Annotated in this window: 112 protein-coding genes, 1 tRNA gene, 2 pseudogenes and 1 riboswitch (2 of these 116 cut by a window edge); of the genes and pseudogenes, 70 read left to right on the top strand and 45 right to left on the bottom strand. The window is 64.7% G+C overall.

Annotated features, from left to right (window positions below; genetic code table 11):
- Together lysA and lptM are read right to left on the bottom strand one after the other, a co-directional pair.
- On the bottom strand, nt 1-210 hold the beginning of the coding sequence (lysA, locus tag OKW41_RS39195; protein ID WP_429575821.1) for a diaminopimelate decarboxylase. The gene continues 1,053 nt to the left of window position 1, outside the view; 210 of the gene's 1,263 nt are visible here — the first part of the coding sequence; it begins with the start codon at nt 208-210; its stop codon lies off the left edge, out of view.
- Nucleotides 211-219: 9 nt separating this feature from the next.
- Nucleotides 220-564 (bottom strand): LPS translocon maturation chaperone LptM, encoded by a 345-nt coding sequence (gene lptM, locus OKW41_RS39190; protein WP_090802141.1) that lies wholly within the window; start codon nt 562-564, stop codon nt 220-222.
- Between the two features lie 35 nt (nt 565-599).
- Between lptM and cyaY the strand changes: the two genes are divergently transcribed.
- Entirely contained in the window at nt 600-920 is a 321-nt protein-coding gene (gene cyaY, locus OKW41_RS39185; protein ID WP_429451994.1) for an iron donor protein CyaY, read from the top strand.
- Between the two features lie 79 nt (nt 921-999).
- Here cyaY and OKW41_RS39180 read toward each other — a convergent pair whose 3' ends face one another.
- Complete coding sequence (locus OKW41_RS39180) at nt 1,000-3,396, bottom strand: penicillin-binding protein 1A (RefSeq protein WP_429575820.1); 2,397 nt, start codon at nt 3,394-3,396, stop codon at nt 1,000-1,002.
- Nucleotides 3,397-3,667: 271 nt separating this feature from the next.
- On the opposite strand from OKW41_RS39180, the gene pilM reads away from it, so the two are divergent.
- The 7 genes and pseudogenes from pilM (at nt 3,668) to OKW41_RS39145 (ending at nt 11,095) form a co-directional block, all read left to right on the top strand.
- Nucleotides 3,668-4,657: a pilus assembly protein PilM gene (gene pilM / locus OKW41_RS39175; RefSeq protein ID WP_429451990.1), complete on the top strand. Its 990-nt coding sequence runs from the start codon at nt 3,668-3,670 to the stop codon at nt 4,655-4,657.
- A pseudogene (locus OKW41_RS39170) lies at nt 4,654-5,347 on the top strand (fimbrial assembly protein). The gene pilM and the pseudogene OKW41_RS39170 overlap by 4 nt, the downstream one beginning before the upstream one ends.
- On the top strand, nt 5,344-6,282 hold the full coding sequence (locus OKW41_RS39165) for a hypothetical protein (RefSeq protein ID WP_429451986.1): 939 nt from the start codon (nt 5,344-5,346) through the stop codon (nt 6,280-6,282). The pseudogene OKW41_RS39170 and the gene OKW41_RS39165 overlap by 4 nt, the downstream one beginning before the upstream one ends.
- A complete protein-coding gene (gene pilQ, locus OKW41_RS39160) occupies nt 6,279-7,997 on the top strand; it encodes a type IV pilus secretin PilQ (protein ID WP_429575819.1) in 1,719 nt (572 codons plus the stop codon). Before OKW41_RS39165 ends, pilQ begins: the two co-directional genes overlap by 4 nt.
- Nucleotides 7,998-8,111: 114 nt before the next feature.
- Complete coding sequence (locus tag OKW41_RS39155) at nt 8,112-8,663, top strand: shikimate kinase (RefSeq protein ID WP_090802131.1); 552 nt, start codon at nt 8,112-8,114, stop codon at nt 8,661-8,663.
- Nucleotides 8,664-8,671: 8 nt separating this feature from the next.
- Nucleotides 8,672-9,748 carry a 3-dehydroquinate synthase gene (gene aroB / locus OKW41_RS39150; protein ID WP_429576544.1) on the top strand — a complete coding sequence of 359 codons (1,077 nt, stop codon included), beginning with the start codon at nt 8,672-8,674 and terminating at the stop codon, nt 9,746-9,748.
- 144 nt (nt 9,749-9,892) lie between these two features.
- Nucleotides 9,893-11,095 (top strand): deoxyguanosinetriphosphate triphosphohydrolase, encoded by a 1,203-nt coding sequence (locus tag OKW41_RS39145; protein ID WP_429576543.1) that lies wholly within the window; start codon nt 9,893-9,895, stop codon nt 11,093-11,095.
- 103 nt (nt 11,096-11,198) lie between these two features.
- Here OKW41_RS39145 and OKW41_RS39140 read toward each other — a convergent pair whose 3' ends face one another.
- Together OKW41_RS39140 and OKW41_RS39135 are read right to left on the bottom strand one after the other, a co-directional pair.
- Nucleotides 11,199-11,579, bottom strand: a complete 381-nt coding sequence (locus tag OKW41_RS39140; protein WP_429451982.1) for a DUF883 family protein — start codon at nt 11,577-11,579, stop codon at nt 11,199-11,201.
- Nucleotides 11,580-11,946: 367 nt separating this feature from the next.
- Nucleotides 11,947-12,672 carry an OmpW/AlkL family protein gene (locus OKW41_RS39135; protein ID WP_429575818.1) on the bottom strand — a complete coding sequence of 242 codons (726 nt, stop codon included), beginning with the start codon at nt 12,670-12,672 and terminating at the stop codon, nt 11,947-11,949.
- Between the two features lie 187 nt (nt 12,673-12,859).
- On the opposite strand from OKW41_RS39135, the gene OKW41_RS39130 reads away from it, so the two are divergent.
- From OKW41_RS39130 to OKW41_RS39120, 3 genes and pseudogenes are all read left to right on the top strand, one after another.
- A complete protein-coding gene (locus OKW41_RS39130) occupies nt 12,860-13,567 on the top strand; it encodes a transposase (protein WP_018420184.1) in 708 nt (235 codons plus the stop codon).
- A gap of 350 nt (nt 13,568-13,917) precedes the next feature.
- Nucleotides 13,918-18,622: pseudogene (locus OKW41_RS39125) on the top strand (glutamate synthase-related protein).
- 104 nt (nt 18,623-18,726) lie between these two features.
- A complete protein-coding gene (locus OKW41_RS39120; RefSeq protein WP_429575817.1) occupies nt 18,727-20,196 on the top strand; it encodes a glutamate synthase subunit beta in 1,470 nt (489 codons plus the stop codon).
- A 197-nt stretch (nt 20,197-20,393) separates the two neighbouring features.
- On the opposite strand, the gene OKW41_RS39115 is transcribed toward OKW41_RS39120, so the two are convergent.
- Nucleotides 20,394-21,659 (bottom strand): D-amino acid dehydrogenase, encoded by a 1,266-nt coding sequence (locus tag OKW41_RS39115; protein ID WP_429575816.1) that lies wholly within the window; start codon nt 21,657-21,659, stop codon nt 20,394-20,396.
- Nucleotides 21,660-21,686: 27 nt separating this feature from the next.
- Nucleotides 21,687-22,946 (bottom strand): MFS transporter, encoded by a 1,260-nt coding sequence (locus OKW41_RS39110; RefSeq protein ID WP_429451973.1) that lies wholly within the window; start codon nt 22,944-22,946, stop codon nt 21,687-21,689.
- A gap of 353 nt (nt 22,947-23,299) precedes the next feature.
- Here OKW41_RS39110 and OKW41_RS39105 point away from each other — a divergent pair, with 353 nt between their 5' ends.
- On the top strand, nt 23,300-24,175 hold the full coding sequence (locus OKW41_RS39105; protein WP_429575815.1) for a tyrosine-protein phosphatase: 876 nt from the start codon (nt 23,300-23,302) through the stop codon (nt 24,173-24,175).
- Nucleotides 24,176-24,366: 191 nt separating this feature from the next.
- Here OKW41_RS39105 and OKW41_RS39100 read toward each other — a convergent pair whose 3' ends face one another.
- The gene (locus OKW41_RS39100; RefSeq protein ID WP_429451969.1) at nt 24,367-25,674 is read right to left on the bottom strand and encodes an ATP-binding protein; all 1,308 of its coding nucleotides are present in this window, start codon (nt 25,672-25,674) and stop codon (nt 24,367-24,369) included.
- Complete coding sequence (locus OKW41_RS39095) at nt 25,671-26,411, bottom strand: response regulator (protein WP_429451967.1); 741 nt, start codon at nt 26,409-26,411, stop codon at nt 25,671-25,673. Before OKW41_RS39095 ends, OKW41_RS39100 begins: the two co-directional genes overlap by 4 nt.
- Before the next feature lie 392 nt (nt 26,412-26,803).
- On the opposite strand from OKW41_RS39095, the gene OKW41_RS39090 reads away from it, so the two are divergent.
- The 4 genes from OKW41_RS39090 (at nt 26,804) to OKW41_RS39075 (ending at nt 28,708) form a co-directional block, all read left to right on the top strand.
- Entirely contained in the window at nt 26,804-26,995 is a 192-nt protein-coding gene (locus OKW41_RS39090; protein WP_429575814.1) for a hypothetical protein, read from the top strand.
- A gap of 15 nt (nt 26,996-27,010) precedes the next feature.
- Nucleotides 27,011-27,208, top strand: coding sequence for a DUF6726 family protein (locus OKW41_RS39085; protein ID WP_429575813.1), 198 nt, complete (start codon nt 27,011-27,013; stop codon nt 27,206-27,208).
- A 3-nt stretch (nt 27,209-27,211) separates the two neighbouring features.
- A complete protein-coding gene (locus OKW41_RS39080) occupies nt 27,212-27,925 on the top strand; it encodes a hypothetical protein (RefSeq protein ID WP_429451963.1) in 714 nt (237 codons plus the stop codon).
- Between the two features lie 111 nt (nt 27,926-28,036).
- Nucleotides 28,037-28,708 carry a flagellar basal body L-ring protein FlgH gene (locus tag OKW41_RS39075; protein ID WP_429575812.1) on the top strand — a complete coding sequence of 224 codons (672 nt, stop codon included), beginning with the start codon at nt 28,037-28,039 and terminating at the stop codon, nt 28,706-28,708.
- Nucleotides 28,709-28,802: 94 nt separating this feature from the next.
- Here OKW41_RS39075 and OKW41_RS39070 read toward each other — a convergent pair whose 3' ends face one another.
- The 5 genes from OKW41_RS39070 to OKW41_RS39050 form a co-directional block, all read right to left on the bottom strand.
- A complete protein-coding gene (locus tag OKW41_RS39070) occupies nt 28,803-29,546 on the bottom strand; it encodes a response regulator (protein ID WP_184035709.1) in 744 nt (247 codons plus the stop codon).
- 101 nt (nt 29,547-29,647) lie between these two features.
- Nucleotides 29,648-30,316: a hypothetical protein gene (locus tag OKW41_RS39065; protein WP_429575811.1), complete on the bottom strand. Its 669-nt coding sequence runs from the start codon at nt 30,314-30,316 to the stop codon at nt 29,648-29,650.
- Between the two features lie 64 nt (nt 30,317-30,380).
- Complete coding sequence (locus tag OKW41_RS39060; RefSeq protein ID WP_429451955.1) at nt 30,381-30,854, bottom strand: hypothetical protein; 474 nt, start codon at nt 30,852-30,854, stop codon at nt 30,381-30,383.
- A 205-nt stretch (nt 30,855-31,059) separates the two neighbouring features.
- Entirely contained in the window at nt 31,060-31,863 is an 804-nt protein-coding gene (locus OKW41_RS39055; RefSeq protein WP_429575810.1) for an SDR family NAD(P)-dependent oxidoreductase, read from the bottom strand.
- On the bottom strand, nt 31,860-33,611 hold the full coding sequence (locus tag OKW41_RS39050; RefSeq protein WP_429575809.1) for an ABC transporter ATP-binding protein/permease: 1,752 nt from the start codon (nt 33,609-33,611) through the stop codon (nt 31,860-31,862). Before OKW41_RS39050 ends, OKW41_RS39055 begins: the two co-directional genes overlap by 4 nt.
- A gap of 431 nt (nt 33,612-34,042) precedes the next feature.
- Nucleotides 34,043-34,166: riboswitch (TPP riboswitch) on the top strand.
- Between the two features lie 222 nt (nt 34,167-34,388).
- On the opposite strand from OKW41_RS39050, the gene OKW41_RS39045 reads away from it, so the two are divergent.
- The 28 genes from OKW41_RS39045 to tatC all read left to right on the top strand — a co-directional run bounded on the left by OKW41_RS39045 (nt 34,389) and on the right by tatC (nt 56,224).
- Entirely contained in the window at nt 34,389-35,525 is a 1,137-nt protein-coding gene (locus OKW41_RS39045) for an FAD-dependent oxidoreductase (RefSeq protein WP_090802108.1), read from the top strand.
- Between the two features lie 59 nt (nt 35,526-35,584).
- Entirely contained in the window at nt 35,585-35,782 is a 198-nt protein-coding gene (thiS, locus tag OKW41_RS39040; RefSeq protein ID WP_026225709.1) for a sulfur carrier protein ThiS, read from the top strand.
- 107 nt (nt 35,783-35,889) lie between these two features.
- The gene (locus OKW41_RS39035) at nt 35,890-36,705 is read left to right on the top strand and encodes a thiazole synthase (RefSeq protein ID WP_429575808.1); all 816 of its coding nucleotides are present in this window, start codon (nt 35,890-35,892) and stop codon (nt 36,703-36,705) included.
- Nucleotides 36,702-37,805: a thiamine phosphate synthase gene (gene thiE / locus OKW41_RS39030; RefSeq protein WP_429575807.1), complete on the top strand. Its 1,104-nt coding sequence runs from the start codon at nt 36,702-36,704 to the stop codon at nt 37,803-37,805. Before OKW41_RS39035 ends, thiE begins: the two co-directional genes overlap by 4 nt.
- A 91-nt stretch (nt 37,806-37,896) precedes the next feature.
- Complete coding sequence (locus tag OKW41_RS39025) at nt 37,897-38,721, top strand: ABC transporter ATP-binding protein (protein ID WP_429575806.1); 825 nt, start codon at nt 37,897-37,899, stop codon at nt 38,719-38,721.
- A complete protein-coding gene (gene mlaE / locus OKW41_RS39020) occupies nt 38,718-39,485 on the top strand; it encodes a lipid asymmetry maintenance ABC transporter permease subunit MlaE (RefSeq protein WP_429575805.1) in 768 nt (255 codons plus the stop codon). Before OKW41_RS39025 ends, mlaE begins: the two co-directional genes overlap by 4 nt.
- A gap of 91 nt (nt 39,486-39,576) precedes the next feature.
- Nucleotides 39,577-40,107, top strand: a complete 531-nt coding sequence (gene mlaD, locus OKW41_RS39015) for an outer membrane lipid asymmetry maintenance protein MlaD (RefSeq protein ID WP_429575804.1) — start codon at nt 39,577-39,579, stop codon at nt 40,105-40,107.
- Between the two features lie 19 nt (nt 40,108-40,126).
- Entirely contained in the window at nt 40,127-41,107 is a 981-nt protein-coding gene (locus tag OKW41_RS39010; protein ID WP_429575803.1) for an MlaA family lipoprotein, read from the top strand.
- 114 nt (nt 41,108-41,221) lie between these two features.
- Nucleotides 41,222-41,854, top strand: coding sequence for an MlaC/ttg2D family ABC transporter substrate-binding protein (locus tag OKW41_RS39005; RefSeq protein WP_018420060.1), 633 nt, complete (start codon nt 41,222-41,224; stop codon nt 41,852-41,854).
- Nucleotides 41,851-42,171 (top strand): STAS domain-containing protein, encoded by a 321-nt coding sequence (locus OKW41_RS39000; protein ID WP_429451937.1) that lies wholly within the window; start codon nt 41,851-41,853, stop codon nt 42,169-42,171. Before OKW41_RS39005 ends, OKW41_RS39000 begins: the two co-directional genes overlap by 4 nt.
- A 191-nt stretch (nt 42,172-42,362) precedes the next feature.
- Entirely contained in the window at nt 42,363-43,295 is a 933-nt protein-coding gene (locus tag OKW41_RS38995) for an ABC transporter ATP-binding protein (RefSeq protein ID WP_429451935.1), read from the top strand.
- The gene (locus tag OKW41_RS38990) at nt 43,292-44,056 is read left to right on the top strand and encodes an ABC transporter permease (RefSeq protein ID WP_184052306.1); all 765 of its coding nucleotides are present in this window, start codon (nt 43,292-43,294) and stop codon (nt 44,054-44,056) included. Before OKW41_RS38995 ends, OKW41_RS38990 begins: the two co-directional genes overlap by 4 nt.
- Nucleotides 44,057-44,071: 15 nt before the next feature.
- Nucleotides 44,072-44,311, top strand: a complete 240-nt coding sequence (locus OKW41_RS38985) for a BolA family protein (RefSeq protein ID WP_429451933.1) — start codon at nt 44,072-44,074, stop codon at nt 44,309-44,311.
- A 111-nt stretch (nt 44,312-44,422) separates the two neighbouring features.
- Nucleotides 44,423-45,685: a UDP-N-acetylglucosamine 1-carboxyvinyltransferase gene (gene murA, locus OKW41_RS38980; RefSeq protein WP_184035750.1), complete on the top strand. Its 1,263-nt coding sequence runs from the start codon at nt 44,423-44,425 to the stop codon at nt 45,683-45,685.
- Nucleotides 45,682-46,383, top strand: a complete 702-nt coding sequence (gene hisG / locus OKW41_RS38975; protein WP_090802096.1) for an ATP phosphoribosyltransferase — start codon at nt 45,682-45,684, stop codon at nt 46,381-46,383. Before murA ends, hisG begins: the two co-directional genes overlap by 4 nt.
- Before the next feature lie 58 nt (nt 46,384-46,441).
- Entirely contained in the window at nt 46,442-47,776 is a 1,335-nt protein-coding gene (gene hisD / locus OKW41_RS38970) for a histidinol dehydrogenase (RefSeq protein ID WP_429575802.1), read from the top strand.
- A gap of 243 nt (nt 47,777-48,019) precedes the next feature.
- A complete protein-coding gene (gene hisC / locus OKW41_RS38965) occupies nt 48,020-49,090 on the top strand; it encodes a histidinol-phosphate transaminase (protein WP_429575801.1) in 1,071 nt (356 codons plus the stop codon).
- A 115-nt stretch (nt 49,091-49,205) separates the two neighbouring features.
- Nucleotides 49,206-49,793, top strand: a complete 588-nt coding sequence (gene hisB / locus OKW41_RS38960; RefSeq protein ID WP_013090696.1) for an imidazoleglycerol-phosphate dehydratase HisB — start codon at nt 49,206-49,208, stop codon at nt 49,791-49,793.
- 161 nt (nt 49,794-49,954) lie between these two features.
- The gene (hisH, locus tag OKW41_RS38955; protein WP_429451925.1) at nt 49,955-50,596 is read left to right on the top strand and encodes an imidazole glycerol phosphate synthase subunit HisH; all 642 of its coding nucleotides are present in this window, start codon (nt 49,955-49,957) and stop codon (nt 50,594-50,596) included.
- 181 nt (nt 50,597-50,777) lie between these two features.
- The gene (gene hisA, locus OKW41_RS38950; protein ID WP_233851518.1) at nt 50,778-51,530 is read left to right on the top strand and encodes a 1-(5-phosphoribosyl)-5-[(5-phosphoribosylamino)methylideneamino]imidazole-4-carboxamide isomerase; all 753 of its coding nucleotides are present in this window, start codon (nt 50,778-50,780) and stop codon (nt 51,528-51,530) included.
- Nucleotides 51,531-51,776: 246 nt separating this feature from the next.
- Complete coding sequence (gene hisF, locus OKW41_RS38945) at nt 51,777-52,550, top strand: imidazole glycerol phosphate synthase subunit HisF (RefSeq protein WP_062128440.1); 774 nt, start codon at nt 51,777-51,779, stop codon at nt 52,548-52,550.
- A 1-nt stretch (nt 52,551) separates the two neighbouring features.
- Complete coding sequence (gene hisI / locus OKW41_RS38940; protein WP_090802086.1) at nt 52,552-52,962, top strand: phosphoribosyl-AMP cyclohydrolase; 411 nt, start codon at nt 52,552-52,554, stop codon at nt 52,960-52,962.
- Nucleotides 52,959-53,354, top strand: a complete 396-nt coding sequence (locus OKW41_RS38935) for a phosphoribosyl-ATP diphosphatase (RefSeq protein ID WP_429451923.1) — start codon at nt 52,959-52,961, stop codon at nt 53,352-53,354. Before hisI ends, OKW41_RS38935 begins: the two co-directional genes overlap by 4 nt.
- Before the next feature lie 90 nt (nt 53,355-53,444).
- Entirely contained in the window at nt 53,445-53,840 is a 396-nt protein-coding gene (locus OKW41_RS38930; RefSeq protein WP_429451921.1) for a DUF4870 family protein, read from the top strand.
- 93 nt (nt 53,841-53,933) lie between these two features.
- Nucleotides 53,934-54,299, top strand: a complete 366-nt coding sequence (locus OKW41_RS38925; RefSeq protein WP_184035806.1) for a histidine triad nucleotide-binding protein — start codon at nt 53,934-53,936, stop codon at nt 54,297-54,299.
- A 268-nt stretch (nt 54,300-54,567) separates the two neighbouring features.
- Nucleotides 54,568-54,813 (top strand): Sec-independent protein translocase subunit TatA, encoded by a 246-nt coding sequence (gene tatA / locus OKW41_RS38920; protein ID WP_018420076.1) that lies wholly within the window; start codon nt 54,568-54,570, stop codon nt 54,811-54,813.
- A gap of 48 nt (nt 54,814-54,861) precedes the next feature.
- Nucleotides 54,862-55,404, top strand: coding sequence for a Sec-independent protein translocase protein TatB (tatB, locus tag OKW41_RS38915; protein ID WP_429451919.1), 543 nt, complete (start codon nt 54,862-54,864; stop codon nt 55,402-55,404).
- A 34-nt stretch (nt 55,405-55,438) separates the two neighbouring features.
- Nucleotides 55,439-56,224, top strand: a complete 786-nt coding sequence (gene tatC / locus OKW41_RS38910) for a twin-arginine translocase subunit TatC (protein WP_018420078.1) — start codon at nt 55,439-55,441, stop codon at nt 56,222-56,224.
- 90 nt (nt 56,225-56,314) lie between these two features.
- Here the strand turns inward: tatC and OKW41_RS38905 are convergent, their stop codons facing one another.
- The gene (locus tag OKW41_RS38905; RefSeq protein ID WP_429451916.1) at nt 56,315-57,535 is read right to left on the bottom strand and encodes a Do family serine endopeptidase; all 1,221 of its coding nucleotides are present in this window, start codon (nt 57,533-57,535) and stop codon (nt 56,315-56,317) included.
- 19 nt (nt 57,536-57,554) lie between these two features.
- Between OKW41_RS38905 and OKW41_RS38900 the strand changes: the two genes are divergently transcribed.
- The 8 genes from OKW41_RS38900 (at nt 57,555) to OKW41_RS38865 (ending at nt 64,229) form a co-directional block, all read left to right on the top strand.
- Complete coding sequence (locus tag OKW41_RS38900; RefSeq protein ID WP_429575800.1) at nt 57,555-58,301, top strand: Nif3-like dinuclear metal center hexameric protein; 747 nt, start codon at nt 57,555-57,557, stop codon at nt 58,299-58,301.
- Nucleotides 58,302-58,520: 219 nt separating this feature from the next.
- Nucleotides 58,521-59,141, top strand: a complete 621-nt coding sequence (gene petA, locus OKW41_RS38895) for a ubiquinol-cytochrome c reductase iron-sulfur subunit (protein ID WP_429576542.1) — start codon at nt 58,521-58,523, stop codon at nt 59,139-59,141.
- A complete protein-coding gene (locus tag OKW41_RS38890) occupies nt 59,141-60,520 on the top strand; it encodes a cytochrome b (protein WP_429451914.1) in 1,380 nt (459 codons plus the stop codon). Before petA ends, OKW41_RS38890 begins: the two co-directional genes overlap by 1 nt.
- Nucleotides 60,521-60,543: 23 nt before the next feature.
- On the top strand, nt 60,544-61,299 hold the full coding sequence (locus tag OKW41_RS38885; RefSeq protein WP_429575799.1) for a cytochrome c1: 756 nt from the start codon (nt 60,544-60,546) through the stop codon (nt 61,297-61,299).
- Between the two features lie 95 nt (nt 61,300-61,394).
- Complete coding sequence (locus OKW41_RS38880) at nt 61,395-62,006, top strand: glutathione S-transferase N-terminal domain-containing protein (RefSeq protein ID WP_006052302.1); 612 nt, start codon at nt 61,395-61,397, stop codon at nt 62,004-62,006.
- Nucleotides 62,007-62,072: 66 nt separating this feature from the next.
- On the top strand, nt 62,073-62,576 hold the full coding sequence (locus tag OKW41_RS38875; RefSeq protein WP_429575798.1) for a ClpXP protease specificity-enhancing factor: 504 nt from the start codon (nt 62,073-62,075) through the stop codon (nt 62,574-62,576).
- A 19-nt stretch (nt 62,577-62,595) separates the two neighbouring features.
- Nucleotides 62,596-62,671: transfer RNA gene (locus OKW41_RS38870), tRNA-Thr, on the top strand.
- Nucleotides 62,672-63,104: 433 nt separating this feature from the next.
- Entirely contained in the window at nt 63,105-64,229 is a 1,125-nt protein-coding gene (locus tag OKW41_RS38865) for a methyltransferase (protein WP_429451908.1), read from the top strand.
- A 15-nt stretch (nt 64,230-64,244) separates the two neighbouring features.
- Here OKW41_RS38865 and OKW41_RS38860 read toward each other — a convergent pair whose 3' ends face one another.
- Nucleotides 64,245-65,516: a TIGR03862 family flavoprotein gene (locus OKW41_RS38860; RefSeq protein ID WP_429575797.1), complete on the bottom strand. Its 1,272-nt coding sequence runs from the start codon at nt 65,514-65,516 to the stop codon at nt 64,245-64,247.
- A 442-nt stretch (nt 65,517-65,958) separates the two neighbouring features.
- Between OKW41_RS38860 and OKW41_RS38855 the strand changes: the two genes are divergently transcribed.
- Entirely contained in the window at nt 65,959-66,168 is a 210-nt protein-coding gene (locus tag OKW41_RS38855) for a DUF1059 domain-containing protein (protein ID WP_429451904.1), read from the top strand.
- A 135-nt stretch (nt 66,169-66,303) separates the two neighbouring features.
- Here OKW41_RS38855 and OKW41_RS38850 read toward each other — a convergent pair whose 3' ends face one another.
- Nucleotides 66,304-66,624, bottom strand: a complete 321-nt coding sequence (locus tag OKW41_RS38850; protein ID WP_090802066.1) for a DNA-binding protein — start codon at nt 66,622-66,624, stop codon at nt 66,304-66,306.
- A 387-nt stretch (nt 66,625-67,011) separates the two neighbouring features.
- Here OKW41_RS38850 and OKW41_RS38845 point away from each other — a divergent pair, with 387 nt between their 5' ends.
- Entirely contained in the window at nt 67,012-67,854 is an 843-nt protein-coding gene (locus OKW41_RS38845) for a class I SAM-dependent methyltransferase (RefSeq protein ID WP_429575796.1), read from the top strand.
- Between the two features lie 20 nt (nt 67,855-67,874).
- Here the strand turns inward: OKW41_RS38845 and OKW41_RS38840 are convergent, their stop codons facing one another.
- Complete coding sequence (locus OKW41_RS38840; RefSeq protein ID WP_429575795.1) at nt 67,875-68,429, bottom strand: DUF1415 domain-containing protein; 555 nt, start codon at nt 68,427-68,429, stop codon at nt 67,875-67,877.
- A 58-nt stretch (nt 68,430-68,487) separates the two neighbouring features.
- A complete protein-coding gene (locus OKW41_RS38835) occupies nt 68,488-69,135 on the bottom strand; it encodes a TetR/AcrR family transcriptional regulator (protein WP_429575794.1) in 648 nt (215 codons plus the stop codon).
- A gap of 153 nt (nt 69,136-69,288) precedes the next feature.
- Here OKW41_RS38835 and OKW41_RS38830 point away from each other — a divergent pair, with 153 nt between their 5' ends.
- Nucleotides 69,289-70,572, top strand: a complete 1,284-nt coding sequence (locus OKW41_RS38830; protein WP_429575793.1) for an MFS transporter — start codon at nt 69,289-69,291, stop codon at nt 70,570-70,572.
- Nucleotides 70,573-70,765: 193 nt separating this feature from the next.
- Entirely contained in the window at nt 70,766-71,359 is a 594-nt protein-coding gene (locus OKW41_RS38825; protein WP_429575792.1) for a nitroreductase family protein, read from the top strand.
- A 103-nt stretch (nt 71,360-71,462) separates the two neighbouring features.
- Here the strand turns inward: OKW41_RS38825 and OKW41_RS38820 are convergent, their stop codons facing one another.
- Complete coding sequence (locus OKW41_RS38820; protein WP_429575791.1) at nt 71,463-72,956, bottom strand: MFS transporter; 1,494 nt, start codon at nt 72,954-72,956, stop codon at nt 71,463-71,465.
- A gap of 188 nt (nt 72,957-73,144) precedes the next feature.
- Here OKW41_RS38820 and OKW41_RS38815 point away from each other — a divergent pair, with 188 nt between their 5' ends.
- Entirely contained in the window at nt 73,145-74,395 is a 1,251-nt protein-coding gene (locus OKW41_RS38815; RefSeq protein ID WP_429575790.1) for an Hsp70 family protein, read from the top strand.
- Nucleotides 74,396-74,530: 135 nt separating this feature from the next.
- Here the strand turns inward: OKW41_RS38815 and OKW41_RS38810 are convergent, their stop codons facing one another.
- Complete coding sequence (locus OKW41_RS38810; protein ID WP_007180251.1) at nt 74,531-74,734, bottom strand: cold-shock protein; 204 nt, start codon at nt 74,732-74,734, stop codon at nt 74,531-74,533.
- Nucleotides 74,735-75,164: 430 nt separating this feature from the next.
- Between OKW41_RS38810 and OKW41_RS38805 the strand changes: the two genes are divergently transcribed.
- Nucleotides 75,165-76,760 (top strand): APC family permease, encoded by a 1,596-nt coding sequence (locus OKW41_RS38805; protein ID WP_429575789.1) that lies wholly within the window; start codon nt 75,165-75,167, stop codon nt 76,758-76,760.
- Nucleotides 76,761-76,877: 117 nt separating this feature from the next.
- Here the strand turns inward: OKW41_RS38805 and OKW41_RS38800 are convergent, their stop codons facing one another.
- The 7 genes from OKW41_RS38800 to OKW41_RS38770 form a co-directional block, all read right to left on the bottom strand.
- Complete coding sequence (locus OKW41_RS38800) at nt 76,878-77,663, bottom strand: DODA-type extradiol aromatic ring-opening family dioxygenase (protein WP_429575788.1); 786 nt, start codon at nt 77,661-77,663, stop codon at nt 76,878-76,880.
- A gap of 134 nt (nt 77,664-77,797) precedes the next feature.
- Nucleotides 77,798-78,400: a UbiX family flavin prenyltransferase gene (locus OKW41_RS38795; RefSeq protein WP_184052382.1), complete on the bottom strand. Its 603-nt coding sequence runs from the start codon at nt 78,398-78,400 to the stop codon at nt 77,798-77,800.
- 40 nt (nt 78,401-78,440) lie between these two features.
- Nucleotides 78,441-78,752: a Grx4 family monothiol glutaredoxin gene (grxD, locus tag OKW41_RS38790; protein ID WP_018420101.1), complete on the bottom strand. Its 312-nt coding sequence runs from the start codon at nt 78,750-78,752 to the stop codon at nt 78,441-78,443.
- 112 nt (nt 78,753-78,864) lie between these two features.
- Nucleotides 78,865-79,752: a peptide chain release factor N(5)-glutamine methyltransferase gene (gene prmC, locus OKW41_RS38785; protein ID WP_429575787.1), complete on the bottom strand. Its 888-nt coding sequence runs from the start codon at nt 79,750-79,752 to the stop codon at nt 78,865-78,867.
- A gap of 10 nt (nt 79,753-79,762) precedes the next feature.
- Nucleotides 79,763-80,845, bottom strand: coding sequence for a peptide chain release factor 1 (gene prfA, locus OKW41_RS38780; RefSeq protein ID WP_184070555.1), 1,083 nt, complete (start codon nt 80,843-80,845; stop codon nt 79,763-79,765).
- Nucleotides 80,846-80,966: 121 nt separating this feature from the next.
- Nucleotides 80,967-82,253, bottom strand: a complete 1,287-nt coding sequence (gene hemA / locus OKW41_RS38775; protein ID WP_429451882.1) for a glutamyl-tRNA reductase — start codon at nt 82,251-82,253, stop codon at nt 80,967-80,969.
- Nucleotides 82,254-82,332: 79 nt separating this feature from the next.
- A complete protein-coding gene (locus OKW41_RS38770) occupies nt 82,333-83,043 on the bottom strand; it encodes a response regulator transcription factor (RefSeq protein WP_429451880.1) in 711 nt (236 codons plus the stop codon).
- A gap of 229 nt (nt 83,044-83,272) precedes the next feature.
- On the opposite strand from OKW41_RS38770, the gene OKW41_RS38765 reads away from it, so the two are divergent.
- Genes OKW41_RS38765 through OKW41_RS38755 form a run of 3 tightly spaced genes read left to right on the top strand, consistent with a single transcriptional unit; the run spans nt 83,273 to nt 86,041 of the window.
- Nucleotides 83,273-83,551, top strand: a complete 279-nt coding sequence (locus OKW41_RS38765; protein WP_184009140.1) for a hypothetical protein — start codon at nt 83,273-83,275, stop codon at nt 83,549-83,551.
- A gap of 18 nt (nt 83,552-83,569) precedes the next feature.
- The gene (locus OKW41_RS38760) at nt 83,570-85,384 is read left to right on the top strand and encodes an aminopeptidase P family protein (protein ID WP_429575786.1); all 1,815 of its coding nucleotides are present in this window, start codon (nt 83,570-83,572) and stop codon (nt 85,382-85,384) included.
- 33 nt (nt 85,385-85,417) lie between these two features.
- Nucleotides 85,418-86,041 (top strand): HAD family hydrolase, encoded by a 624-nt coding sequence (locus tag OKW41_RS38755; RefSeq protein WP_429575785.1) that lies wholly within the window; start codon nt 85,418-85,420, stop codon nt 86,039-86,041.
- 14 nt (nt 86,042-86,055) lie between these two features.
- Here OKW41_RS38755 and OKW41_RS38750 read toward each other — a convergent pair whose 3' ends face one another.
- The 6 genes from OKW41_RS38750 to ugpB form a co-directional block, all read right to left on the bottom strand.
- Complete coding sequence (locus OKW41_RS38750; RefSeq protein WP_429575784.1) at nt 86,056-87,180, bottom strand: DUF748 domain-containing protein; 1,125 nt, start codon at nt 87,178-87,180, stop codon at nt 86,056-86,058.
- Between the two features lie 156 nt (nt 87,181-87,336).
- The gene (gene ettA, locus OKW41_RS38745; protein ID WP_429575783.1) at nt 87,337-89,001 is read right to left on the bottom strand and encodes an energy-dependent translational throttle protein EttA; all 1,665 of its coding nucleotides are present in this window, start codon (nt 88,999-89,001) and stop codon (nt 87,337-87,339) included.
- A 232-nt stretch (nt 89,002-89,233) separates the two neighbouring features.
- Nucleotides 89,234-90,322 (bottom strand): sn-glycerol-3-phosphate import ATP-binding protein UgpC, encoded by a 1,089-nt coding sequence (locus tag OKW41_RS38740; protein ID WP_429575782.1) that lies wholly within the window; start codon nt 90,320-90,322, stop codon nt 89,234-89,236.
- A gap of 50 nt (nt 90,323-90,372) precedes the next feature.
- Nucleotides 90,373-91,218 carry a sn-glycerol-3-phosphate ABC transporter permease UgpE gene (ugpE, locus tag OKW41_RS38735; protein WP_429575781.1) on the bottom strand — a complete coding sequence of 282 codons (846 nt, stop codon included), beginning with the start codon at nt 91,216-91,218 and terminating at the stop codon, nt 90,373-90,375.
- Nucleotides 91,215-92,099: a sn-glycerol-3-phosphate ABC transporter permease UgpA gene (gene ugpA / locus OKW41_RS38730; RefSeq protein ID WP_184052403.1), complete on the bottom strand. Its 885-nt coding sequence runs from the start codon at nt 92,097-92,099 to the stop codon at nt 91,215-91,217. Before ugpA ends, ugpE begins: the two co-directional genes overlap by 4 nt.
- A 72-nt stretch (nt 92,100-92,171) precedes the next feature.
- Nucleotides 92,172-93,497 carry a sn-glycerol-3-phosphate ABC transporter substrate-binding protein UgpB gene (gene ugpB, locus OKW41_RS38725; protein WP_429451866.1) on the bottom strand — a complete coding sequence of 442 codons (1,326 nt, stop codon included), beginning with the start codon at nt 93,495-93,497 and terminating at the stop codon, nt 92,172-92,174.
- 349 nt (nt 93,498-93,846) lie between these two features.
- Between ugpB and OKW41_RS38720 the strand changes: the two genes are divergently transcribed.
- Nucleotides 93,847-94,170 carry a tlde1 domain-containing protein gene (locus OKW41_RS38720; protein ID WP_429451864.1) on the top strand — a complete coding sequence of 108 codons (324 nt, stop codon included), beginning with the start codon at nt 93,847-93,849 and terminating at the stop codon, nt 94,168-94,170.
- Nucleotides 94,167-94,370, top strand: a complete 204-nt coding sequence (locus tag OKW41_RS38715; RefSeq protein ID WP_429575780.1) for a hypothetical protein — start codon at nt 94,167-94,169, stop codon at nt 94,368-94,370. The genes OKW41_RS38720 and OKW41_RS38715 overlap by 4 nt, the downstream gene beginning before the upstream one ends.
- 77 nt (nt 94,371-94,447) lie before the next feature.
- Here the strand turns inward: OKW41_RS38715 and ychF are convergent, their stop codons facing one another.
- Nucleotides 94,448-95,542, bottom strand: coding sequence for a redox-regulated ATPase YchF (ychF, locus tag OKW41_RS38710; RefSeq protein WP_187616872.1), 1,095 nt, complete (start codon nt 95,540-95,542; stop codon nt 94,448-94,450).
- Between the two features lie 268 nt (nt 95,543-95,810).
- On the opposite strand from ychF, the gene OKW41_RS38705 reads away from it, so the two are divergent.
- From OKW41_RS38705 to OKW41_RS38685, 5 genes are all read left to right on the top strand, one after another.
- The gene (locus tag OKW41_RS38705; protein ID WP_429575779.1) at nt 95,811-96,179 is read left to right on the top strand and encodes a hypothetical protein; all 369 of its coding nucleotides are present in this window, start codon (nt 95,811-95,813) and stop codon (nt 96,177-96,179) included.
- 236 nt (nt 96,180-96,415) lie between these two features.
- On the top strand, nt 96,416-97,588 hold the full coding sequence (locus OKW41_RS38700; protein WP_429575778.1) for a UbiH/UbiF family hydroxylase: 1,173 nt from the start codon (nt 96,416-96,418) through the stop codon (nt 97,586-97,588).
- Between the two features lie 205 nt (nt 97,589-97,793).
- Nucleotides 97,794-98,519, top strand: coding sequence for a DsbC family protein (locus tag OKW41_RS38695; RefSeq protein ID WP_429451860.1), 726 nt, complete (start codon nt 97,794-97,796; stop codon nt 98,517-98,519).
- Nucleotides 98,520-98,663: 144 nt separating this feature from the next.
- Nucleotides 98,664-100,454 (top strand): M61 family metallopeptidase, encoded by a 1,791-nt coding sequence (locus OKW41_RS38690; protein ID WP_429575777.1) that lies wholly within the window; start codon nt 98,664-98,666, stop codon nt 100,452-100,454.
- A gap of 191 nt (nt 100,455-100,645) precedes the next feature.
- The gene (locus tag OKW41_RS38685; protein ID WP_018420121.1) at nt 100,646-101,242 is read left to right on the top strand and encodes an FMN-dependent NADH-azoreductase; all 597 of its coding nucleotides are present in this window, start codon (nt 100,646-100,648) and stop codon (nt 101,240-101,242) included.
- Nucleotides 101,243-101,368: 126 nt separating this feature from the next.
- Here the strand turns inward: OKW41_RS38685 and OKW41_RS38680 are convergent, their stop codons facing one another.
- The 8 genes from OKW41_RS38680 to rpe all read right to left on the bottom strand — a co-directional run bounded on the left by OKW41_RS38680 (nt 101,369) and on the right by rpe (nt 108,736).
- Nucleotides 101,369-102,190, bottom strand: coding sequence for a uracil-DNA glycosylase (locus OKW41_RS38680; RefSeq protein ID WP_429575776.1), 822 nt, complete (start codon nt 102,188-102,190; stop codon nt 101,369-101,371).
- 86 nt (nt 102,191-102,276) lie between these two features.
- Nucleotides 102,277-102,903: a CYTH domain-containing protein gene (locus tag OKW41_RS38675; RefSeq protein ID WP_429575775.1), complete on the bottom strand. Its 627-nt coding sequence runs from the start codon at nt 102,901-102,903 to the stop codon at nt 102,277-102,279.
- Nucleotides 102,904-102,965: 62 nt separating this feature from the next.
- Nucleotides 102,966-103,751 carry an indole-3-glycerol phosphate synthase TrpC gene (gene trpC, locus OKW41_RS38670; RefSeq protein ID WP_090802017.1) on the bottom strand — a complete coding sequence of 262 codons (786 nt, stop codon included), beginning with the start codon at nt 103,749-103,751 and terminating at the stop codon, nt 102,966-102,968.
- An 18-nt stretch (nt 103,752-103,769) separates the two neighbouring features.
- Nucleotides 103,770-104,801: an anthranilate phosphoribosyltransferase gene (trpD, locus tag OKW41_RS38665; RefSeq protein ID WP_184035978.1), complete on the bottom strand. Its 1,032-nt coding sequence runs from the start codon at nt 104,799-104,801 to the stop codon at nt 103,770-103,772.
- 18 nt (nt 104,802-104,819) lie between these two features.
- Nucleotides 104,820-105,437 (bottom strand): aminodeoxychorismate/anthranilate synthase component II, encoded by a 618-nt coding sequence (locus tag OKW41_RS38660; RefSeq protein WP_429575774.1) that lies wholly within the window; start codon nt 105,435-105,437, stop codon nt 104,820-104,822.
- Nucleotides 105,438-105,450: 13 nt separating this feature from the next.
- Entirely contained in the window at nt 105,451-106,944 is a 1,494-nt protein-coding gene (gene trpE / locus OKW41_RS38655) for an anthranilate synthase component I (protein WP_429447439.1), read from the bottom strand.
- A 376-nt stretch (nt 106,945-107,320) separates the two neighbouring features.
- Nucleotides 107,321-108,037, bottom strand: a complete 717-nt coding sequence (locus tag OKW41_RS38650) for a phosphoglycolate phosphatase (protein WP_429575773.1) — start codon at nt 108,035-108,037, stop codon at nt 107,321-107,323.
- Between the two features lie 15 nt (nt 108,038-108,052).
- Nucleotides 108,053-108,736, bottom strand: coding sequence for a ribulose-phosphate 3-epimerase (gene rpe, locus OKW41_RS38645; protein WP_429575772.1), 684 nt, complete (start codon nt 108,734-108,736; stop codon nt 108,053-108,055).
- Nucleotides 108,737-109,064: 328 nt separating this feature from the next.
- Here rpe and apaG point away from each other — a divergent pair, with 328 nt between their 5' ends.
- Nucleotides 109,065-109,439, top strand: coding sequence for a Co2+/Mg2+ efflux protein ApaG (apaG, locus tag OKW41_RS38640; RefSeq protein WP_429451850.1), 375 nt, complete (start codon nt 109,065-109,067; stop codon nt 109,437-109,439).
- 145 nt (nt 109,440-109,584) lie between these two features.
- Here the strand turns inward: apaG and OKW41_RS38635 are convergent, their stop codons facing one another.
- Nucleotides 109,585-109,746 (bottom strand): hypothetical protein, encoded by a 162-nt coding sequence (locus OKW41_RS38635; RefSeq protein WP_176078910.1) that lies wholly within the window; start codon nt 109,744-109,746, stop codon nt 109,585-109,587.
- A gap of 28 nt (nt 109,747-109,774) precedes the next feature.
- Here OKW41_RS38635 and mltA point away from each other — a divergent pair, with 28 nt between their 5' ends.
- Nucleotides 109,775-110,893: a murein transglycosylase A gene (mltA, locus tag OKW41_RS38630; protein WP_429575771.1), complete on the top strand. Its 1,119-nt coding sequence runs from the start codon at nt 109,775-109,777 to the stop codon at nt 110,891-110,893.
- 187 nt (nt 110,894-111,080) lie between these two features.
- Here the strand turns inward: mltA and paaK are convergent, their stop codons facing one another.
- Nucleotides 111,081-111,202, bottom strand: the 3' portion of a protein-coding gene (gene paaK / locus OKW41_RS38625; protein WP_429575770.1) for a phenylacetate--CoA ligase PaaK. It continues 1,183 nt past the right edge of the window; 122 of the gene's 1,305 nt are visible here — the last part of the coding sequence; its start codon lies beyond the right edge, outside the window — the gene reads right to left on this strand; its stop codon occupies nt 111,081-111,083.

The raw sequence follows: 111,202 nt of genomic DNA, 5'->3' as shown, positions 1-111,202 counted from the left end.
CAGCACCGCGAGATTGCTGTTGGCTTTGACGGCCACGTGCACGCTCGCGCGACGCCCCGCGCAGGCGCCCGCATAGGCGTTCCAAGCAGCGGTGAGCGCGGCGCGCGAATAGACGTAGAGCGGCGTGCCGAACTGCTCGGCGAGGGAAACGGCGGACACGCCTTCGGCGTGCAATACGCCGTCGACGTAGTCAAATGCGGATCGAGTCATGCGAAAGTCTTATTGAACGGAAGGGACGGCAGAGGCGGGCAGCGGCACTGCGGGAGCCGATGCCGCCGAAGCGGGCGGCGCCGCGAGCTGGTCTTCGGGCGCGAGCGTGAGCGGCGTGCCCGAGGTGTCCGGGATCGAACCCGTGTCGGCCGCGCTGCCGCTAGCCGGTTGCGTTCGATCGGTCGATGGCGTTTGCGTGCGGTGAGCCGGCGGGGCAGGCATCGGCGGTACGGTCGGCAGATAGAGTGAGCCGCGTTGGCCGCAGCCGGTAAGCGCACAACCTGCGAGAATGACTAAAACCGCTACAATCGCGCGGCCGGGCGCTGCCGCGCGCATCCGAGTTACGACTCGCATGACTGTCCCTGAATGAATAATCGATGGAGTTTAGCATGTCCGATAGTGATTACCTGACCCGTGCGGAAGCCGTGCTGGCCGCCATCGAGAGCGCGCTCGACGACATCGACGCCGACATCGAGCTCGAGCGCAGCGGCAACGTTTTGACGCTCGAATTCGAGAACCGCACGAAGATCATCGTCAACCTTCAGCCGCCGATGAGCGAGATCTGGATCGCGGCGAAGGCCGGCGGTTTCCACTTCCGTTTCGTCGACGGTGAATGGCGCGACATGCGCAGCGGCGCGGAGTTTTTCGCGGCGCTGTCGCAGTATGCGACGCAGCAGGCTGGCGAGCCGGTGCATTTCGCCGCGCAATAAGCGCGAAGCACGCTCAAAACAGAACCGCCGCGTATCGAACGCGGCGGTTTTTCTTTTCTAGCGGGACATCGACGCAGCCTCAGTGCCCGCGGAACAGATTCATGATGTCCTGCTTTTCCTGTTCGCCGACCTGTTCCGGCGCGGCGGCTGCCGCGCTCGCCTGCGCATCGAGCGTCGCCTGACTGACGCCGACCGTCGCGATGAAACCGTGGCCCGGCGTGAACTCGTCGAAATAAAGCTCCGAGCCGATTTCACTGACGTCGTCGGGACGTGCCATCTTGTACTCGGGCACGCCCTTCAGCGCGCGTCCCATGTACTCGATCCACACCGGCAACGCGAGTCCGCCGCCGGTTTCCTTGTCGCCGAGGCTGCGCGGATTGTCGTAGCCGATCCACGCGATCGCGGTGAGCGTGCGCTGAAAGCCGGCGAACCACGCGTCGCGGGAATCGTTGGTCGTGCCGGTCTTGCCGGCGAGATCGGTGCGCTTGAGCACGTTGCTCTTCGCCCCGGTGCCGTGCTGCGCGACGCTTTGCAGCAGGCTGTTCATCACGTAGGCGTTGCGCGGTTGGATCGCGAACGGCGCGCTTTGCCCGGCGACGAGCGGCTGCGCGTGCGCGACGACGATGCCGCGCTGATCGGTGACCTCCGCGATCAGATACGGATTGATCCGGTAGCCGCCGTTGGCGAACACCGAGAACGCGCCCGCCATCTGCAGCGGCGTCACGAGGCCCGCGCCGAGCGCCATCGGCAGATAGGCGGGATGGCGGTCCGCGTCGAAGCCAAAGCGCGTGATGTATTGCTGCGCGTACTTCGGGCCGATCTGGTTCAGGATGCGGATCGACACGAGGTTCTTCGATTTCTGTAGCGCGGTGCGCATCGTCATCGGACCGTCGAAGCCGCCGCCGTAGTTTTTCGGCTCCCACGCCTGGCCGCCGGTTTCGGCGGCGCTGAAGAAGAGCGGCGCGTCGTTGATGATCGTGGCGGGCCCGAGGCCCTTTTCGAGCGACGCCGAATAGATGAACGGCTTGAAGCTGGAGCCCGGCTGACGCCACGCCTGCGTCACGTGATTGAACTTGTTCTTGTTGAAGTCGAAGCCGCCGACCAGCGAGCGGATCGCACCGTCCTGCGGCACCACCGAGATGAACGCGCCTTCCACCTGGGGCAATTGCGTGATCGACCAGTCGCCCTCGTCATTCTTCACGAGCCGCACGATCGCGCCGGGCCGGATGCGCTGAGTCGGCTGCGCGCGCGGGCCGAGCGCGAACTGCGCATAGCGCAGGCCGTCGCCCTGAATGGTCGCGACATTGCCGTCGATGAACGCCGCCTGGACCTGCTTCGGGCTCGCCGCCATGACGACGGCCGCGATGATTTCGCCATTGTCGGGATGTTCGAGCAGCGCGTCGTCGATGGCCTGCTCGCGCTCGTCGGCGTCGGCCGGCAGATCGATGAACGCCTCCGGGCCGCGATAGCCGTGACGGCGCTCATAGTCCATCAAGCCTTTGCGCACCGCGTGGTAGGCGACGTCCTGATCGGCCGAGTCGATCGTGGTCACGACGTTCAGGCCGCGCGTGTAGGCTTCCTCGCGATACTGCGCGTACATCATCTGCCGCACCATTTCCGCGACGTATTCCGCGTGCACGCTGTACTCCTTGCCCATGCCCTTCACGACGAGCCGTTGCCGGCTCGCCTCGTCGTACTGTTCCTGAGTGATGTAGTGCAATTCGTACATGCGCTGGAGGATGTACTCCTGGCGCACCTTCGCACGCTTCGGATTGACGACCGGGTTATACGCGGAGGGCGCCTTCGGCAGACCGGCGAGCATCGCCGATTCGGCGAGCGTCAGGTCCTTCAGATCCTTGCCGAAGTACACGCGCGCGGCACTCGCGAAACCGTACGCGCGCTGACCGAGATAGATCTGATTCATGTACACCTCGAGAATCTGATCCTTGCTCAGCTTCGACTCGATCTTGTACGCGAGCAGCATCTCGTAGATCTTGCGCGTGTACGTCTTCTCGCTGGACAGAAAGAAGTTGCGCGCGACCTGCATCGTGATCGTGCTCGCGCCTTGCGTCGCATGACCGTTGGTCAGCGCGACGAAGCCGGCTCGCGCGATGCCGGTGAGGTCGACGCCACCGTGCTCATAGAAGCGCGCGTCCTCGATCGCGAGGATCGCTTTCTTCAGGCTGTCGGGCACGTCCTGGATGTGCACGATGTCGCGCCGCTCCTCGCCGAATTCGCCGATCAGCACGTGGTCGGCCGTATAGATTCGCAGCGGCACTTTGGGCTGATAGTCGGTCAATGCATCGAGTGACGGCAGGTTCGGCGTCGCGACGACGAGCGCATAGCCGAGCACCAGCGCCACGCATACGATGCCCGCCACGATTAACCCGACAAAGCCGAGGATCAGCTTCAGCCATAACGGACGTTTGCGCTTTTTCGGCGCGGGCGGTGGGGACGTAGGAGACGTGGCTTGCATAGGAGTACCGGAAAAACAGTCCCGCGATTATAGCCGCCAGGGTTTTTCTGCTTTCGACAAGCTTACGGATAACGTGCAATCGGCACACGCCAGGCGGCGCGGGAATGACTTCGCTGTAGTCCCAACTGTAGTCGCTTTGGATGTCGCTCGGGGCGGCTTCGCATCCGCGTTAGCCATTCGGCTGAATGTCGTTAGGACGTGTGTCTGCCGACAATGATCCCTCGTTACTCGCGTTCGAATGGTTCGTCGCGTGAGTCAGAGGGAGGGCGGTATGGCCAATAAAAATTCGTGGCTTCAGGCGGTGCGGGAGGGCCGGCAGCGTTTCGCCGCCGGCATCGATGTCGGTTCGCAAAACGTGCGTCTCGTCGTGGTAAGTCAACGCGCCCGGGGCGCGCTGCATCTCGAACATATGAGCACGGTGCCGCTCGCGGCCGGCACCATGGCGGGCGCCGAGATCGTCGATCGGCAGGCCGTCGCGCGGGCGTTGCGCGATGCGTTCGCCGGTTTGCCGCGCGTGTGCGCGACGCACGCGCTGCGCTGCGCGATGGCCGTGCCTTCGTCGGCCACGCTGACGACGACAGTGCCGCTCGCGCGGCTCGCCGCTCAGAGCGACTGCGAGGCGGAGGACGGCGGCGTTGCGCTCGCCGGACTTGCGCCCGCGGTGATGGGAGAGGCGGAGCGCATCGCCGGCCTCGAGCGTCATGCGCTCGCGGTCGACTGGTACGTCGACGAGACGCCGTCGCCGGTGCGCTCGGTGAAGATCGCCGCGACCGCGCGTCAGCATCTCGAAGCGCGAATCGAATGCGCCGCGACCGCAGGGATTTCGCTGTCCGCGATCGATGGCGAACCGCACGCGGCATTGCGCGCGCTGCGCCACGCGGCCAGTCGCGAGCTCGACCCGAACGAGCCGTACGCGGCGGTGTGGGTCGGTACGGACGGCGTGTACGGCTGGAGCGTCGTCGATGGCGCGAGCGTCGGCGAGATGCGCTACCCGGCGCCCGAGCATGCCGATCTCGCCGACGCGTTGCGCGATCTCACGCACGGGCCGGAGTTCGACTGCGCGCTGATTGGCGGCGAAATCGATCTGCTCGACGGCGTCGGCTTTTCGCTCGCCGATATTGGCGACGTGCTCGGCTGCTCGGCGCTGCCGTTCGAATGCGCGCTGCTCGGCAGCCACGCGCGGCCGCTCGACGACGCCTTGCTGCACGAGCCGGCTGGCGCGGTCGCGTTTGGGCTCGCGTTGCGCGGGGTGCTGGAATGAGGGCCGTTCTGTCGTTTTCGTCTGGTGTCTCCGCGAGTGCCGATCAGCGCGGCGCTGTATCGTGGCTGGGCGGCTTCAATCTGCTGCCGTATCGCCAACGCAACGCGCGACTCGCGCGGCGCCGCTGTATGCGCGACTGGGCTGTGGCCGCTTGTGTCGGTGCCGCGGGTGTGTGTGTGTTTGCTCGTCGCCGGTTGGCAGAGCTTCGCCGCAGCGCGGCTCGATGCGCGGCGCGCGGCGGCCGGGCAGGCGCTGACTCCGCTCGCCGCGCCGCTCGCGGAGCACGCGAAGCTGTCGCGGGCCGAACAGGATGAGCGCGAAGCCGCGGCGCGCGCCGCGAGTCTCGCGAGGCCGCTCGCACATCTGCGCGATCTGCTCGACGCGCTGAGCTTCGAACCCGGCGATCGCGTCGTGTTGCGGCAGTTGCGCCAGCGCGAGGACGAGACTGAATTGCTGGCGACTTCGAGCGGCCATATCGCGTCGGCCGAGTGGCTCAAGCGGCTCGGCGCGATCCACGGCGTGCAGGGCGCGGAGATGCGCGATCTGCATCGGCCGACGGGGAAGGGCGGCGCGTCGACGGAACAGGCGATAGGCGGACCCGTGGAGTTCGATGCGCGCCTGCGCTGGGGCGATCCGCCGCACAAAGCGACGCGCGCCCTGAAGGCCGCACGAACGGGAGGTGCGCGATGAGCACGACCTTTTTCGAGGCGGGTGGTGCGGCGCATGGGTCCGCGGGTTTTTCGCGCTGGGTCAAGCGGGCGCGTATGCCGCTCGAGGCGTGGAGCCGGCGCCGTCGGTGGCTCGTCGCGGCGACGCTTGCCGCGCTCCTGTTCGGTTTCGGCGCGTACGGCTGGAACGCGGCTGATCTCGCCGGACTGGAAGCGAGCCGCGCGGCGCTCGCGGTCAGCACGCAGCGTCTCGCGGACGCGCGGCACACGCTTGCACAGCTGCCGTCGCTGCGCCGTGCAGCCGCGGCGATGCCGGCCACGGCGTCGAGCGCCGTGTCGTGGAACTCCGCCGACGACGTGCGCATCGTCTCCGAGCTGGCCACGCAAAGCGGCGTCGCGCTGCTTGCGGTGGAACCGGGCGCGGCGAGCGGCGAGGGCGTCGAGCGGATGCGCGTGCTGCAGCTCACCGCGCGCACCGACTTCGTTCACCTGATGGCGTTTTTCCACGGGCTCGCGCAACTGCCGGTGCTGATCGTTCCCGTCGACGTGACCGTCAAGCAGGACGGCAAAGGGCTCGCGGTGGCCGCGACGCTGCAGGTGTACGCCGCGCTGCGACCGGTGCCCGACACCCCGGCTGCGAGCGCCGACGCGAGCCCCGACGCCGACGAGGCTGCCGACGATGACGACGAAGGCCTCGTGTTCTTCGATCCGTTTGCGAAGTCGCAGATCTCCGCGAGCGGCGAGCTGGGCGATGCTTCTGAGTTGCGCCTTGTCGGTTTGCTGCGCGATCGTACCCGCGGGCTCGCGCTGCTCGACACGCCAGACGGCACGACGACGGTCGCGGCCGGGCAACGACTGGGCGTCGAGCGGGTCACACAGCTCGACGCGCTTGGCATTACGCTCGCGAACGGCGGCGCGACGCGCACGCTGACGCTGACGCTGACGGAGGCGTCATGATGCGCACGCTCAAACGATGGAGCGTCGCGACGCTGGCTGTCGGACGCGAGGTCCGCGTCGTCTCCGGACGGTGTTTCGGTCTCTACGTCGCCGCGACGCTGGGTGCCGGCGTCGCACAGGCAGCGACGCCACTGCTGCTGCCGCCGTTGCCGACTTACGCGGCGCTCGACGACCCGGCCGGATCGGCCAACACCGCCTACGAGACGGCGCCGCTGCCGAGCGGCGGCATCGGCCAGGCGGCGAATCCGTTCGGCGACGTTTCCACGCCAGGCGCGGCCCAGGAGCCGGACACGCTCCAGCCGGCCGCGCGTTCCGCGATAGCGCCCGACGCTTCCCCGGATGACGTCGCCAACGGCCCGATGCCGCCGCCTTCGCCAGGACAACCCGCCACCCCGGCTCGCGACGACAGTGCCGGCACGCCTAGTCTCGAAGGCCCGCCGGTCCCGCTGCCGCCGCGGCCGCGCCTCGCCGACGCATCGGCCAGTGCGGACTCGGGCCTTCCCGCGGGCAACGAGCCGATCTCGCTGAACTTTCAGCGTGCGCAACTTGGCGCGGTCCTGAAAGCGTTCGCCGAGTTCACCGGCCTGAACATCGTCGCCAGCGACAAAGTGCGCGGCGCCGTATCGATACGTCTCGACAAGGTGCCGTGGCGCACCGCGTTCGACACCTTGCTCGACGTCAACAATCTGGCGATGGAGCGCCACGGCAACGTAATCTGGGTCGCGCCTGCCGCCGAGCTCGCCGCGCGCGAACGTCAGCGCTTCGAAGCCCACGCGCGCGCCGCGGACCTCGAGCCGCTCGCGAGCCGCACCTTCGAGCTGCACTACGCGCACGCCGAGGACGTGCGTCGCCTGCTGACCGGTTCCGGCACGCAGCGCGTGCTGTCCAAACGTGGCGCCGTCACCGCTGATCCGCGCACCAACCTGCTGTTCGTCACCGATCTCGCGGGGCGGCTCGAGCAGATCGCGACGCTGATCGCTTCCGTCGACCGGCCGACTCGCCAGGTGCTGATCGAGGCTCAGATCGTCGAAGGCGACCAGGGCTTTTCGCGCAATCTCGGGGTGCGGCTGTCGCTCGCCGGCACCAGCGCGGACGGTACGTCGAGAGGGCTGACGGGTGGAACGGACGGCTCCGTGTACGATCTGTCGGCCCGACCGATCTCCGGATTCGATGCCGCGACCGCCGGCCTCACGCTGTTCGCGGCTCACGCGACCCGGCTGCTGAATATCGAGCTCTCGGCGCTCGAGTCCGAAGGGCATGGGAAAATCGTGTCGAGCCCACGGGTCGTCACCGCGGACCGGATGAAGGCGATCGTCGAGCAGGGCACCGAGCTGCCGTATCAGGCGAAGGTCGGCCAGGGCGTATCGGGCGTGCAGTTTCGCCGGGCGACGCTCAAACTGGAGGTCGAGCCGCAGATCATGCCGGATGGCCGCGTGGTGCTCGATCTCGACGTCGCGAAGGACAGCGTCGGCGAGCAGACCGACGCCGGGCCCGCGATCAACACCAAGCACGTGCAAACGCGCGTCGAGGTCGAGGATGGAGGTACGGTGTCGATCGGCGGAATTTACGAGACCGACGACCGTGACGACGTCGAGCTAGTGCCCCTCCTCGGCAAAATACCGGTTCTGGGCGCATTGTTCCGCCATCGGACTCATCGCGACACGCGTAGCGAACTGGCGGTTTTCATCACGCCGCGCGTGGTGCGGGAAAATTAGGGCATATAGGGCACGCATGCGCCGCCGTCCGCCGGCGGCGCGCAGGCTCGACAAGGCAGCCGCTTTGCCAGTAAGCTGCGGCACGAACTACACCGGATTAGCCAGAGGACACCGTTGCAAGCGCGGGACGCACACGCCAATGTTTTTTTCGTAGGGCTCATGGGGGCAGGAAAAACCACTGTGGGTCGGGCGGTTGCGCGCCGTCTCGAGCGCCCGTTCTTCGATTCCGACCATGAAATCGAGGCGCGCACGGGCGCGCGCATTCCCGTGATCTTCGAGCTCGAGGGCGAAGCGGGCTTTCGCGATCGCGAAGCGAGCGTGATCTCGGAGCTGACCGGGCGCGACAATATCGTGCTCGCGACCGGCGGCGGTGCAGTCCTGCGGCCGGAAAACCGCGAAGCGTTGAAAAGCCGTGGCCTTGTGATCTATCTGCGCGCCAATCCGCATGACCTGTGGCTGCGCACGCGGCGCGACAAGAATCGCCCGCTGCTGCAAACGGAAGACCCCAAGGCGCGCCTCGAAGCGCTCTATGAAGTGCGCGACCCGCTGTACCGCGAATGCGCGCACTTCGTGATCGAAACCGGCCGGCCCTCGGTCAACGGACTCGTCAACATGGTTCTGATGCAGCTCGAGATGGCCGGCGTCGCCAAACATCCTGCGTCATAATGGACCGTATGATTACCGTCAACGTCGAACTGGGCGAGCGCGCCTACCCAATCCATATCGGTGCCGGCCTGATCGGCCAGACCGCGCTGTTCGCGCCGCATATCGCCGGCAACTCGGTCACGATCGTCACCAATAGCACCGTCGATCCGCTCTACGGCGACAAGCTGCGCGCAGCGCTTGCGCCGCTGAACAAGCAGGTGTCCACGGTGGTTTTGCCGGACGGCGAAGCACATAAGAATCTGCAGACGCTGAACCTGATCTTCGACGCGCTGCTCGGCTCGCGCGCCGACCGCAAGACCACGCTGATCGCGCTCGGTGGCGGTGTGATCGGCGACATGACCGGGTTTGCCGCCGCCTGCTACATGCGTGGCGTGCCGTTCATCCAGGTGCCGACCACGTTGCTGTCGCAGGTGGATTCGTCGGTCGGCGGCAAGACCGGCATCAATCATCCGCTGGGCAAGAATATGATCGGCGCGTTCTACCAGCCTCGGGCGGTGATCGCTGACATCGGCGCATTGCGTACGTTGCCCGAACGCGAACTCGCGGCGGGCATCGCCGAGGTCATCAAGACCGGCGCAATCGCCGACGCCGGTTTCTTCATCTGGATCGAGGCCCATATCGAGGCTTTGAACCGCTGCGAACCGGGGGCGTTGACTGAAGCAGTCAAACGCTCGTGCGAGATCAAGGCGTCGGTGGTGGCGCAGGACGAGCGCGAAGGTGGCCTGCGCGCGATCCTCAACTTCGGTCACACGTTCGGCCACGCGATCGAAGCCGGACTCGGCTATGGCGAGTGGCTGCACGGCGAGGCGGTCGGCTGCGGAATGGTGATGGCGGCGGATCTGTCCGTGAGGCTCGGCCATCTCGATGAAGCGTCGCGCAAGCGGCTCGTCGACGTCGTGCTTGCCGCGCATCTGCCCACTCGTGCTCCCGCGCTCGGCGCGGATCGTTACATCGAGCTGATGCAGATCGACAAGAAGGCGGAAGCCGGCGCGATCAAGTTCATTCTGCTGAAGCGTTTCGGTGAGACACTGATCACCCGCGCGCCCGACGCCGACGTGCATGCGACGCTGGCCGCCGCCGTCTAGATTCAACACGGCCCTGCAGCCACGCTTCACGCACCCGCGTCACGAGGCGCCGCCCATGTTTCGGAGAACCCGGTGACTGACAGGCGCAGCGACGATATCCAGCATGACACGACGAGCGCGCGCGCAGGCGCCGGGAACGGCTTCATCGCCGCCACGGTCAGCGCTGCGGATGCCGCTGCCGCGGTTGCCACACCCGCCGTCCCCGCGCCGACCCAGCAGGCACTCGAAGCGCATCTCGCGCCGTACGCGGCGCATTCGAGCCAGTCGCGTGGGCGTCGCTATGCGGAAACCGCGCCGAGCGCGCGTACCGAGTTTCAGCGCGACCGCGACCGCATCGTCCACTCGACCGCATTCCGGCGACTCGAATACAAGACTCAGGTATTCGTCAACCACGAGGGCGACCTGTTTCGCACGCGCCTCACCCATAGCCTCGAAGTTGCACAGATCGCGCGCTCGGTTGCGCGCAATCTGCGCGTCAATGAGGATCTCGTCGAAGCGATTTCGCTGGCGCACGATCTCGGCCATACGCCGTTCGGCCATGCCGGCCAGGATGCGTTGAACGAATGCATGCGCGAGCATGGCGGCTTCGAGCACAACCTGCAGAGCCTCACGGTCGTCGACGAACTTGAAGAGTACTACGGAGCGTTCAATGGGTTGAACCTGTGCTTCGAGACGCGCGAGGGCATTCTCAAGCACTGCTCGCGCGACAACGCGCGCCGGCTCGGGACATTGGGCGAGCGCTTTCTCGAAGGGCGGCAACCGTCGCTCGAAGCGCAGATCGCCAACGTCGCCGACGAAATCGCGTACAACAATCACGACGTCGACGACGGTCTGCGCTCCGGTCTGCTGTCGCTCGAGCAACTCGCCGAAGTGGAACTCTGGCAGACGCACTGCGAGGCGGCGCGCGGCGACTATCCGCAGATCGAGGGGCGTCGGCTGATTCACGAGACGGTGCGGCGCGTGATCAATACGCTGATCGTCGATCTGATCGAAACGACGCGGGCCAATCTCGCGCGCTACGCGCCGGCGTCACTCGACGACGTGCGCGCGGCGCCCCCGCTCGTCGCGCACAGTGATGCGATCGCCGCGCAGGCCGCGGCGCTCAAGCGCTTCCTGTTCAGAAACATGTACCGTCACTATCGGGTGATGCGCATGGCCAACAAGGCACGCCGCGTCGTGGTCGGCCTGTTCGACGCGTTCACCGACGACCCGCGGCTGCTGCCGCCGGACTATCAGTCGGCCGATGCGACGGGTCAGCCGCGTTTAATCGCGCATTACATCGCGGGGATGACCGATCGTTACGCGCTGAAGGAGTATCGGCGGCTGTTCGTGATCGACGATAACTAGTCGCTAGCGGCTGGGCGCCGCAAGCGGCGTAACGCTCAGCCTCGCCGCATCGAAGCGGCCGTCGCGCCCCCTTGCCAGCACCGTCAAACCGGGCAAGCCAGCGTCATCGCGAACGGGACGCGAACAGCGCCCCCGCCACCAGCGCAAGCCCGCCGACGATCACAATCGTCTGCCACGGATTTTCATGCACGTAGTGATCAGCGTCCGAGATCGCGACGCCCGCACGATCGCGCATCGCGTCGCGCGTGTCGTTCAGCCGCTCGCGCGCGGCGTCCAACTGTTTGCGCAGCCTGCCGCGCAAGGCCACGGCGTCGGCCTGCGTGCCGTCGGCCAAGGTCGATTCGAGTTCCGACAGCAGGGTGCGCAACTCGACCGCGATATCTTCGGCCGCGTGGCGGCTGTGGCGAGCGATGCGCCGCGCGCGGCGACTCGCGCTGGTCCAGGATTCGCCGAGGGCGTCTCGCGTATTTGGAAGTGCTGTCATGATCGCTCCGTCGATGAGTTGAAAGGCCCCGCGCATCGTCGCGCGGACACGCTATGCGCAGACGCAGTATCACGTCGTCGCGTAGGAAACGCCATCTAAACGCAACTTCGATGCCAAGCGCTGCATCGCCGGCACCGCTGCACGCGTGCGGCTCGCGACAGGATGGGGGGTGCCCGTATCGTCGCCGGATTTTGCACACGGACGCGCCGAATTCGCGTCAAATTTACAAACGCTGATGCCGGATGACGCTGCCATCCCGATGCAACAGAGACGCCAAATGCAAACGCCGTGATCGGTTCGATGACGGCGTTCCCCAGGTCGCGAAAATTCGACTACCCTAATTCAAGCTACCCGCTCTAGCGAAGCGTTAGAAACGGTAACCGACGTTGACGTAAGTGACGATCGGGTTCAGCTTGATCTTGGTTTGCGATTGCACGGTCAGCGTGCCGACCGGCGTGGTCGATGCCGAACTGAGCTTTGCGGTCGTGCTGAGCGGCACGTACGAGATCGACACGCCGGCGAACCAATGCTGATTGAAGGCGTACGTGAAGCCCGCATTAAACACAGGTTCCCACGAACTATCCGTCGACACACTGGTCGGACCATGCAGAACGTTGGCTTCGAATGCGCTGTTGGAAATGTGTTCGTCGGTGAACCAGATGCGGCTCACACCGAGACCGAGATACGGGCGGAACGAAGCGGTCGGCGCGTTGAAGTAGTACTTGAACAGCAGCGTCGGGCTCCACTGTTTGGCCTGCCCGAGCTTGCCGAACTGCGCGAAGCTGCCCGTGCCGTACAGATCGAAAGTAGGGGGGACGCCAATGACGAATTCGGTTGCGATATGGTCGGTGACGAAGTAGCCGGCGGTGAAACCGATGGTATCGGCCGAACTCAGCGAGGCACCGGTGTTGGCTTCGGTGATGTTGGTTGGGCTACCGCCAATGCTGGTCACGGTCAGTGGGTCGCTGCTCGATTGGGGCGCCAGATGGAACCAGCCCGTCGAGAAGTAAATGGTGCCGGCCGATTGTGCGTGCGCTGCCGTGCTCATGCAGGCTAGCACTGCCATCCCCGTTACGGCCTGTTTTAAGTTCATATGTGCTCCTCCAAAAAAGGCCCGCTCATTATGACTACAACGTTTGAAACAAACCATACGCGGCGGTTAGAGTTTTCTCCCTAAGCACCGCGTGGTTTCTGGCTTGGCCGCATGGCGCCGAACCTTGCGCCCATGCGGCTCTTCGGACCTTCGGGTATATACCAACGCGACTATTGGACACTCCAGCATGGCACGGCTTGCACGTCTTTATGTCCCCGACCAGCCGCAGCACGTCATCCTCCGCGGGCTCGACCAGCAGCCCGCCTTCGTCGACGACCAGGACTACGAGCTTTTCATCGACTGTCTGAAGGCGGCCTCCCGGGACCATCACCTTTCCATCCACGCTTACGCCTTGATGCCGGGCGCCGTGCAACTGCTCGTCACGCCCACCGAGGAGTCGAGCCTCCCCAAGGCGATGCAGGCCGTCGGGCGGCGCTACGTCGCGCACTTCAACCGGCGCTATGCGCGTCGCGGCACCTTGTGGGAAGGCCGTTACCGGGCCACCGTGATCGAGGGTGAGCGCTACTTCCTGCTTGCGAGCCGGGTCGTGGAAATGTGTCCGGTGCGCTTGGAACTGGTCAACGCGGCCGAGGATTATCGCTGGTCGAGCTACCGTCATCACATCGGCCTCACCCTCGACAGTCTGATCACGGATCACCCCCTTTACTGGTCGCTCGGCAATACGCCGTTCGAGCGACAGCGTGCTTATCGCGAACTGTGCGAGCAGCCGCTCGACGAGCGCGAGGCAAGTCAGCTCCAGCAAGCCACGTTGAAGGGCTGGGTGCTCGGCAGCGACACATACCGCGAATGGGCGGCGCGCGCCGCCAACCGACGTGTGTCACCCCTACCGCGTGGCCGGCCACGCAAGGTGCGCGAGACGCCGCATACGCAGTGAGGCGGCGGCAGGGCGATGCCCCGGCGGCGCCGATAGAGCCGCTTTAAATCCGATTAAAGCGTTTTGCGTCAAGGGACTGCATGAAGGCGGCATGTCGTATGCCGTTTTCTTTTGCCCCAAATTGATATGGCACCAATAAAAAACAATCGCGATGCACCAATTTGATAATCGGGGGCTGATCAATAGGTTTTATTTGCTATTTCCTTGATTCGTCGCGTATATTCCGATTTCCGACGCTTTTCGTCCCGCGCAGTCTTGCTGCGAGAAGAGCGCCGTCGCGGTCGCGAAGTGCACTGCGGCAAAAACAATGGTTTAACGGCCTGTCCGGCCTCCTCACAGACGGTGTCCCCATGAACGACCACCAGCAACCGATTCACCCGGTTCCCGCCGCCCAAGGTCTGTACGACCCGCAAAACGAGCATGACGCCTGCGGCGTCGGCTTCGTCGCTCATATCAAGGGCCACAAGAGTCACGAAATCGTCCAGCAGGGCCTGAAGATTCTCGAGAACCTCGACCACCGGGGCGCAGTCGGCGCCGATCCGCTGATGGGCGACGGCGCGGGCATCCTGATCCAGATTCCGGACGGCTTCTATCGCGAAGAGATGGCCCGGCAGGGTGTGACGCTGCCGCCGGCTGGCGAATACGGCGTCGGCATGATTTTCCTGCCGAAGGAGCACGCGTCGCGCATCGCCTGCGAACAGGAGCTCGAGCGCACGGTGAAGGCCGAGGGTCAGGTCGTGCTCGGCTGGCGCGACGTGCCGGTCGACCATGCCATGCCGATCTCGCCGACCGTGAAGGCGAGCGAGCCGCTGATCCGCCAGATCTTTATCGGCCGCGGCAAGGACATCATGGTGACCGACGCGCTCGAGCGGAAGCTGTACATCATCCGCAAGACCGCGAGCCATCGCATTCAGGCGCTGAAGCTCAAGCACGGCAAGGAATACTTCGTGCCGTCGATGTCGGCGCGCACGGTCGTCTACAAGGGTCTGCTGCTGGCGGGTCAGGTCGGCGTGTACTACCGCGACCTGCAGGACGACCGCACTATTTCGGCGCTCGCACTCGTGCACCAGCGCTTCTCGACCAACACGTTCCCGGCGTGGGAACTGGCTCACCCGTACCGCATGATCGCCCACAACGGCGAAATCAACACGGTGAAGGGCAACGTCAACTGGCTGAACGCGCGCACCGGCGCGATCGCCTCGCACGTACTCGGCGACGATCTGCCGAAGCTGTGGCCGCTGATCTATCCGGGCCAATCGGATACTGCATCGTTCGACAACTGTCTCGAACTGCTGGTGATGGCCGGCTACCCGCTCGTCCACGCGATGATGATGATGATTCCGGAAGCCTGGGAACAGCACACGCTGATGGACGAAAACCGCCGCGCGTTCTACGAATACCACGCCGCCATGATGGAGCCGTGGGACGGCCCCGCCGCCATCGCGTTCACCGACGGCCGCCAGATCGGCGCGACGCTCGACCGTAACGGTCTGCGCCCGGCGCGCTACATCGTCACCGACGACGACCTCGTCATCATGGCGTCGGAAGCCGGCACGTTGCCTATTTCCGAGTCGAAAATCGTCAAGAAGTGGCGTCTGCAGCCGGGCAAGATGTTCCTGATCGACATGGAGCACGGCCGCATCATCGACGACAAGGAACTGAAGGACAACCTCGCGAACGCCAAGCCGTACAAGAGCTGGATCGACGCCGTGCGCATCAAGCTCGACGAGATCGAGGCGAAGGCCGAAGACGTCGTGACGGAACGCCGCGAAGCTGCTGCGCTGCTGGATCGCCAGCAGGCGTTCGGCTACACCCAGGAAGACCTGAAGTTCCTGATGGCGCCGATGGCGCAAGCGGGCGAGGAAGCCGTCGGCTCGATGGGCAACGACTCGCCGCTCGCGGTCATGTCCAACAAGAACAAGACGCTCTATCACTACTTCAAGCAGCTGTTCGCGCAGGTCACGAACCCGCCGATCGACCCGATCCGTGAAAACATGGTGATGTCGCTCGTGTCGTTCGTCGGGCCGAAGCCGAACCTGCTCGACACGAACAACATCAACCCGCCGATGCGTCTCGAAGTGTCGCAGCCGGTGCTCGACTTCAAGGACATCGCAAAGATCCGCGCGATCGATCAGTACACGGGCGGCAAGTTCAGCTCGTACGAACTGAACATCTGCTATCCGGTCGCCTGGGGCAAGGAAGGCATCGAGGCACGCCTTGCGTCGCTGTGCGCGGAAGCCGTCGATGCGGTCAAGTCCGGCTACAACATGCTGATCGTGTCGGACCGCAAGACCGACCGCGACAACGTCGCGATTCCGGCGCTGCTCGCTACGGCCGCGATTCACACGCACCTCGTGCAGCAGGGTCTGCGCACGAGCACGGGTCTGGTCGTCGAAACCGGTTCGGCGCGTGAAACGCACCACTTCGCGCTGCTCGCGGGCTATGGCGCGGAAGCCGTGCACCCGTACCTCGCGATGGAAACGCTGAGCCAGCTCGCGGCCGGCCTGAAGGGCGACCTGTCGGCGGAGAAGGCGGTCTACAACTTCACGAAGGCAGTCGGCAAGGGCCTGCAGAAGGTCATGTCGAAGATGGGTATTTCGACCTACATGTCGTACACCGGCGCGCAGATTTTCGAAGCGGTCGGTCTTGCCGCGGATCTGGTGGCGAAGTACTTCCACGGCACGTCGTCGAAAGTCGGCGGCATTGGTCTGTTCGACGTCGCAGAAGAAGCGATCCGTTTGCATCGCGAAGCATTCGGCGACAACCCGGTCCTCGCGAACATGCTCGACGCGGGCGGCGAGTACGCCTACCGCGTGCGCGGCGAAGAACACATGTGGACGCCGGATGCGATCGCCAAGCTGCAGCACTCGGCGCGCAGCAACTCGTATCAGACGTACAAGGAATACGCGCATCTGATCAATGATCAGACCAAGCGCCACATGACCTTCCGCGGCCTGTTCGAGTTCAAGTTCGATCCGACCAAGGCGATCTCGCTCGACGAAGTCGAACCGGCGAAGGAAATCGTCAAGCGTTTCGCGACCGGCGCAATGTCGATGGGCTCGATCAGCACCGAAGCGCACGCCACGCTCGCCGTCGCGATGAACCGCATCGGCGGCAAGTCGAACACCGGTGAAGGCGGTGAAGACGCGAACCGTTATCGCAACGAACTGCGCGGCATTCCGATCAAGAACGGCGACACGATGAAGTCCGTGATAGGCGACGAAGTGGTCGTCGACATTCCGTTGAAGGAAGGCGATTCGCTGCGCTCGCGCATCAAGCAGGTCGCGTCGGGCCGCTTCGGCGTGACGGCGGAGTACCTCGCGTCGGCCGATCAGATCCAGATCAAGATGGCGCAGGGCGCGAAGCCGGGCGAAGGCGGTCAGCTGCCGGGCCACAAGGTGTCGGACTACATCGGCAAGCTGCGTTACTCGGTGCCGGGCGTCGGCCTGATTTCGCCGCCGCCGCACCACGACATCTACTCGATCGAAGATCTGGCGCAGCTGATTCACGATCTGAAGAACGTGAACGCGTCGTCGAGCATCTCGGTGAAGCTCGTGTCGGAGTCGGGCGTCGGTACGGTTGCCGCGGGTGTCGCGAAGGCGAAGGCCGACCACGTCGTGATCGCCGGTCATGACGGCGGCACGGGTGCATCGCCGCTGTCGTCGATCAAGCATGCGGGCACGCCGTGGGAACTGGGTCTCGCCGAAACGCAGCAGACGCTGGTGCTGAACCAGCTGCGCGGCCGTATCCGCGTGCAGGCCGACGGTCAGAATGAAGACCGGCCGCGACGTCGTGATCGGCGCGCTGCTCGGCGCTGACGAGTTCGGCTTCGCGACGGCGCCGCTCGTCGTCGAAGGCTGCATCATGATGCGCAAGTGCCATCTGAACACGTGCCCGGTCGGCGTCGCGACGCAAGATCCGGTGCTGCGCGCGAAGTTCCAGGGCCAGCCGGAACACGTCGTGAACTTCTTCTTCTTCATTGCGGAAGAGGCGCGCGAAATCATGGCGCAACTCGGTATCCGCAAGTTCGACGACCTGATCGGTCGCGCGGAACTGCTCGACACGAAGAAGGGTATCGAGCACTGGAAGGCGAAGGGCCTCGACTTCTCGCGCGTGTTCTATCAGCCGCAAGTGCCGGCGGAAGTCGCGCGCAAGCACGTCGACGTGCAGGATCACGGCCTCGACCGCGCACTCGATCACACGCTGATCGAGAAGGCGAGGGCCGCGATCGAGAAAGGCGAGCACGTGTCGTTCATCCAGCCGGTGCGCAACGTGAACCGCACGGTCGGCGCGATGCTGTCGGGCACGATCGCGAAGAAGTACGGCCACGAAGGACTCGCGGACGACGCGATCCACATCCAGTTGAAGGGCACCGCGGGTCAGAGCTTCGGCGCGTTCCTCGCGAAGGGCATCACGCTGGATCTGGTCGGCGACGGCAACGACTACGTGGGCAAGGGCCTGTCGGGCGGCCGCATCATCATCCGTCCGACCAACGATTTCCGCGGCAAGTCGGAAGAGAACATCATCTGCGGCAACACGGTGATGTACGGCGCGATCGAAGGCGAAGCCTTCTTCCGCGGCGTGGCCGGCGAGCGTTTCTGCGTGCGTAACTCGGGCGCGACGGCGGTCGTCGAAGGCACGGGCGACCACGGTTGCGAATACATGACGGGCGGCACGGTGGTCGTGCTCGGCGAGACGGGCCGTAACTTCGCGGCCGGCATGTCGGGCGGTATCGCGTACGTGTTCGATCCGGACGGCATGTTCGCGAGCAAGTGCAACAAGTCGATGGTCGCGCTCGAACCGGTGCTGCAACAGGCCGAACAGGAGCGCACGGTCGATCAGGGCGTGTGGCATCGCGGCACGACCGACGAAGCGCTGCTCAAGGGGCTCATCGAGCGTCACTTCCAGTTCACGGGCTCTCCGCGTGCGAAGGCGCTGCTCGAAAACTGGGACGCGGCACGCCGTCAGTTCGTGAAGGTGTTCCCGACCGAATACAAGCGCGCGCTCGGCGAACTCGCTGCGAAGAAGGCGAACAGCGAAGTGCTCGCCGCCTGAGCTGCCTTCACGGAAGTCACCTTTAGACGTACCCGCCGCGTTCCGACCAATCGACGCGCGGCGGGTCCAGATTACCCCTAGATACAGATAGAGAAGAGAACCACATGGGCAAGGCAACCGGTTTTCTCGAGTTCGAACGTCGCCACGAGACGTACGAGGCTCCGCTCACGCGTGTGAAGCACTACAAGGAATTCGTCGCGGCACTGACCGACGACGAAGCGAAGATTCAAGGCGCGCGTTGCATGGACTGCGGCATTCCGTTCTGCAACAGCGGCTGCCCGGTCAACAACATCATCCCGGACTTCAACGACCTGGTGTTCCGTCAGGACTGGAAGAACGCGATCGAAGTGCTGCATTCGACCAACAACTTCCCCGAGTTCACGGGCCGCATCTGCCCGGCACCGTGCGAAGCGGCGTGCACGCTCGGCATCAACGACGACCCGGTCGGCATCAAGTCGATCGAGCACGCGATCATCGACAAAGCCTGGACCGAAGGCTGGGTCGCGCCGCAAGCGCCGAAGCACAAGACCGGCAAGAAGGTCGCCGTGGTCGGCTCGGGCCCCGCGGGTCTCGCGGCCGCGCAGCAACTCGCGCGCGCCGGTCATGACGTGACCGTGTTCGAGAAGAACGACCGGATCGGCGGCCTGCTGCGTTATGGCATCCCCGACTTCAAACTGGAGAAGTGGCAGATCGACCGCCGCATGCGCCAGATGGAAGCCGAAGGCGTGACGTTCCGCACCAACGTGTTCATCGGCAAGCCGGACTCGCTGCCGGCGCACATCGGCAGTACGGCGAAGGAAACGATCACGCCGGCCGAGCTGAACGAACAGTTCGACGCGGTCGTGATCGCCGGTGGTTCCGAAACGCCGCGCGATCTGCCGGTGCCGGGCCGCGAGCTCGAAGGCGTGTATTACGCGATGGAATTCCTGCCGCAGCAGAACAAGGTCAACGCCGGCGACAAAGTGCCGAACCAGCTCGTCGCGAAGGGCAAGCACGTCGTCGTGATCGGCGGCGGCGATACCGGTTCCGACTGTGTGGGCACGTCGAACCGTCACGGCGCGAAGAGCGTCACGCAGTTCGAACTGCTGCCGCAGCCGCCGGAAGAAGAGAACAAGCCGCTCGTATGGCCGTACTGGCCGATCAAGCTGCGCACGTCGTCGTCGCATGAGGAAGGCTGCGAGCGCGACTGGGCGGTCGCGACCAAGCGTCTCGAAGGGAAGAACGGCAAGGTCGAGAAGCTGATCGCCGCGCGCGTCGAATGGAAGGACGGCAAGATGGTCGAAGTGCCGAACTCCGAATTCGAAATGAAGGCCGACCTCGTGCTGCTTGCGATGGGCTTCACGCAGCCGGTGTCGCCGGTGCTCGAAGCGTTCGGCGTCGACAAGGATGCGCGCGGCAACGTGCGCGCCACGACCGAGGGCGACAAGGCGTACTACACGTCGGTGAACAAGGTGTTCACGGCAGGCGACATGCGCCGTGGCCAGTCGCTCGTGGTGTGGGCGATTCGCGAAGGCCGTCAGTGCGCACGTTCGGTCGATGCGTTCCTGATGGGGCATTCGGAACTGCCGCGTTAAGCGTCTTCAGCCGGTGTGCGTGCCTGGAGTTCCAGGTCGCGCGCGCCGGCCACGATTTGCAGGAAGACGTGGAGACGACAAGGCGCCCCATGAAGGGCACCTGTAGCGGGAAAGCAATGCAGTAAAAAAGAAACCGGGCTCGCCTGAAAGGGGGAGCCCGGTTTTCTTTTATCTCGTCGCGGTGCGTTATGTCCGCCTCATTGGCGATAGCGCGCGAGCGTCAGACCGTCGAGATCGATCTCCGGTTTGCGCTGCGCGATCAGATCCGCGACCACGCGCGCCGAGCCCATCGACATCGCCCAGCCTGTCGAGCCGTGCCCGAGGTTCAGCCATAAGTGGTCGATGTTGCACGGGCCGAGCAGCGGCGCGCCATCGGGCGTCATCGGCCGGCGGCCGACCCAGAAGTGCGCGGAAGTCGGATTGGCCGCGTGCGGAAACCAGTCGCGCAGCACTGTGAGCAGCGTTTGCAGCGCCTGCTCGCGCAACGTCGTCTGGCGATTGCCGAGCTCCGCCGTACCCGCGATGCGCAGGTTGTTGCCGAAGCGCGTGATCGCCGTCTTCAGCGATTCGTCCATCAGTGCCGCACGTGGCGCTTTTTCCTCGTCGGTCACAGGCAGCGTGGCCGAATAGCCCTTCACCGGATAGAGCGGCACCCTCACACCGAGCGGCGCGAGCAACGCCGCGCTATCGACGCCGAGCGCGACGACCACCGCGTCGGCCGGCAGCGTCTGCGCACCCCGCTCGCTTTGAATACGCACGCCGCGCACCGTCGCTCCCTCGACATCGAGCGACGTGACGCGCGTGTCGAAGCGAAAGCTCACGCCATTGCGTTCACAGATCGCGCGCAGTTCGCGGGTGAAGCGCGCGCAGTCGCCGGCTTCGTCGTCGGGCAGATAGAGGCCCGAGAACGGCGCCTGACGCGCCCAGTGCAGACCGGGCTCGATCTCCGCGCACTGCGCGGCGCTGACTTCCCGATGCACGATGCCCGCATCGCGCAGCACAGCGAGCGCCGGCTGCGCGAGTTCGACGTCGTACTCGCTGCGAAACAGTTGCAGATAGCCCTGGCTGCGGCCGTAGTCGAACGGATGACGGCCGCGGAATTCGTGCAGGCAAGCGCGGCTGTAGTACGCGATGCGCTGCATACGCTGCTTGTTCACGCGAAAGCGGTCGAGGTCGCACTCGCGCAGCCAGCGCGCGATCCAGCGCCATTGGGCCGGATCGAGCGTCGGCCGGAAGATCAGCGGCGAGGCCGGCTTGAACAGGTACTTGAGGATTTTCGCCGGCATGCCGGGCGCGGCCCATGGCGTCACGTAGCCCGGCGCGATCACGCCGGCGTTGCCGAAACTCGTGGACAGGGCGACGTCGGGTTCGCGCTCGATCACCGTCACGTCGCAGCCTTGCTGGCACAGATAAAAAGCAGTGGCGACGCCGATGACGCCGCCGCCGAGTACGATCGTTTTCATGATTGGGAACTGCGGTTTCAGACAATCTCAAGCGGCGGAGCCGGCCGCCCCGAGTACCTTGCCCTTCGTTTCCGGCAGGCACAACGCGGCGACGATCACGAGCAGATACCCCGAGCCCGCGACGATGCCCATCGCCTTCACGAGCGTCATCGTCTGTGCGAAGGTGCCGACGAGGATCGGGAAGAACGAACCGAGCCCGCGCCCGAGGTTGTAGCAGAAGCCTTGCCCCGAGCCGCGGATTTCGTTCGGATACAGCTCCGACAGATACGCGCCGATGCCCGCGAAAATCCCCTGCACGACGATGCCGAGCGGGAAGCCGAGCGCGAGCATCATCGCGTCGGTGATCGGCAGCATCGTGTAGACCATGCCGAGCACGAACGAGCCGACCGCGAACAGCACGAACGACGCGCGCCGGCCGATCCTGTCGCACAGAATCGCGCCGACGATATAGCCGGCGAACGAGCCGACGATCAGCACGATTAGATAGCCGCTCGTATTGAACACCGACAGATGGCGCTCCGTCTTCAGATAGGTGGGCAGCCACGTCGTGATCGCGTAGTAGCCGCCGAGCATGCCGGTGCACAGCGCGCTGCCGAGCACAGTTGTCTTCAGATGCTCGGCTGAGAAGATCTGCATGAAGTGCGACGTGTTGATGCCGCTTTCGCGCGCGCGACGCGTCGCGACAAAGATGTCGGGGTCGCTGACGTTGCGGCGGATATAGATGATCCATGCGGCGGGCAGCAGGCCAACCCAGAAGCACGCGCGCCACGCGTACTGTTCCGGCAGCAGCGCGAACGCCGCCCAGTAGACGATCGCCGCGGCCGCCCAGCCGAACGACCAACTGCTCTGCACGGTGCCGACCGCCTTTGCGCGATGCTGTGGCGAGCGGATCGTCTCGGCCATCATGATCGTCACGACCGACCACTCACCGCCGAAGCCGATGCCCTGCAGCGTACGCGTGGCGAGCAACTGCCAGAACGACTGCGTGAAGCCAGACAGGAACGTGAAGATCGCGAAGGTGGCGATCGTCCATTGCAATATACGGATGCGGCCGTGGCGATCGGCGAGAATGCCGGCGAGCCAGCCGCCGATCGCCGACGAAATCAGCGAACTGGTGGCGATCATGCCTGCTTCGCTTTTGCTCATGCCCCACGTCGCGATCAGCGTCGGAATGAGGAACGAGTAGATCATGAAGTCGAACGCGTCGATCGCGTATCCGCCGAAACCGGCGAATAGCGTGCGATGCTCGCGCGGGGTCAGCTCGGTGAACCATTGGAGAGAAGACATGTTTTGTTGTGGTCTCCAGGTTTCTTGTGCCTGCGGGGGCCGGATGGGTGGGTGTCCGTATTCTACGGGGATGCGGCGTCGTGAGGCCAGTTGGGGTCAAAAAGGGCGTGCGCGCGGTAACGACCGATAAGGCACCGCAAGGGAACGGAAATCAGTGGGCCAACCGACCCTCTTTTTTCTTACTATCCCCTACGATGTAGCGCAAAACTTCCTGGTCAACGTTAAACTGCGTCTGCAGCCCCGGCTGCCCCACGCAATCCTCCTATACACCTGTCGCCCCGATGTCCGTTACCGCGAAAAACCGTTCGCCTATCCGCGCCCTTGCGAGCACGACCGTGCCCGTGGAGCGCGGCATGCCCGGCGAAGCGTCGGCGGCGCGGCGACGCTTTCTGAGGGGTTCGGCCGGTGCGATGCTGGCCGCGGGTTTCGGCAGCACGCTGCTGTCCGCCTGCGGCGGTAGTCTCGAAGCCGATCAGCCGGCTACGCCCCGGCTCGTGTCGGTCAGCAACTTCCGCGATGTCGGCGGCGCGGGTGCCGGCTATCTGACCGTCGACGGCAAACAGATGCGGCGCGGCGTGTTCTATCGCGCGAACGCGCTGACGCTGAGCGGCACCGACACGGCGACGCTCGACAAGCTCGGTATCGTGTCGGTCTATGACCTGCGCACGCCCGCCGAAATCGCACGCATCGCCGACGTGCTGCCGAGCGGCGCGACATCCTCGACGCTGAACGTTCTCGGCATGAACGACTTCGTCGCACCCCCGGTCAATTCTCCCGTCGACGCCGTCGCGTTCATGCAGGCGCAAGCGCGCGGGTATGTGACGGGCGGCCCGCAGCGAGCCGCCTATGGCGCGTTGCTCGGCGCGCTCGCCGACGGCACGGGCGCGCAGCTATTCCACTCGAACGCGGGCAAGGATCGCGCGGGCTGGGTCGCGGCGCTGCTGCTCAGCATCGCCAACGTTCCGCTCGACGTGATCATGCAGGACTACCTGCTCAGCAACGTCTATCTCGCGCCATCGATCGCAGCGCAAACCACCACACTGCGCGCGCAGGAAGGCGCGGCCATTGCGACGGCGAGAGCGCCGTTGCTCGACGTCGACGAGAATTATCTGCAGGCGGGCTTCGACCAGGTGCAGGCGAGCTACGGCACGATGGCGAGCTACCTGACACAAGGCCTCGGTCTTTCCACGGCGACGGTCGACGCGCTGCGCAATCGGCTCGTGCATTGACGCGCTTCGCTGGCGCGCTTTGTTGGCCTTCCTACAGCGCAAAAAAAAAGTCCGCCGCAGAGGTGCGAGCGGACCGGGAAGGGCTGCATCGAGGTTGCCGAGGGCGACTATAAGGCCGCAACCCGCGCGACAGTCGATGCGGTAAGGGCAGGTAAGTGTCCGGTCCGCGCCGCGTTTGCCTGCGAGCATCCTTAAGACAGCGCCGGGTCCACCGGCAATTCCATCCTTACTTCGAGCCCCCCCTGCGCGTGATTGCGCACGAAGCAGCGTCCACCGCGATCGTGTGCGAGCCGCGCGACGATCGCGAGACCGAGCCCGCAATGGCCTTCGCCGCCGCGCGCGGCGTCGAGCCGCACGAACGGCTTCATCGCCGCAGCAATGCGGTCGTCGGGAATGCCGGCGCCGTGGTCGCGCACGCTGATCGTCCAATGACGGTCGTTGCACGCGGTCGAGATTTCCACCGGCGGCATGCCGTGTTCGAGCGCGTTGTCGACGAGGTTCGTCACCAGCCGGTCGAGCAGCGTGCGCGGCAGCGTGAACGAGGGGCCGGCGCGCAGATCGAGCGCGAACAGCGGGGTTTCGGCGGGGTCCGCCGCTTCGGCGGTTTCAGCGGCCTCCGCGTAATCGCCCGAGGAAAACTGCTCGCGCAAGAACTCGTCGACTTCGACGGGCGGTCCGGCGTCCGCCGATTGGCCCGCGAATTCGAGGAACTGCTGGACGATGTTGGTCAGGGAATCGACGTCGCGGATCAGGCCCGCGCGCTCGTTTTCGTCGACCAGCACGCTTGCGCGCAGCTTCAGGCGCGTGAGCGGCGCCTTCAGATCGTGCGCGACGCCGGCGAGCATCACCGCCTGGTCGTCGCCGGCTTCGTTCAGGCGCCGCATCATGTCGTTGAATGAGCCGATCAGGTCACGCAGCTCGCGCGGGCCCTGCACCGGCACGGGTTCGGGCCGGCCGCCCGAGCCGAACGCGCGCGACGCATCGGCCACGCGCGACAACGGCCGTTGCATCTGCCACACCGCGAACAACGACAGGATCAGCCCGGCGACCAGCATCGACACCGATTCGATCAGAAAACGCGGCGGCGGCGGCAGGTCGACCGGCACGACGACCCAGTTCGACTTGCCCGGGACCAGCACCCACAGTTGCGGCGGACGCAGATCGTCGACGGCGATCTGCGTGCCGGCCGGCAGGTTCTCACGCAGGTGCCGGCTCAGTTCGACCACCATATGCTCGTGCGGCTCGCGCAGATGCACGCTGGTCGGCATGTTCCAGGTGGGCACCAGATGCACGCGCATCGCCGGCGCGAGCGCGGCGCCCTTGATCGGCTCGCCGTTGATCGCCTGCAGCACGAGCAGAATGCCGCGCGCGAAGCCGTCGATTTCGTGGCGCGGCGGCTGCATCGTCACCAGCACGAACCAACTCGCCTGAATCGCGAACAGCACCGCCGCCGACAGCAACGCCATTCTGCCGAACAGCGTGTTCAGCGGATTTCTCATGCGCTCGGGGCGGCCCCGTCCTCGAAGGGTGTGCCGTTGGCGTCGGGCACGAACACGTAGCCCTTGCCGCGCACCGTTTGCACGTAGCACGGGTTCGACGGGTCGTCCTCGATCACGCGGCGCAGGCGCCAGATCGGTACGTCGAGGCTACGGTCGCGGAACGCGAGGTTGTCGCGATGCACCAGATCGTGAATCAGCACGCGCGACAGCACCTTGTACGGATTGTTGACGAAGATCTTCAGCAGCGCGAATTCGCTGTCGCGCAGCGGCAGCTTGGCGTCGTCGCGGGTCAGCGAGCGCGTGGCGAAGTCCAGTTCGAATGGACCGAAGCGATAGCGCTTGCGTGCTTCGGGCGCGCTCGTGGTGGACGGCCCGCGCCGGCGCAACACGGTCTGGATCCGCACGAGCAGTTCGCGCGGATCGAACGGCTTGGTCAGATAGTCGTCCGCGCCGAGCGACAGGCCGACGATGCGGTCGGCCACCGTGCCGCGCGCGGTCACGAAGATCACCGGGATGTCGTCGCCGGCGGCGCGCAACGCGGTGAGCGCGCGCAGGCCGTCGGTGTTCGGCATCATGATGTCGAGCACGACGACCGACGGTCGCTCACGCTCGAGACGACGCTGCAAATGGGTGCCGTCATGCAGCACGGACGCATCGAAGCCGTTCGACTGCAGAAACTTGCAAAGCAGATCGCGTACGACCGGATCGTCGTCGATGATAAGGACCTGTGGATTCATGGCGAAATTCTAGACTGGCCCGCCCAACGCGCGACCGGGCATTTCCTTACCAACGCTTACTGTGTGCCGCTCGGTGCTGGCGGGCTTGCGCCGGGGCTGATCAGCGAAGGTTCAGCGCTTACTTTAGCACTGCCTGATCCGGCTCTGCGCGACGACAGCCACGCGATGACAACGGTTGGCAAGCACTCGAAAGCCCTCGCAAGCCCCGGGAACGGATCGTAACAACCGCGCGAAAGCGTGCTTTGCTTCGCCCATCGTCGGCACCCGCGCGGCGCGATGATTCGTTCCGCAGCAAGTCGCGCCGCACGCCGAACGAGGCCCGCTGCCTCGGACGACGGCACGCGGCGTTCAACCGACACCGGTGCGCAATGCGCACCTTCGCGAGGTCCATCATGACGATCCACAATACGCTCAGTTCCACGCCTTGCTCCTCGCTGGCGAATAAGCCCGCCACAGAGAAATCCGCCGGTTCAAGCTCCACGGGCGCAGCGGCGAAATCGCAGCAGAGCGCCGGGCTCGGGCAGCCTGCACTGCCTGCGCCGGGCACGGGGCTCATCGGCCATCTGGTCAACACGACTGCGTGAGTCGGCGAGGTCCGCGTGCCGTTATCCAGAACTACTGAGCAGCGGCGGCGCGCCGTGGCGTGGCTCGTTGCCGGCGCGCTGCTATTGCCGCTCGGCGGCTGCGGCGCCGCGGCGCTGCCGTGCCGGGCCACGGCGGCGACCCTGAAAGTGCTGCCGGTCGTCGGCCATGCGGCGGCGACGCCTTTCGACATGTGCGCTTCCGCGATCGATTGAATCATGACGCTCACCCGGATGGTTGGTGCACTGATGCTGCTCGGCGGCGTGCTGTCGTGCGCCGCGCATGCACAGCTCGTCGCGCGCAGTGCGAAGGCGGCCAGCGCGGCATCGAATAGCGTCGTCACCGACACGCGGCGGCGCTCGCCGGACGCGCCGTTTTCGTTTCGCGGCGTCGCGCTCGGCATCACGATCGACGAATTCCGCGCGGGCTCGACCGTGCGCGCGACGCCGGTCGGCAGCGTGCCGATCTGCGAGACGGACGTGCAGGCCGGAGCGCTCGGCATGCGGCTGAAGTCGCACGATAGCCTGAGCGTCGCGTGCCGCTGGGCGCATCGCGATGATGAACGCTGGGCGGTGTCGCAGGCCGTGGTCGATGGTGCGCCGGCGCTCGAACACGTGATGCGCTTCGCGCGCATCGACGGGCAGGGCGCGCTGCGTCTCTATGAGATGTCGTTCGTGATCGACGAACTGACCGCGGAGGATCTGCGCGTCGCGCTCGAGGATCGTTACGGGCCGCCGCGTCTCGCGACCCGCAACGCGGCGGCGCCGGGCGCGATGCCGATGTACGTATGGGAGAACGCGGTGAGTTCGATCACGCTGTGCTTTCTGCCCGGCAGCCGCAACGGCACGCTCACGTATCTGCTGAAGGGCTCGGATGCGTGGATGAAAGCGGTCGTGCGGCAGTGGCAGGCGAGCGGCGCCGACGCGGGCTGACGATTGCCAGGCAACCCTGATTACCGGTGCGATCCCAACGCCGAAACCGGGCGGTGTCCGGATAGGCCGCCTCACTTCGACTCCTTTCATCCTTTCCGCCACGGAGCCAGCATGACCGCGCTACGTCTCACCCTCGTGCTCGGCGCCGCGAGCTGTCTCGCGGCCTGTTCGAGCGCGCAGACCAGGTCGATCGTCGAAACGCCGATGGCGCCGCCGCTCGCGTCCGCACCGTTGAACGTCAACACGCAAGGCGCGATCTATCAGGCCGGCACGCCGCTGCTGCTGTATGAGACGCCGCGCGCGCAGCACGTCGGCGACGTGCTGACGATCCGGCTGTCGGAATCGTATAGCGGCAACAACAGCGCGAGCGCGTCGGCGAACCGCACGAGCAGCATCACCGCGACTGCCGCGGATCAATCGACGAATGCCGCCGCGCGACTCGCCAAACTGTTCAACATCGGCTCCGCCAGCACCGACTACAAAGGGCAGGGCAATCTGAGCGACATCAGCGACATGACGGGCACGCTAGCCGTGACCGTGATCGGCACGGTGTCGGGCGGCAATCTCGTCGTGTCAGGCGAGAAGGTGATCGCGATGAGCGGGACCGGCGACCGTCTTCGACTCTCGGGTATCGTCAATCCTAAGGACATCGAAGCAGGCAATTACGTCGCGTCGAGCAAGGTCGCGAACGCGCGCATCGAGCAGGCGGGCCTCGGCATGGTCAACGATGCGACGACGATGGGCTGGCTGCAGAGGATGTTTCTGAGTGTGCTGACGTTTTGACCGTCAGCCGGGTCAGCGCGGTGCGCGCGACACCGCGCCGCGCGTTACGTGCGACGCGTGGGCGGCATCAACCGGCTTCGACCATCAGGCGCCGCTAACCGAGCGGCGGCGCAAGCCCGCGTTCGGCCGCGCCGATCTCGCCGTCCGGCACGAACACGTAGCCGCGTCCCCACACGGTCTGCACGTAGCGCGGTTCCGACGGGTCCACTTCGATCAATCGACGCAAGCGCCAGATCGATACGTCGAGACTGCGATTGCGATGCGCTTCGCTATTGCCATGCAGTTTTTCGAGCAGCTGCGCACGCGTGAGCACGGTCATCGCGTGCGTGACGAACACTTTCAGCATCGCGAATTCGCTCGAACGCAGCGTGATGCGTTCGCCGTCGCGGCGCAGTTCGCGCGCGGGGAAGTTCACTTCGAAGCGGCCGAAATGATAGGGCGCGCGCTGTTCGGGCGCGCCCGGCGCGATCGAGCCGCGACGCCGCAGCACGGTGCGAATCCGCGCGACGAGCTCGCTCGGTTCGAAAGGCTTGCCGAGATAATCGTCGGCGCCGAGTTCGAGGCCGATCACGCGATCGATCGGATCGGCGCGCGCGGTCAGCAGGATCACGGGAATGTCGTCGCCGGCGACACGCAAGGCGCGCAGCGCACTGATGCCGTCGAGCTCCGGCATCATGATGTCGAGCACGACGAGCGCGGGACGCTCCTGCTGCAATCTGCGCTGCAACGCCAGGCCATTTTCCAGCGTGGCGACCTTAAAGCCGCGGCCGTGCAGATATTCGCTGACGAGCTCGCGTACGACGGGATCGTCATCGACGATCAGGATGGTCTGGTTCATTCAGGTCATCTTAGTGATGCGCACGGGCCGCGCAAAGCGTATACCGCTTTCCAATCCTTTCCCGTGTAAGGCGCTGCAAGCGAAAGCAAAGCCGCGAGCACTCAGTGGGGCGGCGGGAAGGCCAGCGAGGTTTGCAGGGTCTGCCGTTGCTGCGCTTGACGCGGGAAATCGGTCCGATCGACCACCATCCGCTCGATCAGTCCGCCGAGCTTGACCGAGGCCGACGAAAAACGGTCGGTGTTCAGGCCGCCGGTCTGATAGCGCGCGGTGACCAGAATGCGGCCACTCTGGATCAGCGTCAGATCGATGATCGACAGGTACTGGATCGATTCGTCGCTGAACGAGCGGCGGCCATAGTCGATCGCGGCGTTGTAGACGAGCCGCGCTTCGCAGCCGGCCGGCGAGGTGCCCGGATTGTAGACGTCCGAACGAATACCGCGCCGCTCGAGCGCGAGCTGCAGCGCCGGCACGAAATCGCCGACCGACACCGTCGGGTTCACTTCGATGCAGAGGTGCTGCAAATCCGCGGGGCGCCCGTTGACGAAGGTCGGCGACGAGTAGTTCGACGCGATCGCGTAGCCGGCCTGGATGACGGAGCCGGTGGCGTCGGCGGCATGGATCAGCGTCCAGGCGCAGCCGTCGAGCGCGAGCGTCAGCGTCGCGGCGAAGGCGGCGAGGGCGCAACGACGCCGGCATATCAGCGAGGCGACCGGACACAGGCGCGAATGCCTGGTTGCCGCTGGCGCGCGCACGGTCGGCGACGAGGTCATGAGGCAGCGCCCGATCCCGGTCACGAAGTGCGATGGAGCATCAAAAGCAGCGACGGCCGCGCGCTCATCGCGTCACGCGCAGTCGCAGTTCGTTCTGACCTTGCACGCTCGCGGTGACGTTCACGCGACGGGCGTCGGTGGTCACGACGAAATGCTGGCGCACGGGTGTGTTGACGTCGTGCACGACGCGCGGAAAGCAGGCGGCGATGTCGGCGCCGAGTTCTTCGAGCGGATCGTTGATGACGCCGTCGGCTTGCCAGTGCGCGCGCCAGTGGCAGTCGTACGCGTGCGGGCTGGCGCGGCAATCGTCCGTATTGGATACGCCCGGCAGTTGCGCGGCGGTCTCGTTTGGCAGTCGCCGGAAATCGCTCGCATCGACGATGTGCGTGAGCGCCGCGCAGATATCGGCGGGTTGGTTCGGCACGGTCGTTTGCGCGGCATCGACGGCGTTCGTGAGCAGCAGCGCCGCGCCGCAGGCGAGCGCGATGCGCGGGAGCAAAGACGGGAGCAAAGGTGAAACACGGCGAGCGAATGACATGGGCGAGGAGTCCGAAGAGCGGTTGCGATGAAAGACGTGACTGACATCAACGAAGGCCGGCGCATGGCGCGGCCCGTACGACTATCGTCGCTGCTCGCAGGCATTTTCAAAGCGCGGAACAGCTTGCGCGCTCCGCAAATGCTTTCGAACTCTTCTCGTGTCTTTCCGGATGTTGCGTCCGGAGGTGCCGGCGCGCAGGCGAGGCTTAACCGAGCGTCAAGCCGCCATCGATGTGAATCACCTGGCCGGTGATGTGGCGTGCCGCGTCGGACAGCAGGAATGCGATCAGCGCGGCGACGTCGTCCGGTTCGGCAACATGACCGAGCGGCGTGGCTTCGGCGGCGTGCGCCCACACGGCCGCGTTGTCGGCGCTTGGGCCGCGATCCTTGCGCGTGTAGCCCGGCGCCACGCAATTGACGGTCACGCCGAGCGGCGCGAGCTCCGCGGCCGCCGTTTTCGCAAGCGCTTCGAGTGCCGCTTTCGCGGCCGCCGTCGCGGCGAATGGCGCATCCGCGCGATAGCGATGCGCGACGAACGAACTCAAGGCGACCACGCGACCGCGCTTCGATGTTTCGAGCGCGGGCATCGCGCGCCGCACGAGCGCGGCGAAGGCGGCTGGCATCGCGGCGAAGGCGGCGCCGAAGGTGTCGGGATCGAGCGCGGCCAGCGTTTGGCGCTGCGCATGGCCGGCGTTCGCGACCAGTTGATCGAGTGCGCCGAAGCTCGCAAGCGTCTGATGGATCACGTGCTCCGCCGCGCCGCGCTCGGCGAGGTCGCCGAACACGGTCGCGCAGCGTGCGCCGCTTGCCGTGCAGTCGGCGGCAACCTGCACGAGCCGTCGACGGGAGGCGTCGTCTGCGCCGCGCGCGTGCAGCATCAACGACGTATGCGGCGCCGCGAGGCGCCGTGCGAGCGCCGCGCCGATGCCGGAACCGGCGCCGGTGATCAGCACGACGCGAGCGGCGGCGCCGTGCGCTTCGCTGACGTGAGCGCCGCTCGCGTCGCTCACGCCGCTACCGCTTCGACAGAACGCTCGACGTCGAGCGTTTCGTCATGGAACGCTGCGAGCGATTCGCGATGCGCGACGCTGACGATCGCAGCCTTCGGCAACCGCTCGGTGAACAGCCGATAGAGCCGCGCCTCGTTTTCCGCGTCGAGCGCGCTGGTCGCTTCGTCGAGGAACAGGTAGTCCGGCTTGTGCAGCAGCACGCGCGCGGCGGCGAAGCGCTGCTGCTCACCCGGCGACAGCACGCGAGTCCAGTGCGCCGTTTCCTGCAGACGGTCCGCGTATTCCGACAGATGGCAGGTGATGAGCGCGTCGCGGCATTCGTCGTCGCCATAGGTGTCCGCCGCCGACGGATACGCGAGCGCCGCCTTCAGCGTGCCGATCGGCATGTAGCTGACCTGCGGGATGAACATCATGCGCGCGTTGACCGGTGCGTCGATCGAGCCGTCGCCGAACGGCCACAGGCCCGCGAGCGCGCGCATCAGCGTGCTCTTGCCGGCGCCCGACGGACCGCGCACGAGCCAGCGCGAGCCCGGCCGGATCGCGATATCGCGGATGCGCGACAGTGGGTTGCCATTGGGCAGCGCGAGCTGGAGGCTGTCGGTGGTAAGCGTGTTGCTGTCGACGAAATGCAGATTGATGCCGCCATGTTCCGTGGCCGGCGACACCGATTCCTTCAGACGCGGCGAATGCACGACGCGCTTGAATTCGCGCAACCGGTTCACGGTCGCGCGCCATTCGACGAGGCTCGTATAACTGTTGATGAACCACGAGAACGAATCGCTGACCGTGCCGAACGCGCTCGAAATCTGCATCAGCACGCCGAACGTGAATGCGCCCGCGAAGTAGCGCGGCGAGGCGACGACGATCGGGAAAATGATCGCGATCTGGCCATAGAAGCTCAGCACGAAGGTCAGGCGCTTCGTGTACTTCATTACCTGCCACCAGTTGTCGCGGATGCGGCCGAACAGCGTGCGCGCGTTCGTCTTCTCGGTTTCCATGCCGTTGTAGAACGCGATCTGCTCGGCGTTCTCACGCAGCCGGATCAAGCCGAAACGGAAATCGGCCTCGACTTTCTGCGCCTGATAGTTGATCGACACGAGCGGATGGCCGACCTTCTGCGTGATGAGCGAGCCGACCACCGCATACAGCGCGGCGGCCCACACCATGTAGCCGGGGATCTGCAGCGGCATGCCGCCGAGCGAGATGCTCAACGCGCCCGCGAGCGACCACAGGATCGTGATGAACGACACGAGCGTGACGACGGTCGACAGCAGATCGAGCGTCAGCGACAGCGTGGTGGTCGCGAACGACTGCAGGTCGTCGCTGATCCGCTGGTCGGGGTTGTCGGCGAGGCGGTCGCGCTCGATGCGGTAGAACGCGCTGTCGTTGAGCCACTCGTTCAGGTAGCGGGTGGTCAGCCACTGGCGCCAGCGGAAGCCGAGCATCTGGCGCAGATAGCGTCCATACACGGCAAGGATGATGAAACCGAACGCGAGTCCGGTAAAGATCATCAGCAGGTGCGGGAAGTCGTGGACGTTCTTCGCCTGCAGCGCGTTGTAGAAGTCCCTGCTCCAGCTATTCAGGCGCACGTTGATCCAGACGACGAGCAGGTTCATCACGATGATCGTGACGAGCAGCCCCCACGCGATGCCTCGTTCCTCGGAAACCCAGTAGGGCTTGATCAGGGTCCACGCGGAGACCTTTTCGTCGGGCGGCAGCGCGGGGCTGGCGGAAGTATGTGGTGTCATGAGCGTCCTGATGAAGTGCTGACCCGAAGTGCCATTCCGGCGTACGGGTCCGATCTGGTTGACCCATGTCGGGCGATCCCGCCAACAGCAGGCTCCTTTGCGAGGGCGTGGCTGCCGCGGGTCTGCGATACCTGGCCGGGCATCGCGCCATCACGCTCGATGAACGCGAGTCCGGACGGGCGCCCGATTCTGGCGTGACGCCCTTAAGCGAAAATTAATTTTCGGGGCCGGCATCCGCTGGGGTGCCGCCGCCACGCATGCGGCCACGAGCGCCGCGCGCGCCGCGTTTTTGCGGCACCGGTCACGGCATTGTGCCAGAGCGCCGGGCCGCTTCGCACCGGCATCTCGATAGACGGTGCCAGATCAAAATTGGGGTGGCGACCGCGGAGCGCTGGTTTGCGGGCGCCGCGCCTTTTATGGTCTAATGACCTGCGACGAAACAGGGGTGCTTCGCCCACAGGCGGCATGACTTTCATGCCGGGACGGCGAGGCTGAGAGAGACCCTTTGCACCCGATCCGGGTAATACCGGCGCGGGAAGTTTCCGGAAGCAACCGTCTTCCATTCCCCGCCGGGCGGCGAGCGCAGCTCACATGTGCACGTCGTGACCGGCCGGCTTCACCCGCCGGTTTCGTCCTGGGTACGTGCGTTTTTTGGCCGTACGGAAAGGACTCGATGACCGCCTATTCTTCAGACATGCATTTTTCCCTTCGTCACGCCGCCTCGGGCGAGCCGTGCCGTCTTGGTTTTGCCCACCGCAGTCGAACGGAGCGCGCGCGATGAACCGTCCCGCCCGACCCGATTTCGCCGTGCTCGGCGGCGGCCTGTGCGGCCGGCTGGTCGCGTGGCGCCTCGCTGGCGACGGGCATCGCGTGGCGCTCTACGAGCGCGGCGATGCCACCGGTTCGCAGGCTGCCGCGTGGGTCGCCGCCGCGATGCTCGCACCGCTGGCAGAGGCCGCGAGCGCCGAGCTGCTGATCACGCGGCTTGGCGCGAGTTCGCTCGAAAGCTGGCCGCGCGTGCTTGCCGAACTGCCGGAGCCGGTGTTTTTCCAGCGCAACGGCACGCTCGTCGTCTGGCATCACGCGGATCGCACCGAGGCGCCGCTATTCGAGCGGCGCGTGCGTGCGAACGCGCCGGCCGAGTTGCTCGACGGCGGCTTCGTCGCGTTGGCGGGCGCGCAGCTCGGCGCCGCCGAACCCGCGTTGGCCGGCCGCTTCAGCCAAGGCTGGCTGCTGCCGCGAGAAGGCCAGCTCGACAACCGCCAGGTGCTGTCCGCGCTCGCGGCCGGGCTTGCCGAGCGCGGCGTCGACACGCACTGGAACACGCCGATCGACGACGCATCGCTGCCCGAGGCCGGCATCACCATCGATTGCCGCGGGCTCGGCGCGAAGCCGGTGCTGCCGACGCTGCGCGGCATCCGCGGCGAAGTGGCGCGCGTGCATGCGCCTCACCTGCAGCTGACGCGCCCGGTGCGGCTACTGCATCCGCGTTACCCGCTGTATATCGCACCGAAGCAGAACGGCCTCTACGTGATCGGCGCGACCGAGGTGGAGGGTGAGGACATGTCGCCCGTCAGCGTGCGTTCGGCGCTCGAGTTGCTGAGCGCGGCGTTTTCGGTGCACCCGGGCTTCGGCGAGGCGCGCATTCTCGAGCTGAATTCGCAGTGCCGGCCGACCTTGCCCGATCATCGTCCCGCGCTGCTGTGGGACGGCGCGCGCACGCTGCGCGTGAACGGCCTGTACCGGCACGGCTACATGATCGCGCCCGAAGTCGCCGACGAAGCCGTGCGCTTCGCGAGCGCGCTGCTCGACGGCCGCGTCGGTGATGCCGACGCATTCGCCGGCTGGCGGCGCGACTCACGCTGGAGCGAGCTGTTCCAGCAGCATTTCGCGCGCGAGCCGGCCCGAGCGTAGCGGCCAACGTGCCGCGCGCGATGCCGCTTGCGCCATCGATTGAACCGTATTCGAACACCATGGACATTCATATCAATCAGAAGCCGTTGTCGCTGCCCGAGGGCGCGACTGTCGCCGATGCGCTCGCCGCCTTTGGCGCACGTCCGCCGTTCGCGGTCGCGCTCAACGGCGATTTCGTCGCGCGTGCGCAGCATGCGGCGCGCGCGTTGCAAACGGGCGACCGGCTCGACGTCGTGCAGCCGGTCGCGGGCGGCTGAGCGCGACCGCGCCAGCCTGTCGCTTACCGAACGCAACAACCGTCGCCGAAAACCCATTGCCGCAACGCGGTCGGTTCTAGCCGCGAGGGCAAACCAGGATGATGCAAATGACTTCTCACGAGACCGCCGACGCGCTGACGCTATACGGTCAAACTTTTGCAAGCCGCGTGCTGCTCGGCACATCGCGCTATCCGTCGCTGCAATCGCTGTCCGATTCGATCGACGCCGCGCGCCCCGGCATGGTGACGGTCGCGCTGCGCCGTCAGATGAACGAGGGCCACGCCGAAGCCGGCTTCTTCGATCTGCTCAAGCGCCATGGCGTGCCGCTCTTGCCGAACACGGCAGGTTGCCTGAGCGTCGGTGAAGCGGTGACGACCGCGCACATGGCGCGCGAAATCTTCGAGACCGAGTGGATCAAGCTCGAACTGATCGGCGACGACTACACACTGCAGCCCGATCCGGTCGGCCTGATCGAAGCCGCCGCGCGGCTCGTCAAGGATGGCTTCAAGGTGCTGCCGTACTGCACCGAAGATCTGGTGATCGGCCGCCGTCTGCTCGACGCCGGCTGCGAGGCGCTGATGCCGTGGGGCGCGCCGATCGGCACCGGCAAGGGCGTGATCAATCCATACGGGCTGCGCGTGTTGCGCGAGCGGTTGCCGGACGTGCCGCTGATCGTCGATGCCGGGCTCGGCGTGCCGTCGCATGCGGCCCAGGTGATGGAGTGGGGCTTCGACGGCGTGCTGCTGAACACGGCAGTGTCGCAGGCGACGCACCCCGACGCGATGGCGCGCGCATTCGCGCTGGGCGTCGAGGCGGGTCGGCAAGCGTATCTCGCGGGCCCGATGGCCGAGCGCGAGAGCGCGCACGCGAGCACGCCGGTGGTCGGCAAGCCGTTCTGGCATCAGGATGGGGGTGCCGCATGACTCAGTCGTTGACGCTGAAGGACCGCGATCTGTTCTGGCCGACGGCCGACGAACTCATCGAAGCCGCCGAGCGCATCCGCGCACGTCTCGGCGACTGGCCGCTGACGCACGCGCCGTGGCGCATCTGCCTGATCGCACCCGACGAACCGAACGGTGGCGACCTGATCGTGACCGCCGACGCACAGCAGCACGGCGAGCAAATCGCGCGCTGGCTGACGCGAGGTGCGGGCGTGATCGTCGCCGCGGAAAACCGCGCGACGCTGTATCTGGGCGGCGAGAAGTACGGCCTCGAAGGCCATCTGGCGGAAGACTGGATTCCCGCGCTTGCCGCGTTCCTCGACTGCGGTTTCGATCCGCACGACGCGCTGGTGCTCGCGCTCGCGTGGCGCGATGGCGACGAGACCCGCGCCGACGATGCTTTCCCGGCCGACCTCGCTCGCTTTCCGCGCCTTACCGACCTGCCGGCGGCACCCGCCAAGGCGTTCCCGCGCTGCCCGGCAAGGCTCGGCCTGTATCCGGTGTTGCCGACCGCGGACTGGGTCGAACGGGTGGTCGGCTTCGGCGTGAAGACGGTGCAGTTGCGCCGCAAGTCGGCCGAACCCGCCGACGAGCTGAAGCGCGAAATCGCGCGCTGCGTGGCGGCCGGCCGCTCGCACGACGCGCAGGTGTTCATCAACGATCACTGGCAGGCGGCGCTCGAGGCGGGCGCGTACGGCGTACATCTCGGCCAGGAAGACGTGCATACGGCGGACCTGTCCGCGCTGGCCGACGCGGGCATCCGGCTCGGTCTGTCGACTCACGGCTTCTACGAGATGCTGAAGGCGCTGCATTTCCGTCCGAGCTATATTGCGTTGGGCGCCGTGTTCCCGACCACCACCAAAGTGATGCCGACCGCGCCGCAGGGCTTGCGCCGCCTCGCACGCTATGTGCGGCTGCTCGACGGTGTGGTGCCGCTCGTCGCGATCGGCGGGATCGATCTGCAGGTGCTGCCTGACGTGCTCGCGACCGGTGTCGGCTGCGCGGCCGTGGTGCGCGCGGTGACGGAAGCGGCCGACCCGGCCGCCGCTGTTTCTGCGCTGCAACACATGTTTACGCAATAATCGTCAGGCATAGTCAAGGAACGGGGCACCTCACGGCAGCTTTTGCACGATGGCCCTATAATTCGGCCTTCCCTGTAAAAGGATCGTCAGTTTGGTGCCTTTCTATCCCGAGACCTTACTCGAGCTGCGCGACGTCGACTTCGGTTACGGCGACCGGCTCGTCCTGTCGAATCTGAATCTGCGCTTTCGTCGCGGTCAGGTCGTCGCGGTCATGGGCGGCTCGGGTTGCGGCAAGACCACGGTGCTGCGGCTAATCGGCGGCCTCGTGCGCGCCCAGCGCGGCCAGGTGCTGTTCCATGGCGAGGACATCGGCGAGCAGACGCGCGAAGGCCTTTACGCGCTGCGCCGCAAGATGGGCATGCTGTTCCAGTTCGGCGCGCTGTTCACCGACATGTCGGTGTTCGAAAACGTCGCCTTCTCGCTACGCGAGCACACCGATCTCCCCGAAGAACTGCTGCGCGACCTCGTGCTGATGAAGCTCAACGCGGTCGGCCTGCGCGGCGCGCGCGACCTGCTGCCGTCCGAGATTTCCGGCGGCATGGCGCGGCGCGTGGCGCTCGCGCGCGCAATCGCGCTCGACCCCGAACTGATGATGTACGACGAGCCGTTCGCCGGTCTCGACCCAATCTCGCTCGGCATCACCGCGAACCTGATCCGCACGCTGAACCGGGCGCTCGGCGCCACGTCGATTCTCGTCACGCATGACGTGCCGGAATCATTCGCGATCGCCGACTACGTGTACTTCCTGTCCAACGGCGGTGTGCTTGCCGAGGGCACGCCCGACGAACTGCGCGCGTCGACCGATCCGACCGTGCGGCAGTTCATCGACGGCGCGCCGGACGGCCCGTTCAGATTCCACTATCCGGCGCAGACGCCGCTCGCGGCGGACTTCGGCATCGGCGGAGGCCAGTCATGATCAGTACGATCGGTCGCTCGGTCATCACCGGGCTCGGCACCGCCGGCTACGCGACGCGCTTCTTCCTGCGGCTCTTGCTCGAATTTTTCCCGCTGCTGCGCCGCCCGCGTCTTGTCACGAAGCAGATCCACTTCGTCGGTAATTATTCGCTAGTGATCATCGCGGTGTCGGGGCTGTTCGTTGGTTTCGTGCTCGGGTTGCAGGGCTATTACACGCTGAACCGTTATGGCTCCGAGCAGGCGCTCGGGTTGCTGGTCGCGCTGTCGCTCGTGCGCGAACTCGGGCCGGTCGTGACCGCGCTGCTGTTCGCCGGGCGCGCGGGCACGTCGCTGACCGCCGAAATCGGCCTGATGAAGGCGGGCGAGCAGCTCACCGCGATGGAAATGATGGCCGTCGATCCGGTCAAGGTCGTGATCGCGCCGCGCCTGTGGGCCGGCATCGTGTCGATGCCGATCCTCGCCGCGATCTTCAGCGCGGTCGGCGTTCTGGGCGGTTACGTGGTGGGCGTGCTGCTGATCGGCGTCGATGCCGGCGCGTTCTGGTCGCAGATGCAAAGCGGCGTCGACGTGTGGCGCGATGTCGGCGCCGGGGTCGTCAAGAGCGTGGTGTTCGGCCTCGCGGTGACCTTCGTCGCGCTGTTTCAGGGCTACGAGGCGAAGCCGACGCCGGAAGGCGTGTCGCGCGCGACGACCCGCACGGTCGTGTACGCGTCGCTCGCGGTGCTCGGGCTCGATTTCCTGCTGACCGCACTAATGTTCAGCTAAGACCGCGCAGCATGCCGGCCGCCGGCGGTGCATGATGCGCCGCGCACGGCGGGAGGTGGCGGCGGCGCGGCGGATTCACTTTGGGATGACGATGAAAAAGAATGTTCTCGACTTCTGGGTCGGCCTGTTCGTGGTGCTGGGTTTCGTGGCGTTGCTGTTTCTTGCGCTGAAGGCGGGCAATATGAGCTCGTTGTCGTTCCAGGCAACCTACCCGATCAAGCTCAAGTTCGACAACATCGGCGGGCTGAAGCCACGCGCGCCGGTGAAGAGCGCTGGCGTGACGGTCGGCCGGGTCGCGTCGATCGGCTTCGACAGCAACGCCTACCAGGCGCTCGTCACGATCGATATCGACAAGCAATATCAGTTTCCGAGGGACACTTCGGCGAAGATCCTGACCTCGGGTCTGCTCGGCGAGCAGTACATCGGGCTCGAGCCGGGGGGCGACTCGGAAATGTTGAAGGCCGGCGATACGATCTCGATGACGCAATCGGCGATCGTGCTGGAAAACCTGATCGGCCAGTTCCTGTATAGCAAAGCCGCGGATTCCGGCGCGGCGAAGCCCGCCGCATCCGCCCCTGCACCGGCGCCGGGCGCGCCGGCCTCCGGCGCTGCCGGCCAGTAAGGCCAACAAGGAGAATTAGATGCAGACGACACTGCAGACCCCGCGCAGCGGCGCGCGCGTCCTACAGTTAGGCAAGGTCGCCGTGGCGGCTGCGCTGCTCGCCGGTTGCACGACCGTGCAGACGCCTACCAAGGGCGACCCGTTCGAAGGGCTGAACCGTACGATCTTCACCGTCAACGACAAGATCGACCAGTACGCGCTGAAGCCGGTTGCGCAGGGCTACGTTTGGGTCACGCCGCAGCCGGTTCGCGACAGCGTGACGAACTTTTTCTCGAACATCGGCGACGTCTATATCGCGGCGAACAACCTGCTGCAGCTGCGCATCGCCGACGGCGTGTCCGACATCATGCGGATCGTGATCAACACGTTGTTCGGCGTCGGCGGCCTGTTCGACGTCGCGACGCTCGCGAAGCTCCCGAAGCACGACAACGACCTCGGTCTGACGCTCGGCCACTACGGCGTGCCGGCGGGCCCCTATCTGGTGCTGCCGCTGTTCGGGCCGAGCACGGTGCGCGATGCGGTCGGCTCGCTCGGCAACTACTACGTGAACCCGATCAGCTACGTCGACCCGCCGGGCCTGAGCTGGGCGCTGTATGGCCTGAACATCGTCAACACGCGCGCGAACCTGCTCGGAGCGAGCAACCTGCTGGAAGGCGCGGCGCTCGACAAATACTCGTTCGTGCGTAACGCGTATCTGCAGCGCCGGCAGTATCTGTTGTCGGATAACCGCCGGCGTCCGCAGGAACTGCCGAGCTACGACGAGGAAGCGCCGCTGCCGAAGTACGACGAAGGCGAGGCGGGCGCGGCAGGTGCGCCGGCCAAGCCGGCTCCCGCATCCGGCGCGGCCGTGGGCACGCCGCAAGGCGCGTCGGCACCGGAGGCCGCGTCGGGCGCCGAAACACCGCCTCTCGACCTGAAAGGCGGCCCGGAAACGCAAATTCCGGCCGGTCAGTTGGTGCCGCCCACGCGCTTCAACTTCCCGTCCTTAAGATTGCATTGAACGTGCAGCCGTAACAGATCGATACGACTCTCGCAGTTTGCGCATGGATTGCCGTCGAACTCGCGTGATAAGGTCGGTTCAAACTGTCGCACTATATTTGAGGCAAAGCTCGATATGAAAAAATTCTTCCTGATTCCGTTGTTTGCCGCGTTGTTTTCGTTCATCAGCGCGGGCGCATCGGCGCAAACCGTCGACACCAACGCGCCCGACGCGCTGATCAAGACCGTCACCCAGCAGGTGATGGACGCGATTCGCGGCGACAAGTCGATCCAGCAGGGCGACATCAAGCACATCACGGCGCTCGTCAACGAAAAGATCCTGCCATACACGGACTTCCGCCGCACCACCCAGCTCGCGATGGGCCGTAACTGGCGCACCGCGACGCCCGAACAGCAGAACCAGGTGGTCGAGCAGTTCAAGATGCTGCTGATCCGCACGTACTCGGGCGCGCTCGCGCAGGTGCGCGACCAGCAGATCCAGTACAAGCCGTTCCGCATGAACCCGGACGACACCGACACGGTGGTGCGCTCGGTCGTGATGAACAACGGCCAGCCGATCGAACTCGACTACCGCCTGTACAAGACGGCGCAGGGCTGGCGCGTGTATGACATCAACGTGCTCGGCGCGTGGCTGATCCAGGCGTATCAGCAGCAGTTCAACGAGCAGATCCAGCAGAAGGGCGTGGACGGACTGATCCAGTTCCTCACGCAGCGCAATCAGCAACTCGCCGCAGGCAAGCAATCGTGAGCGACGTGCTGAACGCGGTTGCGAACCGCTTCGACAGCGGCACGACGCTGACCCACGAGAGCGCGAAGGCCGCGCTCGCGGCGGGTCTGCAACGCATCGCGGCGGGTGCGGGCGGCGTCGATTGCGCGCCGCTCACGCAATTCGATTCGTCGGCGCTCGCCGTCCTGCTCGCGTGGGTGCGGGCCGCGGCGGCGCGCGGCGGCAAGTTCGAAATCGTCAATCTGCCGGCTGGGCTCGCCAGTCTCGCGCAGGCCTACGGCGTCGATACTCTTCTCTCCTCTGGCGCCTCCAGCATGGTTGCGTCAGCGCGACATTGACGCTCCTCTAGCGTCGTCTCCTCCCTTCCGGCCAAGCCGGGGGTGTCAGTTTTTGCCCTATAATCAAACGTTTTTTTGTGGCGTTGAACTGGCCCCCTAATCGGCCCCGGTTCCGTTTCTTCCAGCATTTGCGCGTCCCCAAGCTCCATTGGGGGCTACTTCAGGCGCCGCGACGCACGCGGCCCATAGTCATGTCAGCCATAGAAATTCGTAACGTCAAGAAGCGCTACAAGGACTTGCAGGCGCTCAAGGGCGTCAGCCTCGCGGTCGAAGAAGGCGAATTCTTCGGACTGCTCGGTCCGAACGGCGCCGGCAAGACGACGCTCATCAGCATACTCGCGGGTCTCGCGCGCGCCGACGAAGGCAGCATCGCGGTGCGTGGTCACGACGTCGTCGACGATTTCCGCAACGCGCGCCGCGCGCTCGGCGTGGTGCCGCAGGAGCTCGTGTTCGATCCGTTCTTCACGGTGCGCGAAACCTTGCGCATCCAGTCCGGCTACTACGGGCTGCGCAACAACGACGCGTGGATCGACGAGATCATGGCCAATCTCGATCTCACCGAAAAGGCCGATGCCAACATGCGCGCGCTGTCGGGCGGCATGAAGCGCCGCGTGCTGGTCGCGCAGGCGCTCGTGCACCGCCCGCCGGTGATCGTGCTCGACGAGCCGACCGCGGGTGTCGACGTCGAGTTGCGCCAGACGCTGTGGAAGTTCATCTCGCGCCTGAATCGCGAAGGCCACACGATCGTGCTGACCACGCACTATCTGGAAGAAGCCGAATCGTTGTGCGACCGCATCGCGATGCTGCGCCGTGGCGAGGTCGTCGCGCTCGATCGCACCAGCACACTTCTGCAGCGTTTCGCCGGCATGCAACTGTTCGTTCGCTTCGCGCAGGGCGTGCTGCCCGCCGATCTGCGTCCGCTCGAGGCGGAAAGCGGCGCCGGCAACGGCAATGGCCGCCAGCATCTGCTGCGCCTGACGAGCTACGACGACGTCGAGCGCATCCTCGCGCAATGCCGCGCGGCCGGTTGTACATTCGAAGAAATCGAGGTCCGCAAGGCCGACCTCGAAGACGTATTCGTTCAGGTGATGAACGGTCCAGAAGTGATCGAGGGGCTTGCATGAGCGGGTACAGTGGATTTAGCACGCTGTTTTACAAAGAACTGCTGCGCTTCTGGAAGGTGTCGTTCCAGACCGTGCTCGCGCCGGTCATCACCGCGCTGCTTTACCTGACCATCTTCGGCCACGCGCTGCGCGGCCACGTGCAGGTCTATCCGGGCGTCGAATACACGAGCTTCCTGATTCCGGGCCTCGTGATGATGAGCGTGCTGCAGAACGCGTTCGCGAATAGTTCTTCGTCGCTGATTCAATCGAAGATCACCGGCAACCTCGTGTTCGTGCTGCTGCCGCCGCTGTCGCACCACGAGATGTTCGCGGCCTACGTGCTCGCGGCCGTGGCGCGCGGGCTGTGTGTCGGCTTCGGCGTGTTCATCGTGACGATCTGGTTCGTGCCGCTCGCCTTCACCGCGCCGCTCTACATCATCGTGTTCGCGATGTTCGGCTCGGCGATTCTCGGCACGCTGGGTCTGATCGCCGGCATTTGGGCCGAGAAGTTCGACCAGCTCGCCGCGTTCCAGAACTTTCTGATCATGCCGCTCACGTTCCTGTCGGGCGTGTTCTACTCGACGCATACGCTGCCGCCCGTATGGCGCGAAGTATCGCGGCTCAATCCGTTTTTCTACATGATCGACGGCTTTCGCTATGGTTTTTTCGGCGTGTCGGATATCGACCCGCTGGTGAGCCTCGCGATCGTCGCCGGTTTCTTCGTGGTGCTGGCCGCTGTGGCGATGCGCATGCTCGCTACCGGCTACAAGCTGCGCCACTGACGAGGAGCTTATCTCATGTTGCCGACTCCCGAACAGGTCAAACAGTACATTGCAGCTGGACTCGCGTGCGAGCATCTCGACGTCGAAGGCGACGGTCAGCATTTCTTTGCGACGATCGTCTCGCCGAACTTCGAAGGCAAGCGCCTGATCCAGCGTCACCAACTCGTGTATGCGGCGCTCGGCGACCGCATGCGCGAAGAAATCCACGCGCTCAGCATGAAGACGCTGACGCCCGCCGAATGGCAGAACGCGTAATCTGGAAATTTAGTGCGAATTACTCAGGAAGGGCGCGACACCGCTAGCGGCGCGCCAAACACAGACAAAGCAGGTCCGGACGCGAACCGGGCCGATCAGGAACCGACAGGCATGGATAAACTCATCATTGAAGGTGGCTACCCGCTCTCCGGTGAAGTTGTCGTCTCGGGTGCGAAAAACGCGGCATTGCCGATCCTGTGCGCGGGTCTGCTGAGCGCCGATCCGGTGCATCTGGAGAACGTGCCCGATCTGCAGGACGTGCGCACGATGCTCAAGCTGCTCGGCCAGATGGGGGTGCGTATCGAAGCCGGCGAAGGGCGCGTCGCGCTCGACGCGTCCAAGGTCGACAACCTCGTCGCGCCGTACGAAATGGTGAAGACGATGCGCGCGTCGATCCTCGTGCTCGGTCCGCTCGTCGCGCGCTTCGGTCATGCGCGCGTGTCGCTGCCGGGCGGCTGCGCGATCGGCGCGCGTCCGGTCGATCAGCACATCAAGGGTCTGCAGGCGATGGGTGCCGAGATCACGATCGAGCACGGCTTCATCGAAGCGCGCGCGAAGCGTCTGAAGGGGGCGCGCATCGTCACCGACATGATCACCGTGACCGGTACCGAGAACCTGCTGATGGCGGCGGTGCTCGCCGAAGGCGAGACGGTCATCGAGAACGCAGCGCGCGAACCCGAAGTGGTCGACCTCGCGCATCTGCTCGTCGCGATGGGCGCGAAGATCGAAGGCATCGGCACCGACCGTCTGGTGATCCATGGCGTCGACAAGCTGCACGGTGCGAAGCACACGGTGATTCCGGACCGCATCGAAGCGGGCACTTTCCTGTGCGCGGTCGCGACGGCCGGCGGCGACGTCATGCTGCGCAAGATGCGTCCGCTGCTGCTCGAAGCCGTCACCGAAAAGCTGCGCGAAGCGGGCGTCACGGTCGAGGAAGGCGACGACTGGATGCGTGTGCGCATGGACAAGCGCCCGAGCGCGGTCACGTTCCGCACCTCCGAATACCCGGCGTTTCCGACCGACATGCAGGCGCAGTTCATGGCGCTCAACACGATCGCGGACGGTACGTCGCAAGTCGTGGAGACGATCTTCGAAAACCGTTTCATGCACGTCCAGGAGCTGAACCGTCTCGGCGCGAGCATCACGATCGACGGCAACACGGCGCTCGTAACCGGCGTCGAAAAACTGTCCGGCGCGAAGGTGATGGCCACCGATCTGCGCGCGTCCGCGAGTCTTGTGATCGCCGCGCTGCGCGCCGAGGGCGAGACGCTGATCGACCGCATCTATCACCTCGATCGCGGCTACGACCGCATGGAAGCGAAGCTCAATGCGATCGGCGCGAAGGTGCGCCGGGTTTCCGGGAGCGGGGCATGAGTTCGATGCCGCAAACGTCGTCGTCGCCGGCGGTCAGCGCGCCGCTCACGCTCGCGTTGTCGAAAGGGCGTATCTTCGAGGAAACGCTGCCGCTGCTCGCGGCGGCAGGCATCGAGGTAGCGGAAGATCCGGAGAGCTCGCGCAAGCTGATCCTGCCGACCACCGACCCGAACCTGCGCGTGATCGTCGTGCGCGCGACCGACGTGCCGACCTATGTCGAGTACGGCGCGGCCGACTTCGGCGTGGCCGGCAAGGACGTGCTGCTCGAGCATGGCGGCAGCGGCCTGTATCAGCCGGTGGATCTGGACATTGCGCGTTGCCGCATGTCGGTCGCGGTCGCGGCCGGTTTCGATTATGCGAACGCGGTGCGCCAGGGCGCGCGTCTGCGGGTCGCGACCAAGTATGTTGAAACCGCTCGTGAGCATTTTGCCGCCAAGGGCGTTCACGTCGATCTGATAAAGCTGTACGGTTCGATGGAACTCGCTCCGCTGGTTGGTCTCGCCGACGCGATCGTCGACCTGGTCAGCTCGGGCAATACGCTGCGCGCGAATAATCTGGTCGAGGTGGAGGAGATCATGCAGATTTCGTCGCGTCTCGTCGTGAACCAGGCAGCGCTGAAGCTCAAACGCGCCGCGTTGCGGCCGATTCTCGACGCGTTTGCCAATGCTTCGTCGAAAACCGCCGCCCCGGCGGCCTGACTGACGATGGCAATGTGACGTTGCACTGATAGCGCGCCTTACCGAAACGGATACCTGTATGTCTACCAAGATTCGCAAACTCGATTCCACCGCTCGCGACTTCCACAAGTCGCTGCATGCGGTGCTCGCGTTCGAGGCGAGCGAAGACGAAGCCATCGAGCGCGCGGTCGCGCAGATTCTGAACGACGTGAAGGCGCGCGGCGACGAGGCGGTGCTCGAGTACACGAATCGCTTCGATCGCGTCGATGCGAAAAGCGTGGCCGAGCTCGAACTGCCGATGGCCGAACTCGAGGCGGCGCTCGAAAGTCTCGAGCCGAAGCGGCGCGCGTCGCTCGAAGCGGCGGCGGCACGCGTGCGCGGCTATCACGAGAAGCAGAAGATCGAGTGCGGCAGCCATAGCTGGCAGTACACCGAAGCGGACGGCACCGTGCTCGGCCAGAAGGTCACGCCGCTCGATCGCGCGGGGATCTACGTGCCGGGTGGCAAGGCCGCGTATCCGTCGTCGGTGCTGATGAACGCGATACCGGCGCGGGTGGCCGGCGTGCGCGAAATCGTGATGGTCGTGCCGACGCCGGAAGGCGTGAAGAATCCGCTCGTGCTCGCGGCGGCTCTGCTGGGTGGCGTCGATCGCGTGTTCACGATCGGCGGCGCGCAGGCGGTAGCTGCACTCGCCTACGGCACGCAGACTGTGCCCGCGGTCGACAAGATCTGCGGCCCCGGCAACGCGTACGTCGCGTCGGCGAAGCGTCGTGTGTTCGGCACGGTCGGCATCGACATGATCGCCGGGCCGTCGGAAATCCTCGTGTTGTGCGACGGCACGACCGACCCGCGCTGGGTCGCGATGGACCTGTTTTCGCAAGCCGAGCACGACGAGCTCGCGCAGTCGATCCTGCTGTGCCCCGACGACGCGTTCATCGCGCGCGTGCAGGAAGCGATCGACGAACTGCTGCCCACCCTGCCGCGCCGCGAAGTGATCCGCACGTCGCTCGAAACCCGCGGCGCCCTGATCAAGGTGCGCGACATGGCCGAGGCCTGCGCGATCGCCAACGACATCGCGCCGGAGCACCTTGAAATTTCGGCGCTGGAGCCGCATCAGTGGGCGCAACAGATCCGTCACGCAGGCGCGATCTTCCTTGGCCGTTACACGAGCGAGAGCCTCGGCGACTACTGCGCGGGCCCGAATCATGTGCTGCCGACGTCGCGTACCGCACGGTTTTCGTCGCCGCTCGGCGTCTATGATTTCTTCAAGCGTTCGAGCCTGATCGAGGTCAGCGCGGAAGGTGCGCAGACGCTCGGCGAGATTGCCGCAGAACTGGCATACGGCGAAGGTCTGCAAGCGCACGCACGCAGCGCCGAATACCGGATGCGGCAGAACAACAACGAACGCGGCTGAGGCGGAGCGCTGATCGCGCTGGCGCGCGGCGGAGCTCAAGCAGGTGTAAGCGGGAGCAGGAGAAGCGGCGAGGGCGGCAAGCGCCGCCGCATCGACCGGCTTCCATGTTTTCCGGCTTCCACCCGCTCGAGCGACGGATCGAGCCCACCCGCCCCGTTCAATAACGACGACCGAGACCAACCCGAGCGCCCAGCACTGACGACGTAGACCCGGCGTCTTTCGCACGGCCCGGCCCCCGAACCTATGACGACACCTCAAGACATCATCCGCAGCGACGTGCTCGCAATGACGAGCTATCCGGTTCCGGACGCCACCGGCTTCATCAAGCTCGACGCGATGGAAAACCCGTTTCCGCTGCCGCCGGAACTTGCCGCGCATCTCGGCGAGCGTCTGGCCGGCATCGCGTTGAACCGTTATCCGGCGCCGCGCCCCGAGCAGTTGATCGAGCGCATTCGTCACGTGATGGGCGTGCCGGCGGGGTGCGACGTGCTGCTCGGCAATGGCTCGGATGAAATCATCAGCATTATGTCGGTCGCGTGCGCGAAGCCGGGCGCGAAGGTGCTCGCGCCGGTGCCGGGCTTCGTCATGTATCAGATGTCGGCGAAGCTGGCGAATCTCGAATTCGTCGGCGTGCCGCTCAAAGCCGACTTCACGCTCGATACCGACGCGATGCTCGCGGCGATCGCCGAGCATGAACCGGCGATCATCTATCTCGCGTATCCGAACAACCCGACCGGCACGCTGTTCGATGACGCCGAAATCGAGCGCGTCATCGCCGCGGCGGGCAAGAGCCTCGTCGTGATCGACGAGGCGTATCAGCCGTTCGCGCAGAAGAGCTGGCTGCCGCGCGCCGACCAGTTCGACAACGTCGTCGTGATGCGCACGGTGTCGAAGCTGGGCCTCGCCGGGATTCGCCTCGGTTACCTGGTCGGCAAGCCCGCGTGGCTGACCGAGTTCGACAAGGTCCGCCCGCCGTACAACACCAACGTGCTGACGCAGGCCGCCGCTGATTTCCTGCTCGACCACATCGGCGTGCTCGATGCGCAGGCCGCGCAATTGCGCGACGAACGCGAGAAACTCGCGCAGGCGGTGGCCGCGCTGCCGGGCGCCGAAGTGTTCACTAGCGCGGGCAACTTCCTGCTCGTGCGGGTGCCCGATGCGTCGGTATTGTTCGAAACCCTGCTAACGGCGCGGATTCTGATCAAAAACGTGAGTAAAATGCATCCATTGCTGGCCAATTGCGTGCGTTTGACCGTCGGTTCGCCGAACGAGAACGCCCAGTTGCTCGCCGGCCTGAAACTCGTGTTGCGGTAACCCGCCGCATTGAGCGGCGGCACTGAGCCGCTGCGTTGAACGGCTGCACTGAGCAGCCCGCCAGTTTGTCCATCCCACATTACTAGCGCTTTTAAGCCAGATTCGAGGAATTGCCATGCGCCTTGCGGAAGTCGTTCGCAACACCAGCGAAACGCAGATCCGTGTGAAGATCAACCTGGACGGCACCGGCCAGCAGAAGCTGGCCACCGGTGTGCCGTTCCTGGACCACATGCTCGACCAGATCGCCCGCCACGGGTTGTTCGACCTCGAGATCGAAGCGCATGGCGACCTGCATATCGACGACCATCACACGGTCGAAGACACCGGCATCACCCTCGGCCAGGCCGTCGCGAAGGCGATCGGCGATCGCAAGGGCATCCGCCGCTACGGCCACTCCTACGTGCCGCTCGACGAAGCGCTGTCGCGCGTCGTGATCGATTTTTCCGGCCGTCCGGGCCTCGAATTTCACGTGCCGTTCACGCGCGCGCGCATCGGCACGTTCGACGTCGACCTGTCGATCGAATTCTTCCGCGGCTTCGTGAACCATGCCGGCGTGACGCTGCACATCGACAACCTGCGTGGCATCAACGCGCACCATCAGCTCGAAACGGTGTTCAAGGCATTCGGGCGTGCGCTGCGCATGGCCGTCGAACTCGACGAGCGCGCGGCCGGACAGATTCCGTCGACCAAGGGCAGCCTCTAACGTAACGGCCGTAGCAGGCTTTAACACGGGTTTCACCGCCTCCAACGTCTTCAGGCCACTCACCTTCAAGCGATTCATCGGGCAGGACCGCATTTGCCGGCACGTCGTTTGACGCCGCGCGGCGGCATCGATGGATCGAGGGCAGAGCGGCCAAACTTGAAATGAAAACTTCGATAGCGATTGTGGATTACGGAATGGGCAACCTGCGCTCGGTTGCCCAGGCACTGCGTAAAGCGGCGCCGGAAGCGGACGTGGCGATCGTCGATCGTCCGGAAGTGATCCGCTCGGCCGACCGCGTGGTGCTGCCGGGCCAGGGTGCGATGCCCGACTGCATGCGCAGTCTCGGCGCGTCCGGTTTGCAGGAAGCGGTCGTCGAGGCGTCGCGCAGCAAGCCGCTGATGGGCGTGTGCGTCGGCGAGCAGATGCTGTTCGACTGGAGCGCCGAGGGCGACACGCCGGGTCTGGGTCTGTTGCCCGGCAAGGCGGTGCGCTTCGAGCTCGAAGGCCAGGTGCAGGACGACGGCTCGCGCTTCAAGGTCCCGCAGATGGGCTGGAACCGCGTGCGTCAGGCGCAGCCGCATCCGCTGTGGGACGGTGTCGCCGACAACGCGTTCTTCTACTTCGTGCACAGCTACTACGTGGTGCCGGACAACCCGGCGCATACGTCGGGCGAAACGGTCTACGGCGTGCCCTTTACCTCGGCGGTAGCGCGGGATAACATCTTTGCCACCCAATTCCACCCTGAAAAGAGCGCCGAGGCGGGTTTGCGCGTGTATCGCAACTTCGTGCACTGGAACCCGTGAACGCCTTTTTTCATCCCGTTGCCGCGCGCGCGTCGCGCGGTGCCCCGGTCCCGCATCCGACCGGCGCCCCACTGGAGCGCCGAACGAGTTGTACTAAACTAGCGAGACGGTATTGCGGCGGGCTGACTCGCCAGCCGCTGCCGCCGACCTTCAATCCACTCCCAGATAACACCCGATTGCTATGCTGCTGATTCCCGCCATCGACCTGAAAGACGGTCAGTGTGTACGCCTCAAACAGGGCGATATGGACCAGGCGACGATTTTCTCCGAGGAACCGGCGGCCATGGCCCGACATTGGGTCGACCGCGGCGCGCGTCGACTGCATCTGGTCGACCTGAACGGCGCGTTTGCCGGCAAGCCGAAAAACGGCGATGCAATCCGCGCGATCATCGATGAAGTGGGCGGCCAGATTCCGGTTCAGCTGGGCGGCGGCATCCGCGACCTGAACACGATCGAGCGCTATCTGGACGACGGTTTGTCGTACGTGATCATCGGCACCGCGGCGGTGAAGAACCCCGGCTTTCTGCAGGACGCGTGCACCGCGTTCGGCGGTCACATCATCGTCGGTCTCGACGCGAAAGACGGCAAGGTCGCCACCGACGGCTGGAGCAAGCTGACCGGTCACGAAGTGGCCGACCTCGCGCGCAAGTTCGAGGACTACGGCTGCGAGTCGATCATCTACACCGACATCGGCCGCGACGGCATGCTGCAAGGCATCAACATCGAAGCGACGGTGCGCCTTGCGCGCGCGGTCAAGATTCCGGTGATCGCGAGCGGCGGTCTGTCGAACCTCGCGGACATCGAATCGCTGTGCGAAGTCGAAGGCGAGGGCATCGAGGGCGTAATCTGCGGCCGCGCGATCTATTCGGGCGACCTCGACTTCGCGGCCGCGCAGACGCTCGCGGACAAGCTGCGCGAAGCGGACGACGCTTAAGCACGGCGTCGGCTGCGCGTGCTGGACAGGTTGCGCGGGCCGCCGGCGTTGCGCTCGTGTCGGCTTGCGGCGCTCGTCCGAACGATGGCTTGCCTGTAACGCGCGTCGCACGATTAAGCGCCCGGAACCTCACCAGCTTCCGGCCGGCACCTCACTCGCGGCGCGACGCAACCGCTCGCGCCGGCACCGTGCCGCTTGCCCGCAAGCGAGCGGCCTCATCAGCGGTATTGGCAGAATTGCACGATCATGGCTCTAGCTAAACGCATCATCCCCTGTCTCGACGTCACCGCGGGCCGCGTGGTCAAGGGCGTCAACTTCGTCGAACTGCGCGACGCGGGCGACCCGGTCGAAATCGCGCGCCGTTACGACGATCAGGGCGCCGACGAACTGACGTTCCTTGACATCACCGCGACCTCGGATCAGCGCGACCTGATTCTGCCAATCATCGAGGCGGTCGCTTCGCAGGTGTTCATTCCGCTGACGGTCGGCGGCGGCGTGCGCGCGGTCGAAGACGTGCGGCGCCTGCTGAACGCGGGCGCCGACAAGATCAGCATGAACTCGTCGGCGGTAGCGAATCCGCAACTCGTGAAGGACGCGACCGACAAATACGGCTCGCAGTGCATCGTCGTCGCGATCGACGCGAAGCGCGTATCGGCCGACGGCGAAACGCCGCGCTGGGAAGTGTTCACGCACGGCGGCCGCAAGGCCACCGGTCTCGATGCGGTCGAATGGGCGCGCAAGATGGCCGAGTTGGGCGCGGGCGAAATCCTGTTGACAAGCATGGATCGCGACGGCACCAAGAGCGGCTTCGACCTCGCGCTCACGCGCGCGGTGTCGGACGCGGTGCCGGTGTCGGTGATCGCCTCGGGCGGCGTCGGCAATCTTCAGCATCTCGCCGACGGCATCAAGAGCGGCCACGCGGACGCGGTGCTCGCCGCGAGCATCTTCCACTATGGCGAACACACGGTCGGCGAGGCCAAGCGCTTCATGGCCGATCAGGGCATTTCGGTGAGGTTGTGACGTGACGAATCCTTCGGCAGTGAACTGGCTCGACAAGGTCAAGTGGGACGCGAACGGCCTCGTGCCGGTGATTGCGCAGGAAGCGTCGACGAACGACGTGCTGATGTTCGCGTGGATGAACCGCGAGGCCCTGGCAAAGACCGTCGAGACCGGCCGCGCGGTGTATTTCTCGCGCTCGCGCCAGCGCCTGTGGTTCAAGGGCGAGGAGTCGGGTCACGTGCAGCATGTGCATGAAGTGCGACTCGATTGCGACGAAGACGTCGTGCTGCTGAAAGTCGAGCAGGTATCGGGCATCGCGTGCCACACCGGCCGTCACTCGTGCTTTTTCCAGAAATTCGAAGGCTCGGTGGACGACGGCGACTGGCAGGCCGTCGATCCCGTGCTGAAAGACCCCGAACACATCTACAAATGACGCAATCCACGCAAAACCCGTCGACCGCCGAGGCTTCGACGCTCGACACGCTGCTGCGCCTCGCGGCGGTGATCGACAGCCGCAAGGGCGGCGATCCGGACATCTCGTATGTATCGCGCCTGTTCCATAAGGGCGACGACGCGGTGCTGAAAAAGATCGGCGAAGAAGCCACCGAAGTCGTGCTGGCTGCGAAGGACGTGCGCCAGGGCGGCGCACCGAAGGCGCTGGTCGGCGAGGTTGCGGACCTGTGGTTCCACTGCCTCGTGATGCTGTCGCATTTCGATCTGAGCCCCGCCGACGTGATCGCCGAACTCGAGCGTCGCGAAGGCCTGTCGGGCATCGAGGAAAAGGCGCTGCGCAAGAGCCGCGAGCGCGAGGAAAACGGCGACTGAGCAGCCGGAGCGGAAATCTGGCGTTTCTGCTTGAAGTCGCGCGCGCCGGCACCAATATAGCGGTAATCGCACCTCCGGGAGGACGCAAGCATGGAACAGCCGCAAGGAAGCTATCCGCCGCCGGTCTACCGCCACGCGATGGTGCCTGAGCGCGAGCGCAGCCTGCGCACGCTCACGCACGTGCTGTACGCGCTGTATGCGGTCCACTGGCTGACCGGCGGGCTCACCATTCTGGTCGCGATCATCATCAACTACGTCAAACGGTCGGACGTGGCCGGCACGCCGTACGAAGCGCACTTCGAATGGCAGATCCGCACGTTCTGGCTGGGCCTCATCGGTTACGCGATCGGCGCGTTGCTGCTGCTCGTCGTGATCGGCATTCCGGTGCTGTGGGCAGTCAGCATATGGATGTTGTACCGTATTATCAAAGGCTGGCTGTATCTGTACGATAACAAGCCGTTCGCGAATCCGGCCAGTTGGGTCTGAACGCTAGCCGGTCCGTATGGGCGGGCCGGCTTTCGGATCGAACCTCGGCGCGGGCGGCTTCGCTCGCCCAAGTCATACCGCGTCAGGAATACGATGAGTCACGATCCGAACTGCCTTTTCTGCAAGATTGCCGCTGGCGAAATCCCGTCGACCAGGGTCCACGAAGACGACGAGTTCGTCGCCTTCCGCGACATCCGTCCGGCGGCCGAAACGCATGTGCTGGTGATTCCTCGCAAGCACATTGCAACGCTGTCGAACTGCACGGAAAGCGACGCGCCTCTGCTTGGTAGAATGCTTGTCCTGGCCGCGCGACTGGCCGAACAATTGGGGGTCGCGTATAACGGCGGCGAAACGGGCTTTCGCACGGTAATCAATACCGGTCCGGGCGGTGGTCAGGAGGTGTATCACCTGCACGCGCACATTCTCGCGGGACCGCGTCCCTGGCAACGCATGGGCTGAGCGCCGCTTCACGCGTGAGGCGCACTGCGTGGCAAGTGCGCACCGCCGCGAGTTTTGGTCGGGGACAATAGCGCCGCCGTTGTTTTTACCGCTGTGTAATAACGTCGACGCGATCGTGTGGCCACAATGACAGGCGTAGATGGCCGCAATGCGAGCGAGGCGGTGCAGCCTGAGGTAACGTAGGGATAGATGGAGACGAAGCGCACGCGCTTCAGGTTATGCAAATTGGCCGCATCGAGATGCGGCGTCGGGGTTAAGGAGAGTAGTCATGGGTTCGTTGAGTATTTGGCATTGGTTGATCGTTCTGTTGATCGTCGCGCTCGTGTTCGGCACGAAGAAGCTGCGCAACATCGGCAGCGATCTGGGCGGCGCCGTGAAGGGCTTCAAGGAAGGCGTGAAGGAAGCCGATTCGTCGTCGGCCGACGCGCAACAGCAGCAGCGCGAGCTGCCGCGCAACGGCGCGGTGGACGTCGAAGCGAAGGAAAAGACGCAGCAATCGAGCGATTACCGCTAAGCCGCGGCCTTCGCGCCGTTCCCGCGTTTCTGACGGACATTCCACTTCATGCTGGACCTCGGTCTAACCAAGATGGCGCTGATCGGCGTCGTCGCGCTGGTCGTCCTCGGGCCTGAGCGCCTGCCGCGTGTGGCTCGCACGGCCGGCGCGCTGTTCGGCCGCGCACAGCGGTACATCAACGACGTTAAGGCCGAAGTCACGCGCGAAATCGAGCTCGACGAATTGCGGCGCATGAAAACCGAGTTCGAGAAGGCCGCGAGCAATGTCGAAACGGCGGTTCAGGACAATCTGCGCAAGCACGAGAATGAACTGAACGAAGCATGGGATAGCGGTACCTCGGTATCGCCGAGCATCGCCGGCGGCGCGCTCGAAGACGCCGGCAGCGGGGCCACCGGCAGCGCGGGTGCCACCTCGTGGCCCGTCAGTACGCCGGCCGCCGCGCCCAAACGCAAGACCTGGCGCGTCCAGCAGAGCGCCACGCCCACCTGGTACAAGCGAGCGAGCCTGCGGCGCACGCGCGTGCAGTCGGGCGCCGCGCGCGTTGCGCGGCACACACCTGCCAACCTGCGTCGTCCGACGCGGTTTTTCTGATGTTCAGATCGACAATCCCCAACCGAGGGCCGGTGTGAGCGACCCCCAGCAATCCCAGAACGAAGGCACTGAAGAGACCTTCATTTCCCACCTCGTCGAACTGCGTGACCGCATCATCCGTGCGGGGCTCGCCGTCGTCGTCGTGTTCATCGGGCTCGTGTACTGGGCGCCGGACATCTTCAAACTGCTCGCCCGTCCGCTGATGATGAATCTGCCGAAGGACGGCAAGATGATCGTCACCGATGTCACCGGCTCGTTCTTCGTGCCGATGAAGGTGACGATGCTGGTCGCCTTCGTGATCGCGCTGCCGGTCGTGCTGTACCAGATCTGGGCGTTCGTCGCGCCTGGGCTCTATCAGCACGAGAAGAAGCTCGTCGCGCCGCTCGTCGCGAGCAGCTACACGCTGTTCCTGTGCGGCATGGCGTTCGCGTACTTCGTCGTGTTTCCGACCATCTTCCGCGTGATGGCGCACTACAATGCGCCGCTCGGCGCGGAGATGACAACCGATATCAACAATTACCTGAGCTTCGTGCTGACGATGTTCATCGCGTTCGGCGTCACGTTCGAGGTACCGATCGTCGTCGTGCTGCTGGTGCGGATGAACGTGGTGACGCTGAAGAAGCTGAAGGAGATCCGGCCGTATGTGATCGTCGGCGCGTTCGTGGTGTCGGCCGTCGTAACGCCGCCGGACGTGTTTTCGCAGCTGATCCTCGCGGTTCCGCTGATTCTGCTATACGAAGCTGGCATCGTCGCGGCGCGGTTGATCGTCGGCAAGCAGCCGGTGGTCGTGGAGGATGCGAGTCCGCCGCCGTCCAGTTGAGGTGTCGCGAGTCAGTGCCGGGCGTCAAATGAAAAAGGGCAGTTCATTGCGGACTGCCCTTTTTCATTGCGTGGAATCGCGGCATTAGCTTCAGCCGCCTTCGTCATCCGGCTGATCGCCGCCGTTGTCGTCTTCCGTCTGTTTCGGCGGCGGCGGGCGTTTGCCGATCTTCACGTCGAGATCGATCTGATGACCTTTGCGCACCAGATGCACTTTCGCCGCCGTACCGGGCTTGATCTGCGCGATCACGTTCAACAGACGCGTGGTATCGGTGATCGCCTGGCCGTTTACGCTCGTCAGGATGTCGCCGGGCTTGATGCCCGCGCGGTCGGCCGGGCCGCTTTTCAGCACGCCCGCGACAATCGCGCCCGACTTCTGATCGAGCCCGAACGACTCCGCGATTTCCGGCGTTACGTCCTGCGGTTCGACGCCGATCCAGCCGCGCGTGACCGTGCCGGTCGTAATGATGCTCTCGAGCACGCTGCGCGCGGTCGACACCGGAATCGCGAAGCCGATGCCGAGCGAGCCGCCCGAGCGCGAGTAGATTGCGGTGTTGATGCCGAGCAGGTTGCCGTTCACGTCGACGAGCGCACCGCCCGAGTTGCCGGGGTTGATCGGGGCGTCGGTCTGGATGAAGTTTTCGAACGTATTGATGCCGAGATGGTTGCGGCCGAGCGCGCTGACGATGCCCATCGTTACGGTCTGCCCGACGCCGAACGGATTGCCGATCGCGAGCACGACGTCGCCGACGCGGGTCTGGTCCATCCGGCCGAGCGTGATGGTGGGCAGATTGGTCATATTGACCTTTAGCACGGCCAGATCGGTTTCGGGGTCGATGCCGATGACCTTCGCGCTGGCGGTGCGGCCATCGGCGAGCGCGATTTCGATCTGATCGGCGCCGTCGACGACGTGCTGGTTCGTTAGAATGTAACCTTCCGAACTCACTATCACGCCTGAGCCGAGATTCGAGGCAGGCTGCTCCTGCTGCTTGCGATTGTTCCTGTCGCCGAAGAAGTAGCGGAACAGCGGGTCTTTGGCGCGCGGGTCGGGAGGCAGCGAGCCATCCTTGCTGGAGAACACGTTGACGACCGCGGGCATGGCCTTTTGCGCCGCTTCGGCATAGGACGTTTCGGCATGGCCAGTGCCGATGCCCGGCGCCACTTCCCGTAGCGCGACGATCGGTTCGGCGAGTTGTCTGCCGAACTGTCCTTGACGCTGCAGCCACTGCGGTTTGAGGGTCGCAATGATGAACATCAGCGCCAACAGCACCGTCACCGCTTGGGCAAATAACAGCCAGAAGCGTCTAAGCATCTGAAGACTAGAGGTCTATATGGATCGGATTGAACTTGAATTGTACTTGAACAATCTCCTTGAAACCGCGCGCTTCAAGGACTATTGCCCGAACGGATTGCAGGTCGAAGGACGCCGCCGGATCAACAAACTCGCGACCGGCGTGACCGCGTCGGTGGCCTTCCTGGAGGCCGCGCTCGACTGGGGCGCCGACGCCGTGCTGGTCCATCACGGCTACTTCTGGCGCAACGAGGCACCGCAGATCACCGGCCGCAAACATGCTCGTTTGAAGCTGCTGCTCGCCAACGACCTGAACCTGTTCGCCTACCATCTGCCGCTCGACGATCATTCCGAGTTCGGCAACAACGCGCAGATCGGCGAGAAGATGGGCTGGATCAGCGACGCGCGTTTCGGCGACAACGATCTCGGCTGGCTCGCCACGCTGCCGATGCCGATCACGCTGTCGCACCTCACCGCGGAAATCGAGCAGACACTGGGCCGCACGCCGCTCGTGTTCGGCGATCCGGATATGGAGCTGCGCCGCGTCGGCTGGTGCACGGGCGCCGCGCAAGGCATGTTCGACGCGGCGATCAACGCGGGTGTCGACGTCTACGTGACCGGCGAGGTATCGGAGTCGGTGATGCATACGGCGGCGGAAAGCGGCGTCGCGTTTCTGGCAGCTGGCCACCACGCGACCGAGCGCTTCGGCGTGCAGGCGGTGGGCAAGCATCTGTCCGAATCGTTCGATATCGAACACCTGTTTATCGACATCCCCAATCCCGTTTGAATTGCGAATCGCATTAACGAAGAAAATGGTAGGAATACCGTAGAAGGCACTTAAAAGGGGCACGAAAAAGTTTGCGATCGGTACGGACAAACCCTGAGTTATCAAGGGCTTCGCACGGTTTTTGGCAATCGGCCCTTGTAAATGGCGACTCCATTCGAGCAAACTAGCGGCGGTAGAAGCGACGTGAAGGAAAAATCCAACTCAGAAGTGGGGCGTGTGATGCGAGACAAAGAAGAGGAACGCGTCGATGGCAGCCGCCGTAACTGGCTGGTAGCGACGACCGTAGCAGGCGGCATAGGAGGTGTTGCCGTTGTCGTACCCTTTGTTAGTTCCTTTGCACCATCCGAAAAGGCCATGGCCGCAGGTGCCCCGGTCGAAGTCGATATCAGTGGTCTGAAGCCCGGCGACATGATGACGGTCGCCTGGCGTGGCAAGCCGGTGTGGATCATCAACCGCACGGACCGCATGCTCGCCGATGTTCAAAAAGCCGACAGCCAGGTAGCGGACCCCCACTCGCTGAATCCGTTTTCGATGCCGCTGCCGGACTACTGCAACAACGAATTCCGTTCACGCGCCGAGAACAAGCATCTGCTGGTTGCCGTCGCCGTTTGCACGCATCTGGGCTGCACGCCGACGCCGCGCTTCCAGGAAGGCCCGCAGCCGAATCTCCCCGACGACTGGCCCGGCGGCTTCCTGTGCCCGTGCCACGGCTCGACCTACGACATGGCCGGCCGCGTCTTCAAGAACAAACCCGCTCCGCAGAACCTCGACATCCCGCGCTTCATGTTCACGTCGGCAACGGCCCTTGTGATCGGGAAGGACGAAAAAGGAGAAGCGTAATGGCGAGCGAACACGAAGTAGAGACGACCGGGCTGGCTGGTTGGATCGACCAGCGCTTCCCGATGACTGCCACGTGGAAGAAGCACGCTTCCGAGTACTACGCGCCGAAGAACTTCAACTTCTGGTACTTCTTCGGTTCGCTTGCGTTGCTGGTGCTGGTCAATCAGATCGTCACCGGCATTTTCCTGACGATGAACTACAAGCCCGACGCGACGCTCGCGTTCTCGTCGGTCGAGTACATCATGCGCGAGGTGCCGTGGGGCTGGCTGATCCGCTACATGCACTCGACGGGTGCGTCGATGTTTTTCGTCGTCGTGTATCTGCACATGTTCCGCGGGCTCATGTACGGCTCGTACCGCAAGCCGCGCGAGCTGGTGTGGATTTTCGGCTGCCTCATCTTCCTGAGCCTGATGGCCGAGGCGTTCTTCGGCTACCTGCTGCCATGGGGCCAGATGTCGTTCTGGGGCGCGCAGGTGATCGTGAACCTGTTCTCGGCGATTCCGTTCATCGGGCCCGATCTGTCGCTGTGGATTCGCGGCGACTACGTCGTGTCCGACGTCACGCTGAACCGCTTCTTCGCGTTCCACGTGATCGCGATTCCGCTGGTGCTGGTCGGCCTCGTGATCGCGCACATCGTCGCGCTGCACGAAGTCGGCTCGAACAATCCGGACGGCATTGAGATCAAGGCCAAGAAGGGCCCGGATGGCGTGCCGCTCGACGGCATTCCGTTCCACCCGTACTACTCGGTGCACGACTTCATGGGCGTGGCGATCTTCCTGTTGATCTTCGCGGCGATCATCTTCTTCGCGCCGGAAATGGGTGGGTACTTCCTTGAAGCCAACAACTTCATCCCCGCGAATCCGCTGCAGACGCCGCCGGAAATTGCGCCCGTGTGGTACTTCACCGCCTTTTATGCGATGCTGCGCGCCACTACCGATCCATTCAAGATCGTGCTGATGATCGTCATCGCGCTACTCGGGTTGCTGGCGCTCGTGCGCGCGCGCGGCAAGTGGAAGCTCGGCCTGCCGGTGCTTGCGGTGCTGGTGATCGTCGCGATGGTGTTCACCGAATCGAAGTTCTGGGGCGTCGTGGTGATGGGCAGCGCGGTGATTTCGCTGTTCTTCCTGCCGTGGCTCGACCGGTCGCCGGTCAGGTCTATTCGCTACCGGCCGTTCTTCCACAAGGTTTTCTTCGGGATCTTCGTGATTGCGTTCCTGACGCTCGGCTTCCTCGGGACGCGACCGCCATCGCCGGCCGCGACGCTGATCGCCCAGATCTGCGCGCTGATCTACTTTGCGTTTTTCCTCGGCATGCCCTTCTGGACCCGGCTTGGCAAGTTCAAGCAGCCGCCCGAGCGGGTGCGGTTCAAGCCTCACTAATCGCGAGCCAGGAGAACATGAAGATGAAAAGACTGCTTTCGATGTGCGCGCTGGTCGGCGCGACCATGCTTGCGCTGCTGGCCGCTCCGGTTCACGCGGACGAGAATTTCCCGCTCGATCGCGCGCCGGACAACACGAACAATTTCGCTTCATTGCAGCGCGGTGCGCAATTGTTTGTAAACTACTGCTTGAATTGCCACAGCGCGAACCTGATGCGCTACAACCGCCTGACCGATCTCGGCATCACGCCGAACGAAATCCAGGCGAACCTGCTGTTCACCACCGACAAGGTCGGCAACACGATGACCGTGGCGATGCGCCCGGAGGACGCGAAAGGGTGGTTTGGGGCGACGCCGCCGGATCTGTCGGTGGAGGCGCGGGCGCGCGGCACGGACTGGCTTTACACGTATCTGCGGAGTTTTTATCGCGACGATACGCGGCCGACCGGCTGGAACAATCTGGTGTACCAAAACGTGAGCATGCCTCACGTGCTGTGGCAGCTTCAGGGGCAGCGTGCGGCGAAATTCGGCGACGAAACCGACGAAAAAACCGGCGAAAAGGTCCACAAATTCCTCGGCTTCCAGCAACTGACTCCGGGGACGATGTCGCCGGTAGATTATGATTCTGCTGTGGCCGACCTCGTGTCGTACCTGTCATGGATGTCCGAACCAACGCAGCAAACCCGCAAGCAACTTGGCGTGTGGGTGCTGTTGTTCCTCGGTATCCTGAGCTTTTTCGCCTGGCGACTGAACGCCGCGTACTGGAAACATATCAAATAATCACGCCGCTACATGGCGTGGGGCCGGCGCCAGGAAAAACCTGCTGAACGGTTTTTCCGCGCGCTGGCCCTTCAGCTTTTTGAGGAAACGTAAACATGATGGTTCTGTATTCCGGCACTACTTGCCCGTTCTCCCAGCGTTGCCGGCTGGTGTTGTTCGAAAAGGGCATGGACTTCGAGATCCGCGACGTCGACCTGTTCAACAAGCCGGAAGACATCGCCGTGATGAATCCGTATGGTCAGGTGCCGATTCTCGTCGAACGGGACCTGATTCTGTACGAATCGAACATCATCAACGAGTACATCGACGAGCGCTTCCCGCACCCGCAGCTGATGCCGGCCGATCCGGTCCAGCGCGCGCGTGCCCGCCTGTTCCTGCTCAACTTCGAGAAAGAGCTGTTCGTCCACGTCGGCACGCTCGAAAACGAGAAGGGCAAGGCAGCGGAGAAGAATCACGAGAAGGCGCGCCTCGCGATCCGCGATCGCCTGACGCAACTCGCGCCGATCTTCCTGAAGAACAAGTACATGCTCGGCGAAGAGTTCTCGATGCTCGACGTCGCGATCGCACCGCTGCTTTGGCGCCTTGACCACTACGGTATCGAGCTGTCGAAGAACGCCGCGCCGCTGATGAAGTACGCCGAGCGCATTTTCAGCCGCCCGGCTTATATCGAAGCGCTGACGCCGTCGGAAAAGGTGATGCGTCGTTGAGTTTAGCTTTGGAGCGCGGACGCCGCATCGCTTCGATGCGCGCCCGCGCCCGCAAGAGGACTGTTGATGCAAGAGATTTCCACGAAGCCTTATCTGTTGCGCGCGCTCTACGAGTGGTGCACGGATAACGGCTACACACCGCATATCGCGGTCCGCGTCGACAATCAGACGCGCGTGCCGCGTCAGTTCGTGCGCGACAACGAGATCGTGTTGAACATCAGCTTCGAGGCGACCAGCCAGCTGCAGATGGGCAACGAGTGGATCGAGTTCAACGCGCGCTTCTCCGGCAAGTCCCACAAGATCGAAGTGCCGGTCGCCAATATTCTTGCGATCTACGCGCGCGAGAACGGCCAAGGTATGGCGTTCCCGGTCGAATCGGCGGGCGGCGAGGCTCAGGATTCGGGCGCGGATGCCGCGGACGAAGCTGACACGCCGGCGGCTCCGCGCGCCGTCGAAACCGCCCCCGCCGACCCTGCCGCGGCCACCGACGCCGACGCCGACGACAAACCGCAGCCCGACGACAATGGCTCGAAAGGCGGCGGAAGGGCTCGCCTTAAGATCGTGAAATGAAGTAGAATCACGGCCTCATGCCGGCTTAGCTCATCAGGTAGAGCGCTTGACTTGTAATCATGAGGTGGCGGGTTCGAGTCCTGCAGCCGGCACCAGATTGCTTTATCAGCAGTAACTGGAAATGCTAGAAAACCCCGTCGAAGCACACGCTTTGGCGGGGTTTTTCTTTTTTCGGTGGAAATTGCCCGGATCGTTGCTGATGCCGATCACCGAAGCCTTGGCCAGGCTTGTTTGCGACGAGGGTTTCACGCACGTCAAAACGTGCGAGGGCAGCGTGAGGTGAGCCGCGCGATGGCTCAAAAATCATGATATCTCTTTCACCTTGTCGATTGTAGACATTATTGTCTACTTTCGGTGCGTCTAGACTCACCTGATCACCGTCACCGCAATTCATGCCGCGCCGCGAATCCGCACGGCGGCGGTACGGTACTATTCGGGCGTCGCCCGGGATGACGGGCAGCCGCCGGACATTCCGGTCCGCTGCCGCGGTCCACGTCGCCGGCGACGTCACATCGACTCCATTGCACCATGACCAGCCCCGCAACTCTCACCTGGCCAGAAGCCGACGGCCCGCGCACCGCACGCTGGCGTTCCGAAGCGGCCGTGCCGCCGCCGAAGCGCGTCGTCGTCGCCGACGACCGCACCACCGCCGATTCGGCCTACCGCCTCGCCTGCGAAGGCACCGCGCTGCTGTGGCGCGGCGACTTCCAGAACGCGCGCCAACTGCTGCAGGCCGTCACGCGCCGGCTCGAACGCAAGCCGCGCAAGCAGGGAGCGACACCGCTCGACGCGTTCAACCAGCATCGGCAGGCGCAGTCGCAGCGCGCGCGCACGCTCGGCATGATCCTGATTCCGCTCGATGCCGACTACGCCATTCCGCTGCGTCGCGCGCCCGACGTGCGGCAGGCCTGCATCGAAGCTTATGGACCGGCGACCGGTGACGCGTCGGTCGTATCGTTGCGCGAGTTGCTTGGTTTGATCGGCGCGCACGAATGGCGCAAAAAGGGCGTCGTGATTACGGCGCTAGGCGAGCGCATCCATCCGCACTACGGTGTGTTCTCACCGGTGCGCGGCGAGTACGTCGATCTGGTCGCGCGCACGCCGCTGCCGTCGCTGGACCTCGCGTTCGATATCGGCACCGGCACCGGCGTGCTGGCCGCGCTGCTGGCCAAACGCGGCGTGCGCAAGATCGTCGCGACGGACCAGGATGCGCGCGCGCTTGCGTGTGCTCGTGAAAATCTCGCGCGACTTGGTTTCGCCGAGCAGGTCGAGATCGTGCAGGCCGATCTGTTTCCCGACGGTCGCGCACCGCTCATCGTCTGCAATCCGCCGTGGGTGCCGGCGCGGCCCGCGTCGCCGCTCGAATATGCGGTCTACGATCCGGACAGCCGCATGCTGGTCGGCTTCCTGAACGGCCTCGCTGATCATCTGACGCCGGGCGGCGAGGGCTGGCTGATCATTTCGGATTTCGCCGAGCACCTTGGGCTGCGTACGCGCGAGTGGCTGCTCGCGGCGATCGAGCACGCGGGGCTCAGTGTCGTGGGACGCGAGGACATTCGTCCACGGCATCCGAAGGCCAGCGATCAGAACGATCCGTTGTATGTTGCGCGAACGGCCGAGGTCACGTCGTTGTGGCGGCTCAAGGCGCGGTGACGGCGACTGCGCGCGTCACGCCGGCATGCCGTGCGCTTCCAGATACGCGCATGCGCCCCGGCCAGCGACCAGCCCGCTGGCAAAGCAGGCGGTCAACAGATAACCACCGGTCGGCGCCTCCCAATCGAGCATTTCGCCCGCGCAGAATGCGCCGGGCATCCGGTCGATCATCAGATGCGCGTCCAACGCCTCGAACGGGATTCCGCCCGCCGTACTGATCGCTTCCTCGATCGGTCGCGCGCGCAGCAGTCGCATCGGCAGCGCCTTGATCGCGTGGGCGAGGCCGCGCGCATCGGCGAAGGCTTCTTTCGACAGAATCTCGTGCAACAACGCCAGCTTGACCCCGCCAATTCCGATTCGCCCGTGCAGATGACTCGCGATCGAGCGTGAGCCGCGCGGCCGCGTCACTTCCTCCACGACTCGCTCGAACGGCAAGCCTGGCGCGAGATCCAGCGCGATCGTGACCTCGCCGCCGGCGAGAATCCGCTCGCGGATCGGCGCCGACAACGCGTAAATCAGGCTCCCTTCGAGGCCCGTTTCGGTCAAAAGTATTTCACCTTGTCGATTGTGGACTTTTCCGTCTACGCCCGTGAGGGAAATCGCGACCGTCTTGATCGGCTGACCCGCGAAACGCTCGCGCAGATACGGACTCCAGTCCGCGTCGAAGCCGCAGTTCGCGGGACGCAGCGGCGTCACCGGCACGTCGCGCGACGTCATCAGCGGCACCCACGCAGCGTCAGAGCCGAGACGCGGCCAACTGGCGCCGCCGAGCGCGAACACGACCGCGTCGCAGCTGATCGTCTGCTCACCGTTGGGCGTGTCGAAGCGCAACGCGTGGGCGGCACCGTCTTCGGATGTTGACGCCCAACCGCTCCACTTGTGACGCATATGAAACTGCACCCCCGCTTCGCGCAGCCGATGCAGCCACGCGCGCAGCATCGGCGCGGCCTTCATGTCGGACGGAAATACGCGCCCCGAACTGCCGACGAACGTCTCGACGCCCAACTCGCGCAACCATGCGCGCAGCGCGTCGGGATCGAACGCGTCGAGTAACGGCGCGATGCGCTCGCGGCGCGAGCCGTAGCGGTCGAGAAACGGCGCGAGGGCTTCCGAATGCGTGATGTTCATGCCGCCTTTGCCCGCCATCAGGAATTTGCGGCCGACCGACGGCATCGCGTCATATACGTGGACTTGCACGCCGCGCCCGGCAAGCGTCTCGGCGGCCATCAGGCCGGCGGGGCCGCCGCCGATCACGGCGACGCGGGCGGAATCGAGCGAGAATGGCATGCGGTTCAGCGGATCAACGGGGAGAAAAGGCGGTGCGCCGCGGTGACCGAACGGATATGCGGCGCGAAGGGCGCTATTGTCACACCGCGCGCGGCGCGCGGCAAACGCCGACAAACTCTGTCGAACTGTGCTCGGTACTGGCAAATAGACGGCTATTCGGCGAGGCGACCGGGCTCGATCGCCCCAGACCGGAAAATACTGGATTCAGTCTTTCTCCCGGCCGTTGCGCATCGCGTTCACCGCTTGGCTCGTGCCGCACGCGACCTATACTTTTCAAACATCTTCCATCGGACGCCGTTCGCGTCGTTCCTCGCGTCAATCCCCAATCACGTCGCTTGCGACGCAGCCGCTGCGGCGCACTTCACTGCCGCGCGCCGGCAGCCGACGCGAATCGCCTGTCGAATCGGTGGAAGTGTCGATCGTCTGGTTCAAGGAGATTGCCATGACCCGCAAATATATCGACTGTCGCGAGTTTCCGAGCGAAACGAACTGCACTGTCGCGCTATCCGCCGACAGCGACGGCGAACTGCTCGAAGCCGCGGTCCAGCATGCCGTCAACGTTCACAAGCACGCGGATTCGCCAGAGCTGCGCGAGCAGTTGAAGACGCTTTTTCATGAGGGAACGCCGCCCGTCGAGGCGCCGCACGCTTGAGACACCCGTGGAAGGGGAGTGTGGAAGCCCGCGTCGCGAGCGGCATCCAGCCGCCCGCGTGCGGGCGTGTTGCAGCAGTCTTGTGGTGACACGAGAAACGCGATACCAAGCCAATCTAACCAGGATGCCGACGCGCTAACCCGGATACGCCTCATCGACCTTCAGCCCGGCGAGCTTGAAGATCACCCGCAACGTCTGCGGCTTGATGTCGCGTCGCGACGCGAGCGTCGTCATCACGAAGTCGAGCACCTTGGCGTACTTGAGCATCGTCAGGCAGGTCTCGAGGTCGACGTTGCCGTCACGCATGACCTCGGCGAGCCGCAGCATTTCCGTGGAGATGTCGCGAGCCATCTCCAGTTCGAGTTGCTGTTTCTCCGACCATGCCGGCGCGGCGGTGAGCTTCGCCATCATTTCCTGAAACTTCTGTTCGACATTTCCGTTGGGTACCGTATCCATTGCCGCCTCTTCTGTGATCATCCGAGCGCGCGACCCGTTGCAAAGCCGGCCGCTGCTGGTTACGTAACGTTCGGCCCTTGTTGCGGGCCCGCTCTCCCCACATGCATCCGGTTCGCGTGTCCGGTTGCACGGCCGGACAGCCTCCTGTTTTCGGCGACGCGGCTTGCACCCGCAGGCTCAGCCGGCGCTCAAGCTGTTTTCAGCCATTCTCGAGACACTTCCGCGCAGCGCCTTGCGAGCAGGAAATGTTCCCGGCCGACCACCTGTCTCGCGTGACCCGGGCGGCGTACTCGCTGGGATTGCCGCACTTTGGGTAAACTGGCAGCAACCTTTCTCTTTTTCCGTCATCTGTCGCACGTTCGCACTGCAATTGATGGCGGCCCATACATGTCCGGCAAAACCCACGAAATCCGTCCCAACCAGTCCGTCGAACTGCTCAAAGAGCTCCACATCCTCACGCGCGACGGCAAGATGAATCAGGACAGCCGTCGCAAGCTGAAGCAGGTCTACCATCTGTTCCAGTTCGTCGAGCCGCTACTCAAGGACCTGAAGGACCAGCAGGGGGCGCTGACGCTCGTCGATCACGGCGCGGGCAAGTCATACCTCGGTTTTATCCTGTACGACCTGTTTTTCAAGGAGTTTCAGGACGTCGCCGGTGGGGCTTCGCACATTTACGGCATTGAAACGCGCGAAGAGCTGGTGACGAAGTCCGAAGAGCTGGCGGCGCGGCTCGGCTTCAAGGGGATGTCGTTTCTGAATCTGTCGGTGGCGGAGTCGATCACGTCGACGCGGTTGCCCGCCGAAATCGACATCGTGACCGCGCTGCACGCGTGCAATACCGCCACCGACGACGCGATCCGTTTCGCACTCGAAAAGCACGCGAAGTACATCGTCGTCGTGCCGTGCTGCCAGGCCGAGGTGGCCGGCGTGCTGCGGCAAAACAAGGGCAAGGCTCTGAAGAACGCGCTGACGGAAATCTGGCGGCATCCGCTGCACACGCGCGAATTCGGCAGCCAGATCACGAACGTGCTGCGCTGCCTGCAGCTCGAAGCGCATGGCTATCAGGTCAGCGTGACCGAGCTGGTCGGCTGGGAACACTCGATGAAAAACGAGTTGATCATCGCGCAGTACAAGGACCTGCCGCGGCGCCGGCCCGCTGAGCGGCTCGGCGAAGTGCTGGACGCGCTCGGGCTCGATGCGCTGAAGGAGCGATTTTTCGTGCCGGCCTGAGGCGCGGCCTGGCGCTTCATTTAGCGCTTCATCAACGCATCCCAGCCCGCGAGGCCAATGCGACGCAGCGTTTCCTGATTGCGCTCGTAGATCTCTTCCGCGTTGGGAAAGGCCTGCACCGCCCGCTCGATGCTGTCCCCGCGCAGCAGATGCAGGATCGGATAGGGTGCCCGGTTCGTGTAGTTTTCGATATGGTCGGGCTCGCTGCCTTCGAACTGGTAATGCGGATGAAAGCTCGCGATCTGGATAGTGCCTTCGAGCCGTAGCTGCTGGACGAGCCGGTCGGCGAAGAACAGGCAGTCGTTGAAGCCGAGAAAGTCCTCGAACGCGCGCGGCAGGATCAGCAACGTCGTGTCGATGGCGGCGGGGTCGGCGGCGACGAGGGTCTGCAGCTCGGCTTCCAGGTCGGTCAGCACCGCTTCGAGCGTGTCCGCTTCGCTGACCGCATAGCGAATCTGCCCCTTCACATGCACGGCCTTCGCGAACGGACACAGGTTCAGGCCGATCACGGCCTCCGTCAGCCAATGACGGGTAGCGGCGATAACGGCATCGTGGGATTCGGCGGGCAACGGCATGGCGGACGGATGTGACGGGAAAACGCGCAATTCTAAAGGACCCAGCTGACGGACTGGCTCAGCGAACCGGCTTCTCCGCGCAAGCGGCCGCTATCAACTGCGCGGCGACTTTCGGCGCGGCGAGGATCGGCCCGCAGCCCGGCCCGTAAGTCTGGCTCGCCGCGTACACGCCCTCGATCAGCAGACCGAGCCCATCGGCCAGCGCTTGCGGATCGCCGGCGCCGGCCGCTGTCGACAGTTCGACGAGGCGCGCCATCAAGCGCTGCTTGTTGCGGAACACGAACTGCCGCGCCGGATGCGCGGTATGCGAAAACTCCACCGACACGTTCACGAACGGGCAGCCGCGGTAATCGTCGACCGAGGCGCGCACCGCGAGGTCGTCGAAGTACTGCTGAAGCTGCTTCGCCGGCTCGCCCGGATGCTTCGCGAAGCTCTTCTCGACGTAGCGGAAGAACTGCTCGTCCTTCTGCTCCAGATACGCCATCACGAGTTCGTCCTTCGACGAAAACTGCCGGTACAGACTCATCTTGTTCACGCCCGCGCGCTCGACCACCGCATCGACGCCGACCGTGCGCACGCCCTCGCGATAGAACAACTCGCTGGCCGCGCGCAGCAGATGCAGCTGCGCCTGCGGCCCGGCGGTCTGTGCGCCGCGCGCGCGCCGTGCACGAGTAGGGGCGGGCTTGGGGGTTTCGCTGTCGGACATCGCAAGTCACCCGAATGAGATTGACGCCTTGACATGTTACCGACCAGTAACTAAGATCGCAAGACTATTGTGACCGATCTGTCACAAGTCATTCACCGAGGCCGTAATAATACGAACGACGCCGCCACCCGGGCCGCGTCGATGGGAGAGTCGATGAACTGGGCTGCGCGACTGATAGGCGGGCGTTTCCACTACGGCTGGTTGACCGTCGCCGTGGTGTTCCTGGTGTTGCTCGCGGCGGCGGGTACGCGAGCAACACCGAGCGTGATGATGGTGCCGCTCGAGCACCAATTCGGCTGGAGCCGCGCGACGATTTCGCTCGCGATCTCGGTGAACATCGCGCTGTACGGGTTGATGGGGCCGTTCGCGGCCGCCGCGATGCAGCGCTTCGGTGTGCGCCCCACGCTGCTGAGCGCGCTCGGCACGATGGCCGCAGGTGTCGCGCTGTCGTCGCTGATGACGCAGCCGTGGCAAATGGTGCTGATCTGGGGCGTGATGGTCGGCGGCTCGACCGGGGTAGCGGCGCTGTCGCTGTCGGCGACGGTCGTGACGCGCTGGTTCACGACGCGCCGCGGCCTCGTGATGGGTATCCTGACCGCCAGCTCGGCGACCGGCCAGCTGGTGTTTCTGCCGCTGCTCGCGGCCATCGCCGAGCATTACGGCTGGCGTCAGGTCGTGTGGGTCGTCGCGCTCGCGGCGGGCGTCGTGCTTCCGCTCGTCGCGTTCCTGCTGCCCGAGCATCCGGCCAGCATGCAGCTGCGCCCGTACGGCGAACCGCATGACGCGCCCATCACGACGACCGTCACCAGGCAGAATCCGCTCGCGATCGCATTCGGCACGCTCGCGTCGGCGAGCAAAACGCGCGACTTCTGGCTGCTGTTCTTCAGCTTCTTCATTTGCGGCGCGAGCACCAATGGCTATGTCGGCACCCATCTGATCGCGATGTGCGGCGACTACGGGATGACCGAAGTGCAGGGCGCGTCGTTGCTCGCGGCGATGGGCGTGTTCGACCTGTTCGGCACGACGATGTCGGGCTGGCTGTCGGACCGCTTCAATAGCCGCGTGCTGCTGTTTTGGTATTACGGGCTGCGGGGGCTGTCGCTGATGTATCTGCCGCACGCGTTCGGCATCGACTTTTTCGGACTGCCGCTGTTCGCGGTGTTCTACGGTCTCGACTGGATCGCCACCGTGCCGCCGACCGTGCGTCTTGCGACCGACGTCTACGGCAAGGAATCGGCGCCGATCGTGTTCGGCTGGGTGGTCGCGGGCCACCAGCTCGGCGCGGCGTTCGCGGCGCTCGGCGCGGGCATGCTGCGCGCGAGTCTTGGCACCTACACGGTCGCATCGATGATTTCCGGCGGCTTGTGTCTGATCGCCGCGGTGATCGTGCTGCGCATCAACCGCCCGGCCAAGGTGCCGACGCCGCAGGCAATCTGAGGGGCCTCGCGAGCCGCGCGGATTCACCGTCAGCGAAGCAACGACGCACGGCCCCCATAACGGGGCCGTGCGCGTTTTCTCAGCCAGCACGCATAGCGCCGCGCCGCAACTTGGAGCGCGCACCGAAAGCCCGTTATGCTATGTGGCCTCGGGCAGCCGCCCGGAGAACATGAATTTCTACCGAGAGAAGCGCATGGCCAACAAACCCGCCTCAACCGAAGTTGCCATTCACGAGCTCATTGCAGGCCGCTGGAGCCCTCGCGCGTATTCGAGCGAGTCGGTGAGTCGCGATCAGTTGCGAGCCGTGCTCGAAGCGGCGCGCTGGGCGCCGTCTTCATATAACGCGCAGCCCTGGCGTTTTCTGGTATTCGATCGCAGCGTCGACGAAGTCGCGTTCAAGAAGGCTTTCGCCACGCTGGTGCCGTTCAACCAGGGCTGGAATGCGCACGCGCCGGTGCTGATCGCGGTGACCGCGCACACACTGACCAACAAGGGCGACGTAAACCGCTGCGCGTTCTACGACGCCGGCGCGGCGGCGATGTCGCTGGTGCTGCAGGCGCACGCGCTCGGCCTCGCCGCGCACCAGATGAGCGGCTTCGACGTGAACGCGTTCCGTACCACCTTCGAACTACCAAAGGACGTCGAGCCGATCGCGATGATCTCGCTCGGCCATTACGGCGACGTCGACAAACTGGACCCGGTCCTGCGCGAACGCGAGAAGGCGCCGCGTCAACGCGCGGCGCTCGCGGATATCGCGTACGCCGGCGCCTGGAAGAAGGCGCTCTGAGCGATGGATTCGCCGCGCTTGCCGCGCGATATCGCGTAAAGCGAAGAAAGCGGTCGATGAGCAACTAAGCGGTCAGGCACGCGCGGCACGGTCCGCGCGTTTTTCATGCAGCGCCGTCCATGCCGTTCTCACCATCCGTCACGCTGGACAGCGGCGCGGCCACATGTTCGAGCGACTTGCGCTCCGCGTCGACACCCCAGATCGCCGCGACGAGCGCCGCCGCGAGCATCAACGCCGAGCCGACCAGATAGCCCGAAAACACCTCGCTGCGCTGATGCGTATCGATCAGCCGACCGAAAAACGCCGGCCCGATGATGCCGCCGAGCGCGGTGCCGAACGCATAGAAAACCGCGATCGCGAGCGCGCGGATTTCGAGCGGAAACGATTCGCTCACGGTCAGATACGCGGAACTCGCGGCCGCCGACGCAAAGAAGAAAATGACCATCCAGGCGACCGTCTGCGTGACGACGCTCAGCAGTTGCTGCTCGAACAGATAGCCGGACAGCGTCAGCAGGATCGCCGACATCGCGTAGGTCGCGGCGATCATCTTGCGTCGACCGATCACGTCGAACAACCGCCCGAGCACGAGCGGCCCCAGGAAATTGCCGAGCGCGAAAGGCAGCAGATACCAGCCGATGTCGTCGCCCGGCACGTGATAGAAGTCGGTGAGGACGAGCGCGTAGGTGAAAAAGATCGCGTTGTAGAAGAATGCCTGCGCGGTCATCAACGTGAGACCGACCAGCGCGCGGCGCCGGTGCACGTTGAACAGCGTGTGGAACACCTCGCGCAACGGCGTATGGTCGCGCGCGCGTAGGCGCAGCCGCGTGAGGGCGTCGTCGGCAAGCGTGTGGCCGTCGTCGCGAAAACGCGTCTCGATGCCCTCGACGATCGTGCGGGCGTCGCGCTCGTCGCCGTGCGTGAGTAGCCAGCGTGGGCTTTCGGGTATCCAGATGCGCATTGGCAGGATCGTCAGCGCGAGCACCGCGCCGATGAAAAAACACGCGCGCCAGCCCCAGTCGGAAGGCAGCAGGTGCGGATCGAGCAGCACGAGCGAGCCTGCGGCGCCGAGCCCCGCGCCCACCCAGAACGTGCCGTTGATGCCGAGGTCGGTCCAGCCGCGCACGCGTGCCGGCGTAAATTCCTGGATCGTCGAGTTGATCGCCGTGTATTCGCCGCCGATACCCGCGCCGGTCAGGAAGCGGAACAGCATGAAGCTCATCAGATTCCACGACAGCGCGGTCGCCGCGGTCGCGGCCAGATACAGCGTCAGCGTGATGAAAAACAGCTTGCGGCGGCCGAGCCGGTCGGTCAGCCAGCCGAAACCGAGCGCACCGAGCACCGCGCCGGCAATGTATGCGCTGCCCGCGAGGCCGACCTCGGCATTCGAAAAGCGCAGCGCCGGGCTGGTTTTCAGCGCGCTCGCGACCGCGCCGGCGAGCGTCACCTCAAGGCCGTCGAGCAGCCACGTCACGCCGAGCGCAACCACGATCAGCGTATGAAAGCGGCCCCACGGCAGACGGTCTAGCCGCGACGGCAGATCGGTTTCGATCAGCGTGGCGTGCTGGTCATCGACGGCGGCGGTGGGCGGCACGCTCATGACGCGAAGTCTCCTCGATGGCGAAATGGGGCGGCATATCCGGTCGGACGTAGCAAGATCCATTCCGCGCCATGATTTCAAACGATCTTGCGGCCGTCCCGGCAGCTTCAGTTGATGCTGCCGGAGTTTTCGTGATACAAAGCCGCTCCCCTTTCTTTGCGCGCCAGCCGTGAGCGGCCATTCCTGCCATGAACTATTGCGCGATTGACTTCGGTACTTCCAATTCGGCCGTCGCGGTTCCGATCGGCCCGCAGCTGAAGCTGGCGCCGGTCGAAGGCGCGTACACGACGCTGCCCACCGCGGTCTTCTTCAATACCGACGAACACACCAGCGAATTCGGGCGCGCGGCGCTCGCTGCTTACATCGACGGTTTCGACGGCCGGCTGATGCGCTCGATGAAAAGCATTCTCGGTTCGCCGCTCGCCGAGAATACGACCGATCTCGGCGACGGCAGTGCGATCAAGTACACCGACGTGATCGCGACGTTCCTGACTCACCTGAAGCGCGCGGCCGAGGCGAGCGCCGGCGGCGCGATCGACCGCGCGGTGCTGGGCCGCCCGGTGTTCTTCGTCGACGACGACCCGCGCGCCGACCAGATGGCGCAGCAACAGCTCGAAGCCGCTGCACGCACGGTCGGCTTGCGCGACATCCACTTTCAGTATGAACCGATCGCGGCTGCGTTCGACTACGAATCGCACCTGAGCGCCGAGGGGCTCGTGCTTGTGGCGGACATCGGCGGCGGTACGTCGGACTTTTCGCTCGTGCGAGTGGGGCCGGAACGGATGAAGCGCGTCGAGCGCAAGGACGATGTGCTCGCGCACCACGGCGTGCACGTCGCGGGTACGGACTTCGACCGCCGCGTCGAACTCACCACGATAATGCGCGAACTCGGCTATCAGTCGCTCGATCCGCAAGGGCGCGAAATCCCGAACCGGATTTATTTCGATCTCGCGACCTGGCACCTGATCAACACCGTCTACACGCCGAAGCGCGTCAGCGAACTCGCGCTGATGCGGCACCTTTTCACGGAGACGAAGCACCACGACCGGCTGATGCGCGTGGTCGAGCAGCGTTTCGGGCACGCGCTCGCCGCCCACGCGGAAGAGGCGAAGATCGGCGTGGCGGCGGGCGGCGAGACCGTGATCGATCTCGAGCAGGTGGAAGAGGATCTGCGTCTCGCGTTCGACGAAGCGCAGCTCATCAAGGCAGGCGAGGAAGAAACGCGACGCATCGTGCAGGCCGCGCGCGATACGGTGCAGACGGCGGGCGTCGCGCCGCGCGATGTCGACGCGATCTATTTCACCGGCGGGTCGACCGGCCTCGCGTTTCTGTCGGGCGCGTTGGCCGCGGCGTTTCCAGACGCGCAAGCAGTGTTTGGCGATCGTCTCGCGAGCGTGGCGACTGGCCTCGGTATTCATGCGCGGCGCGTATTCGGATAATCCCGGATAATCACCAAATAATCCGCCGCGAATTGCGAAGTCATGCGAAGTTAATCGGCGCCTTCAGATTGGCCGCCGATAATAAAAAACCCCGCCGAGGCGGGGTTTTTTTGCGTCCAGAAGGAAGCGCGGAGCTCACACCGGCTTGATGTTAGCCGCTTGCTTGCCCTTCGGGCCCGTCTTCACTTCAAACGTCACCTTCTGGTTTTCTTGCAGCGTCTTGAAGCCTTCAGTGCGAATTTCCGAGAAATGCGCGAACAGATCTTCACCGCCGCCGTCCGGAGTGATGAAGCCAAAGCCCTTAGCGTCGTTGAACCACTTGACGGTACCGGTTTCCATATTACTTTTTCCTAAAAATGGTGAATAAGGCCGAAGCCCGGGGTGCATGAAAATCAAGGAAGGGGGTAATGGGACCAACCGGAGTACCGTTGATGGGCGAACTACGAAAGAACCACTTCACTCGCCACTTGAAATCCTGCCCGAACGTTATACGGCGAATTCGGACGAAGGTCAACAGTCTAGACGAAACTTTGCCGGACTGATCCGAATTTTTCTTACAAAGCTTGCGCACGGGGCCAACTTTTTGCTAGGGAGAACCCTTAGTTCGGCTGCGGTTTCGCTGCAGTAACGCGGTGCAACCGTTAAACTACGCGCCGCGCGTCGGTTGCACCTATTCCGCATCTGGACGCGCTTACATGCGCGTCATCCCGTCCCCACCGCCACAAGCGATGTCACGCGGTGCCGACATGGTTCTGATTTAGGAGAAGACTTGAAAAGTTCTATACAACGGAACATCGGGCCATTCGCGCTGATGCTGACCGGTCTGGGCTCGATCATCGGTTCGGGTTGGCTGTTCGGCGCGTGGAAGGCTGCAAAAATTGCCGGTCCGGCTGCGATTTGCGCATGGATCATCGGTGCGGTCGTGATTCTCGCGATTGCGCTGACCTACGCGGAACTTGGCGCGATGTTTCCGGAATCTGGCGGGATGGTGCGCTATGCGCGCTACTCGCACGGCGCGCTGGTCGGTTTCATCAGCGCGTGGGCCAACTGGATCGCGATCGTGTCGGTGATCCCGATCGAGGCCGAAGCGTCGATCCAATATATGAGTACGTGGCCCTATCCCTGGGCGCATGCGCTGTTCGTCGACGGGTCGTTGACGACCAACGGCCTGCTGTTGTCCGCCGGGCTCGTCATCATCTATTTCCTGCTCAACTACTGGGGCGTCAAGCTGTTCGCGCGCGCCAACTCGGCGATCACGATCTTCAAGTTCCTGATCCCGGGCGCAACGATCGTCGGCCTGATGATGACAGGCGTCCACACCGAGAACTTTGGTCAGACGACCACGTTCGCGCCGTACGGCTGGTCGGCGGTCCTGACCGCGGTCGCGACGAGCGGCATCGTGTTCGCATTCAACGGTTTCCAGAGCCCGATCAACCTGGCCGGTGAAGCGCGAAATCCGGCCAGGAGCGTGCCGTTCGCGGTGATCGGCTCGATCCTGCTCGCGCTCGTGATCTACGTGTTGCTGCAGATCGCATACATCGGCGCCGTGAATCCGGCCGACGTGATGAAGGGCTGGAGCCACTTCAGCTTTGCTTCGCCGTTCGCGGAACTGGCGATTGCGCTGAACCTGAACTGGCTGGCGATCCTGCTGTACGTCGACGCGTTCGTGAGCCCGAGCGGCACCGGTACGACCTACATGGCAACCACCTCGCGCATGATCTACGCGATGGAGCGCAACAACACGATGCCGAAGATGTTCGGTAACGTGCACCCGTTCTATGGCGTTCCGCGCAACGCGATGTGGTTCAACCTGCTCGTCTCGTTCATCTTCCTGTTCTTCTTCCGCGGCTGGAGTTCGCTCGCGGCGGTGATTTCGGTCGCGACCGTGATCTCATACCTGACCGGCCCGATCAGCCTGATGGCACTGCGCCGCGCGGCAACCGATCTCGAGCGCCCGCTGCACATCGCCGGCATGAAGGTGATCGCGCCGTTCGCGTTCGTCTGCGCGTCGCTGATCCTGTACTGGGCGAAGTGGCCGCTGACCGGCGAAATCATTCTGCTGATGGTCGTCGCGCTGCCGGTGTACTTCTACTTCCAGGCGAAGTCGGGCTTCGAGGGCTGGGGCCGTGACCTGAAGGCGGCCTGGTGGCTGGTCGCGTATCTGCCGATCATGGCGATCCTGTCGCTGATCGGCAGCAAGGAGTTTGGCGGCTTCGGCATTCTGCCGTACGGCTGGGACATGCTCGTCGTGATCGCCTTCTCGTTGGTGTTCTACTTCTGGGGCGTGAACAGCGGCTATCGTTCAGAGTATCTGGACGAGCGGCTCGTGCACGACGAAGTGCTCGAAAGCATCGGCGCGCATTGAGCGCCGGTCGAGACCGAAGACCCGCTCGACGTGGGTCTTTCGGGGCCAACAAAAAGCCCGCCCGATCGATGATCAGGCTGGCTTTTTGTTGACCTTTGTGCGCGACCCCGAGCCGGATCAGGCGGTCCCGAACACATAGTTCGTCATCGCGAGCGAGCGTTGGTAGGTGCCGAGCGACTGGATCGCGAGCGAATAGTCGTCGTCGGCGGCACCGAACGCGGCGAATACCGGCAACAGATGCTCGTCGGTCGGATGCATCAACACCGCGTGCGGCGCCTGGCGGCGATAGTCGAGCAGCGCGTCGATATCGCGCTTGACGAGCTTGTCCTCGAACCAGTCGGTGAATTCGGCCACACGCGGATCGGCGTCTTCCGGGCGCGCGGAGAAATCGGCGGCGCGCAGGTTATGGGTGATCTGGCCGGAGCCGATCACCATCACGCCTTCGTCTTTCAGCGCGCGCAGCGCGCGGCCGACGCGGAAATGATGCGCGGCGTCCTTGTGCGGTTGGATCGACAGTTGCGCGATTGGCACGTCCGCTCGCGGAAACATCAGCAGCATCGGCACCCATGCGCCGTGGTCTAGTCCATGCGGCTGCACGTCCGCGACGATGCCGCTCGCGCCGAGCAGCGCGGCGGCGCTACGTGCGATGTCGGGCGCGCCCGGCGCCGGGTATTGGATTTCATAGAGCTGGCGCGGAAAACCATAAAAATCGTGGATGGTTTCAGGCGCCGTCGCGATGCTCGCGAGTGGCTGCGCGGTGCCCCAGTGCGCCGACAACATCAGGATTGCCTCGGGACGCGGCAATTGCGTGCTGAGCGCGCCGAACTCGGCGGACGGCATCGACGGATCAATCGGCAACGTGGGTGCGCCGTGAGACAGGAAAAGCGAAGGTAAGCGGTTCATGACAGCAACGCGGCCGTGTAAGCACAGCACGGAGAAATTGGGTTGCTACCAATATAGGTCCGCACGCCAGCTTGATAAATGGGTTCGGCGGGAATTGATTGCGTCGCGGCCGTTGTTAATCCGCGTTGTCGCGGTTAATCCTGCGCGCCCCGCAATCCTTCCCACGCCGGCGACAACGCCGGCCCCAGCGCAAACAGATCGAGCACGCGTGCGACAGTGTGGTCGACCATCTCGTCGATCGAAGCAGGCCGGTTATAGAACGCGGGCAGCGGCGGGAAGATCACTCCGCCCATTTCGGTGACGGCCGTCATATTGCGCAGATGCGCGAGATTGAACGGCGTTTCGCGCACCAGCAGCACGAGACGGCGACGCTCCTTCAGTGTGACGTCGGCGGCGCGGGTGATCAGGTTGTCGGCGAAACCGTGCGCGATGCTCGCGAGTGTTTTCATCGAGCAGGGCGCGACGATCATGCCGTCGGTCGCGAACGAGCCGGACGCGATGCTCGCGCCGACATCGCGCACCGAATGGACGACATCCGCGAGCGGATGCACGTCTTCCTTGCCCAACTCGAGTTCATGCTGGATGTTGAGCCAACCCGCGCTCGAAATCAGCAGGTGGCTCTCGACGCCGCCGAGCCGCCGCAGCGTCTCGAGCAGCCGGATGCCGTAGATGGCGCCGGTGGCGCCGGTGATCGCGACGATCAGCCGGCGAGGCACCGCGGTGCGTGCTTGCTGCATGGCTTGCGGCGCCTGATGGAACGAACGAAGCGTAGAACGCTCAGGCCGCGGCGAACAGCTGCTGCAGTTCGCCCGATTCGTACATCTCCATCATGATGTCCGAGCCGCCGATGAATTCGCCCTTCACGTACAGCTGCGGAATGGTCGGCCAGTTCGAGAACACCTTGATGCCCTGACGGATTTCGTCGTCTTCGAGCACGTTGACGGTCTTGATTTCACCGGCACCGCACGCCTTCAGGATCTGGATGGCGCGGCCGGAAAAACCGCACATCGGGAACTGGGCCGTGCCCTTCATGAAGAGAACGACGTTGTTGCCGTCGACGATTTGCTTGATGCGTTGTTGCGTATCCATGACTGACCTTGCGGTTCCGATAAAGGATGGGAATAGGCTGAAATGATAGCGGATTTCGCTACGGGCGGCCGCAGCCACGTCGCGCCTGGGGTTTTAGCCTCGGCGACCGCGCTCAGGCCGCAGCGGCGCGCAGCACGCCGCCGCTGATCCGCTCGATGCCGGCGAGATCGCGCGCCGAGCGGACCTCGGCAAAACCGCGTTCGCGCAACAATGCGCGCACGGCTTCGGCCTGGTCGTAGCCATGTTCGATCCAAAGCGTGCCGTCGGCGGCGAGACGCTCGGGGGCGCCGGCGACGATCGCGCGGATCGCGCTGAGGCCGTCGGCCTCGTCGGTGAGCGCGCCGCGCGGCTCGAAGCGCAGATCGCCCTCACGCAGATGCGGGTCGCCGCTCGCGATATACGGTGGATTGCTGACGATCGCATCGAAGCGCAACGCGGCGTCGAGCGAGCCGTACCAGTCGCTGGGCAGGAAAACGACGGCGCCCCCCGGGCGTTTCACGTCGAGCAGGCGCGCGCCGTTGCGCGCGGCGACGGCGAGCGCGTCGGCCGAGCGGTCGAGCGCCCAGACCTGCGCGTCGGGCCGCATCGACGCGATCGCCACCGCGATTGCGCCGGTCCCGGTGCCGAGATCGAGCACACGTGGGCGCGGCCGAGGTTCGATCGCCGCGAGCGCGGTCTCCACCAGCAGCTCGGTCTCAGGACGCGGAATCAGCACGTGCGGCGTCACTTCGAATTCGAGCCCGAAGAACTCGCGCGCACCGACGAGCTGCGCGACCGGCTCGCCGGCCATGCGCCGCGCCTCGAGCGTGCGATAACGCTCGACGCTTGCGCGTTCGAGCGGCTCCTCGCCGCGCGTGATCAGCTGCGTGCGCCGCCAACCGAGTACATGCGTGAGCAGAATCCGCGCTTCGAGCGGCGGCAGCGGCGATGCGCGCAATAGCGCCTCGGCAGTGGGGGGCAGAGCGGTGGGGTCGAGCGGAGCCGGGGAGGCGTCGGTCATTGTCGGGGCGTTAGTCCGCGTCGCCGAGCGAAGCCAGCAGTTCGGCCTGATGCTCGCTGACGAGCGCCGCGATCAGTTCTTCGAGATCGCCGTCCATGATCGCGTCGAGGCGATACAGCGTCAGGTTGATGCGGTGATCGGTGAGGCGCCCCTGCGGGAAGTTGTACGTGCGGATGCGCTCCGAACGGTCGCCCGAGCCGATCAGGTTCTTGCGCGTCGCCGCTTCCTTCGCCTGCTGCTCGTGCGCCTGCTTGTCCTTGATGCGCGCGGCGAGCACCTTCAGCGCGCGATCCTTGTTCTTGTGCTGCGAGCGGTCGTCCTGACATTCGACGACGATGCCCGTCGGCAAGTGCGTGACGCGCACCGCCGAGTCGGTCTTGTTGATGTGCTGGCCGCCCGCGCCCGACGCGCGGAACGTGTCGATACGCAGATCGGCCGGATTGATCTCGACTTCGCCGATCTCGTCCGCTTCCGGCATCACCGCGACCGTGCACGCCGAGGTATGGATGCGGCCCTGCGTTTCGGTGGCCGGCACGCGCTGCACGCGATGCCCGCCCGACTCGAACTTCAGCTTCGAATACGCGGCATCGCCGGCAATTCGCACGATCACTTCGCGATAGCCCCCGAGGTCCGATTCGCTCGCCGACATCATCTCGACCTGCCAGCGGTTGCGCTCGGCATAGCGCAGATACATGCGCAGCAGATCGCCCGCGAACAGTGCGGATTCGTCGCCGCCGGTGCCCGCGCGGATTTCGAGGAAAATGTTGCGCTCGTCGTTCGGGTCTTTCGGCAGCAGCATTTTCTGCAGTTCGACGCCGAGCGTCTCCATACGATCGCGTGCTGCGCGGATTTCCTCTTCGGCGAAATCGCGCATCGACGCGTCGGCGAGCAGTTCCTGCGCGGTGGCGGCGTCGTTCTGCGCCTGGCGCCACAGCCCATAATGCTCGACGACCGGGCCGAGCTCCGCGTGTTCGCGCGTCAGCTTGCGGTACTGGTCGAGGTTGGCGGTGATGTCTTCGCGGCTCAACAGGTCGTTCAGTTCGGCCAGCCGGGTGGTCAGCTGGTCGAGCTTGCGTTGCATGCTCGTTTTCATCAGGCGGGTAGCGGAGCGGACTCCGGAATGGATGCGGCCAGTGGAACGGGCGAATGCCCGGGGCGGAAGCACTTTGCGAGCCACGGCGGTGGCGCGCGGGGGTGCGGCGAGCACTGCGCCGCTAACGCTCGGTAGAGCCGGGGTGTTTGTAGAAGCCGCTCATCAGTTCGATCAGCTTGTCGCGGTTGTCGCTGCTCGCGCGATTCAGCGCGTGCGTAGGACCATGGATCAGCTTGTTGGTGAGCGATTGCGACAGTGCCTCGAGGACTGCGGCGGGATCGTCGCCGCGCGCGAGCATTTTCTGCGCGCGTTCGACCTCCGCGCGGCGCAGTGTGTCGGCCTGCGTGTGCATGTGGCGGATCACCGGCACGATGCTGCGCGCATCAAGCCACTGCATGAAGTTCTGCACGCGCGTTTCGATGATCGCTTCGGCCTGCGCGACCGCGGCCTGGCGCGACGCATTGCCTTCGCGGACGATCGCGCCGAGGTCGTCGACGGTGTACAGGAACACGTCTTCGAGCTGGCCGGCTTCGGGTTCGATGTCACGCGGCACCGCGAGGTCGACCATGAAAATCGGCCGGTGACGGCGCGCCTTGACCGCGCGCTCGACCGCGCCAAGACCGATGATCGGCAACGTGGACGCCGTGCACGACACGATGATGTCGAATTCGTGCATCCGCGCGGGGAGCTCGGAGAGCGGAATGGCGCGGCCGTTGAAGCGCTCGGCGAGCCGCATGCCGCGCTCGGCGGTTCGGTTCGCGACGACGAGTTCCCGCGGATGCTGCGCCGCGAAGTGCGTCGCGCAAAGCTCGATCATTTCGCCAGCACCGATGAACAGCACGCGCTGGTTCGCGATCTTGTCGAAAATGCGTTGGGCGAGGCGTACCGCGGCGGCGGCCATCGACACCGACTGCGCGCCGATCTCGGTGGTGCTGCGCACTTCCTTCGCGACGGCGAAGGTGCGCTGGAATAGCTGATTCAGGTAGGTGCCGAGGGCGCCGGCTTCGGAGGCGGTGCGCACCGCGTCCTTCATTTGTCCGACGATCTGCGTTTCGCCGAGCACCATCGAATCGAGCCCCGACGCGACGCGGAACGCATGGCGCACGGCTTCGGACTGCGGCAGCGCATAGACGTGCGGCGCGAGTTCATCGATCGGGAGGTTGTGGTACTTCGACAGCCACTGCACCGAGGCTTCGCGCGCGGCGAGGTCGTCGGTCGCGCAGTAGAGTTCGGTGCGGTTGCAGGTGGACAGAATTGCCGCCTCGGGCGCGTTGGGGGCCATGTGACCCAGCCAGATGCCTTTGAATGTATCCAGAGCGGGCTTTATCTGTTCGAGCGGAAACGCCACGCGTTCGCGCAAGGCGACAGGCGCAGTGTGATGGTTGATTCCGATCGTTAGAAGCTGCATTTGGGGGAGCTATCGTTCAGCCATATATTATAGCGTTTCCACGATTCTCACATCCTGCACGCCGCATACCCCGCATGCGTCAGCTCGTGCCTGTCGGAGTCTCCGGCGGAATCGCGTCGAGCTGGTAACCGTAACCATAGACCGGCGTCAGCGCGTAGCCAAGCTCCGGGCGCAGTTGCAACTTGCCGCGCACGCGCGACACGTGAGTGTCGATGGTGCGCGACTTTACGTCGCGGCGGCGCGCCCACACGGTCTCGAGAATATGCGCGCGCGACACTGGTCGCGTCAGATTGTTGAACAACAACAGAGCGAGGCGGAATTCCTTCGGCGTCAGGATCACGGTCAGGTCGCGGAATGTCACGGCCAAATTCGCCGCGTCGAACGTATAGCCGCCGATCACGTCGCGTCGACGGTTGGGCGGCCGCCGCAGGCCCGCACGGCGCTGCAGCGCCTCGACACGCGCGAGCATTTCGGGGCCGCGCACTGGCTTGCTGAGACAGTCGTCGGCGCCGGCATGCAGCGCGGCGACGATCTGGCATTCGCGCGGTGCGGTCAGCAGCATCATGACGGGCAGGCCCGGCAGAATGGAGCGCGCGCGCGGGATCACGTCTTCGGCGCAATGGTCGCCGGCCCAACTTTCGGTGATCAACAGGTCGAAAAATTCGTCGGTAGCGCGCTGCAGGAACGTGGCGCTAGTGGTGAAGTGCTGGCACGCGTGGCCGCCGGCGAAAATGAGCCGGTCAACCAGTTTGGCGTGTTGCACGTCGGGTTCGATAAGGGCGATGCGCATGGCGCTGCGTCAGCCTGGCAACGGGCAAAGCATGAGGCGTTTTCGTCAGACTTACAACTTGCCTAAGCACACCCCGATCCCTAAACTCAACCGCTATGCGGAAAGCGCCGTGCTGAACTTGTATAGTTGAGGAGGCAAAAATGCTAGCGTTGGCGGCTCCTTTCGCCTATGAGACGAATCCGAAATTGATCTTGCCGTGTTTGAGCGCCCAGTCTGGAGTCGACGCCTGATGGGTTGGCCAGGCATTCTCGTACTCGGCGCGGTGATCGGCCTCGCGGGCTGGTGGTTGCATCCGCAGCGCCGCGCGAGCCGCGCCCGCTGGTGGGCCGCGCTGTTGGCCGGTGTGCTCGGCACGAGCGTCGCGCGGATGGCCGGCAATGTGACTAGTCTCTTCCATGACGGCGACATGCTCGAATGGCCGGTATGCACCGCCGTCGCGCTCATCGCCGTCGCCGTGACGGTCGGCCTCTTGTCGCGTCAATCAACGCGCCGGTCAATCCGTCGATGAATCCTTGCAGGTAACTCCATGAACGCCCGACTTCCCGAAACCTCCTCCATTCCCGAGCGCCTCGCGAGCCTGCGCGCCGCGATGGCGCGCGAAGGCATTGCCGCTTACCTCGTTCCTTCGGCGGATCCGCATCTGTCCGAGTATCTGCCAGGGCGCTGGCAAGGCCGCCAGTGGCTGTCGGGCTTCACCGGCTCGGCCGGCACGCTGATCGTCACCGCCGATTTCGCCGGCGTCTGGACCGACAGCCGCTACTGGGAGCAGGCGAGTGCGCAGCTCGCCGGCAGCGGTGTCGAACTGATGAAGATGACCGGCGGCCAGCTCACGACGCCGCATTTCGAATGGCTCGCGCAGAACGTCGCGAGCGGCGGCACGGTCGGTGTGGACGGCGCGGTGCTGGGCGTCGCGGCCGCGCGCGCGTTGAGCGCCGCACTGAACGCGCGCGGCGTGCAATTGCGCACCGACCTCGACCTGTTCGACGTGATCTGGGCGCAGCGCCCGGCGCTGCCCGCCGACGCCGTCTTCGAGCACGCCGCGCCGCAAGCGGGCGTCACACGTGCGGACAAGCTTGCGCAGGTGCGTCGCGCGATGGTCGAGAAAGGCGCGCAGTGGCACCTCATCTCGACGCTCGACGACCTCGCCTGGCTGCTGAATCTGCGCGGCGCCGACGTCAGCTACAACCCGGTGTTCGTCGCGCACGCGCTGATCGGCGTGGATCGGGCGTCGCTATTTATCGCCGACGGCAAGGTGTCGCCGGCGCTCGCCGAAGTGCTCGCGCGCGACGGCATCAGCGTCGAGCCGTACGCGAAAACCGCCGACGCGCTTGCTGCGCTGCCAGCCGGGAGCACGCTGCTGATCGATCCGCGCCGCATCACGTACGGCTCGCTGCAGGCGGTGCCGTCGTCGGTCAAGGTGGTCGAGGCGGTCAATCCGTCCACTTTCCTGAAGTCGTGCAAGACCGCCGCCGATGCCGCGCACGTGCGTGAGACGATGGAGCAGGACGGCGCCGCGCTCGCCGAATTCTTCGCGTGGTTCGAAAGCGCGCTCGGCCGCGAGCGCATCACCGAGCTGACGATCGACGAGCGTCTGACGGCAGCTCGCGCGCGCCGTCCCGGCTTCGTGTCGCTGAGCTTCGCGACGATCGCGGGCTTCAATGCGAACGGCGCGATGCCGCACTATCGCGCGACCGAGGAGTCGCATGCGGTGATCGAAGGCAATGGCCTGCTGCTGATCGATTCGGGCGGCCAGTATCTGAGCGGCACGACCGACATCACGCGCGTCGTCCCGGTCGGCACGCCGAGCAGCGAACAGCGCCGCGATTTCACCGTCGTGCTGAAGGGCATGATCGCGCTGTCACGCGCGCAATTCCCGCGCGGCATCCGCTCGCCGATGCTCGACGCGATCGCGCGCGCACCGATCTGGCAGGCCGGCGCCGACTATGGCCACGGCACCGGTCACGGGGTCGGCTACTTCCTGAACGTGCACGAAGGCCCGCAGGTGATCTCGCACTACGCACCGGCCGAACCGTGGACCGCGATGGAGGAGGGCATGATCACGTCGAACGAGCCGGGTCTGTATCGACCGGGCAAGTGGGGCGTGCGCATCGAAAACCTCGTGCTGAACGTGGCCGCGGAAAAAACCGAATTCGGCGATTTCCTGAGGTTCGAAACGCTGACGCTGTGCCCGATCGACGCGCGCTGCATCGAGCTGTCGCTGCTGCGCGACGACGAGCGCGCGTGGCTCAACGCGTATCACGAGACAGTGCGCGCGCGCCTCGCGCCGCATGTATCGGGCGACGCGAAAGCGTGGCTGGAACAGCGCACGCAACCCATCTGAGGGTAGCGACGACCTTCCAAAGGAGCGTGGTGCATGGCGATCAAGGCAGTGGTGTTCGATTTCGGCGGTGTGCTGATCGACTGGAGTCCCGAGTACCTGTACCGCGAGCTGATTCCCGACGAAGTCGAGCGCCGCTGGTTCCTCACGCACGTCTGCTCGATGGACTGGGTGATCCGCCAGGATGGCGGTCAGCCGATCGTCGAGGCCACCGACGAGCTGATCGCGCGGTTTCCCGATCACGAACCGCTGATCCGCGCGTTCTATGAGCGCTGGCACCAGATGGTGGCGGGTGTGCTCGACGACGGCATCGCGCTGATGGAAAAGCTCGAAGCGGCCGAGGTGCCGCTCTTCGGGCTGACCAACTGGTCGGCCGAGACGTTTCCGTACGCGTGGGAGCACTATCCGGTGCTGCGGCGGTTTCGCGACGTCGTCGTGTCGGGGCGCGTGAAGCTCGTGAAGCCCGACCCGGCGATCTTCGCGGAGATGCGCCGGCGCATCGAACTGCAAATGCCCGGTGTCGAGCCGGCCGAACTCGTCTTCATCGACGACAACGCGAAGAACGCCGAAGCCGCGACGGCTCTCGGCTGGCACGGCGTGCATCACGCGAGCGCCGCCCAAACGGAAGCCAAGCTGCGCGAGTTGGGCTTGCCGGTTTGAGCTGACCGCCGCCGCTACTGCCCCAGCAGATTCTTCAGCGCATTGCCGAGACCCTTGACGGTCTCGCCCGCGCCCTTCGCGACGCCTTCGACACTGACTCCGAGCGCCTGCGCAAACCCTGCGCCGATGCGCGTGAGGATTCCTTCGCGCACCGAGAACTTCGGATCGCGCAGATCGCCGTCGAGCACGAAATGCAGCGTGATGTCGCCGTTATGCGTCTTCAGCGCCGCGACGGCGGCGCGGGTCGGAATCGACATGAACGTCTCGAGCGGATTGTCGGATTCGGCGAGTTGCAGATTGTGGACCGTCACCGTGCCGGGCGCGTGGAGATGATAGTTCCGCACCGTCGATTCGATCGTCAGGTCGACGGTGCCGCCCGTCACCTGTGCGCGCGTGCCGGCCTTCTTCAGCAGATACGGATCGAGCATCGCAATATCGACGCCGCGCAGCGTGCTCGTCGTCTGCGAATCGCGGCTGGCGATTTTGATCCAGCCGTCGAACGTCACGGTGCCCGTATGCGCCGGCCCCTTCATCGAGCCGCGAACGCTGACATTGGTCGGTTCGGCAAGCGCCGGCAGATGCAGATGGTCGACGCTCGCGTTGGCGTTGCTGACCGTGACCTTGAACGGCGGCGGCCCGACAGTCATGTCATAGAAATGGAAGTTGCCGTGTTCGAAGCGGATATGGTCGACCAGCTTTTCGCGCGGGATCGGCGGCGCCGTGCCGGCGTTGCCCGGCTGATCGCCGCGGTTCAGCGATTCGCGCAGGTTCGGCAGCAGATTCAGCGAGCCGTCCTTCGTGCGTAACACGGCCATGTCGAAGCCGCGCACGACGACCTCGCGGATATGCATGCGCCGCGCGATCAGATCGCGCACGTCGGGGGTGATCGTGATTTCGTCGGCGCGTAGCGGTTCACCCGCTGGCCAGCCAGGCGGCGCTTTTAGCACGACGTGGGTGAGGTGTACCGAGGTGAGGCCGACGTCGATACTGTCCGCGCTGCCAAGCGGCCCGAGCGCCGCGCTGACGCGATTCTTGACTTCCTGTTGCGCGAATTGCATCGCGCCGATCGTGATCAGAACCAACGCCAAAAGCGTTCCGCTCACGATGACGATCCAGCGCCTGCCCTTCGACATCGCCATGCCTGTCTCCTCGTCGCCGCGTCGCGCGGCGCTGTGTTGACCGTCCGTCGCGTGCGCGAGACTTTCACGCGCGCCTCCATCTAGCGACGCTTAGCAACGCGCATGCCCCGCGGCCCGTCCGGCATTGCGCCAGACGGGCCGTCGTCCGCCCGCTTCTTAACGCGAGATCGGCTTGTAGTGCAGGCGCTTCGGCCGCGCGCCTTCCTCGCCGAGACGCGCGCGCTTGTCCGCTTCGTATTCCTGGTAGTTGCCGTCGAAGAACGTGACTTGCGAGTCGCCTTCGAACGCGAGGATATGCGTCGCGATGCGATCGAGGAACCAGCGATCGTGCGAAATCACGAGCACCGAGCCCGCGAATTCGAGCAGCGCGTCTTCGAGCGCGCGCAGCGTTTCGACGTCGAGGTCGTTCGACGGTTCGTCGAGCAGCAGTACGTTGCCGCCCGCGATCAGCGTCTTCGCCAGATGCAGACGACCGCGCTCGCCGCCGGACAGATTGCCGACGATCTTCTGCTGGTCGCCGCCCTTGAAATTGAAGCGGCCGATATACGCGCGCGATGGTGTTTCGTACTTGCCGACCGTCAGCACGTCCGCGCCGCCCGAGATTTCCTCGAACACGGTCTTGGTGCCTGCGAGCGCTTCGCGGCTCTGGTCCACGTACGCGAGCTTGACGGTCGGACCCTGCACGATTTCGCCCGAATCGGGTTGCTCGCGGCCGGTCAGCATACGGAACAGCGTCGACTTGCCGGCGCCGTTCGGACCGATGATGCCGACGATCGCGCCGGCCGGGATCTTGAAGCTGACGTTATCGAGCAGCAGCCGGTCGCCGTACGACTTGCTGACGTTCTTGAACTCGATCACTTCATTGCCGAGGCGGTCGCCGACCGGAATGAAGATTTCCTGCGTTTCGTTGCGCTTCTGGTAGTCCTGGCTGTTCAGTTCCTCGAAGCGCGCGATACGCGCCTTCGACTTCGCCTGACGGCCCTTCGGGTTCTGGCGCACCCACTCGAGTTCCTTCTTGATCGCCTTCTGGCGCGCGGACTCCGACGCTTCTTCCTGCTTCAGGCGCTCTTCCTTCTGATCGAGCCAGCTGCTGTAGTTGCCCTTCCACGGAATGCCGTGGCCGCGGTCGAGTTCGAGAATCCACTCGGCGGCGTTGTCGAGGAAGTAGCGATCGTGCGTGACGGCGACCACGGTGCCCGGGAAGCGCGTCAGGAACTGCTCGAGCCATTCGACCGATTCCGCGTCGAGGTGGTTGGTCGGCTCGTCGAGCAGCAGCATGTCGGGCTTTTGCAGCAGCAGCTTGCACAGCGCGACGCGGCGCTTTTCGCCGCCCGACAGATGCTCGATCTTCGCGTCCCATGCCGGCAGGCGCAGTGCGTCGGCGGCGATTTCGATCTGCTGCTCGGCGCTGCCGTCGGTCGTTGCGAGGATCGCTTCGTACTTCGCCTGCTCGGCGGCGAGCGCATCGAAGTCGGCGTCCGGCTCCGCGTAGGCCGCGTAGATCTCGTCGAGCTTCTTCTGCGCGTTGAACACGTCGCCGAGGCCTTCCTCGACCGCTTCACGCACGGTTTTCTGCGGATCGAGTTGCGGCTCCTGCGGCAGATAGCCGATGTTCAGGTTCGGCATCGGTGTCGCTTCGCCTTCGATCTCCGTGTCCACACCGGCCATGATGCGGATCAGGGTCGACTTGCCCGAGCCGTTCAGGCCGAGCAGGCCGATCTTCGCGCCGGGGAAGAACGATAGCGAAATGTCTTTGAGGATCTGGCGCTTGGGCGGCACGATTTTGCCGACCCGGTTCATGGTGAAAACGTATTGGGCCATTTGCTTGCAGTAGACGTTGACGACGCCGGCCGCGTGCGGGCGGGCAGTCGGGGGTGAATGGGTAATCGGTGTGAGGGCCGGGCGGAACACCCGGCGCCGGCGGGCGCGGCGTCGGATTCGACGACGCTGCCGCGTGCGGCACGTGGTTCAGGTGGCATTGTACTTCGCGGCGAGGGCCGGGCGGCAGGGGAGTTCCGGCAGCGGGCCGCCGTCGCGACGCTCCGCGGGCGTCTCAGTTCGCGCGCCGTCCAGTCGCCGGATCGAAGAAGTGCAGATGCTGCGCGGGCAGCACGACCTGCAGCGCCTCGCCGGCCGCGGGACGATGCGCGTGAGGCAGCCGCGCGGTCACATCGTGCTTGCCCCAGCGGCCGTGCGCGAGATTGTCCGCGCCGAGAATTTCGCAAGAATCGACGCTCAGTGTCGCGAACGGTGCGTTGGCCGTGCCCGGGCTCAGATGCTCGGGGCGAATGCCGCGCGTCCACTCGCGGCCTGTCGCGACTTCGCGGCCGATCGACGGCACGCCCGCGAGCGGCAGCTTCGGGCCGTTGCCGGCGACCTCGAAGGTCGAGCCGTCGTCGGAGACACGGCCTTCGAGCAGGTTCATCCCCGGCGAGCCGATGAAGCTCGCGACGAACACCGTGGCCGGCCGCTCGTAGACTTCGGTCGGCGCGCCGATCTGCTCGGCGTGGCCCTGGTTCATCACGATCACGCGCTGCGCCAGCGTCATCGCTTCGATCTGATCGTGCGTGACGTACAGACTCGTGGTCTTGAGGCGCGCATGCAGGCGCTGGATTTCGAGGCGCATCTGCACGCGCAGACGTGCGTCGAGATTCGACAGCGGCTCGTCGAACAGAAACACCGCCGGCTCGCGCACGATCGCGCGGCCCATCGCGACGCGCTGCCGCTGCCCGCCCGACAACTCGCGCGGCTTGCGCTGCAGCAGCGCGCCGAGCTCGAGAATCTGCGCGGCGGCTTCGACGCGTTTCGCGATCTGCGCACGATCGACGCCCGCGATCTTCAGCGCGTAACCCATGTTCTCGGCCACGCTCATATGCGGATACAGCGCGTAGTTCTGGAACACCATCGCGATGTTGCGATCCTTCGGCTCCAGCTCGTTGACGACCTTGCCGGCGATTGAAATGCTGCCGTCGGAGATGCGCTCGAGCCCGGCGACCATTCGCAGCAAGGTCGATTTGCCGCAGCCGGACGGGCCGACCATCACGACGAATTCGCCGTCGGCGACGTCGACGTCGATGCCGTACAACACGAACTGTTTGCCGTCGTAGGTTTTCTTAACGCTTTGCAGGGTCAGTGCAGCCATGCCGTTCTAGCCTTTAATTTTGAGTGCTTGTCGCAGTCCGCCATACCGGATCATTTTTCCGAATCCACGAGGCCGCGCACGAACCAGCGCTGCATCGTCAGCACGACGGCGAGCGGCGGCAGCATCGCGAGCAGCGTGGCCGTCATCACCAGATGCCATTCGGTCGCGGTATCGCCCGAGGCGATCATTCCCTTGATGCCGATCACCGCGGTGATCAGCGACTGCTGGCTGGTGATCAGGATCGGCCACAGATACTGGTTCCAGCCGTAGATGAACGTGATCACGAAGAGCGCCGCCATCGTGGTCCGCGACAGCGGCAGCACGACGTCCCAGAAGAAGCGCAGCGCGCCCGCGCCGTCGATGCGCGCGGCTTCCATCAACTCGTCCGGCAGCGTCTTGAAGAACTGGCGGAACAGGAACGTCGCGGTCGCCGACGCGATCAGCGGCAGCGTCAAACCGGTGTACGTATTGCTCAGATGCATCGACGACACCACCTGCACGGTCGGGAAAATCCGCACTTCGACCGGCAGCATCAGCGTGATGAAGATCAGCCAGAACGCGAGCGTGCGAAACGGAAAGCGGAAGTAGACGATCGCGTACGCGGAGATCATCGACACGGCGATCTTGCCGATCGCGATGACGAGCGCCATCACGAGGCTGTTGAACAGCATGCGATTGAACGGCGCCGCGGCGTTGCCGGTGCCCTTCGTCCAGATCGTGACGATGTTCTCGAACAGATGCGTGCTCGGCACGAGCGACAGCGGCACCGTAAACACCTCGTGCTCGCTCATCGTCGCCGCGCAGAACGCGACGTACACCGGAAACACCACGAGCGCGACGCCGATGATCAGCACCGCGTGACAGAACAGGTCGAAACCGCGTCGGTTCTCGATCATGAGTATTGAACCCTGCGTTCGATGAAGCGGAATTGCACGACGGTCAGCGCCACGACGATGATCATCAGCACGACCGACTGTGCGCCCGAACTGCCGATGTCGAGCCCCTGGAAGCCTTCGGCGAAAATCTTGTAGATCAGCGTGCGGGTGGCCTGGCCTGGGCCGCCGCCGGTCGCCGCGTCGATCACGGGAAAGGTGTCGAAGAACGCGTAGGTGATGTTGATCACCAGCAGAAAGAACGTGGTTGGCGACAGCAGCGGCAGGGCGATGCCGAAGAAGCGGCGCACCGGACCGGCGCCGTCGATCGCGGCCGCTTCGATCAGCGAGCGCGGAATCGCCTGCAGGCCCGCATAGAAGAACAGGAAGTTATAGCTGATCTGCTGCCAGACCGACGCCAGCACGACGAGGAACATCGCCTGACCGGGGTTCAGCGCGTGATTCCACACGATGCCGTGTTTCGCGAGCGCATACGTGACGAGGCCGATGCTCGGGTTGAACAGGAACGACCACAGCACCGCGGCGATCGCGGGCGCGACCGCGTACGGCCAGATCAGCAGCGTTTGATAGGCCTTCGCGCCGCGCGTCACGCGGTCCGCGCAGACCGCGAGCAGCAGCGAGATCACGAGGCCCGACACGGTGACGAGCGTGCAGAACACGATCGTCGTGTTGAACGACGCCAGATACAGCGGGTCGGCGAACAACTGTTTGAAGTTCGCGAGTCCGACGAACTCGCTCGACGTACCGAACGCGTCCTGGGTTTGCGTCGATTGCCAGAGCGCGACGCCCGCCGGCCAGAGGAAGAACACGAGCGTGATGAGCAGCTGCGGCGCGACGAGCAGGTAGGGCAGCGCGCTGGTGCCGAAGTAGGAGCGCTTTTCCATCGGGATGTCCAGAGTGTGCTGCAACGACGGGTTCCCGCGCGGGAGCGCCGGAACCCTGCCTGCAGGCGATGCTTAGTTACCGGCCTTTTCGAAGCGGCGCAGCAGGTCGTCGCCGCGCGCGACGGACGAGTCGAGCGCCTGTTGCGGCGTCTTCTTGTCCGCCCACACCTGTTCGAGTTCTTCGTCGATCACGGTGCGGATCTGCGGCATGTTGCCCAGACGCAGGCCCTTCGTGAACGGCAGCGGCGGCTTGTTCAGCATCTGGCGGATCGCGGTGTCGCTGCCGGGGTTCTTGTCGTAGAAGCCCTGCTGGCGCGTCAGGTCATACGCGGCGGTCGTGATCGGCAGATAGCCGGTGTCCTGATGCCACTTCGCGGCGACTGGCGCCGTGGCCAGATAGGCGAGGAACTTCGCGACGCCCTTGTAGACGGCCGGGTCCTTGCCCGACAGCACCCACAGGCTCGCCCCGCCGATGATCGCGTTCTGCGGTGCGCCCTTCACGCTGTCGTCGTACGGCATCATGCCGGTGCCGAAGTTGAACTTCGCGTATTTCTTGATCGTCGCGAGCGAGCCTGACGAGTTCGTGATGATGCCGCAGTCGCCGCTATAGAACTTCGACACCGGTTCGTCCTTGCGGCCGACATAGGTGAACGTGCCGTCCTTCGCCATGTTCTGCAGGAACTGGATGTGCGCGACCTGCAGCGGCTTGTCGAATTCGAGCTGCGCGTCCATGCCGTCGAAGCCGTTGTTACGCGACGCGAACGGCGCCGCATGCCACGCGCTGTAGTTCTCGAGCTGAATCCAGCTTTGCCAGCCCGACGAGTAGCCGCACGACATGCCCGAGGCCTTCAGCTTCTGCGCATCGGCGTGCAACTCGGCCCAGGTCTTCGGCGGCTGGTTGGGATCGAGGCCAGCCTTCTTGAACGCATCCTTGTTGTAGTACAGCACCGGCGTCGAGCTGTTGAACGGCATCGAGATCAGTTCGCTGGTTTTCGAGTCGCTGTAATAGCTCGCGATGGTCGGCACGAAGGCTTTCTGATCGAGCGGCAGGCCCGCGTCCTTGAATACCTGCGTCACCGGGACGATGGCTTTCTTCGCCTGCATCATCGTCGCGGTGCCGACCTCGTAGACCTGCAGGATGGCCGGCGCATTGCCGCTGCGATAGGCGGCGATGCCGGCGGCGAGGGTCTGGTCGTAGGTGCCCTTGAACACGGGCACGATCTTGTAGTCGTTTTGCGATTTGTTGAAGTCGTTCGCGATGTCGTTCAGACGTTCACCCAGTGCGGCTTCCATGGCGTGCCAGAACTGGATTTCGGTCGCGGCGTGAGCCGCCTGGCTGACGCCGATGCTCAATACAGCGGCGACGGAAAGTGAACGGAACAGCGGCTTGTAATTCATCGTTTTTGTCTCCGGTTCGGAAGGGGCGCGGACGCGAATCGCGCGATTCTAGTTGTGTTCGATGACATTCCGGCGTCGGATGCCGGGCGGCGCGGACCAAGGGTGGCGGTGCGCCGGAAGCCGAAATTTAGCATTGGCTGTCAGGGAAAGGAAATAAACGGGAATCTATTCGGAAAGATCACGGGTGATGCAGGTCATGGAGTGGTGCCGCATAGATGCGCTCCCCGGACCATTACCACTTTTGACATTCGCCCATGTGCTGTTGCCGTAAGCTCGATCTCTCGACTTGATAAGAAGGTGTCAACAATGACATGGACATACAGCCAGACATCGGGAACCCTGTCCCGAAATGGAAGCGTGGTCGCACGCGGATACTCGGGCCACGGCGGGCAAAAACAATTACCTCATGCAACACGTCCGATCGGTCGGGCCGATACCTGAAGGGTCGTACACGATTGGGTCGCCAAGGCATTCGCATCATGTCGGAGCTTTCGCCATGCCATTGACGCCTAATCCGGGAACGCACACTTTCGGCAGGGACACCTTCTTCATGCATGGCGACAGCAAGAGTCATCCGGGTAGCGCATCGAACGGATGCATCGTCATCGTGGACCGGGCCGTCCGCGAACGAGTCTGGTCAAGCGGTGACCGCCAGCTTCGGGTAGAACGATGAAAAAACTCATTGCACTTCTGATCCTGGTGTGCGCGTCAGGAGCGGTGGCGGCCGTGCAAGACAACGCGCCCGCTGAAGTATCGACGGCGATTGGCCGGCCGAAAAACTACAAGGCCAAAGCGTTGCACGCTGTTTCGGCGGTCACGACTGCAAATTCGAACATCAAGGCCCATTGTCTCGACGCGTTGCGGAAGTCGTAGCGCGCAAACAAAAAAGCCCGCAACCCCTGAGGGTTCGCGGGCCTTAAGCGCGCTGCGCAGTTTGCGCTGCTTCGCGCCTACACGTTGAACAAAAAGTTCATCACGTCGCCATCATGCACGACGTACTCCTTGCCTTCCGCGCGCATCTTGCCGGCTTCCTTCGCGCCTTGTTCACCCTTGTAGGCGATGTAGTCGTCGAAGCTGATCGTCTGCGCGCGGATGAAGCCGCGCTCGAAGTCGGTGTGGATTGCGCCGGCCGCCTTCGGCGCCGTGTCGCCGACGTGGATCGTCCACGCGCGCACTTCCTTCACGCCGGCCGTGAAGTAGGTCTGCAGGCCGAGCAGCTTGAAGCCCGCGCGGATCACGCGGTTCAAGCCCGGCTCATGCATGCCCATGTCGGCGAGGAAGACTTCCATGTCGGCTTCGTCGAGGTCGGCGATTTCCGCTTCGACTGCCGCGCACACGGCCACGACCGGCGCGCCTTCAGCAGCCGCGAACTTCGTGATCGCGTCCAGGTGCGGGTTGTTCTCGAAGCCGTTTTCCTTCACGTTGGCGACGTACATCGTCGGCTTGGCGGTGATCAGGCAGAACGGCTTGAGGGTAGCCTTTTCTTCATCGGTCAGATCGAGCGCGCGGACCGGCTTCGCCTGGTCGAGCTGCGCGCGGACCTTCTCCAGCACCGCCGCGTTCTTCGCGGCTTCCTTGTCGTTACCCGACTTGGCCGCCTTGGAATAGCGCGCGAGCGCCTTCTCGACGGTGGCGAGGTCGGCAAGCGCGAGTTCGGTGTTGATCACCTCGATGTCCGACAGCGGATCGATCTTGTTCGCGACATGAATCACGTTGTCGTCTTCGAAGCAGCGCACGACGTGCGTGATCGCGTCGGTTTCGCGGATATTCGCGAGGAACTGGTTGCCGAGGCCTTCGCCCTTGCTCGCGCCGGCCACCAGACCGGCGATGTCGACGAACTCGACCACGGCCGGCAGGATGCGCTCCGGCTTGACGATTTCGGCGAGCGCCTTCAGCCGCGCGTCCGGCACCTCGACGATGCCGACGTTCGGCTCGATCGTGCAGAACGGATAGTTTTCGGCGGCGATGCCCGCCTTGGTCAGCGCGTTGAACAGGGTGGACTTGCCGACGTTGGGCAGGCCGACGATGCCGCATTTGAGGCTCATGGAAATCCTTCAGTGAATCAGTAGGTTGCGTGATGCGCTCGACGCTGCGCGCGGATTCGGAAAGCCTTCGCGCAAGGTGGGGCGCGGCAGGCTCAGCGGAGCGGACAAGACACCGAATCGGGGCGTTGGCTCGACGATTGGGTGCGAGTTTTCACGGAAAGCGCAATTGTAACCCGTTCGCCCGCGCGGACCCGCCGGCGCATTGGCGCGAAGCCACTGTAGAATCGTCAGTTCAGAGCCGGCAGAGCTCAATTTCCGGGGGAGCAGCGTGGGAATCATCAGATGGGTTGGGATCGGCGTCGTCGCCGCGGTCGTGGTGGGCTCGGTCGCGACATGGGTCGCGCCGAATTTCGACGAAGCGCAGGCCACCACGGACCGGCAGACCATCGCTTGTTTGACGACCCACCTGTCGCACGAAGATCACGCCGACATCGCGCGGTTCGCCGATAAGAACGACTACGACTCGCTATGGCGCGTGTTCGACCGCGTGTTCCCCGACTGCGCGGTTCGCAGCGATCAGCGCGATCGCAAGGCGGAGCTCGAGGCGGCCGCGTGGCGCAACCTCTCGTCCGATCGCGACTTCATGCGCATGCGCGAGGCGAACGCGGCGCTCGCGGCAAGCGCCGCGACGCATTAGCACGACGCATCGAGGCCGCGCGGCCACCGGCCCGGGACTCAAATGCGCGTGGCCGCCAACGCATGAAGTGCGGGTTGCGCGAGCGGTCGGCGTCAGACTCGCACAGTCCCGCCGACAACCTCAGGCTCTGACCCCACACACCATGTCCGGCACGAGCCCGCGAGGCCCCGCGCACAGAGCCCAACGGCCGCGCCCGTCGATCCGTCCCCCGCAACCCCCGCAGCTATAATGCGCGCATGAACGCACACCACCAGACCTTTGATGCCGCCGTGATCGGCGGCGGGCTCGTCGGCAAGACCGCGGCGCTCGCGCTCACGCAAGCCGGACTGCGCGTCGCACTGCTCGCGCAGCCTTGCGCGGCGCTGCCCGCCGGTGCTGTCTTCGACTCGCGCGTCTATGCGTTGTCGTCGAGTTCGCAGGCCTTGCTCGAACGGCTGCGGGTCTGGCAGGCGCTCGATCAGACACGGCTAGGTCCCGTCTACGACATGCGCGTCTACGGCGACGCGCACGCCGAGCTGCATTTCTCGGCGTTTCAGGCATCGGTACCGCAGCTTGCGTGGATCGTCGAGTCGTCGGTGATCGAGCGCGCGCTCGATGCCGCGCTGCGCTTCCAGCCGAACCTCACGTGGATCGACACGCGCGCGCAGGCGCTCGATTTCTCCGTCGACAACGCGAGCGTCGGCCTCGCGAACGGCAGCGTGCTCGAAGCGGATCTGGTAGTCGGCGCTGACGGCGCGCACTCGTGGGTGCGCGCGCAGATCGGCTCGAAGATGGTGCGCCGCGACTACAGACAGATCGGTGTGGTCGCCAATTTCAAGGCTGCGAAGCCGCACGGCGAAACCGCGTATCAGTGGTTCCGCGACGGCGAGATCATCGCGTTACTGCCGATGCCGGACGGCCACGTGTCGCTGGTCTGGTCGGCCCGCACCGAACACGCCGAGCAGTTGCTCGCGCTCGATCCCGAGCGGCTCGCCGCCGAAGTCGAGCACGTGAGCGGTGAACAGTTCGGTGCGCTCGACTGCGTGACGCCCGCGCAGGGCTTCCCGCTCGCGTTGCAGACCGTGGACCGGCTCGTCGCCCCGCGGGTCGCGCTGGTCGGCGATGCCGCACATCTGATCCATCCGTTGGCAGGACAGGGCATGAACCTGGGCTTGCGCGACGTCGCCGCGCTCGCGAGCACGATCGGCGGCAAGGAGTCGTTCCGCGATCTCGGCGACATGGTGCTGCTGCGTCGCTACGAACGCGCGCGCCGCGAAGACATTCGCGCGCTGATGATCGCCACCGACGGCCTGCAGAAACTGTTCTCGGTGCCCGGTCCGCTCGCGCGCGCCGTGCGCAATACCGGCATGGCGTTCGTCGGCGCGCAGCCATTCATCAAGCGCTGGCTCGTGTCGGCCGCGCTGGGGTAAACCGCAACGAGGCGTCGGGCGGATAGCCGATGGCCGGTCACCGGCGCCCGGGACAGGTATCATGACCGGATCGAAGCGCTGCGATCCGCCCCTTATCCGACCCCCGATCGAACCTGATCGAGCCTGATTGAACAGATAGGCGGCCGAAACTCGCGGCCGGAACGTAAAAAACGCGCAGGTGCGCGACTGACTCCAGGACTCAAGCATGAAAAAGACCTTCCGCATCGCCGCCGCCGCGCTCGCGATCGGTGCCGCTACGCTCGGCTGCTCGGCGCAGGCCGACCAGACCACCGACAAGCTCAAAGCCACGCTGCAAACGCGTCTGTCCGACGTGACGATCAAGGGCGTGTCGAAGTCGCCGATTGCGGGCCTGTACGAAGTAAACCTCGGCACGCAGATCATCTACAGCGATGCGAGCGGCGACTACCTGATGCTCGGCGACATGGTGGACTCGAAGACGCGCAAGAATCTGACCGAGGCACGCCTGTCGGAAACCAACCGCATCGACTTCGCGAGCCTGCCGTTCGGCAATGCGGTGAAGGTCGTGCGCGGCAACGGCGCGCGCAAGATCGCGGTGTTCTCCGATCCGAACTGCCCGTACTGCAAGCAGCTCGAAAAAACGCTGCTGTCGATCGACAACGTGACGGTCTACACGTTCCTGTACCCGGTGCTGTCGCCCGATTCGACGGCCAAGTCGAAGTCGATCTGGTGCTCGGCCGATCGCGCGAAGGCGTGGGAATCGTGGATGCAGGACCGTCAGGCGCCGACCGCCGCCGCCACCTGCGACACCGCCGCGATCGACAAGAACCTCGCGCTCGGCCGTTCGATGAACGTCGAAGGCACGCCGACGGTGTTTCTCGCCGACGGTCGCCGCCTGCCCGGCGCGGTGCCGGCAGATCGGCTCGACAAGGAACTGTCGGCCGTGCACTGAACAGCGCGCTGGCCACAGCGCCACGCACGCCCCGGGCGCGCAACAGATGCAACGTTCAAACTGAAGGAGGCGCACGCAGCGCCTCCTTTCGCATCGAGCCCCGAACTTCCCGCCTCACTCTCCTGACACTCCCAAGCGCCGCCGATGAAGCCGATCCGCTACACCATCGTTCCGGGTAACCCCGCCGCCCACCTGTTCGAAGTCACCGTGACCGTCGCCGATCCCGATCTGGCCGGCCAGCGTTTCATGCTGCCGGTGTGGATTCCGGGCAGCTACATGGTGCGCGAGTTCGCGCGCAACATCGTCACACTGCGCGCGGTGAACGACGCGGGCCGCAAGGTGCGCGTCGAGAAGATCGACAAGCACACGTGGCAGGCCGCGCCGGTCAAGGGAGCCTTGACGCTGCGCTACGAGGTGTACGCATGGGACCTGTCGGTGCGCGCCGCGCATCTGGACGACACGATCGGCTTTTTCAACGGCACCAGCGTGTTCCTGTCGCCGCTCGGCCATGAGGACGCGCAGTGCGTGGTCGATATCCAGAAGCCGCAGGGCGCCGCGTATCGCGGCTGGCGCGTCGCGACCGCGCTGCCGGAAGCGCGCGGCACGAAGCGCTACGGTTTCGGCGAATACCGCGCGCAGAACTACGACGAATTGATCGACCATCCTGTGACGCTCGGGGAATTCGCGCTCGCGACGTTCAAGGCGCACGGCGTGCCGCACGACGTCGTGATCGGCGGTCGCGCGATCGGGCTCGATATGGAGCGTCTCTGCAAGGACCTGAAGCGCATCTGCGAAGCGCAAATCGCGTTGTTCGAACCGAAGTCGAAGAAGGCGCCGGTCGAGCGGTACGTGTTCATGACGCAGGCTGTCACCGACGGTTACGGCGGGCTCGAGCATCGCGCGTCGACTGCGCTGATCTGCAATCGCACCGATCTGCCGGTGCAGGGCCGCGAGCCCATGAGCGAGGGCTACCGGACCTATCTCGGTCTGTGCAGCCACGAGTATTTCCACACGTGGAATGTGAAGCGGATCAAGCCGGCCGTGTTCGCGCCGTATGACCTCGGCGTCGAAAACTACACGTCGATGCTGTGGCTGTTCGAGGGCTTCACGTCGTATTACGACGACCTGATTCTCGTACGCAGCGGCGTGATCTCGCAGGACGACTATTTCGGCCTGGTTGGCAAGGTGATCGGCGGGGTGCAGCGCGGCAGCGGGCGCCTCAAGCAGAGCGCCGCCGAAAGCTCGTTCGATGCGTGGGTCAAGTACTACCGGCAGGACGAGAACGCGCCGAACGCGATCGTCAGCTATTACACGAAGGGCTCGCTGATCGCGCTCGCCTTCGACCTGACGATCCGCGCGCAGACCGGCAACCAGAAATCGCTCGACGACGTGATGCGTCTGCTGTGGAAGCGCTTCGGCCGTGACTTTTATCGAGGCAAGCCGGTCGGCGTCGACGAAAGCGAGATCGAGGCGATTTTCGCGGAAGCTAGCGGCGCGCAACTGGCCGAACTGTTCGCCGAGGGCGTGCGCGGCACGCGCGATCTGCCGCTCGACGCGCTGCTCGCGCCGTTCGGCGTGGCGCTCGCGCCGGACGTCGACAAAAACGGCAAGCCGTCGCTCGGCGTGCGGCTACGCGGCGGCGCGGATTGCGCGCTCGCGACCGTGCACGAGGGCAGCGCCGCGCAGAAGGCGGGTCTCTCCGCGGGCGACGTGCTGATCGCGATCGATGGTCTGCGCGTGACCGGCGGGAATATCGATGCTCTGCTGACGCGCTATCAGCCGGGTGCGAAGGTCGAGGTGCATGCGTTCCGCCGCGACGAGCTGCGGGTCACGCAGGTGAATCTCGACGGTCCCGAAGTGGCGCGCTACAAGCTCACGGTCAGCGATCACCGTCCCGCCGCGCGCAAAGCCCTTGAGCGCTGGCTGACGAAGTGATCGGCGTGGTGGTGGGCCGCACCGGGCGGTCCACCGATCGTCGCCTGTCCCGTCGTCAATCGGCGGAGGAGGGCGGTTGATTGTTCTATCCATGCAACAATCCTTCGCCGCCGGACGGCTTTTTCGCCGGCCGGTAAAAAAACACAATGACTTCACTCGCGCAACACTGCGCGCCCCTACTGGAGTCAACCATGACCACGATCCTGCAAATCAACTCGGCAGCCCGTTCGCAAGGCGCGAACTCGACGCTTCTCGTCAACGAGCTGACTGAAAAGCTGCAACAGTCGAATCCGGGCGCGCAAGTCGTCGTCCGTAATCTGCAAGCCGAACCGCTGCCGCACCTCGACGACGCCGTGCTCGGCGCGTTCTTCACGCCGGCCGACCAGCGCACCCCGGAACAGGCCGCGATCGCCGCACGCAGCGAAGCGCTGATCGCCGAACTGCAAGCGGCCGACGTCATCGTGATCGGTGCGCCGATGTATAACTTCGGCATCTCGTCGCAACTGAAGACGTACTTCGACTTCATCGCACGTGCGGGCATCACGTTCCGTTACACCGCGAACGGCCCGGAAGGCCTCGTGACGGGCAAGAAGGTCCACGTCGTGTCGGCGCGCGGCGGCAAGTATCTCGGCACGCCGAACGATAGCCAGACGCCGTACCTGAAGAGCTTCCTCGGCTTCCTCGGCATGACCGACGTGAATTTCATCTACGCCGAAGGCCTGAACTTGGGCCCGGACGCCGCGAACGCCGCGCTGAGCTCGGCACGCGAAGCGATCGCCGCGGTTTAAGCGGGTTTGTCCTGCCGCATTGCGCCGCTTCGATGCGGCGCGAGCGATGAAAGGAATAACGCCACGGATGGGTTCACCCTCCGTGGCGTTTTCGTTGTGTATCGCAATCTTCTGACGACGACGCTCTCACGCAAGCATTTGCGCGTCGTCCGGTAGACGCCAGTCGATCGGCTGCCGGCCGTGCTGCAACAGATATTCGTTCGCCTTCGCGAAATGCCCGCAACCGAGAAAGCCGCGATGCGCGGACAGCGGCGACGGATGCGGCGCCTCCAGCACATAGTGCGACTTGCCGCCGAGTAGCGCGCGCTTCGCCTGCGCATGCGCGCCCCACAGCATGAAGACGAGGTTCTGATGCCGCGTCGCGAGTTCGTGGATCAGCGTGTCGGTACATTTCTCCCAGCCGCGTTTCGCGTGGCTCGCGGCGCTGTCGCGCTCGACGGTCAGCACCGTGTTCAGCAGCAGCACGCCCTGTTTGGCCCAGCTGTCGAGGCAACCGTGCTGCGGCGTCTGGTGACCGAGACTCGCGGCGATTTCCTTGAAGATGTTGCGCAGCGACGGTGGCGGCCGCACGTGCGGCGCGACCGAAAACGCGAGACCGTGCGCCTGCGGCGTGCCGCGGTCTTCGCCGTGGTACGGGTCCTGGCCGAGGATTACGACTTTCACTTCGTCGGGGCTCGTCAGGCGGAGCGCGCGGAACACGTCGGCCGGATAGATCGTTTTGCCGGCGGCACGCTCACCGTCGACGAAGCGGCACAGCGGCGCGTAGGTGTCGCTGTCGATGAAGGGCTTCAGATGCGCGCGCCAGGCCGCGGGTAGCGCGGCGAATTGTGCTTCGAGCGTGGGCGGGGCGGCGGTGGGGGCGGCGGAGGCTGCGGCGGGGGCGGGCGCGACATCGTCGAACAACGATGCCTGCGGCAAACTGGAGCGGGTGCGGGAAGCGGAGGTCATGGCGGGGAAGTGTCGCAGCAAACGCGGACTAGCTCAAGTTGCGGCAAGCGAGCGCATGAGGTGCCGCCGGGTTTCGGGCAACGCGCTCACCCGGCGCGCAACCGATACCCGCGCTGCGCCTTGCTGATGTCATCCGGCGCGAGGCCGGCAATCCGTTTGCCGAGTTCGGCGGCGAGCGTGTGAAGCGCCGCTTCGTCGCCCGATTTCAGTTCGAGCTCGATCTCCGAGATCGGCGCGCGGCGGGCTTCATCGTCGACTTCGGCAAGCACGTCGCCCTGATCGATCGCCGCCTCGATCTGAGCGCCGTCGGAGTCGAGCAGCCATAGCGTGCGTGTGAAATTGGTGTGGAACAGCTCGATCAGCGCAGGCGCGGCCTGTTTCAGTGCATCCGCGGCGGCGGGTTCGTCGCAAGCGCTCAGCAACGATTCGATTTCGAGCTTCGCGCCCGCGACCGGCAATTCCCATTCGTGCCGGCTATGCAAGCCGTTCGTCGCCGTGCCGACCGTCTTGAAGGTCTGCAGCCAGCCGTCCGGGGTCTGCCGTAGACGCAGCGCGCTCTTTGACGACGCCAGCGTCAACTGCGGCGTATCGAAATAAATGTTCACGAGCTTGATCGCGCGTCCATTCTTGCCGGCGCGCGCGGCGAACCACTGCGTCGCCGCCTGCACCTGCGAAGCCGGCAGCGCCAGCTTGATTTCGCGTTCCATGCCCATGCTGGGTGTCCTCGTTGCGTGGATTTCTCTGCGCCCGATACGCCGATACGTCGATACGACGCTCAGAAAAACATCCGCGCAAGTTCCACGCCCGGCTCGTCCGCGCGCATGAACGCTTCGCCGACGAGGAAGGTATGCACGTTCCGCGCGCGCATGCGCTCGACGTCGTCGCGCGACAGGATGCCCGATTCGGTCACGACGATGCGATCGTCGGGAATCGCGTCGAGCATGCCGAGCGTCGTGTCGAGCGAGGTTTCGAAAGTGCGCAGATTGCGGTTGTTGATGCCGATCAGTGGCGTCTTCAGCGTCAGCGCTTCCTTGAGTTCATCGCTGTCGTGCACTTCGACGAGCACCGCGAGACCCAGCGAATGCGCGAGCGCTTCGAGGTCCTGCATCTCGGCGGTTTCGAGCGCGGCGGCGATCAGCAGGATCGCGTCGGCCCCCATCGCACGTGCTTCGACCACCTGATACGGATCGACGATGAAGTCCTTGCGTATCACCGGCAACTGGCACGCGGCGCGCGCTTGCTGCAGATAGGCGACGCTGCCCTGGAAGAACTGCACGTCGGTCAGCACGGACAGACACGCCGCGCCGTGCTTCTCGTACGAACGCGCGATGTCGGCCGGCACGAAGTGCTCGCGCAGCACGCCCTTCGACGGGCTCGCCTTCTTCACTTCGGAGATCACCGCGGCGAGACCCGCCGTGTGCTTGGCGCGCAATGCGCCGACGAAGTCGCGGAGATCGCGCGAAGACGCTTCGAGCCGCAGTTCTTCGAGTGGCACGCTTTGCTCGGCCGCCCGGACTTCTTCGCGTTTGACCGCGATGATGCGGTCGAGGATGTCGCTCATAAATGTCTCGCTACTTGATTACTGCTTGAATTGCTGGGTGAAGCGCACCAGTTCGTCGACCTTCGCGCGTGCCTTGCCGCTCGCGATCGCTTCGCGCGCGAGCTCGATGCCGTCCGCGATCGTGGCCGCGACGTTCGCCGAATAGAGTGCCGTGCCGGCGTTCAGCGTGACGATTTCGCGCGCGACGCCGGGCTTGTTGCTGAGCGCGTCGAGCAGCATGACCTTCGACTCGCCCGCGTCGGCGACTTTGAGCGTGCGGTTCGACACCATCTGCATGCCGAAGTCTTCCGGATGGATCTCGTACTCGCGGATCTCGCCGTCGCGCAACTCGCCGACCAGCGTGGCGCCGCCGAGCGACACTTCGTCCATGCCGTCCATCCCGTACACGACGAGCACGTGCCTGGCGCCGAGGCGCTGCATCACGCGCACCTGAATGCCGACGAGGTCGGGGTGAAACACGCCCATCAGCTGATTCGGCGCGCCGGCCGGATTGGTGAGCGGCCCGAGGATATTGAAGATCGTGCGGATGCCGAGTTCCCGGCGTACCGGCGCGACGTTTTTCATCGCCGGATGATGGTTCGGCGCGAACATGAAGCCCATGCCCGTTTCCGCAATCGATGCCGCGACCTGCTCCGGCTGCAGATCGATGTTGACGCCGAGCGCTTCGAGCACGTCCGCGCTGCCCGACTTGCTCGATACGCCGCGATTGCCGTGCTTTGCGACCTTCGCGCCCGCCGCGGCCGACACGAACATCGTCGCGGTGGAAATGTTGAACGTGTGCGCGCCGTCGCCGCCGGTGCCGACGATATCGACGAAGTTCGAGTTGTCCTGCACGTCGACGTGCCGGGCAAATTCACGCATCACCGTGGCGGCCGCGGTGATTTCGCCGATGGTCTCTTTTTTGACGCGCAGGCCGGTGATGATCGCCGCCGACATCACGGGCGAGAGTTCGCCGCGCATGATGAGGCGCATCAGGTGCAGCATTTCGTCGTGAAAAATCTCGCGGTGCTCGATGGTCCGCTGCAAGGCTTCCTGGGGCGTAATGGACATGATCTCGTCTCCCTTGTGTCAGGCATTGCGGGACGCCGCGTGATTCGAGGCCTTGACGGCGACGGCGAGCTTCGACTGCTTGACGAAGTTTTCGAGCAGCGCGTGGCCGTGTTCGGACAGGATCGATTCCGGGTGGAACTGCACGCCTTCCACGGCCAGTTCCTTGTGGCGCACGCCCATGATTTCGCCGTCTTCAGTCCATGCCGATACTTCGAGGCAGTCGGGCAGCGATTCGCGTTCGATCGCGAGCGAGTGGTAGCGCGTCACCGTGAAATGCTTCGGCAGGTCCGCGAATACGCCCTTGCAGTCGGTTTCGATCGTGCTGACCTTGCCATGCATGATGGTCTGCGCGCGCACGACGCGGCCGCCGAACGCCTCGCCGATCGCCTGATGGCCGAGGCACACGCCGAGAATCGACGTCTTGCCGGCGAATTCGCGCAGCACGTCGAGCGTGATGCCCGCGTGTTGCGGATTGCTTGGGCCCGGCGACAGGCAGATGCGCTCGGGGTTCAGCCTGGCGATTTCGTCGAGCGTGATTTCGTCGTTGCGATAGGTGCGCACGTCTTCGCCGAGTTCGCCGAAGTACTGCACCAAGTTGTAGGTGAACGAGTCGTAGTTGTCGATCATGAGCAGCATGGTGTGTCTCCGGTCAGAAGTCGCTATCGAGGCCGTCCTGGACCTGCTCGGCCGCGCGCATTACCGCGCGTGCCTTGTTCTCGGTCTCCTGCCATTCGGATTCGGGCACCGAATCGGCGACCACGCCCGCGGCCGCCTGCACATACAGATTGCCGTTCGCGATCACGCCGGTGCGGATCGTAATGGCCAGATCCATCTCGCCGGTGAACGACAGATAGCCGACCGCCCCGCCGTACAGGCCGCGCTTGACGGGCTCGAGCTCGTCGATCAGTTCCATCGCGCGGACCTTCGGCGCGCCCGACAGCGTGCCGGCCGGGAAGGTGGCGCGTAGCACGTCGAAATTGGTCATGTCGTTCTTGAGCTTGCCTTCGACCGAGCTGACGATGTGCTGCACGTGCGAGTACTTCTCGATCACCATCTTGTCGGTCACGACCACCGAGCCGATCTGCGCGATGCGGCCGACGTCGTTGCGCGCGAGGTCGATCAGCATCACATGCTCGGCGATTTCCTTCGGATCGTTCAGCAGCTCGGTCGCGAGCGCGGTATCGCGCTCGGGCGTGTTGCCGCGCGGACGGGTGCCGGCGAGCGGGCGGATCGTGACGATACGGTCCTCGCCGCGCTTTTCCTGGCGCACCAGAATCTCCGGCGACGCGCCGACCACGTGGAAGTCGCCGAAGTTGTAGTAGTACATGTACGGCGACGGATTCAGCGAGCGCAGCGCGCGATACAGCGACAGCGGATTGTCGCGGTACGGCTTGATCAGGCGCTGGCCGACTTGCACCTGCATCAGTTCGCCGGCGGCGATGTATTCCTTCGCCTTGCGCACGGCGGCCAGGTAATCGTCTTTCGCGAATTCGCGGTAGATCTCGGTGCGCACGCTGGCCGACACGACGGGCGGCTCGACGGTGACGCGCAGCCGCTGGCGCAGTTCGCGCAGACGGTGCTTCGCTTTCGTGTACGCCTCGGCCTGGGTCGGGTCGGCGTAGACCACCAGATAGAGCTTGCCGGCGAGGTTGTCGATGACGGCGACTTCCTCGGTCAGCAGCAGCTGGATGTCGGGCAGATTGAGGTCGTCTTTCGGCGCGCTGTGCGCGAGCTTCTTCTCGATGTAGCGCACCGCGTCATAGCCAAAGTAGCCGGCGAGACCGCCCGTGAAGCGCGGCAGCCCCGGGCGTTGCGCGACCTTGAAGCGCGCCTGGAATTGCTGGATGAACGCGAGCGGATCGCCGTCGTGCGTCTCGACGACCTTGCCGTCGCGGACCACTTCCGACACGCCGTTGCGCGTGCGCATGAGAGTCCGCGCCGGCAGGCCGATGAACGAATAACGCCCGAAGCGTTCGCCGCCGACCACCGACTCCAGCAGGAACGAGTTCGCGCCGTTGCGCTCGGTCTGCGCGAGCTTCAGGTACAGCGACAGCGGCGTCTCGAGGTCGGCGAGCGCTTCGGCGATCAGCGGGATGCGGTTGAAACCCTCGTTGGCGAGGGACTGGAATTCGAGTTCGGTCATGTTCCGATCCTGTACGGTGGTCCGGCGGCAGCAAGCGTCGGACAAAGCGGGGCTAAGCGCCTCCGGTCAGGGCGAGGGTCGACGTTCTCGACACAATGATACCGACCGGCGCGGGTCTTCCATCGGCGCGTGCGAGCGGCGCGGGTGAGCAACGGTACCTTGCGGGTACGCGCAGGCTCAATCAGCCGATGCAACTGCGCAAAAACAGATCGACGGAAAAAGCGCGTGAGCGCAGCGAAGTAAAAAACGGTTGCCGAAGACGAGCTTCAGCGTACCTCAGGCGAGGTTAGCGCGACCAGCGACGCCAGGGCCAGGCTCCCCGGTCGATGCTAATCAGACTCCGTTTTTTATTCAGAAACATGAGGATGAAGGACTGTTAAGTCGTGGATTGATGCGCTGCGATCGCCCCGGCGGCGTCGAGCAGCGAGGCAACTATACCATCGGATTTTATCGTTTGTATAGCTTGGCCGTGGTTGTACCCGTAGGGCACGGTCAGCGTCGCCATGCCGGCCGCGCGGCCCGCCAGCGCGTCGTTTTCCGAGTCGCCGATCGCCACCGTGGCGCTCGGCTCGACGCCGAGTTGCGCGGCGGCGGTCAGCATCGGAAGCGGGTCTGGTTTCTTTTTCGCGAGACTGTCGCCGCCGAGCACGACGCTGAAATACGGTGCAAGCCGGTACTGCTGCAGCAATTCGAGCGCGAAGCGGTGCGGCTTGTTGGTCACGCAGGCGAGCTTCAGGCCCGCGTCGCGCAGCGCGCGCAGACCGGCCTCGACGTCTGGATAAAGCCGCGTGTGCACGCCGTTGATCTTCGCGTACTCGGCCTGATAGATCGCGAGCGCTTCGTCGAAGCGCTCTTGCGCGTGCTCGGCTTCGAAGCGCGGCGCAAGCACGCTGCGGATCAGATGCTCCGAACCCTTGCCGACATAGCCGATCACTTCCTCGCGCGTCGTTTCCTCCGCGTCGAGCTGAGCGAGCATACCGTTCACGCCGGCGGTGAAGTCGTCGGCCGTGTCGATCATCGTGCCGTCGAGGTCGATGATCGCGGCTTCGAGGCGCGGGCCGGTAAACGTCGGGGCGGGATACGAAGTGGTCATGAGGCGCGCTGGTCTTTAACGCTGGACGGTCGCGAGGGCGGTGCGCATCTTGTCGATCACGACCTTGTGATCGGGCTGGCCAAAGATCGCCGAGCCGGCCACGAACGTGTCCGCGCCGGCCGCCGCGATTTCCGCGATGTTGTCGACCTTCACGCCGCCGTCCACTTCGAGGTGGATGTCGCGGCCGGTGCGCTCGGTGTACGCGTCGATGCGTTTGCGCGCTTCGCGCAGCTTGTTGAGCGCCTCGGGGATGAACGACTGGCCGCCGAAGCCCGGGTTCACCGACATGATCAGCACGAGGTCGACCTTGTCCATCACATGATCGAGATAGTTCAGCGACGTCGCCGGATTGAACACGAGGCCGGCCTTGCAGCCGTGGTCGCGGATCAGCGACAGCGTGCGGTCGATGTGATCCGACGCTTCCGGGTGAAAGCTGATCAGGTTCGCGCCGGCTTTCGCGAAGTCCGGCACGATGCGGTCGACGGGACGCACCATCAGGTGCACGTCGATTGGCACGTCCACGTGCGGGCGGATCGCTTCGCATACGAGCGGGCCGATGGTCAGGTTCGGCACGTAGTGGTTGTCCATCACGTCGAAGTGGATCCAGTCGGCGCCGGCGGCGACGACGTTGCGGACTTCTTCGCCCAGGCGGGCGAAGTCGGCGGAGAGAATGCTGGGGGCGATGCGAAATTGCGTCATGACAGGGGGCCGATGCAAGCGGGAAAGCGCCATTTTACCGGTTTTGCGCGTGCAGACCGGGGTGCTGGCCGCGGTTGGCGTGGCGGAATCGCGCGATGAAACTTTGCAAAGTGCCGGCGCAAAAACGACATGGAGACTGGGCGCGGCAAAGCAGCCGTGTCCCAACGTCTTAGACACTGCTGGCCGAAAGGCGTATCCGGTTGCGGCCATGCCGCGCATCAAGCAGAATGCCATTCCATGAGCGCCGCATCGCCGCTGCACCCGCAGACCATTGGCGTTCGGGCCTTCCACGATTTTTCACAGCCCGTTTGATCAGATCGGAATCAGGATGAGCCAGTACGAATTCAGCGTCTCGGCGCAGGTGCACTACCTGCCTGAAGAATCGGACCCGGAGCGTCGCCAGTACGCCTTTGCCTACACGCTGACCATCCGTAACACCGGCCAGGTGCCCGCACAGTTGATCGCGCGTCACTGGATCATCACCGACAGCGAAAACACCGTCCAGGAAGTCAAAGGCCTGGGCGTGGTCGGTCATCAGCCGCTGCTCAAGCCGGGCGAGCATTTCGAATACACGAGTTGGGCAGTGATCGGGACGCCGGTCGGCACGATGCGCGGCGATTACTTCTGCGTGGCGGAGGATGGTGAGCGCTTCGAGGCGCCGGTGCCGGAGTTCGTGTTGCGCATGCCGCGAACGTTGCATTGAACCGGCGCGGTGTTGCGCGGTCGTTAACGAGTTCGTATCGGCGCGCGGCGCAGCGGGCAGTTGAGTGGGTGGTTGGATGAGCGCTCAGACGAGCGCTTGATGCACGAGGGGTTGCGCGGTTCTGTATGCAACCCGCCGGCCAGGGTCACTGCGGCTTTTGCTGTTGGGACCGTTCCGCCGGCTTGGCACGTCTCGCTTTTTTCTTGCCAGACGACGTCCACACAACGATAAAGACGAGCAGGAACAGCGCGAGCAGCGATTCCAGCGCGAAGATGAGCATCGGGTATTCGTCGAACAAATCAGACATGGCGGTTTCCATCAAGAACGAACATTGTATGCGTTTTGTCCGCCGAGCCGGCGCGTGGGTCGGTGCATTGTCGGTTGCGGTGTTGCTTGCCTCCTGCGGTGGCGGCGGCGCGCTCCGGCCTTCGCCGCCGAGCGGCGCGGCGATCATCCCCGGCCAGATCGCGTCGTCGCGCTTGACCGCGGTTGCGTGGCAGCAGGTGCCGGGCTGGCAGGACGACTCGCTGATCGGCGCGACGGCCGCGTTGCGGCAAAACTGCACGAGGCTCGCGCGTCAGCCGAACTGGTCGCGTGCATGCGCGGCCGCCGCGCAAATCGACGATCTCGACGTCACCAGCGCGCGCGCCTTCTTCGAAGCCTACTTCACGCCGTTCCAACTCGCGAATAGCGACGGCACGCTCGACGGTCTGGTCACCGGTTACTACGAGCCCCTGCTGCGGGGCTCGCGCACGCGGCATGGGGTATATCAGACCGCGCTGTACCGCTGGCCCGCCGGCTATCGCGCGGGGGCGCCGTTGCCGGCGCGCGCGCAGCTCGAACGCTCGGGCGCGCTCAGCGGCAACGAACTCGTGTGGGTCGACGATCCGATCGAAGCATTCTTTTTGCAGGTGCAGGGCTCCGGGCGCATCGTGATGGAAGACGGCAGTGTGATGCGCGTCGGCTTTGGCGGTACCAATAGTCAGCCGTACAAGTCGATCGGGCGCTGGCTGCTCGATCATGGCGAGATCACGCCCGCGCAGGCGACGATGCAGGGCATCAAGGCATGGGCACGCGCGAATCCGACGCGCGTCGATGGATTGCTCGACACCAATCCGCGCTTCGTGTTTTTTCGCGAGATGCCGTCGGCCGAAACTATGCCGAGCGGTGGCGCGGACGGTCCGATCGGCGCGCTCGGCGTGCCGCTGACGCCGGAGCGCTCGATTGCGGTCGACCCGAGCGCGATTCCGCTCGGCACGCCGGTGTTCCTGCAGACCACACGGCCGCTGACGAACTCGCCGATGAACCGCCTCGTGTTCGCGCAGGACACGGGCACCGCGATCAAAGGCGGCGTGCGCGCCGACTACTTCTGGGGCCTCGGCGACGATGCCGGTGATCTGGCTGGCAAGATGAAGCAGGGTGGCCGGATGTGGTTGCTGCTGCCGAATTCGTGAGGCGGTGGGGCGCAGGCGGAAGCGTGACTGCCGTTTGAGTTACAGCGGTTTTCGGGAGGCGGGTTGGAGGCTGCCGCGAAGCCGTTAATAGAAGTCGTGGAAATCGGCGTCACGTTTGGATCAGGATCCGTGCGTGACGCCGTTTTTGTTGGGCTCTTACTCTGCGCATCGCTGCCCGTTGCCTGACTTAGAGCCCCGATCTGCGCTTGTCGACCACCCGCCGCGCCTTGCCCACCGAGCGCTCGATCCCATTCACGGCCAGCACGTTCACCACCGCGCTTACGCCAATCAGCGCCTTGATGTCGTACG

The organism is Paraburkholderia sp. UCT70 (genome assembly GCF_050434085.1).
Classification (GTDB): Bacteria; Pseudomonadota; Gammaproteobacteria; order Burkholderiales; family Burkholderiaceae; genus Paraburkholderia; species Paraburkholderia tuberum.
This window is presented reverse-complemented; position numbering and strand designations above follow the sequence as displayed.

What these genes read in the sequence shown, in the direction of transcription:
- lptM (WP_090802141.1), bottom strand. Translation starts at nt 564, where the DNA reads ATGCGAGTCGTAACTCGGATGCGCGCGGCAGCGCCCGGCCGCGCGATT.
- cyaY (WP_429451994.1), top strand. Translation starts at nt 600, where the DNA reads ATGTCCGATAGTGATTACCTGACCCGTGCGGAAGCCGTGCTGGCCGCC.
- OKW41_RS39180 (WP_429575820.1), bottom strand. Translation starts at nt 3,396, where the DNA reads ATGCAAGCCACGTCTCCTACGTCCCCACCGCCCGCGCCGAAAAAGCGC.
- pilM (WP_429451990.1), top strand. Translation starts at nt 3,668, where the DNA reads ATGGCCAATAAAAATTCGTGGCTTCAGGCGGTGCGGGAGGGCCGGCAG.
- OKW41_RS39165 (WP_429451986.1), top strand. Translation starts at nt 5,344, where the DNA reads ATGAGCACGACCTTTTTCGAGGCGGGTGGTGCGGCGCATGGGTCCGCG.
- pilQ (WP_429575819.1), top strand. Translation starts at nt 6,279, where the DNA reads ATGATGCGCACGCTCAAACGATGGAGCGTCGCGACGCTGGCTGTCGGA.
- aroB (WP_429576544.1), top strand. Translation starts at nt 8,672, where the DNA reads ATGATTACCGTCAACGTCGAACTGGGCGAGCGCGCCTACCCAATCCAT.
- OKW41_RS39140 (WP_429451982.1), bottom strand. Translation starts at nt 11,579, where the DNA reads ATGACAGCACTTCCAAATACGCGAGACGCCCTCGGCGAATCCTGGACC.
- OKW41_RS39135 (WP_429575818.1), bottom strand. Translation starts at nt 12,672, where the DNA reads ATGAACTTAAAACAGGCCGTAACGGGGATGGCAGTGCTAGCCTGCATG.
- OKW41_RS39130 (WP_018420184.1), top strand. Translation starts at nt 12,860, where the DNA reads ATGGCACGGCTTGCACGTCTTTATGTCCCCGACCAGCCGCAGCACGTC.
- OKW41_RS39120 (WP_429575817.1), top strand. Translation starts at nt 18,727, where the DNA reads ATGGGCAAGGCAACCGGTTTTCTCGAGTTCGAACGTCGCCACGAGACG.
- OKW41_RS39115 (WP_429575816.1), bottom strand. Translation starts at nt 21,659, where the DNA reads ATGAAAACGATCGTACTCGGCGGCGGCGTCATCGGCGTCGCCACTGCT.
- OKW41_RS39110 (WP_429451973.1), bottom strand. Translation starts at nt 22,946, where the DNA reads ATGTCTTCTCTCCAATGGTTCACCGAGCTGACCCCGCGCGAGCATCGC.
- OKW41_RS39105 (WP_429575815.1), top strand. Translation starts at nt 23,300, where the DNA reads ATGCCCGGCGAAGCGTCGGCGGCGCGGCGACGCTTTCTGAGGGGTTCG.
- OKW41_RS39100 (WP_429451969.1), bottom strand. Translation starts at nt 25,674, where the DNA reads ATGAGAAATCCGCTGAACACGCTGTTCGGCAGAATGGCGTTGCTGTCG.
- OKW41_RS39095 (WP_429451967.1), bottom strand. Translation starts at nt 26,411, where the DNA reads ATGAATCCACAGGTCCTTATCATCGACGACGATCCGGTCGTACGCGAT.
- OKW41_RS39090 (WP_429575814.1), top strand. Translation starts at nt 26,804, where the DNA reads ATGACGATCCACAATACGCTCAGTTCCACGCCTTGCTCCTCGCTGGCG.
- OKW41_RS39080 (WP_429451963.1), top strand. Translation starts at nt 27,212, where the DNA reads ATGACGCTCACCCGGATGGTTGGTGCACTGATGCTGCTCGGCGGCGTG.
- OKW41_RS39075 (WP_429575812.1), top strand. Translation starts at nt 28,037, where the DNA reads ATGACCGCGCTACGTCTCACCCTCGTGCTCGGCGCCGCGAGCTGTCTC.
- OKW41_RS39070 (WP_184035709.1), bottom strand. Translation starts at nt 29,546, where the DNA reads ATGAACCAGACCATCCTGATCGTCGATGACGATCCCGTCGTACGCGAG.
- OKW41_RS39065 (WP_429575811.1), bottom strand. Translation starts at nt 30,316, where the DNA reads ATGACCTCGTCGCCGACCGTGCGCGCGCCAGCGGCAACCAGGCATTCG.
- OKW41_RS39060 (WP_429451955.1), bottom strand. Translation starts at nt 30,854, where the DNA reads ATGTCATTCGCTCGCCGTGTTTCACCTTTGCTCCCGTCTTTGCTCCCG.
- OKW41_RS39050 (WP_429575809.1), bottom strand. Translation starts at nt 33,611, where the DNA reads ATGACACCACATACTTCCGCCAGCCCCGCGCTGCCGCCCGACGAAAAG.
- OKW41_RS39045 (WP_090802108.1), top strand. Translation starts at nt 34,389, where the DNA reads ATGAACCGTCCCGCCCGACCCGATTTCGCCGTGCTCGGCGGCGGCCTG.
- thiS (WP_026225709.1), top strand. Translation starts at nt 35,585, where the DNA reads ATGGACATTCATATCAATCAGAAGCCGTTGTCGCTGCCCGAGGGCGCG.
- OKW41_RS39035 (WP_429575808.1), top strand. Translation starts at nt 35,890, where the DNA reads ATGACTTCTCACGAGACCGCCGACGCGCTGACGCTATACGGTCAAACT.
- thiE (WP_429575807.1), top strand. Translation starts at nt 36,702, where the DNA reads ATGACTCAGTCGTTGACGCTGAAGGACCGCGATCTGTTCTGGCCGACG.
- mlaE (WP_429575805.1), top strand. Translation starts at nt 38,718, where the DNA reads ATGATCAGTACGATCGGTCGCTCGGTCATCACCGGGCTCGGCACCGCC.
- mlaD (WP_429575804.1), top strand. Translation starts at nt 39,577, where the DNA reads ATGAAAAAGAATGTTCTCGACTTCTGGGTCGGCCTGTTCGTGGTGCTG.
- OKW41_RS39010 (WP_429575803.1), top strand. Translation starts at nt 40,127, where the DNA reads ATGCAGACGACACTGCAGACCCCGCGCAGCGGCGCGCGCGTCCTACAG.
- OKW41_RS39005 (WP_018420060.1), top strand. Translation starts at nt 41,222, where the DNA reads ATGAAAAAATTCTTCCTGATTCCGTTGTTTGCCGCGTTGTTTTCGTTC.
- OKW41_RS38995 (WP_429451935.1), top strand. Translation starts at nt 42,363, where the DNA reads ATGTCAGCCATAGAAATTCGTAACGTCAAGAAGCGCTACAAGGACTTG.
- OKW41_RS38990 (WP_184052306.1), top strand. Translation starts at nt 43,292, where the DNA reads ATGAGCGGGTACAGTGGATTTAGCACGCTGTTTTACAAAGAACTGCTG.
- OKW41_RS38985 (WP_429451933.1), top strand. Translation starts at nt 44,072, where the DNA reads ATGTTGCCGACTCCCGAACAGGTCAAACAGTACATTGCAGCTGGACTC.
- murA (WP_184035750.1), top strand. Translation starts at nt 44,423, where the DNA reads ATGGATAAACTCATCATTGAAGGTGGCTACCCGCTCTCCGGTGAAGTT.
- hisG (WP_090802096.1), top strand. Translation starts at nt 45,682, where the DNA reads ATGAGTTCGATGCCGCAAACGTCGTCGTCGCCGGCGGTCAGCGCGCCG.
- hisD (WP_429575802.1), top strand. Translation starts at nt 46,442, where the DNA reads ATGTCTACCAAGATTCGCAAACTCGATTCCACCGCTCGCGACTTCCAC.
- hisC (WP_429575801.1), top strand. Translation starts at nt 48,020, where the DNA reads ATGACGACACCTCAAGACATCATCCGCAGCGACGTGCTCGCAATGACG.
- hisB (WP_013090696.1), top strand. Translation starts at nt 49,206, where the DNA reads ATGCGCCTTGCGGAAGTCGTTCGCAACACCAGCGAAACGCAGATCCGT.
- hisH (WP_429451925.1), top strand. Translation starts at nt 49,955, where the DNA reads ATGAAAACTTCGATAGCGATTGTGGATTACGGAATGGGCAACCTGCGC.
- hisA (WP_233851518.1), top strand. Translation starts at nt 50,778, where the DNA reads ATGCTGCTGATTCCCGCCATCGACCTGAAAGACGGTCAGTGTGTACGC.
- hisF (WP_062128440.1), top strand. Translation starts at nt 51,777, where the DNA reads ATGGCTCTAGCTAAACGCATCATCCCCTGTCTCGACGTCACCGCGGGC.
- OKW41_RS38935 (WP_429451923.1), top strand. Translation starts at nt 52,959, where the DNA reads ATGACGCAATCCACGCAAAACCCGTCGACCGCCGAGGCTTCGACGCTC.
- OKW41_RS38930 (WP_429451921.1), top strand. Translation starts at nt 53,445, where the DNA reads ATGGAACAGCCGCAAGGAAGCTATCCGCCGCCGGTCTACCGCCACGCG.
- OKW41_RS38925 (WP_184035806.1), top strand. Translation starts at nt 53,934, where the DNA reads ATGAGTCACGATCCGAACTGCCTTTTCTGCAAGATTGCCGCTGGCGAA.
- tatA (WP_018420076.1), top strand. Translation starts at nt 54,568, where the DNA reads ATGGGTTCGTTGAGTATTTGGCATTGGTTGATCGTTCTGTTGATCGTC.
- tatB (WP_429451919.1), top strand. Translation starts at nt 54,862, where the DNA reads ATGCTGGACCTCGGTCTAACCAAGATGGCGCTGATCGGCGTCGTCGCG.
- OKW41_RS38905 (WP_429451916.1), bottom strand. Translation starts at nt 57,535, where the DNA reads ATGCTTAGACGCTTCTGGCTGTTATTTGCCCAAGCGGTGACGGTGCTG.
- OKW41_RS38900 (WP_429575800.1), top strand. Translation starts at nt 57,555, where the DNA reads ATGGATCGGATTGAACTTGAATTGTACTTGAACAATCTCCTTGAAACC.
- petA (WP_429576542.1), top strand. Translation starts at nt 58,521, where the DNA reads ATGCGAGACAAAGAAGAGGAACGCGTCGATGGCAGCCGCCGTAACTGG.
- OKW41_RS38890 (WP_429451914.1), top strand. Translation starts at nt 59,141, where the DNA reads ATGGCGAGCGAACACGAAGTAGAGACGACCGGGCTGGCTGGTTGGATC.
- OKW41_RS38885 (WP_429575799.1), top strand. Translation starts at nt 60,544, where the DNA reads ATGAAAAGACTGCTTTCGATGTGCGCGCTGGTCGGCGCGACCATGCTT.
- OKW41_RS38880 (WP_006052302.1), top strand. Translation starts at nt 61,395, where the DNA reads ATGATGGTTCTGTATTCCGGCACTACTTGCCCGTTCTCCCAGCGTTGC.
- OKW41_RS38875 (WP_429575798.1), top strand. Translation starts at nt 62,073, where the DNA reads ATGCAAGAGATTTCCACGAAGCCTTATCTGTTGCGCGCGCTCTACGAG.
- OKW41_RS38865 (WP_429451908.1), top strand. Translation starts at nt 63,105, where the DNA reads ATGACCAGCCCCGCAACTCTCACCTGGCCAGAAGCCGACGGCCCGCGC.
- OKW41_RS38860 (WP_429575797.1), bottom strand. Translation starts at nt 65,516, where the DNA reads ATGCCATTCTCGCTCGATTCCGCCCGCGTCGCCGTGATCGGCGGCGGC.
- OKW41_RS38855 (WP_429451904.1), top strand. Translation starts at nt 65,959, where the DNA reads ATGACCCGCAAATATATCGACTGTCGCGAGTTTCCGAGCGAAACGAAC.
- OKW41_RS38850 (WP_090802066.1), bottom strand. Translation starts at nt 66,624, where the DNA reads ATGGATACGGTACCCAACGGAAATGTCGAACAGAAGTTTCAGGAAATG.
- OKW41_RS38845 (WP_429575796.1), top strand. Translation starts at nt 67,012, where the DNA reads ATGTCCGGCAAAACCCACGAAATCCGTCCCAACCAGTCCGTCGAACTG.
- OKW41_RS38840 (WP_429575795.1), bottom strand. Translation starts at nt 68,429, where the DNA reads ATGCCGTTGCCCGCCGAATCCCACGATGCCGTTATCGCCGCTACCCGT.
- OKW41_RS38835 (WP_429575794.1), bottom strand. Translation starts at nt 69,135, where the DNA reads ATGTCCGACAGCGAAACCCCCAAGCCCGCCCCTACTCGTGCACGGCGC.
- OKW41_RS38830 (WP_429575793.1), top strand. Translation starts at nt 69,289, where the DNA reads ATGAACTGGGCTGCGCGACTGATAGGCGGGCGTTTCCACTACGGCTGG.
- OKW41_RS38825 (WP_429575792.1), top strand. Translation starts at nt 70,766, where the DNA reads ATGGCCAACAAACCCGCCTCAACCGAAGTTGCCATTCACGAGCTCATT.
- OKW41_RS38820 (WP_429575791.1), bottom strand. Translation starts at nt 72,956, where the DNA reads ATGAGCGTGCCGCCCACCGCCGCCGTCGATGACCAGCACGCCACGCTG.
- OKW41_RS38815 (WP_429575790.1), top strand. Translation starts at nt 73,145, where the DNA reads ATGAACTATTGCGCGATTGACTTCGGTACTTCCAATTCGGCCGTCGCG.
- OKW41_RS38810 (WP_007180251.1), bottom strand. Translation starts at nt 74,734, where the DNA reads ATGGAAACCGGTACCGTCAAGTGGTTCAACGACGCTAAGGGCTTTGGC.
- OKW41_RS38800 (WP_429575788.1), bottom strand. Translation starts at nt 77,663, where the DNA reads ATGAACCGCTTACCTTCGCTTTTCCTGTCTCACGGCGCACCCACGTTG.
- OKW41_RS38795 (WP_184052382.1), bottom strand. Translation starts at nt 78,400, where the DNA reads ATGCAGCAAGCACGCACCGCGGTGCCTCGCCGGCTGATCGTCGCGATC.
- grxD (WP_018420101.1), bottom strand. Translation starts at nt 78,752, where the DNA reads ATGGATACGCAACAACGCATCAAGCAAATCGTCGACGGCAACAACGTC.
- prmC (WP_429575787.1), bottom strand. Translation starts at nt 79,752, where the DNA reads ATGACCGACGCCTCCCCGGCTCCGCTCGACCCCACCGCTCTGCCCCCC.
- prfA (WP_184070555.1), bottom strand. Translation starts at nt 80,845, where the DNA reads ATGAAAACGAGCATGCAACGCAAGCTCGACCAGCTGACCACCCGGCTG.
- hemA (WP_429451882.1), bottom strand. Translation starts at nt 82,253, where the DNA reads ATGCAGCTTCTAACGATCGGAATCAACCATCACACTGCGCCTGTCGCC.
- OKW41_RS38770 (WP_429451880.1), bottom strand. Translation starts at nt 83,043, where the DNA reads ATGCGCATCGCCCTTATCGAACCCGACGTGCAACACGCCAAACTGGTT.
- OKW41_RS38765 (WP_184009140.1), top strand. Translation starts at nt 83,273, where the DNA reads ATGGGTTGGCCAGGCATTCTCGTACTCGGCGCGGTGATCGGCCTCGCG.
- OKW41_RS38760 (WP_429575786.1), top strand. Translation starts at nt 83,570, where the DNA reads ATGAACGCCCGACTTCCCGAAACCTCCTCCATTCCCGAGCGCCTCGCG.
- OKW41_RS38755 (WP_429575785.1), top strand. Translation starts at nt 85,418, where the DNA reads ATGGCGATCAAGGCAGTGGTGTTCGATTTCGGCGGTGTGCTGATCGAC.
- OKW41_RS38750 (WP_429575784.1), bottom strand. Translation starts at nt 87,180, where the DNA reads ATGGCGATGTCGAAGGGCAGGCGCTGGATCGTCATCGTGAGCGGAACG.
- ettA (WP_429575783.1), bottom strand. Translation starts at nt 89,001, where the DNA reads ATGGCCCAATACGTTTTCACCATGAACCGGGTCGGCAAAATCGTGCCG.
- OKW41_RS38740 (WP_429575782.1), bottom strand. Translation starts at nt 90,322, where the DNA reads ATGGCTGCACTGACCCTGCAAAGCGTTAAGAAAACCTACGACGGCAAA.
- ugpE (WP_429575781.1), bottom strand. Translation starts at nt 91,218, where the DNA reads ATGATCGAGAACCGACGCGGTTTCGACCTGTTCTGTCACGCGGTGCTG.
- ugpA (WP_184052403.1), bottom strand. Translation starts at nt 92,099, where the DNA reads ATGGAAAAGCGCTCCTACTTCGGCACCAGCGCGCTGCCCTACCTGCTC.
- ugpB (WP_429451866.1), bottom strand. Translation starts at nt 93,497, where the DNA reads ATGAATTACAAGCCGCTGTTCCGTTCACTTTCCGTCGCCGCTGTATTG.
- OKW41_RS38720 (WP_429451864.1), top strand. Translation starts at nt 93,847, where the DNA reads ATGGAAGCGTGGTCGCACGCGGATACTCGGGCCACGGCGGGCAAAAAC.
- OKW41_RS38715 (WP_429575780.1), top strand. Translation starts at nt 94,167, where the DNA reads ATGAAAAAACTCATTGCACTTCTGATCCTGGTGTGCGCGTCAGGAGCG.
- ychF (WP_187616872.1), bottom strand. Translation starts at nt 95,542, where the DNA reads ATGAGCCTCAAATGCGGCATCGTCGGCCTGCCCAACGTCGGCAAGTCC.
- OKW41_RS38700 (WP_429575778.1), top strand. Translation starts at nt 96,416, where the DNA reads ATGAACGCACACCACCAGACCTTTGATGCCGCCGTGATCGGCGGCGGG.
- OKW41_RS38695 (WP_429451860.1), top strand. Translation starts at nt 97,794, where the DNA reads ATGAAAAAGACCTTCCGCATCGCCGCCGCCGCGCTCGCGATCGGTGCC.
- OKW41_RS38690 (WP_429575777.1), top strand. Translation starts at nt 98,664, where the DNA reads ATGAAGCCGATCCGCTACACCATCGTTCCGGGTAACCCCGCCGCCCAC.
- OKW41_RS38685 (WP_018420121.1), top strand. Translation starts at nt 100,646, where the DNA reads ATGACCACGATCCTGCAAATCAACTCGGCAGCCCGTTCGCAAGGCGCG.
- OKW41_RS38680 (WP_429575776.1), bottom strand. Translation starts at nt 102,190, where the DNA reads ATGACCTCCGCTTCCCGCACCCGCTCCAGTTTGCCGCAGGCATCGTTG.
- OKW41_RS38675 (WP_429575775.1), bottom strand. Translation starts at nt 102,903, where the DNA reads ATGGGCATGGAACGCGAAATCAAGCTGGCGCTGCCGGCTTCGCAGGTG.
- trpC (WP_090802017.1), bottom strand. Translation starts at nt 103,751, where the DNA reads ATGAGCGACATCCTCGACCGCATCATCGCGGTCAAACGCGAAGAAGTC.
- trpD (WP_184035978.1), bottom strand. Translation starts at nt 104,801, where the DNA reads ATGTCCATTACGCCCCAGGAAGCCTTGCAGCGGACCATCGAGCACCGC.
- OKW41_RS38660 (WP_429575774.1), bottom strand. Translation starts at nt 105,437, where the DNA reads ATGCTGCTCATGATCGACAACTACGACTCGTTCACCTACAACTTGGTG.
- trpE (WP_429447439.1), bottom strand. Translation starts at nt 106,944, where the DNA reads ATGACCGAACTCGAATTCCAGTCCCTCGCCAACGAGGGTTTCAACCGC.
- OKW41_RS38650 (WP_429575773.1), bottom strand. Translation starts at nt 108,037, where the DNA reads ATGACCACTTCGTATCCCGCCCCGACGTTTACCGGCCCGCGCCTCGAA.
- rpe (WP_429575772.1), bottom strand. Translation starts at nt 108,736, where the DNA reads ATGACGCAATTTCGCATCGCCCCCAGCATTCTCTCCGCCGACTTCGCC.
- apaG (WP_429451850.1), top strand. Translation starts at nt 109,065, where the DNA reads ATGAGCCAGTACGAATTCAGCGTCTCGGCGCAGGTGCACTACCTGCCT.
- OKW41_RS38635 (WP_176078910.1), bottom strand. Translation starts at nt 109,746, where the DNA reads ATGTCTGATTTGTTCGACGAATACCCGATGCTCATCTTCGCGCTGGAA.
- mltA (WP_429575771.1), top strand. Translation starts at nt 109,775, where the DNA reads ATGCGTTTTGTCCGCCGAGCCGGCGCGTGGGTCGGTGCATTGTCGGTT.